Below are 113609 nucleotides of genomic sequence, written 5' to 3'. Positions count from 1 at the left end.
GGGCTGCATGCAGAGCGGGGCGACGGCGGTGGCGCCGAGCGCGGCGGCGCCACCGATGGCCAGGTGCCGGCCGGTGCTGGCCGGCGGGGTGTCCCGGCGGGCCAGGCGTCCCGTCAGGACGGCGCCGGCCACGGCGGCGTTCGCGGCGAACCAACCCACCCAGACGAGCTGGGCCGGCCACTGGTTGACCGTCGAGCCGGTGAAGGCGCCGGTGAGCCGGACGATGCCGAAGCCGTACGCGACGCCGAGTTGGCCGGCTCCGGCCAGCACACTCACCCCGAGCGCCGTGAGCAGCAGTCTGCCCCAGGTCCGATAGGCCATGTCCGGCACGTTACGCACCCGGTACACCCGATCGCCACCGGCGCGCCGCGCGGCGCGCCGGTGCACGCCCGGCGGGTCTACTTGAGTTCGACCAGCCGGGCCAGGTATGTCGTGTCCCCGACATTGGTGAGCATGTGTACCGCGCCGGGGTCGCGGTACACGACACCGCCGGTGGGCTCGTCGGCGTCGATCCGCGTCCCGTCGATCGTCTGCACGACGTTCTTCGCGCCCTCGATCGCCACCACCAGGTACGGGTGGTCGTGCCGGTGCAGGGGCTGGCGCTCACCCGGTTCGAGCCGGATGTGCCAGACCCGGACCCGGTCGTTCTCGTACACGATCTCCTGGCCCACGGGCCCGAGTTCGGTCCCGTCGATCACGTCGGTCATCGTCCACCGTCCAGTTGGGGAAGCACCTCGGCGGCAATCAGTTCGAGGTGGTCGAGGTCGTCGAGGTCGGTGAGGCGCAGGTGTACCCGGCTCGCGCCGATCTCGGCGAACTCGCCGATCCGCTGCACCAACTGCGACGGCGAGCCGACCACCGGATCCTCCGGTGGCAGCGCGCTCTTCTCGTGCAGGGGCGCGGCGCGGCGGGCGGCCTCCGCCTCGGTACGTCCGACGGCCACCACGATGCCGGCGGAGAGCACCAGCGGGCCTCGCCCGGTCCCGGCCCGACCGGTGCGGTCGCACGCCTCGCGTACGCGGTCGTACGCCCCGGCGGTCTCGGCCACGGACTTGAACGGCATGTTGAACTCGTCGGCGTACCGGGCGGCCAGTTCGGGGGTCCGCTTGGGGCCGCGTCCGCCCACGATGATCGGCGGACCGGGCACCTGCGCCGGCTTGGGCAGCGCGGGTGCGTCCACCAGCCGGTAGTGGTCACCGGTGAAGCTGTACGTCTCGCCCACCGGGGTGGACCACAGCCCGGTGATCACCTCAAGCTGCTCGGCCAGCCGGTCGAAGCGCTCGCCGACGGCCGGGAACGGGATGCCGTACGACGTGTGCTCGCGCTGGTACCAGCCGGCGCCGATGCCGAGGTCGACCCGGCCGCCGCTCATCTGGTCGACCTGCGCGACCAGCACGGCAAGGGGGCCGGGCAGGCGGAAGGTGGCCGACGTCACCAGGGTGCCCAGCCGGATCCGTTCGGTCTCCCGGGCCAGCGCGGCCAGCGTCAGCCAGGCGTCCGTCGGGCCGGGCAGGCCGGGGTCGTCACCCATCGACTGGTAGTGGTCGGCCCGCAGGAATCCCTCGAAGCCACCGGCCTCGGCCAGTCGGGCGAACCGGAGTTGGGTGTCGTAGTCGGCACCCCGGTGCGGCTCGGTGAACACCGACACCCGCATGGTCATCGTCCCTCCGCGCCGGCCGCGGCCGGCTGGTCGCGTTCCATCAACAGTTCGTGCAGGTCGGCGCTGACCCGGGCGACGTCGGCGAGGTGGGCGTTGCGGCCCAGGGTGCGTGGACGGGGGATGGCCACCTCGACCACCTTGCGGATCCGGCCGGGGCGGGGGCTCAGCACGATCACCCGGTCGGCGAGCAGCACCGCCTCGTCGATCGAGTGGGTGACGAAGACGATGCTGGGCTTGTTCTCCATGTGCACGCGCTGGAGTTCGCCGGAGAGCTCCTCGCGGGTGAGCGCGTCGAGCGCGGAGAACGGCTCGTCCATCAGCATCACCCGGGGCTCGCCGATCAGCGACCGGCACAGCGACACCCGTTGCTGCATGCCACCGGAGAGCTCGTGCGGCAGCCGCTTCTCGAACCCGGCCAGGCCGGCCACGTCGAGCAGTTCCCGGGCCCGCTCGCGGTGCTTGGCGCGACTCCAGCCGAAGATCTCCACGGGCAGCAGGACGTTGTCCAGCACGCTGCGCCACGGCAGCAGGGCCGGCTTCTGGAACAGCATGGCGATGTCGCGGCGGGGTCGGGTGATGGGCGTACCGGCCACGGTGATCTCGCCGGAGGTCAGCGGTAGCAGCCCGGCGATGAGCCGCAGCAGGGTGGACTTGCCGCAGCCCGAGCGCCCGAGGACGGCGACGAACTCACCCTCGGCGACGTCGAGGTCGATGCCGCGAAGGGCTTCGACCTGGCCGGACCGGCCCTCGAAGGTACGCGACACCCCGGACAGTCGGATCATCTGCGGCGGACCTCCGCTGAGTGGACGGTCAGGAATCCGACAAAGGCTAGCCGCCCTGTTGACATCTCGCACCGTCCGGGGTCGTCGTCAGGTTGTTTCCGATCCGCAACCCGATACGCCTGGCGTCGCAACTGTGGGTTTCTCGTACGCTGTGCCCGCGAAGAGTCCCCTCACGATGGCGGTGCCCGGCTTGCCCCTCCCGCCGGTACCGTCGCGACAACCCCCTCCGGTGGCTTGCGGCCCCGGTCGGAAAGGACATGGTGCACTGATGAGAAGGCTGACCCGTACGGTCGCTACGGCCGCGCTGGCCACCGCCCTCGCCCTCGTCTCCGCCTGCAGCAGCGGGTCGGACTCGTCCGACGACGCCAAGGGCGGCAAAGACGGAGCACTGGAGAAGGTGACCTACCTCACCTCCTTCGGCAACTTCGGCCGTGACTCCTACGCCTGGGTGGCGAAGGACAAGGGCTTCTTCAAGGAGGCCGGCTTCGACGTCGAGATCAAGGCCGGCCAGGGTACCGGCGGCGTGATCCAGACGGTCGTCGGCGGTCAGGCGGACTTCGGGCCGATCGACCTCACCGGTGGTCTGCTCCAGCTCGGCAACGGCCAGGCGAAGGACTTCACCGCCGTGGCCGCGATCCAGCAGCGCACGATGGCGGGTATCGCCACCGTCGAGGGCAAGAACATCAACTCGCCCAAGGACCTGGAGGGCAAGAAGCTCGCCGACACCCCCGGCTCCGTCGTGCGCAACCTGTTCCCGACGTACGCCCGGCTCGCCGGTGTGGACGCCAGCAAGGTCACCTGGGTCAACGGTGAGGCGCAGGCGCTGATCGGCACGCTGGCCTCCGGCTCGGTGGACGGCATCGGCCAGTTCGTCGTCGGTCAGCCGACGATCGAGGCGGTGTCCAAGAAGAAGGCCGTCATGCTGCCGTACAGCAACGTGATGCAGGACCTCTACGGCAACGTGCTGATCACCTCCAGCAAGATCGCCAAGGAGAAGCCCGAGATGGTGAAGCGGTTCACCGCGGCGCTGCTCAAGGGCCTCGAGTACAGCCTGGCGAACTCCAAGGAGGCCGGCGAGATCCTGAAGAAGAACGTGGACGCCGCCAACCCGGTGGCCGCCGCCGCCGAGCTGGACCTCATGGCCGCGTACGTGCGCTCCGGCAACTCCGGCACCGCGATCGGCACGTTGGACAGCGGCCGGGTGGCGAAGAGCATCGCGATCCTCCAGGGCGCCGGCGCGCTCAAGCAGAACATCACCCCCGAGCAGATCATCGACTTCAGCCTCGCGCCGAAGGCCTGATCGTCCGGTCGTCACCAGGGGGTACGTTCCACCGGTCTCCGGTGGGCGTACCCCCGTCGCTTGTCGGCCCCCTAGGGCCGGCGAATCCCGTCGGCCCCCCGGGGCCGGCGAACAACGAGGAGGACAAGATGACCGACGTCCGGTCAGCCGAGCCGGCGGTGACGGTGCCCGCACCCTCGGGCGGCGGCCGCCAGGCGCGTCGGGCGGGTCGGGGCGCCGGCCTGCGCGCGGGGACCGGGGCGGCGCTGCTGCCCGCGGCCGGTCTCGTGGTCGCCCTGGCCGTGTGGTGGCTGGTCGCCCGGCTGGAGCTGGTCCACCCGGCCGCCCTGCCGCCACCGGGGGACGTGCTCACCGCGTTCCTCGACAAGCCCGCCCAGATGCTGGAGCACACCTGGGCCACCCTGCTGGAGATCCTGATCGGGTTCGTCCTGTCGGCCGCCGCCGGTGTCCTGATCGGACTCTCGCTGGCCAGTTCGCACACGGTCGAGCGGATGTTCACTCCGCTGCTGGTCGCGGTGAACGCCGTGCCGAAGATCACCCTTGGTCCGCTGCTGGTGGTGGCGCTGGGCTGGGGGCAGAAGCCGATCCTGACCATGGTGTTCCTGCTCTGCTTCTTCCCCATCGTGCTGTCCACCGCGACGGGGTTGACCACCACGCCGGCCGACCTGGCCGAACTGGTCCGGTCGTGGAACGCCTCCCGTTGGCAGGCGTTCCGCAAGGTGCGGTTCCCGGCGGCGCTGCCGCAGATCTTCGTCGGGCTCAAGGTGGCCATGCCGCTGGCGGCCATCGGCGCGGTGATCGGCGAGTTCCAGGCCGGGGAGAAGGGCCTGGGCTACGTGATCACCCAGTACGCGGGCGTCGGCGACACCGCCACCGCCTGGGCGGCGATCATGCTGGTGGCGCTGGTCAGCATCCTGCTCTACTCCGCGCTCGTGCTCGTGGAGCGGATCGCGCTGCCCTGGGTACGGGAAACCACCAGCAGCCGCTGACCCGTCCGCCACGCCAGAAGCAGGTGGCAAGCGTAGATCTTGGACAGTTTCCGTTATCGGCTGACGGAAACTGTCCAAGATTGCCAGCGATGGCGGGTGCAGCGGCACGCCGCCGCCGTGCTGGGAGGCGTTTCAACGCTGATCTTCGACGATCGGTCTGCGGAACGGTCCCCATCCCACGAACCGGTCGTACAGGGCTCGCGGGCTCGGCCCGTCGTGCGGGTTCAGGTGGTAAAGGTCGCGCATCGCCTCGTACAGCAGCCCGGCCAGGTAGATCGACAGGCTCGGCATCTTGTTCTCGTACTCGGCTTTGAGCATGAGTCGCGCGGTCGGGCACGGCCACGGCTGACCGTCGGCGCGGCACGCCCAATGGGGGCGTAGCGGCGTGTGCGGCGGGGCCTGGCCGTGCCGACGCGGGCGGTCCGCGACTGGTCCTCGCTCGGGGACGGAAACCTGCGCGGAGATCATTCCTGACCTCCGTTCGCCCGGAACTCCTGAGCCCGGGTCAGGCGACCCACCCGGCCGACCTCGTCAATCCGAAACGCCTCGGTGTGCGCCGTGACCCAGGCCGGACGTCGTGGGGCGGGACGAGGTGCCGGCACTTTCGGGGCTGTTTTGCTGCGCCAGAACGTGAAACGCACGGTTCCTCCTTCGCGCTGTGGCCTTGAGAAGGGGCCGCCCCCGAACGTGCTTGCCGGAGGGGGCGGCCCCGGTACGAACGCGTCCGCCGGGTTCGGGTCCTCCACCGGCCGCGCCGTCTACGAAGCACCTTGCCGGCTGTTGCACGCCGAACACACTGCGTAGCACTATCTCCTTTAGACGTTCACGACGTTTCGGGGAGGTGGCGGATGAACCACGCCGTAATCGAGGCCATGTCAGCCACTGGCGAGACAGCAGACAGCCTCGCAGCTCAGATCGGCGTCGACCCCAAGACCGCAGCCAAGTGGGCGAACCCGGGGAGCATCCCGCAGACCCGCCACCGCGCGAAGGTTGCCGCGCTACTCGGTCGAGAAGAAACAGAGCTATGGCCGGACGTTTTGAAACGTCGGGAACCTTCGTGGTTTCGCCCATGGGTCGACATCGAGCGGGAGGCGGTCGCTTTGCGCGCCTTCCAACTCGCATGGGTGCCTGGCCTGCTCCAGACCGAGGCGTACGCGCGGGCCACACTCGCATGGGAGGCGCTCTCAACGACCGAGGTAGACGAGCTAGTGTCTGCGCGCATCAACCGGCAATCCGTCCTGACTCGCGAGCGGGGCCCGCTGTTCGTCGCCGTCGTTGACCAGGCTGTGTTAGAGCGTCCTATCACCGCAGATCGGTCGGTCATGGCCCGTCAGCTAGAACACTTGGTGTGGTGCGCCGAGCTGCCCAGCGTTGAGCTTCACATAGTGCCGCGCGAGGCGACAGCCTATCCCGGCCTCAACGGACCGTTCACCATCGCCGATCTCCCCGACGGGACGCGAGTGGCGCACGTAGATAGCCAGGCGCAAGCTCAGATCGTTGAGCAGGCGTCCGAAATTGCTACGCTCGAACGACGGTGGGAACGCATCCGGAGCGAGGCATTGCCCCGGGGGCGATCAGTGGAACTCCTGAGAGAAGCGGCAGCATCATGGACATGACCGGCGCGCAGTGGCGCAAGAGCACCAAGAGCGGCAGCAACGGCGGCGACTGCGTCGAGGTGGCCGACAACCTTCCCGGCGTCGTTCTCGTCCGTGACACCAAGGACCGCGACGGTGGAACGTTGGCCTTCGGGCCGGCGCAGTGGCAGGGCTTCGTCAGCCTCGCGAAGGCTATCGGCCCCGTCTCCTGAAAGGCCCTCGGCCGCAGGTGGGCGCAGTTGGCGAGTTCCTGCCGGGCCCTATCACTCGATCTGTTCAGGGAAGCGGCAGCACCATGGACATGACCGGCGCGCAGTGGCGCAAGAGCACCAAGAGCGGCAGCAACGGCGGGAACTGTGTAGAGGTGGCCGACAACCTTCCCGGCGTCGTTCTCGTCCGTGACACCAAGGACCGCGACGGTGGAACGTTGGCCTTCGGGCCGGCGCAGTGGCAGGGCTTCGTCAACCTCGCGAAGACCCTCGTCCCCGTCTCCTGACGCAGCACCACCAAAGGCCCCGGTTCCGGGCTGCGCGGCGCTCGCCGACGCGGCCCAGCTCGTATTCCTCCTGGTTTGCCAGAAGCCGGCCTCCCGAGGAGGCCGGCTCTCTTCGCTGACGGTGACACGGAGGGGTGGTGGCCTACCGTGCCCGGCGCAGGGATCAAGCCTGACCGCCCGGAGCCGGGCGCGGTAGGCCACCACCCCCCAACCCAAGAGCCGGTTACCCCGCCAACCGCCAACGCCCGTTACGTGCGACCAGCGTGGTGAGGGCCTGCGGCATGAGGCCGGAGTGGTTGTCCGGCGTCATGCGGATCGGGCCGGAGAGGCCGTCGATCTGAGACGTCTCCAGCACGTCGCGGATGCCGTCCCGGTCGACCTTCCCCGCCGGGCCGCCGGCCCGCAGTTCGGCGTCGGCGATCAGCTGGATCGCGTCGGCGGCGAAGGAGGACGAGCCGTTGTAGCCGCCGTAGCGGGCGGTGTAGTCCTGGAACCACTGCCGCCGGGCCGCCTTCGCCGGCGTGGTGGCGATCACGTCGTCGATGACCATGGTCTGGGTGAAGACCATCGTGGCCTTCTCGGTGGCCCGGGCCGCCGCGCCGAGGAAGAGGTCGCCCGCCGCTCCGGCGTCGAAGAAGAGCGACCCACGGAACGCGGCCTGCTGGGCGCTGGTCGCCGCGAGCGTGGCCTGCTCCGGCGGGGTCCAGACGACCAGCGCGTCGGGCTTGAGCTTGACGAGCTTGCCGATCTGCTGGCCGACCTCGGTGTCGGTGGTCTTCACCGACTCCTCGCCGGCCACCTTGATGGTGGTCTTGCCCAGTTCGCGACGCAGCGCGAGCACGCCCTCGCGGCCGTAGTCGTCGTTACTGGCGAGCAGGGCGACCTTGCGGACGTTCTTGCGGCGCAGTTCGGTGGTGAGCGCGGACGCGCTGTCGGCCGCGTTCGGGCCCAGCTTGAACACGTAGCGGCGGTCCGCGACCGGGCTCGAGATCGCCCCGGAAGCGGCGAGCGCAATGGTGGGAATCCGCTTCTCGTTGATGACGCCGACCGCGCCGACCGCGCATTCGCTACAACCGCCCATGACGATCGCGCTGACCCGGGAATCGCTGCTGAAGTCCGCGATGTTGCGCAGTGACTCGGCAGCGTCGGAACGGTTGTCCTTGATCCTCAGGTCGATCTTCCGGCCGTTCAGTGCACCGGAGGAGTTCAACTGGTCTCTCTTGAGTTCCAACGCGCGCTGGTATGCCCGGCCCATTGGTGCGGCGGCACCGGAGAGCTCGAGGTCGGCGGCGATCACGATCGGACTCGTGTCCTGCTCCGCTTCGCCGAACTGGCAGCCGCTGAGCGTGGTGGCCACGAGGGCCGATGCGAGCGCCGCGATGGTCGCGGAGCGGATGGGGCTCAACTCAGTCCTCCAGGTGCGGGCGCGGGCGCTGCCCGGTCACCGCCGCTAAACCGTCCTCAGTGGAGGACGGGATCTCTCCTGCCGTACGGTGTGTGCGCGAAGCCTGCAAAACCTTGCCAATGGCGGGCGCTGTGGTCAAGCGCGGACCCCGGTTGCATTTTCGGGACGGTCATCCCACATGCTGGGGTAACGCAATGTTTGCAAAACCTCACTTTGCACACACGCGTGACCACTCTGGAGTTACATGCCCTGTTCAGGGGCTTGCGGAAATGAAGGTATCAGTTGACCGGATCAAGGGTTCCGCGCCGTCCGACCGTTTCCTACCTCACTGCGGCTTCCCAAACACGATCTTCTCTGATGAAATCGCGGCCGTGCCGCGCGTGGTCCCCTCCGCTCCCGGCACGGCTCGGCGGGCCAGGCGGGGAAGAAACGACGGAGGCGATGTCGTGAGCACCGGACCGACGACCCTGCCCGCGATCGGCGGCGATACCGGGCGTAAGCGCCGCCGCCTGCCGAGGCTGCGGGACGCCCGGATCCGGTCCAAACTGGCGCTGATCCTGGTCGTTCCGGTCGCCGCCGTGATCGCGCTGGCCACCGTCCGACTCATCTCGGTGGGTGAGGGCGCTTACGACGCCACCCGGGCCCGGGCGCTCACCGCGCTCTCCATCGACGTCAGCGCGCTGACTCAGGACCTTCAGGCCGAGCGGATGGCGGCGGCGGCCTACCTGGCCACTCCGCAGCAGCCGGCCGACGCGTACAACCTGCGGGTCCGTCAGACGCAGCAGCGGGTGGACGAGTACCGCGCCGAGCGCGACCGGATCGGCGAGGTGCCGGCGGCGGTACGGGACCGGCTGGCGGCGATCGACGATCACCTGGCCACCCTGGACGGCACCCGCCAGGAGGTGCTGGACCGTCGGCAGATGGCGGTCGCCGAGGCGGTCCTGCGCTACGGCGTCATCCTCACCGACCTGATCAGCTACGGCGACGGGCTGGCCCAGCTGCCCGGCGACGAGAGCCTGGCGGACAGCCGCCGCGCCGTCGCCGCTTTCGCCCGCGCCAAGGCGTCCGTCGCCGAGGAGGAGGCGGTCGCCTTCACCGCGCTGACCGCCGGCCAGCTCGACCCGGAGCAGTTCTCCTCCTTCGTGGCCACGCTGACCAGTCAGCAGGAGGCGCTGGTCTCCTTCTCGCTCGCCGCCGACCCCGTGCAGCGGGCCCTGGTCGACAGCACCGTCTCCGGTGACGCCGTCGGCCTCTCCGACCGGGTCGCCACCGACATCAGCCGCTCGGTCGGGCAGCGCCCGCTGGTCAGCGCGCAGGACGCCACCGCGGCGATCGGCGCGGTCAACGACCTGATGCGCTGGGCCGAGATCCAACTCCAGGACCGCCTGCTGGCGCAGGCCGACGAGGCGCGCTCGGACGTCATCCGGCAGGCCGTGGTCGAGTCGATCCTGGTGCTGCTCACCCTGATCATCGCCGTGTCGCTGGCCGTGGTGCTGGCCCGGTCGCTGAACGACTCGCTGCGCCGCCTGCGCGAGGGCGCGCTCGCGGTGGCCAACCACGACCTGCCCGACGCCGTGCAGCGCCTGCAGAACATGGGCAGCGTCGGTGACGGCGGCGTGGACGAGATCGTCCGCCAGGTCCGGGACCCGATCCAGCTCACCAACCGCGACGAGGTCGGCCAGGTGGCGTCGGCCTTCAACGTCGTCCACCGGGAGGCGGTGCGGGTGGCGGCCGAGCAGGCCGCGCTGCGCACCAGCGTCTCGGCGATGTTCCTCAACCTGGCCCGCCGCAGTCAGACCCTGGTCGACCGGATGATCGGCGAGCTGGACGCGATCGAGCGCGGCGAGGAGGACCCGAAGCGGCTGGCCCAGCTCTTCGAGCTGGACCACCTGGCCACCCGAATGCGTCGCAACGACGAGAACCTGCTGGTCCTCGCGGGCGCCGACTCGGCCGTGCCGCGTCGTGACGACGCGCTCGTCGTGGACGTGCTGCGCGCCGCCCAGTCCGAGGTCGAGCTGTACAACCGCATCGAGTTCGGCACCGTCGACACCGACATCTCGGTGGCCGCGCACGCGGTCAACGACGTCGTACGCCTCGTCGCCGAGCTGCTCGACAACGCCACCCGGTTCTCGCCGCCGAACACCACCGTCGTCGCCGACGGTCGTCGCATCCGCGACTACGTGCTGATCCAGATCGAGGATCGCGGGCTCGGCCTCACCGACGAGCAGCTCGACTCGCTCAACCGTCGGCTGGCCGCCCCGCCGAGCGTGGACGTCGCCGCGTTCCGACTGATGGGTCTGGCCGTGGTGAGCCGGCTCGCTTCCCGCTACGGCATTCGCGTGGAGCTGCGCCGCAACGTCGAGGGCGGCACGGTCGCCCAGGTGACGCTGCCCGCCGCCACCGTGATCCTGCCCAGCAGCCGGGGCCGCGACCAGGCCGCGATCACCCGTCCGCGTCAGCCGATGGCCGTCGAGCAGACGCCGCTCACCCCGGTCGGTCACGCCGAGTCGTACGCCGGCGCGACCACCACGGCGGCGACGCTGCCGGACCAGTGGCGGAGCAACGCCCCCGCGCCCGCGCAGTGGCAGTCCCCACTGGACACGCGGGACACCACCCCGGCTGTGCAGGCGGGCGGCTACACCGGGGCACGCCCGTCGGTGCCACCCGTCGCCGCGCCGGCCGTTCCGACGCCGCCCGCGCGACCGACGTACGGCAACGGCAACGGGACCACGGCGGGCAGCCCCACCGTGGCGTACCCGACCATCGACGCGCTGCCCCGGCGGGGCGCGACGGCCGACACCACGGACGGCCGGAGCGCGCCGGTGTTACCGGTCGGCCCGGTCGCCGGGCCGGGCGCGGTCGCCCCGCCGGCGCCGCCCGCGACGCCGCTCGCGCCCGTGCAGCCCGTCGCGCCGCCGACGCCGGCCGCGCCGGTCAGCACCCGGCCGGAGTTCCCCGCCGAGGCGCCGATCTTCCGGGAGATGGAGGCGGTCTGGTTCCGGTCGCACGGCGACGACGCCACCGCGATCTTCACCCGGCCGCAGTTCGACGCGCCGCCTCCACCCGCCGACGCCGGCCCGCGTGTGACGAACGGTGGCCCGTCGAGCGCCGCGACCGCGCCGGCCCGACCGCCGCTGCCCACCCGGACCCCGGGCAGTTCCGAGGGCACCGGAGCGCAGAGCGTGGGAAGCATGGACGGATTCGGCACCGCGAAGACCGCAGGTCGTGGGGCCGCCACACCGACACCGCCACCGTCGTACGCCCCGCCGCCGGCCGCCCCGCCGCCGGCCGCCCCGACGGCTCCGACGGCCCCGGTCGCGGCTCCCGCGCCGGCCGCCGCGGCCCCGACCCCGGCACCGGACCCGGACGCCTGGCGGACGGCGGCCGACGAGGGGTGGACGCTGGCCAGCCGGGCCGCCGAGCCGGCCCCCGCCGGCACCACCCGTTCGGGTCTGCCGAAGCGGGTGCCGCAGGCGCAGCTCGTGCCGGGCGGTATCGAACCGAAGGGTGGTCGGGACCGCAGCCGGCGGACCCCCGACGAAGTACGCGGCCTGTTGTCGGCCTACCACCGCGGCGTGCAGCGCGGTAGGTCGGCTGGTACGGACCTGAACAGCACCTCGACCAAGGAGAGCCGATGAACAGGCCAGCTGCCATGCAGGACATGGGTTGGCTGCTCACCAACTTCGCCGACAGCGTGGCCGGTATCGCCCACGTGGTGGCGGTGTCCGCCGACGGGCTGCTGCTCGCGTCCTCCCGGGACCTGCCGGGGGACCGGGCCGACCAGCTCGCCGCGATCACCTCCGGCGTGGTGAGCCTGACCGAGGGTGCGGCCCGGATGTTCAGCGCGGGCGGGGTGTTGCAGACCGTCATCGAGATGGACAGCGGTTACCTGTTCCTCATGTCGATCAGCGACGGCTCGTCGATGGCCGTGCTGGCCGCGCGGAGCTGCGACGTGGGCCAGGTGGGCTACGAGATGGCGCTGCTGGTGGAACGGGTGGGCGCCGCGCTGGTGCCGCTGCCACGGGACGCGGTGCGTTCGTAGCGCCACAGTCCGGTGCGTGGACCGCGCGCCGGAGCAGGGAGGGGAGGCGGTGTGCACCGGCTCCGGGGTAGACGAGGAGGTGATCGGGGATGGACCAGCGACGCGTTGACCCGCGTGGCGCGTTGGTACGTCCGTACGCGGTCACCCGTGGTCGTACCGAGCCTCGGCAGGACATCGCTCTCGAGGCGGTCCTCACCTCCTCTCCCACCCAGGTTGCCGAGTCCCGTTTCGCGGGGCACGACAAGCACCGCATCGCCACGGTCTGCGAGGGCCGTGCGCAGTCGTTGGCGGAGATCGCCGCGTACACCCGGATGCCGCTGGGCGTCGCCCGGGTACTGGTCGCCGACATGGTGGCCGAGAGCCTGCTGACGTTACACACTGCTGCTCCCGCCGAGGGGTTCGAGGAGCGGATGGAACTGCTTGGAAGGGTGCTAAGTGGACTTCGCAGGCTATGACCCCGCTGGGGGGCGGCAGCCGAGCCGGGGAATCGTCTCCGCGAAGATCGTCGTCGCGGGCGGTTTCGGCGTCGGTAAGACGACCCTGGTCGGCTCGATCTCCGAGATCACGCCGTTGACGACCGAGGCGGTGATGACCGCGGCCGGTGTCGGCATCGACGACCCGTCCAAGGTCCCCGGCAAGGAGACCACCACGGTCGCCATGGACTTCGGCCGTATCACCATGGCTCAGGACCTGATCCTGTACCTGTTCGGTACGCCGGGTCAGACCCGCTTCTGGTTCATGTGGGACGAGATCATCCGCGGTGCGGTCGGTGCCGCCGTCCTGGTGGACACCCGCCGGATCACCGACGCGTTCGCTCCGCTGGACTACTTCGAGAACCGGAACCTGCCGTACGTGGTGGCGCTGAACAACTTCGACGGCGCTCCCCAGTACGAGGTGGAGGAGATCCGCGAGGCGCTGGCCATCTCGCCGCAGGTGCCGTTGGTCATGACCGACGCCCGGCAGCGGGACTCGGTCAAGCAGGTGCTGGTGACGGTGGTCGAGCACGCCATGCTCCGCCTTCAGGCCGAGCACGGCCGAGGCTTCCCCACGCCGGTCGGCTGAACCGTACGGTCACGGCCGGCTGAACCACCGGTGGATCACGGCCGGCTGGGAACAGCCGGCCGTGGCGCGTTTCAGTCGACCCGGAGCCGGTAGCCGCGCTTCACCACGGTCTGCACCACCCGGGGAGCGCGCAGACCGGCACGCAGTCGGGCCACCGCCATCTCCACGGCGTGCTCGTCCGCGCCCCGGGGCAGGGTCCGTAGCAGGGCGGTACGCGACAACACCCGGCCCGGGGACTGCGCCAGCGCCCGCAGCACCGCCATCGGCGCGGGGGCGAGGGGCCGCAGGTCGCCGTCGATCACCGCGGCGTGCCCGCGCAACGTGAGCAGGTGGCCGCCGGCCTTGAACGTCACGGTCCGGCGGGGCAGCTCGTCGACGATGGTGCGGACCAGGGCACCCAGCCGGGCGCGGCCGGGTGCGCTCACCGGCACCCCGAGCCGGAGCAACGGCTCGGCGGTCACCGCGCCGACGCAACAAGCCAGCACGTCGGTACGGAACGCGGCGACAACGGCGTCGGTACGGTCCCCGGCGGTCCGCAGCAGCGCCTCCACCGCCGGCGCGGAGGTGAACGTCACCGCGTCCACCAGCCGGCCGGCGATCAGGTCGATCAGCCGGTGCAGCGGCGCCGGGTCCGTCGGCGGCGCCCAGCGGTAGACCGGCACCTCGATCACCGTGGCGCCGGCCGCCTCCAGCGCAAGCGTGCACTCGGGCTGCCGCTCACCGTGCAGCTGCATGGCGATCACTTGCCCGGCCACGCCCCGCCGACGCAGGTGGTCGACCACCTCGTCGCAGCTCTCCGACGCCGGTGACCACTGGTCGTGCAGGCCGGCCGCCCGGATCGCGCCGCGCGCCTTGGGACCCCGGGCGACGACGTACGAGCTGGCGAGCACCGACCGCAGCGGCTCGGCCAGCCCCCAGCCCTCGGCCGCCTCCAGCCACCCGCGCATCCCGATGCCGGTGTTGGCCATCAGGATGTCGGGTGGCTGGTCGAGGCAGGCGCGGGTCGCTTCGCGCAGTTCGCTGTCGTCGGACAGCGGCACGATCCGCAGCGCCGGGGCGAGCACCACACGTGCGCCCCGGCGTTCGAGCAGCGCGGCCAACTCGTCGCGCCGCCGGTCGGCGGTCACCCCGATGGTGAAGCCGGCCAGTTCTTCCCGCATCAGTCCTCCCGTCGCAACCGCACTTCGACGATCCCGTCGTGGCAGCGCGTGTCGTGCCGGGCCACGGTCACCCCGGGCAGGTCGAGGCATTCGCCGGTGCGCAGGTCGTACACCTGCTTGTGCAGCGGCGACGCGACCGTCGGCACGCCGCCACGGCTGCCCACGATGCCCCGGGACAGGACGTACGCGCCGGTGACCGGGTCACGGTTGTCGATCGCGAACAGCCCGTCCACGGTGTGGAAGAGGGCCACCTGCACACCGTCGACCAGGGCGGCGACGCCCCGGTCCCGGTCCAGCCGCTCGAGCGGGCACACCGGGGTCCAGGTCAGCGTGGTGGCGCTCATCGCCGTACCCCCGGAAGGCCGAGGGTGACCGGCTGCCGGCGGTGACCGTCGGGCGGACCGTCACCACGCGCGGGCACCGGCTGGCCTCGCTCCTGCGCGAAGGTGATCGACGGGTCGGGCACGTCGGGGGCGTTGACGAAGGAGGTGTACCGGCGCAGCCGCTCCGGGTCGTCCAGCACGTCGCGCCACTCGTCCGAGTACGACGCCACGTGCCGTGCCATGGCCGCGTCGAGGTCGGCGCAGATGCCGAGCGAGTCGTCCACGATCACGGCCCGGAGGTGGTCCAGGCCGCCGTCCATGGCCTCGATCCAGCCGGCCGTGCGTTGCAGCCGGTCGGCGGTGCGGATGTAATACATCAAAAATCTATCGATTAGTCGAATCAGGGTTTCTGTTGACAAATCAGTGGCGAACAGGTCGGCGTGGCGGGGCCGGAAGCCGCCGTTGCCGCCGACGTAGAGGTTCCAGCCCGTCTCGGTGGCGATGATGCCGAAGTCCTTGCTGCGGGCCTCGGCGCACTCGCGGGCACAGCCGGAGACCGCCGACTTCAGCTTGTGGGGTGCGCGCAGCCCGCGGTAGCGCAGTTCCAGCGCCACGGCCAACCCGACCGAGTCCTGTACGCCGTACCGGCACCAGGTCTCGCCCACGCAGGACTTCACCGTGCGCAGCGCCTTGCCGTACGCGTGCCCCGACTCGAAACCGGCGTCGACCAGGCGCCGCCAGATCTGCGGCAGCTGCTCCACCCGCGCCCCGAACAGGTCGATCCGCTGCCCACCGGTGATCTTCGTGTAGAGCTGGAAGTCGCGGGCCACCTCGCCGATCACGATCAGCTTCTCCGGCGTGATCTCCCCGCCGGGGATCCGGGGCACCACCGAGTAGCTGCCGTCGCGTTGCAGGTTGGCGAGGAAGTGGTCGTTGGTGTCCTGGAGGGACGCCTGTTCGCCGTCGAGCACGTGCCCGCTGCCCAGCGAGGCGAGGATCGACGCCACCACGGGCTTGCAGATGTCGCAGCCCCGACCCCGACCGTGCTCGGCGACCAGTCGGGAGAAGGTGCGGATGCCGCGTACGCGCACGATCTCGAACAGCTCGCGGCGGCTCACGTCGAAGTGCTCGCACAGCGCGGTGGACTGTGCCACCCCGGCCGCGTCCAGGAGCTGCTTGAGCATCGGCACGCAGGAGCCGCAGCTCGTGCCCGCTCTGGTGCACGCCTTCAACGACGGCACGTCCGAACAGCCACCGGCGATGGCGTCGTCCACGTCGCCCCGGGTCACCGCGTTGCAGGAGCAGACCTGCGCGGTGGCGGGCAGCGTTGCGGCGTCCGCGCCGCCGCCGTCGGGCGCGAGCAGGGCGAGCGGCGCGGCCGGCAGCGGGCCACCCACGCTGGCCCGCAGCGTGGGGTACGCGCTGGCGTCGCCCACCAGCACCCCACCGAGCAGGGTGTGCGCGTCGTCGGAGAGGACCAGCTTCGCGTACACGCGGGTGGCCGGGTCGGTGAACGTGACGTCGAGGCAGCCCTCGGTGGTGCCGTGCGCGTCGCCGAACGACGCGACGTCCACCCCGAGCAGCTTCAGCTTCGTGGCGGTGTCCGCGCCCGGGAAGGTCGCCGCGCCGCCGACCAGCCGGTCGGCGACCACCTCGGCCGTCGCGTACCCCGGGGCCACCAGGCCGTGACAGGTGCCGTCGACCGCCGCGCACTCGCCGACGGCCCAGACCCGCTCGTCGGCGGTGCGGCAGGTCTCGTCGACGAGCACCCCGCCGCGTGGACCCAACGGCAGGCCGGCGGCCCGCGCCAGCTCGTCGCGGGGCCGGATGCCGGCGGCCACCACGACCAGCTCGGCGTCGACCACCCGGCCGTCGGACAGCTCCAACGCGGCGACCGCGCCGTCGGCCCCGGCGCGGATCGCCGTGGTGGCGACCCCGAGGTGGGTACGCACGCCCAGGTCCTGGACGTAGCGGCGCAGCATCGCGCCGCCGGCCTGGTCCACCTGGACCGGCATGAGCCGGGGCGCGAACTCGATCACGTCGGTGCTCAGGCCGAGCAGGCGCAGGGCGTTCGCCGCCTCCAGCCCGAGCAGCCCACCGCCGATCACCGCGCCGACCCGCCGACCCGCGGCGTACGCCCGGATCGCCGCCAGGTCGTCGAGCGTCCGGTAGACGAAGACGCCGGGCAGGTCGGCACCGGGCACCGGCGGCACGAACGGGTACGACCCGGTGGCCAGCACCAGCGCGTCGTAGCGGTACTCGCCCTCGGCGGTGCTCACCACCCGCCGTTCCCGGTCGATGGCGGTGGCCGGCTCACCGAGGCGCATCCGCACTCCCTCGTCCGGGGTGTGCACGTTCAGCTCCTCTTCGCTCACCCCGTCGAAGTACGCCGAGAGCCGCACCCGGTCGTACGCCGGACGCCCCTCCTCGGCCAGCACCGTCACGCGCCAGTGGCCCTGCGGGTCTCGGGCGCGCAGCGCGTCGACGAAGCGCTGCCCCACCATGCCGTTGCCGACGACGACCAGGTCTGCGCCGCTCATCGCGTCACCTCCACCGATTCCGCTTCGGACAACCAGTCGACGATCCCGCCGAGCGCGTCACGGCATCCGCCGCATCCCGTGCCGGCCCGGGTGCCCGCGACCACCGCGTCGACCGTCCGCGCGCCGGAGCGCCAGCAGCGCACCAGCGCGCCCTTGGTCACGGTGTTGCACTGGCAGACGACGGCCGCGTCCGGCATCAGCGCCGGTGACGCGCTCGGCGTCGAGACGGCCCCGCCGAGCGCCCGGCCGAGCAGCAGGGCCCGCCGGTCGGCCGGTACCGGGTGACCCCGGTCGAAGAGTTGGATCACCGTGCCGATCGCCGGGTTGTCGCCGAGCAGGATCGCGCCGATCAACCGTTCGTCATGGATGCGCAGCCGGGCGTACGTGCCCCGGGTCGGGTCGGTGAACGTCAACTCCTCGCCGCGCGCGCCGCCGACCGCGTCGCCCATCGCGGCCAGGTCGATCCCGGCCGCCTTGAGCCGGGTCACCACCGGGCGGGGCCGGTACCGGGCGAGCGGGTCCGTGCCGGTCAACACGTCGGCGAGCACCCGGGCCTGGGCCCAGGCGGGCGCGACCAGCCCGGTGAGCGTCCCGTCGTGCTCCGCGCAGTCGCCGAGCGCCGAGATGGACCGGTCGCTGGTGCGCAACCGGTCGTCCACCACCACGCCGCGACGCACGGCCAGTCCGGCGGCCTGCGCCAGGGCGGTGTCCGGGCGTACCCCGCAGGAGAGCACCAGCAGGTCGGCGTGCAGCGATCGGCCGTCGGCCAGGTCGAGTCGGACGCCGGCGTCGTCCGCCACCACCGCGGCGGCGGGCACCCCGAGCTGGATCGTGACGCCGAGGCGGGCGAGCGTGCCGGCCAGCACCGCGCCGGCCGCCGGATCGAGCTGCCGTTCCATGAGGTGGTTGGTCGGATGCACCACGGTGGTGGCCAGCCCGCGCGTGGCCAGGCCCCGGGCGGCCTCCAACCCGAGCAGCCCGCCGCCGAGCACGATTGCGGCACGGGCGTCGCGCGCCACGTCCAGGATGCGGCGGCAGTCGTCCAGGGTGCGGAACGGGACGACCCGTCGGGGCAGGTCGGCCGGGTCGAGGCCGGGCAGGGGTGGCACCACCGCCCGCGCGCCGGTGGCCAGCACCAGGTGGTCGTACGCGATCCGTTCGCCGTCGGCCGTGCGGACCTCGCGGGTCGACCGGTCCACGGCGGCGACCGTCACGCCGGAGCGCAGGTCGATGCCGTGCCCCGCGGCCTCGGTCAACTCCACGTCCGGCTCGTCGATGCGGCCCGCCAGCAGGGTGGACAGCATGATCCGGTTGTACGCGCGATGCGGTTCCGCCCCGAGGACGGTGACCTTGCGGTCGTCCCCGCGGGCGTGCAGCTCGGCCGCGAGCCGGGCGCCGGCCATGCCGTTGCCCACGATCACCACCCGGGCGGTCATGCCTTCTCCACCCGGACCGCGCAGATCTTGAACTCGGGCATCCCGGAGATCGGGTCCACGGCGTCGTTGGTCACCGAGTTGGCTCGTCCGGCCCCGGGCCAGTGGAACGGCGCGAAGACCGTGTCCGGCCGGATCCCCGCGCTGAGCCGGGCCGGGGCGCGCAGCTCTCCCCGGCGGGACGTCACCCGTACCGGGTCGCCGTCGTCGATGCCCAATCGGGCGGCCAGGTCGGGGTGCAGCTCGACGAACGGCTCGGCCGAGGCGCGACGCAGCGCCGGTACGCGCCGGGTCTGCGTGCCGGACTGGTACTGGGCCAGCACGCGGCCGGTGGTGAAGTGCAGCGGGTACGTGGCGCACACCTCCTCGGCGGCCGGCCGGTGGTCGACAGGGTGGAAACGGGCCCGCCCGTCCGGGGTGGCGAACGTGTCGACGAAGAGCCGTGGCGTGTCCGGCCCGTCCTCGCTGGGACACGGCCAGTGGACGCCGTCGGCGGCGTCGACGCGGTCCCAGGTGATGCCGGCGTAGTCGGCGATGCCGCCCGCGGAGGCGCGGCGCAGCTCGCCGAAGACGGTGGCCGGGTCGGTCGGGAACCGCGCCGCCGCCGTCTCGACGTCGCCCAACCGTCCCGCCAGGTCGGCGAGGATGGCCAGGTCGGTGCGGACGCCCGGCGGCGGTGGACGCAGCGCGCGCCGACGCAGCACCCGACCCTCCAGGTTGGTCATCGTGCCGTCCTCCTCGGCCCACTGCGCGGTGGGCAGCACCACGTCGGCCAGCGCCGCCGTCTCGGAGAGCAGCAGGTCGGCGACGACCAACAGGTCGAGGTCGCGCAGTCGGCCCTCGATCCGGGCGGCCCGGGGAGCGGAGACCACCGGGTTCGAGCCGAAGACCAGCAGCGCCCGGGGACCGTCGGCGGTGCCGAGCGAGTCGAGGAGCTGGTACGCCGGCACGCCGGGGCCGGGCAACTCGTCGGCCGGTACGCCCCAGACGCCCGCGACGTGTTCCCGGGCCGCCGGATCGTCGATCCTGCGGTAGCCGGGGAGCTGGTCGGCCTTCTGCCCGTGCTCCCGCCCGCCCTGACCGTTGCCCTGGCCGGTGAGGCAGCCGTACCCCGAGCCGGGACGGCCGGGCAGGCCCAGGGCGAGGGCCAGGTTGACGTACGCGGTGACGGTGTCGACGCCCTTGGCGTGCTGCTCGGCTCCCCGCGCGGTCAGGATGATGACCCGGCCACCGGTGCCCAACGCGCGCGCGGTCGCCTCGAGGTCGGCCACCGGCACCCCGGAGAGCTGTTCCGCGCGGGCCGGCCACCAGGCGGCGACGCTGCGGCGGACCGCGTCGAAGCCGGTGGTGCGCTCGGCCACGTACGCCTGATCGACCCAGCCCTCGGTGAGCGCGATGTGCAGCAGCGCGTTGGCCACCGCGAGGTCGGTGCCGGGCAGCGGTTGCAGGTGCAGATCGGCCTGGCGGGCGGTGGCGGTGACGCGCGGGTCGACGACGATGAGCTTCCCACCGCGCTGGCGCTGCTCGGTGAGCCAGCGGACCAGCGGTGGCATGGTCTCCGCCGGGTTGGCGCCGACCAGCAGCAGCGTGTCGGCCCGGCCCAGGTCGGAAAGGGGGAACGGCAGTCCCCGGTCGATGCCGAAGGCGCGCATCCCGGCGGCGGCCGCCGAGGACATGCAGAACCGTCCGTTGTAGTCGATGTTGCGGGTACGCAGCGCGATGCGGGCGAACTTCCCCAGCGCGTACGCCTTCTCGTTGGTCAGCCCGCCGCCGCCGAAGACGGCGACCGCGTCCCGACCGGAGCTGTCCTGGATGGTGCGTACGCCGGTGGCGACCCGGTCCAGCGCCGCGTCCCAGGTCGCCGGGCGGAGCTCGCCGCTGGCCGGGTCGCGCACGAGCGGGGTGGTCAGCCGGTCCGGGTGGTCGAGCAGTTCGGCGGAGGTCCAGCCCTTCTGGCACAGCCCACCCCGGTTGGTGGGGAACTGGCGGGAGAGCACGGTGACCCCTGCGTCGTCCTCGCGCAGGGTCATGCCGCACTGGAGGGCGCAGTACGGGCAGTGCGTCGCCACCTCCCGGGGCGTCCGCCCCGATCGAGTTGCCGGCCGTGCACCGTCTGTCATGTCGGCAAAGCGTGCCGCCGGGCAGTTTCCAGTCCGGGTCCCTTCTGTTTCGGTCCTGTCAAGTGGGCCTCACACCGCACCGGAGAAGTGCGCGGGTCGGCAGGCCTCCACCGCCCACCCCCCGCGATCTTGCACTTTCGGTGGCGACAGAAGGGGCATCCCGCCCATCTCGACAACAGAAACTGCAAGATCGACGGGACGGGCGGGCTCGTGTGCTGACCGGGGTGCGGTGGGTTGCTTATAATGTGGGAAAAGTGTCTCGAAGGGTGGGAGTGGGGTCATGGGCGTGGTGGACGTTTTCGACGCGGTGGCCGGCACCTACGACGAGGCGCGACGGCGGCTGGTGCCCTGCTTCGACGCCTTCTACGGCACCGCCGTCGAGGTGGCCACTCCACCGCTGCGTGCCGCGCTGGCGGCTGGTCGTACCCCCGAGGTGTTGGATCTTGGCGCGGGCACCGGGCTGCTCTCCCTCCTGCTGGCCGCGGCCGTGCCCGGCATTCGGCTGACCCTTGTGGACGCCGCGCCGGCGATGCTGGCCCGCGCCACCGACGAGCTGTCGGCGCGGTCGGTGCCGCACCGGACCGTTCAGGCGGACCTGTCCGACGAGCTGCCCCCCGGCCGGTACGACGCGGTGGTCAGCGCGCTCGCGATCCACCACCTGGAGGACGACGGCAAGCGGGCGCTCTACCGGCGGGCCGCCGCCGCTCTGACGTCCGGTGGGGTGTTCGTCAACGCCGAGCAGGTCGCGGGTCCGACCCCCGCGCTCGAGCGGCGCTACGACGAGGTGTGGATGGCGCGGATCACCGAGCTGGGAGCGTCGCCGGAGGAGATCGCCGCCTCCCGGGGCCGCATGCGCTACGACCTTCCGGCGACCGTCGCCGACCAGTGTCGATGGCTCGACGAGGCCGGCCTGGTCGACGTCGACTGCTATTTCAAAGAGTGGCGTTTCGCGGTGTTCGGCGGACGTGCCCGCTGACGATATGCACGTTTCGACACCCGGGAGCGAGTCGACCGACGCGTGGATGACTGGCGGTCATACCGATGGGTAGTCTCACCGGCATGACTGCCAAGGTGACGCTGTCGTTCACGGACGAGACGATCGAGGAGGCCCGGCGCTTCGCCAAGCGCGAAGGGCTGTCCCTCTCGGCGTGGATGGACCAGGCCGCCCGGGAGAAGGCGCTGCGCGAGGTCTTCACCGCGCACGCCGCCGCCGTGGGGCGCGCCGGCCTCGACCTGGAGTCTGCCGCCCTCGCTGACGCCCGCGAGGTGGGCATGGTCAACGACCTCTTCTCCGGTGAACCGCCGCGTGCTGCGTAGAGGTGAGGTCTGGCGCATCGAGGGCGCCCGCGAACGACTCGGGTTGGTGATCAGCTCGGACGTCTACAACTCCACCGACGTACCCATCGTGATCGTCGTCGAGGTGGTCGAGGAGTCGCTGCTGCGCGACTCGCCCCTGGCCGTGCCGATGGGCGCGTACGTGGTGATGCCCGACCGGATCTCGTCGCCCATGAAGAAGTGGTTCACCGAGTGCGTGGACATCGCCGACACCGACACGATGCTCCGGGTCGGCCGCGCGCTGCGCATCCTCCAACAGCTCTGAGCCGAGGAACCTCACCAACGCCCCCGGCCCGTGGTGCGGTCCCCGTTTCCGGGCCGACCCACGACGGGCACTGCCAGGTAACTGCGCCTTTCTAGCGTTTTTCCTCGTCAGATCGACGAGGAGGAGCCGCCGTGAGCACGCTCACCAGCACCGCAGTCACCGCCGACCCACCTGCCATCACCGGGCGTCGACGCCCGTTGGACGACTGGCGGCCCGAGGACCCGGACTTCTGGCGTACGACGGGCGCGCCGATCGCCCGCCGCAACCTCTGGGTGTCGATCTTCGCCGAGCACGTCGGCTTCTCCGTGTGGAGCCTCTGGTCGGTGACCGTGCTCTTCCTCGGCCCCGCGTACGGCATCGACCCGGCCGGAAAGTTCCTGCTCACCGCCGTGCCGGCCGCGCTGGGCGCGGTGCTGAGGTTGCCGTACACCCTGGCGGTGGCCCGCTTCGGCGGGCGGCGCTGGACGATCATCAGCGCGCTTCTGCTGCTGCTCCCGACGGTGCCGATGACGATTCTGCTGGAACCCGGGGTGTCCTACTCCACCCTCATGGTGCTCGCGTGCCTCACCGGCATCGGCGGCGGCAACTTCGCCTCCTCGATGGCGAACATCAACCTGTTCTACCCCCAGCACCTCAAGGGACGCGCCCTCGGGCTCAACGCCGGTGGGGGCAACCTGGGCGTACCGGCCGTGCAACTCGTCGGACTGGCGGTGCTCGCCACCGCCGGCGCCGCGTACCCCCGGCTCGTCCCCGCCGTCTACCTGCCGCTGATCGTGCTGGCCGCGCTGGCGGCGGCCCGTTGGCTGGACACCGTGCCCGGGGCGCGCAACGAGCCGGGCGCGCTGCGCGAGGCTGCCCGCGACCCGCACACCTGGTTCATGTCGCTGCTCTACATCGGCACCTTCGGCTCGTTCATCGGGTTCGGTTTCGCCTTCGGCCAGGTGCTCCAGCTCCAGTTCGCCGACCGGTTCCCCACCCCCGTCGACGCCGCCTGGCTGACCTTCCTCGGGCCGCTGATCGGCTCCCTGATCCGGCCGGTGGGCGGGCACTTCGCCGACCGGCTCGGCGGGGCCCGGGTGACGTTCTGGAACTTCGTGGCGATGGCGATCGGCGCCGGCACGGTGCTGTACGCCGCGCGGGAGCGCTCGTTCGGGCTCTACCTGACCGGGTTCCTGGCGCTCTTCGTCTTCTCCGGGATCGGCAACGGCTCCACGTACAAGATGATCCCGGCGATCTTCCGGGCCCGGGCGGCGGAGGCCGTGGCCAACGGCACGCGTGACCCGGAGGCCGCCGCGCGGTGGGCGCGACGCATGACCGGCGCGTTGATCGGGATCGCCGGCGCGATCGGCGCGTCCGGCGGGGTGCTGGTCAACATCGCCTTCCGTCAGTCGTTCCTCAGCTCCGGCAACGCGGACGCCGCCTACCTGGCGTTCATCGGCTGGTACGCGCTGTGCTTCGCGGTGACCTGGGTCGTCTACCGTCGTCCGGGGTCGTTCCAGCGCCTCGCCGGCGTGTGAGCCGGGTCACGGCCGCCGTGCCGGAGCGCGGCGGCCCACCCCCGTTTTGACCTGCCGATGGGACGCCGGGTATCGTTGCCTGCTGTTGTACGACATCCAGAGGCGTGCCCTATCAGGTACGCTTGGTCGTTCGTGCGCGCTGGTCCGGCCCGTTAGCTCTGGTCACCTCGGCGCGCGACCCCAGACCGACGACGAGACAAGGTAGACCTGTGCGTACGTACAGCCCGAAGCCGGGTGAGATCGAGCGTCAGTGGCACGTCATCGACGCCTCTGATGTCGTGCTGGGCCGCCTGGCCACCCACGCCGCCACGTTGCTGCGTGGTAAGCACAAGCCGACTTTCGCGCCGCACGTCGACACGGGCGACTTCGTCGTCATCGTGAACGCGGGCAAGGTCGCGCTGACCGGCAACAAGCGCCAGACCAAGGTCGCTTACCGCCACTCGGGTTACCCGGGTGGTCTGAAGCAGGTTGGCTACGACGAGCTGCTGACCAAGCGCCCCGAGCGGGCCATCGAGCTGGCTGTGAAGGGGATGCTCCCGCACAACAAGCTCGGCCGTCAGCTGATCAAGAAGCTGAAGGTCTACGCCGGTGCCGAGCACCCGCACCTGGCCCAGCAGCCGGTGCCGTTCGAGATCAAGCAGATCGCGCAGTGAGCGCGGGCGAAGGAAGCAGCATGACCGACATCACCGAGACCGAGGTTGCCCCCGAGGCCACCGAGGCGCCGGCGCCCGTCGCCCGCGCGCCGCGTGGTGACCGCCCGATCCAGACCGTGGGTCGGCGCAAGGAGGCCATCGTCCGGGTCCGTATCGTCCCGGGCACCGGCAAGATCACCTGCAACGGCCGCGACCTCGAGGCCTACTTCCCGAGCAAGGTGCACCAGCAGCTCATCAAGGACCCGCTGGTCACCGCCGAGAAGCCCGAGGCGTTCGACGTCATCGCCAACCTGCGTGGCGGCGGCACCACCGGCCAGGCCGGTGCGCTGCGGCTGGCCATCGCCCGTGCGCTGATCGTCAGCGAGCCGGACGACCGCCCGGCCCTCAAGAAGGCCGGCTTCCTCACCCGGGACGCCCGGGTCAAGGAGAGCAAGAAGTACGGCCTCAAGAAGGCCCGTAAGGCTCCCCAGTACTCGAAGCGCTGATCTTCTCCAGCGCGTTGTACTTCTGACGGACGGCCGGTCCGCCTCCCCCGACCGGGGAGGTGGGCCGGCCGTTCCGCTTTCTCCTCATCGGCAGTTGCTCATCGGAGGTTGGCGGGTATGGGTCGGTTGTTCGGCACGGACGGCGTACGCGGGCGCGCGAACGCGGATCTCACGCCCGAGTTGGCGCTCGCGCTGGCCGTGGCCGCCGCGCACACACTCGCCGAGACGGACCGCAGTCACCCACCGCTCGCCGTGGTCGGTCGGGACACCCGGGCCAGCGGCGAGATGCTGGAGGCCGCCGTCGTGGCCGGGCTGACCAGTGCCGGCGCCAACGTCGTCCGCGTCGGCGTGCTGCCCACCCCGGCCGTGGCGTTCCTCACCGCCGAGGCCAAGGCCGACCTCGGGGTGATGCTCTCCGCGTCACACAACCCCATGCCGGACAACGGCATCAAGCTCTTCGCCGCCGGCGGCCACAAGCTGCCCGACGAGATCGAGATGCGGATCGAGGCGGCCGTCGAGACGAACGCCACCACGGCCTGGGACCGGCCGACCGGCGCGGGAGTCGGCCGGGTGCACGACCTGCTCGACGGCGCGGACCACTACGTCCAGCACCTCGTCGGCACCGTGCCGCACCGGCTCGACGGGATCAAGGTCGTGGTGGACTGCGCGAACGGCGCCGCCGCCGACGTCGCCCCCGTCGCGTACCGGGAGGCCGGGGCCGAGGTCATCGCGATCCACGCCGAGCCCGACGGTCTGAACATCAACGACGACTGCGGCTCCAACCACATCGAGGCGCTCCGCGCGGCCGTCGTCGAGCACGGCGCCCACCTCGGCATCGCGCACGACGGCGACGCCGACCGCTGCCTGGCGGTCACCGCCGACGGCGACGAGGTCGACGGCGACCAGGTCATGGCGATCCTCGCGCTGGCCATGCGGGAGGCCGGGACCCTCACCCAGGACACCCTGGTGGCGACCGTGATGAGCAACCTCGGTCTGCGGCTGGCGATGTCCGCGCAGGGCATCCGGCTGGTCGAGACCAAGGTCGGTGACCGGTACGTGCTGGAGGAGCTGCGTGCGTCCAGCCTCGCGCTCGGCGGCGAGCAGAGCGGCCACATCGTCATGCCGGCCCACGCCACCACCGGCGACGGGGTGCTCACCGGTCTGCACCTCATGGCCCGGATGGCCGCCACCGGCCAGTCGCTCGCCGAGCTGGCGTCGGTGGTCACCAAGCTGCCGCAGGTACTGATCAACGTGCCGGTCGGCGACCGGACCGTCGGGGCGAACGCGCCGGCCGTCCGCGCCGAGGTCGAGCGCGCCGAGGCGGAGCTGGGGGAGACCGGTCGGGTGCTGCTGCGCCCGTCGGGCACCGAGCCCCTGGTCCGGGTGATGGTCGAGGCCGCCACCGAGGCGACCGCCCGCGAGGTCGCCGAGCGGATCGCCGCGCTGGTGCGTACGGCCAGCCCCGCCGCGTCCTGACCGGCCGCACGTCGGGCCGCCGGGCGTCGACCCGGCGGCCTGGCCGCGTCAGCGCGTCAGAGCGCGCAGCCGGGTGACCGCCTCGGCCAGCACCTCCGGGCGCTTGCAGAACGCGAACCGGACCAGCCGCCGGCCCGCGTCGACGTCGTCGTAGAACACCTGGGTAGGCACCGCCACGACGCCGCAGCGCCCCGGCAGTGACCGGCAGAACTCCATCCCGTCGGTGCCACCGAGAGCGGTGACGTCGGCCGTGACGAAGTACGTGCCCTCCGGCGTCAGCACGTCGAACCCGGCGTCGGTGAGGCCGCCGATGAGCTGGTCGCGGCGCTGCTGAAGGCCGTCGCGGAACCCCGTGTAGTAGTCGTCGGCCAGGGCCAGCGCCACGGCGACCGCCGGTTGCAGCGGCGCCGCGTTGACATAGGTGAGGAACTGCTTCACCCGCAGCACCGCCGAGACCAGCGCCGCCGGGCCACTCACCCAGCCGATCTTCCAGCCCGTGCAGGAGAACGTCTTGCCGGCCGACGAGATGCGCAGCGTCCGCTCCCGCATGCCGGGCAGCGATGCCAGCGGCACGTGTGCGCTGGACGCGTCCGTGAACACCAGGTGCTCGTACACCTCGTCGGTGACCGCGTACGCGTCGAACTCCTGGCACAGCTCGGCCACCAGCGCCAGCTCGGCCGGCGTGAACACCTTGCCGGTCGGGTTGTGCGGCGAGTTGAGCAGCACCAGCCGGGTGCGCGGCCCGAACGCCGCCCGCAGCGCCGCCGGATCGAAGGCGTACCGGCCGTCCGCGCCGGGACGCAGCGTGACCGGCCGCCGGACCGCGCCGGCCAGTGCGATCGAAGCGGCGTACGAGTCGTAGTACGGCTCGAAGCACACCACCTCGTCACCCGGTTCGCAGAGAGCGAGGATGCTGGCCGCCACCGCCTCGGTCGCGCCCGCCGTGATCACGATCTCGCCGTCCGGGTCGTACGCCAGGTCGTAGAACCGGCGTTGGTGCGCCGCGACGGCCGCGCGCAGGGTGGGGATCCCCGGACCGGGCGGGTACTGGTTCTGCCCGCCGCGCAACGCCTCGGCGGCGGCGGCCAGCATCTCCGGCGGCCCGTCCGTGTCCGGGAAACCCTGGCCGAGGTTGACCGCCCCGGTCCGTACGGCGAGGGCGGACATCTCGGCGAAGATCGTCGTGCCGAACGGCCGCATCCGGGCCACCAGCGGGTCGACATCGGTGCTCGTCGTCACCTGCGCCAGCCTACGGTGAGGCCCGGGCGGAGCCCAGCCTCACTCCGGGGTGCACCAGATGCTGCCGTAACTCTGCTCCCTGATGACCACCGGTTTGCCGGCGCCGGTGACCGTGATGTTGCATCCGAGTGGGCCGGGGTCTTCGATGTCGGGCTGGCTAACCTCCAGCCGGACCTGGCTCTGACCGTTGGTCCGGATGGTCATGCGCCAGGGCAGTTTCGCGCCGTCGACGTGGATGAGGTCGCTCTCGGCGTCGAAGAACGCGATGTCCGCCCGGCCCGCCCCGGTGACCTCGTAGACCACCGTCACCGGAGCCGGCCCCGAGGTCGGGCGCGTGACCGGCTTCCTGGTCGGCCCCGCCGTGGTGGTGTCGGGGACGACGGGTGGGCTGGGCTCCGGTGGGTAGCTCGGCGGCCAGGTGTCGTCGCCGAAGGGGTCGCTGTCGTACGGGTCCTCGGCGACCGAATCCGGGACCAGTTGGCCGAGCAGTGTTCCGGACACACAGAAGCACCCACACCCGAGGACGGCGAGTACCGCGACCACCGCGGCGACGATCCCGACCACCCGACCGGCGCCGCCACCGGGACGCTGGGCCGGCGGATGGCCGGGATAGAGGTACGGCGGCGGGTAGCCGGGCGGCGGATAGCCCGGCACCGGGTAACCCGGCGGATAGCCGGTCGAGGGCTGCCCCGGCGGCGGGGGTGGTGGCCAGGCGCCCGTCGCGGCGGGATCGGGCGTACCCGGGACACCGGCGGGATCGGGCGTCCACGAGGTGCCGGTGGCGTCGGGTGCCCACCCGGACGTGGGCGGGGGCGCCCAGGGCGTCGGGGGTGCCCAGGGCTGGCCCGGTGCCAACGGATCCGGCATCGGGAAGGCGCCCGGCGCGGCCCAGCCGGGCGTCGTCCCGGGTGGCGGCTCCGGCGATGCCTGCCCGGCCGTCGGGTCCGGCGGCGTCGGGGCGGGGTCCGGAGGTGGAGTCGGAGACGACTCGGGGGGCGGCGCGTCGGACATGGCTGCTCCGGACGGGAGTGGGTAAGGGGTCGAGGAGCCAGCGGAGCGTGCGCCGAGCCCGCCGGAAGAGTGTCGTACGCGCCGACCGTCCCGCAACCCCGTCCGGTCTCGTGAAACGACGGCCCGGCTCGTGACGCTCGTCCCATTGCGGCCACCGACCGCCGATCGCTCAAATTCGGTGCTTGTTTAGCCGGCTTTCGAGCACCCATGGTGAGCGAAACTGGGTTAGGCTGCGGGCCATGTGTGGAATCGTGGGATACGCCGGCGCGCGCCCGGCGCTGAGCATCGTGCTCGACGGGCTGCGGCGGCTCGAATATCGGGGCTACGACTCGGCGGGCGTCGCGATCGTCTGCGACGACCAGCTCCTGACCGAGAAGAAGGCCGGCAAGCTCGCCAACCTCGAGAAGGTGCTCTCCGAGCGGGCCGCCGACGACCCGACCTCCTGCGCCGCGAGCCCGATCGGCATCGGCGACGGCACCACCGGCATCGGGCACACCCGGTGGGCCACCCACGGCGGGCCGACCGACCGCAACGCCCACCCGCACCTCGCGCCCGACGGTCGCGTCGCGGTGATCCACAACGGCATCATCGAGAACTTCGCCAAGCTCCGCGCCGAGTTGGAGGCCGACGGCGTCCAGTTCAGCAGCGACACCGACACCGAGTGCGCCGCGCACCTGCTCTCCGCCGCGCTGGCCGACCTGCGCGCCGCCGGCCAGCCGGACGGCCCGCAGCTGCTCGCCGCCGGCATGCGTGTCGTGTGCCAGCGGCTGGAGGGCGCGTTCACCCTGCTCGCGGTCGACGCCTCGGTGCCCGGCGCGGTGGTCGGCGCCCGGCGCAACTCGCCGCTGGTGGTCGGTCGGGGCGACGGCGAGAACTACCTGGCCAGCGACGTGGCCGCGTTCATCGAGCACACCCGCGAGGCGGTGGAGCTGGGGCAGGACCAGATCGTCCTGATCACCGGCGACAGCATCGAGATCACCGACTTCGACGGTCAGCCGGCCAGCGGCAAGGACTTCCACATCGACTGGGACTCGTCCGCCGCCGAGAAGGGCGGTTACGACTGGTTCATGCTCAAGGAGATCGAGGAGCAGCCGCAGGCCATCGCCGACACCCTGCTCGGCCGGCTCACCGAGAGCGGCGAGATCGCCCTGGACGAGGTCCGCCTCAGCGACCAGGATCTGCGCGACGTCGACAAGATCTTCATCGTGGCCTGCGGCACCGCGTACCACGCCGGCCTGGTCGCCAAGTACGCCATCGAGCACTGGACCCGGATCCCGTGCGAGGTGGAGCTGGCCAGCGAGTTCCGCTACCGCGACCCGGTGCTCGACCGGTCCACGCTCATCGTGGTGATCTCGCAGTCCGGCGAGACGATGGACACCCTGATGGCCCTGCGCCACGCCAAGGAGCAGAAGGCCCGGGTCCTCGCCATCTGCAACACCAACGGCTCGACCATCCCCCGCGAGTCCGACGCCGTGCTCTACACCCACGGCGGGCCGGAGATCGCCGTCGCCTCCACCAAGGCTTTCCTCACCCAGGTCGTCGCCTGCTACCTGATCGGCCTGCACCTGGCCCAGGTCCGCGGCATCAAGTTCGCCGACGAGGTCGGCGCGGTCGTGGCCCAGCTCCAGGAGATGCCGGGCAAGCTGCGCGAGCTGCTGGACCGCATCGAGCCGGTCCGCGAGCTGGCCCGCGAGCTGAAGTCCGAGCCGACCGTGCTGTTCATCGGCCGGCACGTCGGCTACCCGGTGGCCCTCGAAGGCGCGCTCAAGCTCAAGGAGCTGGCGTACATGCACGCCGAGGGCTTCGCCGCCGGCGAGCTGAAGCACGGCCCCATCGCCCTGATCGACAAGGGCACTCCGGTGATCTGCGTGGTGCCCTCCCCGGTGGGCCGGGGCATGCTGCACGACAAGGTCGTCTCCAACATCCAGGAGGTCCGGGCGCGCGGCGCGCGGACCATCGTGATCGCGGAGGAGGGTGACGAGGCCGTCGTCCGGTACGCCGATCACCTGATCTACGTGCCGCGTACGCCCACCCTGCTGGCCCCGCTCGTCACCACGGTGCCGCTACAGGTGTTCGCCGCCGAGATCGCCGCGGCCCGGGGGCACGACGTGGACCAGCCCCGCAACCTGGCCAAGTCGGTCACCGTCGAGTAGCCGCCAGTCACCTCCCGGAGCCCCGGCCGCGCCGCACCCGCGGTGGCCGGGGCTCCGTCGTCGACGCCGCGTCCGGTGGCCCGGACACCGTCGTTCGCGACCCCGGTCCCGTCACCGGCCCAGCACGACGCGGGCCATCCCGTCCAGCGCCGGGTTGTCCGGCTCCCAGTACCCGGCGTGCCCGCCGCGACCGCTGCGGAACACCCGGCCGCCGAACCCGGCGTCCGCCGGGTCGTGGCCGAACCACAGCTCCGAGCCGGGCCGATCCGGCCAGGCCAGCACCGCCGCGAGCGGAGCAGCGCCCAACAGGGCCGGACGACCCAGCTCGTCCACCGGCCGGGCCAGGCGGATCACGTCGTCGGGTGCCCTGCTGGCCCAGACCTGCCCGGCCGGTACGCCCAGTTCGTCGGCGTGCGCCACGCCCACTCCGGGCGAGCCGACGAACATCAGCGCATCGGCCGCCAGCCCGTGCTCCCGGGCGGCCACGCCCACCACCAGCGATCCGTAGCTGTGCCCGAGCACCGTCTGCCGGGCCGGTGGGCCCTCGTGGGTGGCGCGCAGCCCCTCCTGGAAACGGTGCAGTGCCGGGCCGGCGTCCCGGGCCTGGCCGGACGACGCCGCCTCGGTCAGGAAATCCGGCGCGTCGTAATCCAGCCACAGCACCGCCGCGCTGCGCTCACCCGGCGCGAGCGCCGCGCAGCGGGCCAGCACCCGCGCGGCCCGGCCCAGCTCGCCGGGTGCGTCGTCAAGCCCGGCGGTCATCCCCGGCACGTACGTGAGCACCCGGTCGGCGTGGTCCGGGTCGTCGAGCGCCACCACCACCCGCCCCTCGCCGGTCGGATCCAACCCCAGCAGGTACGCCCGGGGCGCCCCGCCGGCCAGTCGCTCGGTGAGCGCGTCCAGGCCGGCCAACCGCGCCGCGAGCGCGCGCAGTCGTATCGACGCCAGCGGTCCCGGTGGCACCCGGGCCGACAACCGCCGCCGCTCGGCCAGCAACTCTTCGCGCCGCGCGCCGAGCAGCAGGCGGTTGGCCTGGTCGCGCGCCGCCACCGGTACCCCGTCCAGGGCGCCGACCAGCGCCGGTTCGTGCCCGACCAGCCAGCGCCGCTGGGCCGGGGTCAGCCCGGACCACCAGGCGCGTACGACCGACGGCGGCGCCCCGGCGGCCGGTCGGCCGGGCGGTGCCTGGGACGCCCAACCGGCGCCCGCGGCACGGGCCAGCTCGGTCAGCCGGTCCGCCGCCGCCCGATCCGCCGCGTCGGCGCGTTCGATCGCCGCGCGCAGCGCCGACGCCACTCCCGCCACCGCGATCGCGGCCGTCGACGCGGGTTGCGCCGGGGCGGCCCGCACCACGCCGGCCCGATCCACCGTCAGACCGGCCGCCTCGGCCCGGGCGACCGCCTCGGCGAGCTGGGCCTTCGCCACGGCGAGCTGTCCGGCCAACTCGGCCAACGCCTGGTCGGTCTCGATCAGCGCCGGCGCCACCGACGTCACCTCGTCGCGGAGACCGGTGAGCCGGCCGTTCGCCGCCGTGGCCGCCGCACCGGACCAGCCACTTTGCAGCCGCCCGGCCGTTCCGGCCAGCTCATCGGCGTGCCGGTCGACGGAGCCGGTCAACCCGGCCCAGGCCGATCCGGCCGCCCGCCACCCGGCCGGATCGGCGGCCCAGAGCTGCCGGTAGCCGACGCCGCTCACCGGGGCACGGTGACGAACCGACCGGCGGCCCGATCGTCGACCGTCTCGTACGCCTCGGCGGCGGCACGGACCCCACCGGCGGTCGCCGCCACGGCCGCGCCCAACCGGCAGAACCAGGCGTGCCCGGCCGCCTCCAGCCCCGCCAGCGCCGTGGCCGTCCGCCAGCCCGGCACCGGCACCAGCAGCCCCGGCACCCGCGCCAGACCCCACGCCAACCGGTACGCCTCGTCGTCGAGCGCGCTGGCCTCCGCGCGCAGCTCCTGCGGCCGGACGGCGAACGGCTCCTCGGTCATGACCCCACCCCCGTGCTGGATCGGCATCGACGCGTTGAACGCTAGGGAGAGCCGGGCCACGACGGAGTGCCCTGTGGACGGCGGGCTGCGGTCGTACCCCGGTCTGTCCACAGGCGTTGTCCACGGCGGGCCCGACGGCTAATCTGCCGCCCCTGCCGCCGGTAGGGTGGTCTGGTGATCGTCGCTGTCGGCCTCGACGTCGTCCTGGTGGACCGGTTCACCCGGTCCCTTGCGCGGACGCCGCTGCTCGCCGACCGGCTCTTCACCGGCCCGGAGCGGGTCACCCGTTCCGGCGGTCCGCGCTCGCCGGAGTCGTTGGCCGCCCGCTTCGCCGCCAAGGAGGCCGTCGCCAAGGCCCTCGGCGCTCCGGCCGGGCTGCGGTGGCACGACTGCGAGATCGTGCCTGACTCCGACGGCCGGCCGTGGCTGAGCGTCTCGGGCACCGTCGCGGCGGTGGCCGCCGAGCGTGGGATCAACCACTGGCATCTGTCGCTCTCGCACGACGGCGGGATCGCATCGGCGATGGTGGTCGCGGAACGGTGACGTCGGCCGGGTGGGCCGTGCCGGCCAGCCCGCGAAACGGATGGGACACGGTGACATGAGACCGGTGTGGCGGGTGGCCGACGTACGGGCCGCCGAGGCGGGGCTGATGGGCACGCTGCCGGAGGGCACGTTGATGCAGCGTGCCGCGGCCGGGCTGGCCCGACGGGCCGCCCTGCTGCTCGCCGAGCGCGGCGGCGTGTACGGCGGCCGGGTGCTGCTGCTCGTCGGCTCGGGCGACAACGGCGGCGACGCGCTCTATGCCGGTGAGCGGCTGGCCCGCCGGGGCGTCGAGGTCTCCGCCCTGCTGCTCACTCCGGGACGGGCGCACGCTGCCGGGTTGGCCGCGCTACGGGCCGCCGGTGGCCGGCTGGTCGACCGGCCCGCCGGCCCCGTGGACCTGGTCCTCGACGGCATCGTCGGGATCGGTGGCACGGGTGGGTTGCGGGCGAACGCGGACGAGGTCGCCCAGCGTCTGGACGGCCTGCGCGGGCGCGACGGTCAGCGGGCCACCGTCCTGGCCGTGGACGTACCGAGCGGGGTCGCGGTGGACACCGGGCACGTGCCGCTGTCCGCGTCCGGTCGGCCCACCGCCGTCCGCGCGGACGTGACCGTCGCCTTCGGCGCGCTCAAGCCCGCCCTGGTGGTCGGGCCGGCCGCCGCCCTGGCCGGAGAGGTGGAGCTGGTCGACATCGGGCTGCGGCCCTGGCTGCGGGGCACCCCCGCGCTGACCGTCACCGAGTGGTCCGACCTGGAGCGCTGGTGGCCGGAGTTGGGCGCGGCGTCGGAGAAGTACACCCGGGGTGTGGTGGGGGTGGCGACCGGCTCGGCGACGTACCCGGGCGCGGCGGTGCTCTCCGTCGGCGGTGCGCTCGCCGGGCCGACCGGGCTGGTCCGGTACGCCGGTGGGGCCCGCGCCGAGGTGCTGCACCAGCACCCCTCGGTGATCGCCACGCCCCGGGTGGCCGATGCCGGCCGCGTGCAGGCGTGGGTGTGCGGCTCCGGGCTGGGCACCGGCGACGACGCGGCGGCCGAGCTGCGGGCGGTCCTGGCCACCTCGGTGCCGGTGGTGCTCGACGCGGACGCGTTGACCCTGCTGGTCGACGGCTCACTCGCCGACCGGCTGCGCGGCCGGGACGCCCCGATCGTGGTCACCCCGCACGACCGGGAGTTCACCCGGCTGTGCGGGGAGGAGCCGGGCGCCGACCGCGTCGGGTCCGCGCTGCGCCTGGCCGCCTGGATGAACGCGGTGGTGCTGCTCAAGGGGGACCGCACGGTGATCGGCACGCCGGACGGCCGGGCGTACGTCAATCCGACCGGCACCCCGGCGCTGGCCACCGGCGGCACCGGGGACGTGCTGGCCGGGTTGCTCGGCGCGCTGCTGGCGGCCGGGGTGCCGGCGGATCGGGCGGCCGCCGGGGCCGCGTACCTGCATGGGCTGGCCGGTCGGGAGGCGGCCCGGAGTGGCCCGGTGACCGCGCCCGACGTGGTGACCGCGCTGCGTCCGGTCATCGCCCGGCTGGGCTGATCGTCCGGTTCCGACCGGATCGGACCGGCGGGCCGTGCGTCGCCGCCCACGGTGATCAGGCTGGAAAGTAGGCTGGGCGCATGTGGCAGGCCGAGGTACGCGTCGATCTTGACGCGATCCGTGAGAACGTGAGCCGGCTCCGCTCCGGCACCACCGCCGAGCTGATGGCGGTGGTGAAGGCCGACGGGTACGGCCACGGCATGCTCCCGGCCGCCCGCGCGGCACTGGACGCCGGGGCCGACTGGCTCGGTGTCTGCACCCTCGACGAGGCGCTCACGCTGCGCCGGAACGGCATCACCGCGCCCGTGCTGGCGTGGCTGCTCGCGCCCGGGCTGCCGCTGCACGAGGGCGTCAGCGCCGGGGTGGATCTCAGCGCCGCCAGCCTGCCGCAGCTCGACGAGATGATCGAGGCGAGCCGGCGTGCCGAGCGCCCCGCCCGCCTGCACCTAAAGATCGACACCGGGCTGTCGCGGGGCGGCGCCACCGTCGCCGACTGGCCGGCTCTGCTCGACGCCGCCGCGAAGGCCCAGGCCGACGGTCTGGTCGAGGTGGTCGGTGTGTGGAGCCACTTCGTGTACGCCGACATGCCCGGCCACCCGACCACCGACCGGCAGCTCGCCGTCTTCCACGAGGGACTGGCCATGGTCGAGCGGGCCGGGCTGCGCCCCCGGTGGCGGCACCTGGCCAACTCGGCGGCCACCCTGACCCGCCCCGACACGCACTTCGACCTGGTCCGTCCCGGGCTGGCCATCTACGGACTGTCCCCGGTGGCCGGCGAGACGTACGGGCTGCGGCCGGCGATGACCGCCCGGGCCCGGGTGATGCTGACCAAGCGGGTACCCGCCGGGACCGGCGTCTCCTACGGCCACACCTACACCACCGAGTCGGACGCGAACCTGGCCGTGGTGCCGCTCGGGTACGCCGACGGTGTGCCCCGGCACGCGTCCAACACCGGGCCGGTGCAGCTCGCCGGCGCGCGCCGGACGATCTCCGGACGCGTCTGCATGGACCAGTTCGTGCTCGACTGCGGCGACGACCCGGTGGCCGACGGCGACGTGGCGACCCTGTTCGGCAGCGGCGCCGACGGCGAGCCGACGGCCGACGACTGGGCCGAGGCGGTCGGCACGATCAACTACGAGATCGTCACCCGGTTCGGCAGCACTCGGGTCCCGCGCGTCTACGACGGCGAGCGCCCCTGATGGCGTACCGCATCCCGCGCCCGCGGACCGCGGCCGGCCGCGTCGCCGGCCTGGTCGGGGCCGCGGTCGGGGTGGCGGCGGCCGGCCTGGCCGCCGGCGTCGCGACCGAACGCACCCTGGTCCGCCGGCTCAAGACCGACCCGACCGACCGCTACGCCGACGAGACGTTCGGCGAGCAGAGGTACGACGAGGCGTTCCGACTGGAGCTGCCGGACGGCACCGACATCCACGTCGAGGTGGTCGAGCCGACCCGCCCGGTGCCGGGGCGCCCGACGGTGGTGCTGGTGCACGGCTTCTGCCTGGACATGGGCACCTTCCACTTCCAGCGCAAGATGCTCGCCGAGCGCGGTGACTACCGGATCGTGGCGTACGACCAGCCCGGTCACGGCCGCTCCGGCCGGTTGGAGACCGGCGAGTACGACCTGGCGGTGCTCGGCCGGACACTGCGCCAGGTGATCGACCGGGTCGCCCCGGAAGGGCCACTGGTGCTGGTCGGGCACTCGATGGGCGGCATGACCATCATGGCGTTCGCCGAGCTGTTCCCGGAACTGTTCGGCGACCGGGTGGTGGGCACGGTGCTGATGGCCACGTCGGGCGGTCTCGTCGCGGAGACCAAGCTGGTCGCCCCGGCGCTGCTGGGCCGGGTCGGTGGTCCGGTGCTCTACATGGTCAGCAACGCCACCCGCTACGGCGGCCCGGTGATCGACAGGGCCCGCAAGTCGACGTCGAACGTGGCCTGGTTGTTGACCCGCAAGTACGGCTTCGGCACCCGCAAGCCCAGTCCCCGGCTCGTGTCCTACGTGGAGACCATGAACTCCCGGACCTCGGCCGACACGGTGACCCGGTACCTGCGGACCCTCGCCACGCACTCGCGCTTCCCGGCGCTGGCGGCGTTGGCGAACGCCCCGGTGCTGGTGGTCGTCGGCGACAAGGACATGATCACGCCGGTGACCCACTCCGAGGAGATCGTCCGGCGGTTGCCGCACGCCGAGTTCATCAAGATCAAAGACAGTGGTCACGTGGTGATGTTGGAGCACGCCGACGAGGTCAACGCCGCGCTGGAGCGGTTCCTCGAATCACTGGAGAGCATGGAGGACCGGTGAGTTTCGTCGTCAAACTGCCGACCGTCGAGGACACTCGGGAGTTCGGCCGCCGGCTGGCCGGGCTGCTGCGGGCCGGCGACCTGGTGCTGTTGACCGGCCCGCTGGGCGCCGGCAAGACCGCCCTCACCCAGGGCGTCGGTGCCGGGCTCAACGTCCTCGGGGACGTCACCTCGCCGACATTCGTGATCGCCCGTGTGCACCGGCCCGATCCGGCCCGGGGCGGCCGGGTGGCCCTCGTGCACGCCGACGCGTACCGGCTGGGCGCCGCCAGCGACCCGCGCGCCGAGATCGACGACCTGGACCTGGACGCCTCGGTGGACGAGTCGGTGACCGTGGTGGAGTGGGGCGAGGGCCTGGTGGAGCAGTTGGTGGACGCGCACCTGCGGGTCCGCATCGACCGCCGCGACGACGACACCCGGATCGTCGAGATGGACCCGGTCGGTGGTGACTGGGCCCGGCGGTTGGCCGAGCTGGGTTAGGGCGCGACGCTGTCGGACCGGGTGCCTAGAGTGCGGGGGACCGACCCGCGCTGGAAGAGGTTCCTGATGTCCGACGATGCCCCCGCCCTGGATCTGCTGGCGCTGCTGCCGGAGCAGTGGCGTGCCGTGCTCACCCCGCACCTTGATCCGGCCCGCACGGCCGCGCTGGCCGAGTTCGTCGCCCGGGAGTACGCGACGCAGACCGTCTTCCCGCCGGTGGAGGATCTCTTCTCGGCGTACCGGCTCTGCCCGCCGGAGGCCACCCGGGTGCTGATCCTCGGGCAGGATCCCTACCATCGGGCCGGGCAGGCGCACGGGCTGAGCTTCAGCGTCCGCGAGGGCGTGTCGGTGCCGCCCTCGCTGCGCAACGTCTTCAAGGAGCTGGGCGAGGACGTGGGCGTGCCCAAGCCGCGCAGCGGCAACCTCGACGGTTGGGCGGCGCAGGGCGTGCTGCTGCTCAACGCGGTGCTGACCGTCCGTCAGGCCACTCCCGGCTCGCACGCGAACGCCGGCTGGGAGGAGTTCACCGACGCCACCATCCGGGCACTGGACGCCCTGCCGGACCGGGTGGTCTTCCTGCTCTGGGGCGGTTACGCCCGCAAGAAGGCCGGCCTGGTCACCAACTCTCGGCACGTGGTGCTGGAGGCCGGTCACCCGAGCCCGATGAACCCGCGCGGCTTCCTGGGCAGCCGCCCATTCAGCGCGGCCAACAAGGCCCTCGCCGACGCCGGCCGTCCCACCATCGACTGGGAGCGCACCGCCGGCTGACCCCGCGCTGCGCGCCGGCGGGGTCTCTGGTGCGTACCGTGCTGCCGGCGAGACCTCGTGGCTCTCGCTCTGGGGCTCGGGTCAGCCGTCGGTAGCGAGTTGCCGCGCCCGGTAGCGGCGCAGTAGATCGGCGGCCCGCGGCTCGGTCAGCTCCAACTCGACAAGCGGCACCACCCGATAGTCGCGGCCACCGTGGCGCACCTCGATCGTCTCGGGCAGCTCGTCGCACATGGTCGCCCTGATCTCGCCGTACAGGGTCGACCAGCGGTGCTCGCCCGGTTCCTCCGGCTCCAACCACACGCCGCCGAACTCTTCCCAGCGGGCGTTCCAGCGCTGGCCGTAGTTCGCCTCCAGCCAGCCGGTGAACCGCTTCGAGTCCTGCCAGCGGAGGGCGATCTCGACGGCGTCCACCGGCACCGGCGCGCCCTGCAACAGCGCCGCCGTGCTGCCGGTCAGTACCTGTGGGAAGTCCTTGAGCGCGTCCATCATCCGATCCAGTCCCAGGTCGTCGACGCGCTCGGCGATCGGCCGGGCCGCCAGTTCGTCGATGCGGGCATCGAGGTGCGCGTCCAGAGGTTCGACCGCGACCACCAACTGCACGTCCATCGCGGCGAACAACCGCTCCAGCGTCGGAATGCTCGGCGAGCGCTCGCCGCGTTCGATCCGGGCCACCGCCGCCTGGCTCACCTCGGCGAGCCCGGCGAGCTGGCGCTGGCTCAGCTCACGTTGTTGACGTTGTTGCCGTAGTACGGCGCCGAGGAGGTTGCCGAGGCGAGTCGATGGCATCCCGGCATGCTGGCCCACGTCGAGCGTTCCCGACAGCCCCGCGGCGGATTGACGACTCCCGGTCTTCCAGGCCGAGATCAGCATGATCGGAGCCGCGTCGCCGAGCGACGGCGGCAATGCTGATGAGGCTGATGCCTGTGAGTCATCAAGATGACTGACAGGCATCAGCCTCATCAGAGTGGTCGCCGTCGGGTCGCATAGCGTTCGGGCGGCCGGCCTGCGGCTTCAGGGCCGCGCTGGTCGGGCCGCGCTGGTCGGGCGTGGCCGGTCGCGTGGCGCTGGTCGGGCAGCTCCGGCAGGGCGGGCCGGTCGGGCGGCGCGGTCGGGCGGCTCTGGTAGGGCGGGGCCGGTCGTGCGGCTCTGGTAGCGCGCGGCGCGGTCGGGCGGCGGTCGGCCGTGTGGTGGCCGAGGGGCGGGGCGTCACGGGCGGGCGGTGGCGGGGCCGCTAGGCTGGCTAACCGTGCTCGTACTCGTGGTGGACAGCTCGACCCCCGCGGTGACCGCCGCGTTGGTGGAGATCTCGGCGGATGGCGTCACGTCCCGGGCGCACCGGTGCACGGTCGATGCCCGCGCGCACGGTGAACTGCTCGCGCCGCAGGTCGACGCGGTCCTCGCCGACGCCGGCGCGCGCCCGCGCGACCTGGGCGCGATCGTCGCCGGGCTCGGCCCCGGGCCGTTCACCGGGCTGCGGGTCGGCCTGGTCACCGCCGCGACAATGGGGCAGGTGCTCGGCATTCCGACGTACGGCGTCTGTTCCCTGGACGCCATCGGCCACCCGGCGGCGGCCGGCGAGCCGGTGCTGGCCGCCAGCGACGCCCGCCGCAAGGAGCTGTACTGGGCTGTCTACGACGGCGCCGGTCAGCGGATCGTCGGGCCCGAGGTGTCGTCGCCGGCGGTCGCTGCCGCCCGCGCCCGTGAGCTGGGCGCGACGGTCGCGGTCGGCGACGGAGCACACCGGTACGCCGAGACTCTGGACCTGCCGGTCCGGGTCGAGCCGCGCTACCCGGAGGCCACCGTGCTGGCGCTGCTCGCCGCCGAGCGGATCCGGGCCGGCGCGCCCGGCGAGCGACTCACCCCGCTCTACCTGCGCCGTCCGGACGCCGTGGCGGCCACCGGTCGCAAACCGGTCCTCCCGTGACGTCGGTACGGCTGGAACCGTTCCGCTGGTGGCACGTCGAGCAGGCGATGCCGCTCGAGGCGGACCTGTTCGGCGCCGGGCAGTGGTCGCCCGCCATGTTCTGGAACGAGCTGGCCAACGGGCACCACTACCGGGTCGCGACCGACGACGACGGGTCGGTGCTCGGCTACGCCGGGCTCGCCGGCGCCCCACCCGACGAGGTGTGGGTGCAGGTCATCGCCGTCCGGCGGGACGTCCAGCGGCGTGGCATCGGCCGCGTCCTGCTGGAGGAACTGCTCGCCGAGGCGAACCGTCGGGGCGCCCGCAGCACCCTGCTGGAGGTGGCCGTGGACAACGCCGCCGCCCAGCGCCTCTACGCGACGTACGGGTTCGAGCCGATCGGGGTGCGTCGCGGCTACTACCAACCGAGCAACACCGACGCGCTGGTCATGCGGCGCGACGCCGAGCCGACCGGGGACGGACCACACGACCATGGCTGACGAACCGCTGATCCTGGGCATCGAGACCTCGTGCGACGAGACCGGCGTCGGCATCGTACGGGGGCACACCCTGCTGGCCGACGCGCTCGCGTCCAGCGTCGAGGAGCACGCCCGTTTCGGGGGCGTGGTGCCGGAGGTGGCCAGCCGGGCCCACCTCGAAGCCATCGTGCCGACCATGCAGCGGGCACTCACCGACGCCGGCGTCACCCTCGCCGACATCGACGCCATCGCGGTCACCTCCGGGCCCGGTCTGGCCGGCGCGCTGCTCGTCGGCGTCGCCGCCGCCAAGGGGTACGCGCTGGCCGCCGAGAAGCCGGTGTACGGCGTCAACCACCTCGCCGCACACGTGGCGGTGGACACCCTGGAGCACGGCCCGCTGCCCGAGCCGGCCATCGCGCTGCTGGTCTCCGGCGGCCACTCGTCCCTGTTGCTGGTCGACGACCTGGCCCGGGGCGTCACCCCGCTCGGCGCCACCATCGACGACGCGGCCGGCGAGGCGTTCGACAAGGTGGCCCGGCTGCTCGGGTTGCCGTTCCCGGGCGGTCCGCCGATCGACCGCGAGGCCCGCGCGGGTGACGCCGCCTCGATCGCCTTCCCCCGGGGCCTGACGGCCGCCAAGGACCTGGCCGCGCACCGGTACGACTTCTCGTTCTCCGGTCTGAAGACGGCCGTGGCCCGATGGGTGGAGGCACGGCAGCGCGCCGGCGAGCCCGTACCGGTCGCCGACGTGGCCGCGTCCTTCCAGGAGGCGGTCTGTGACGTGCTGACCAACAAGGCGATCGCCGCCTGCCGGGCGCAGGGAATCGAGACGCTGGTGATCGGCGGGGGAGTGGCGGCGAACTCCCGGCTGCGGGCGATGGCCGAGGAGCGGGCCGAGAAGTACGGCATCCGGGTCCGGGTGCCGCGGCCGAAGCTGTGCACCGACAACGGTGCGATGGTGGCCGCGCTCGGATCGCACCTGGTCGCCGCCGGGGTCGCGCCGAGCCGGCTGGACCTGCCGGCCGACTCGGCGCTGCCGTTGACCACGGTCAGCGTGTGACGGGGACGCCGGAGATGATCGTTCGGATGTGGGAGGCGCGCGCCGAGGCGTACGGCGTCGCCGACCTGATCACCTGGGTGTGCGACACCGCCCTGCCCGAGCTGGAGCACGACCCGCTCCACGTGTCCAGCGAGGTCTTCTCGTCCACCGACCACCGGGTCGTGGTCATCTCCAAGTGGCGCAGCAACCCGCGCCCGCTGCCCGATCCGCCTGCCCTGCTGGTGGCCCGCGCCCCGCACTCCTGGGACTTCACCCAGGTCGACCGCTGACTCCGGGCCACCTCCACGGTCGGTCAGCTACGGCGCAGCATCCGGTAGGTGGCGATCCCGCCGGTGCCGAGGGCGGCGAGGAAGACCAACCAGACGACGGTGCTGCTCACCCCGACCTGCGGTCCCGCGTTCGCGCCGGCGGCAGCGAGCAGGCCGTCCTTGCCGGGCGCGGGCAGCGCGGCCGGCGGCAGCTCGGGCCACCGGACCAGGCCGGTCGACTCCAGCATCTGCATGTGGTGCTGCACGAAGGCGTTGGCGTCCTCGCACAGCTTGCGGACGGTGGCGTCCCGGGTGCTGGCCCGCACCGCCCCGATCACCGGGAAGATCTTGCCGTGGGCCACCCGGAGCCGGGTCACGAAGATCTGGTCGAACCGGGCGCCGGAGGCGTTCTGCATCTCCGACAGCCAGCCCTTCTGTTCGGCCGTCGGCTCGCTCGGGATGGTCGCGCCCAGCTTGTTGGCCGCGTCCACGACGAGCTGGTCGAGCCGCTGGTGTTCACCGGCGATGCCGGCGCCGATCTCGCGTACCTTCGCCGACTGTCCCTTCTCGGCGGCCATCTGGCCGGCCGGCATCTCCCACAGCCCGGCCAACCGCACGCCGTTGAGCAGCGTCATGTCGGCGGCGTTGAGCTGCTGCCCACCGGCGGGGGCGGCGATGGCCACGCCGGGCAGGACACCGACCCCCGCGATGATCGCGATGAGCAACATCGCCGCGCGGTGCATCCGGGTTCCCGGCCGGGGACGGGCGGTTCTGAGCGGTGCCATGTCTGCGGTGCCTCCTCGGTCCGGACCGAAACGCGTCTGGACCGGGCAGCCGCACTCTGCCGGCCGCCCGTCCGCCCACTGGTACGGACTGATCGTCCGATCAGTTCATTCGGGCGGGCCGTGGAAATGCCGACGACGGGTCGGAACGGGCTGCGTGTGCGACGCGGTTCAGCGGGTGACGGCGAGGAAGCCGCCGAGCAGCAGCAGGGTGAGCGCGGCGACGGCGAAGAGCACCAGCAGCTCGCGGCGACCGTGCCCGATCCCGCCGTCGCCCGTCGTCGCGGCCGCCGGATCGGCCAGGGGCGGCAGGTCCCGGGTCAGGGCGGCGAGGTCACCGAGGGTGCGGGAGGTCCACACCGCGCCGACCCGCTCGGAGAACTCGTCCAGGGTGAGTCGGCCCACCGTGGTGTGCCGGTGCAGCTCGGCGACCACCCGGTGACGGTCGTCGTCGGAGGCGCGCAGCTCGACGTCCACGCCGGACAGCGTACGCGGGTCAGCCCACGTCGAGGGGGTCGGCGAGCAGTCGTTCGAAGGCCAACTCGGCGGCCCCGATCAGGGGTGCGTCCGCACCGAGTTGCGGGGTGCGCAGCCGGACGTGCTCCAGACACGCACCGAGGGCGTTGGAGTTGAGTCGACTGCGGATCTGGGCCGCCGCCGCGAGGTAGAGGTCGCGCATGGTGCCGCCGAAGATGACCATCTCGGGGTTGAAGACGTTGACCAGGTTGGCGACCCCGAAGCCGAGCCAGTCACCCGCTTGGCGCACCGCCGTCTGGGCGCGGGCGTCCCCCCGGTCGGCGGCGTCGAACACGGCCAGCAGCGCGTCGCGTCCCCGCGCGTCGGAGCGTCCGGCCGCCCGCAGCAGGCCGTGCTCGCCGATCTCGGTCTCCCAGCAACCCCGTGCGCCGCACTCGCAGGGCATGCCGTCGCGGACCACCTTCATGTGCCCGACCTCGCCGCCGTAGCCACCGTGTCCGGTCAGGCGACGCCCACCCGCGATGATGCCGGCGCCGACGCCGACATCGCCGTACAGGTAGATGACGTTGTCGCAGCCGGCCGCGACGCCCCTGGTGTGCTCGGCGAACGCCGCCACGTCGGCCACGTTGCCGACCGTGACCGGCACGTCGAGGCTCATCTCGGCCCCGAGCGCCGCGCCGATCGGTTCGTCCACCCAGCCGGTGGTGGGACCGAGCCGTACCAGGCCGTCCTCCCGGCGGACCATGCCGCAGACCGCGACGCCGGTGCCGACGCAGATCGCGCCGCCCGGAACCGCCTGCTGCATCTCCTTGACGGCGCCGGCCAGCATCGGCGCGGCCTCCGCGGCGAGCAGGCCGCGCGGGCGGTCCAGCTCCCGGCGGTCCAGCACCGCGCCGCCCAGACCGACCCGCGCGGCCCGCAGGCGGTCCACCTCGACGGAGTACGCGTACGCGTACACCCGGGCCGACTCGGGCCGGACGACAATTGACGGTCGTCCGGCCCGGCCGGTCTCCTTCGGCGTTCCCTCGCTGACCAGCCCGACGCCGGCCAGGTCGGCGGTGAGCGCGCCGATGGTGCTCCGGTTCAACCCCAGTGCCGTGGTGAGTTCGGCGCGGGTGGTCGCCCCGTGGACGTGCACGTACCGCAGCAGGGCCCCGAGGTTCTGCCGGCGGACCTCCTCCTGGCTGGGTGCCGTGCGCATGCTGGTGCTACCTCCCGCGGTCAGCGGGTGCCGGTGGCTGCCGCACGACGGCGGGAGAGCGCGTCGACGCTCGCGGCGAGCAGGAGCACGACGCCGGTGACCACGTACTTGACTCCCGCGCTGTACCCCATCAGGCCCATTCCGTTCTCGATGACCGCGACCACCGCGCCGCCGAGCACGGCGTCCAGGACGCGGCCCTTGCCGCCGAAGAGGCTGGTGCCACCGATGACGGCCGCGCCCACGGCGTAGAGCAGTACGTTGCTGCCGCCCGTGTTCGGGTCGACCGAGTTGGCCCGGCTGGCTGCCACGATGCCCCCGACGGCGGCCATCGACGAGCAGATCATGAACACCGAGATCCGGATGCGGTCGACGCCGATGCCGGCCCGGCGGGCCGCTTCCCGGTTGCCGCCCACGGCGTAGATGTGCCGGCCGTAGCTGGTGCGTTGCAGGACGAACGTCCACACGACCAGCAGCACCGCGATGATCGGCACCACGATCGGCACGCCCTTGAGCGAGCTGATCAGGACGTTGCGGCTGCGTTCCAGGTTGAGGACGTACACCGCCGTGCCGAGGATGATGGCGAGCCCGGCGATCCGCAGCGCCACCACGGCGATCGGGTCACTGATCAGGCCTCGGGCCACCCGGTTGCGGTGACGCAGCAGTTGCACCGCCGCGTAGCCGACGACGGCGAGGATGGTCAGCGCCCAGCCCAGGGTGGGGCTGAGGTTGCGGTTGGCGATGGCGACCAGCACGTCGTCGCGTACGGAGATGTTGGTGCCCTCCTTCACCAGCAGCAGCACGATGCCCTGGAAGGCGAGGAAGCCGGCGAGGGTGACCACGAAGGACGGGATGCCGACCTTCGCGACGAGCATGCCGAGGCTGGTGCCGATGACCAGACCGGTGGCGATCGCGGCGAGCACGGCGACCCACCAGGGGTAGCCGAGCACGGTGACCACGTTTGCCAGTACCGCCGCGCAGACGCCGCTGGCGAAGCCGGCGGAGAGGTCGATCTCGCCGAGCAGCAGTACGAAGACCAGGCCCATCGCGATCAACGTGACCGCCGCGCCCTGGGTGAAGAGGTTGGCGAAGTTGCCCGCCGACAGGAACGACGAGGGCCGCATGACCGCGAACACGGTGCAGAGCACGATGAGACCGAGTACGGCCGGCAACGCGCCGACGTCGCCACCGCGTACCCGACTCAGGTAGTTGCGGGCGTGCCCCCCGACGGTCGGCGCCGGTGTGACGGCCGCCGGGCCGTCCTTGCGCACGGCGGTGGTGGTCATCGGTCGCCTCCTGGAATCGAATCGGCCGGCTGCGGGCCGTCGCCGTTGCTGCCCGGCTCGGTGGCGAGGCCGAGCCCGCCCGAGCGCCCGGCGGTGATCAGCTCGACGATCTGGGCGTGGGTGATGTCGGTGGTCTTCACCTGGGCGACCATCTGGCCGAGGTAGAGCGCCGCGATGCGGTCGGCGACGGCGAAGACGTCGTTCATGTTGTGCGAGATGAGCACCACGGCCAGGCCGTTGTCGGCGAGGCGGCGGACGAGTTCGAGCACCTGGGCGGTCTGCGCCACGCCGAGCGCCGCGGTCGGCTCGTCCAGGATGACGAGCTTGCTGTTCCACAGCACCGCCTTGGCGATGGCCACGGTCTGGCGCTGACCACCGGAGAGGCTGGAGACGTGCTGGCGCAGCGAGGTGACGGTGCGGACGGAGAGCCCGGCCAGCGTCTCGGCGGCGAGCTGTTCCATGGTCGGCTCGTCCAGGACGAGACCGCTGCGCTTCTCGCGGCCGAGGAACATGTTCTGCACGATGTCCAGGTTGTCGCAGAGCGCCAGGTCCTGGTAGACGACCTCGATGCCGAGGGCGGCGGCGTCGCGGGGGCTGCCGATGTGCACCGGTTCGCCGTTGAACAGGAATTCGCCGGCGTCGGTGGGGTGGATGCCGCTGATGCACTTCACCAGGGTCGACTTGCCGGCGCCGTTGTCGCCGACCAGCGCGGTCACTTCACCCGGGTGGACGGTCAGGGCGACGTCGCGGAGCACCTGGACGGGACCGAAGCTCTTGTCGATCCCGCGGAGCTCCAGCAGGGGGGTCGCGGACACGGGGGTCTCCTTCTTAAGGGAGGGTCGGGGCCCGTCCGGCGGGCGCCGCCCGGCACGGGAGGGGTGCTCCCGTGCCGGGCGGCGGTGGTCGTCCCGGCGGGTACTGCGGCGTCGGTCAGCTGATGCCGGCGTCGGCGCAGGCCTTGGCGTACGCCGCGGTGCAGACCTCTTCCTTGGTCACGTAGCCGTCGGCGATGACGTCCTTGATGTTGTCCTTGTAGATGGCCTTCGGGGTGAGCAGCACCGACGGGACGTCGCGGTTGCCCTCCGGGTCCTTGACCGTCTGGCCGGTGTCCTTCTTCTCGCCCTTGGCGAGCGCGATGGCCAGGTCGGACGCGGCCTTCGCCTCTTCGCGGACGGCCTTGTAGACGGTCATGCACTGGTCACCGGCGAGGATGTTCTGCAGGCCCTCGGTGCTGGCGTCCTGGCCGGTCACCGGCACCTTGCCGTTGAGCTTGTTCTTCTTGAGGATCGAGATGGCGGCGTTGCCGAGGCCGTCGTTGGCGGACAGCACACCGTCGATCTTGCCGTTGGCCTTGGTGAGCTGCTGCTCGAAGATCGTCGCGGCCTGGGCGTTGTCCCACGCCGGCACGGCGTCCTCGGGGCCCTTGACGTATTCCTTGGAGTCGAACTTCGGCTTGAGCACCGAGTCGTACCCGTTCTTGAACAGGGTGGCGTTGTTGTCGGTGGGGGAGCCGTTCAGGTACGCCACGACGGGGTTCTTGGCGCCCTTCTCGGTCAGGCACTTCGACAGGCCCTCGCCCTGGAGCTTGCCGACGACCTCGTTGTCGAAGCTGACGTAGTACTGGGCGGAGCCGCCCAGGGTGAGCCGGTCGTAGTCGATGGTGGCGACACCCTGCGACTTGGCCTTGTCGAGCACGGCCTTGCCGGTGCCGGAGTCCAGGTTGACGATCATCAGGGCGGTGACGCCGCTGGTGATCATCTGGTCGGCGATGGTCTGGAAGGCGGTCTTGTCGTTCTGGGCGTTCTGGATGTCGTACTTGACGCCCGCGGCCTTGAACGCCTCCTCCAGGAAGCGACGGTCCGCGGTCTCCCAGCGGGCCGAGGACTTGCTGTCCGGGAGGATCACGCCGATCTTCGGGGTCTTGGCGGAGCCGCCGGCGTCGGAGCCGGAGTCGTCGTCGCCGCACGCGGTCAAACCGCCGGTCGCGAGCAGGCCCACGGCGGCGATGGTGAGGATCCCCTTACGCATGTGCAGGGTCCTTTCGGAGGTGGGGGAAGGTGTTGTTTTGTTGTGTCCGGCAACGTATTCCGCGTCACACCAGCACCACAAGACCGCGCAGGTCCCAAGTTTGTTGGAAGCGATAACAATTCAGCAACGCGACTGTTACCCGCCGAACATCCCACGAAAGGGCGATGTAACGACAGGTCAGCGTGCCTGCAACGGCGCGGTACGGGCCTCCGTCAACGCCACCAGATCCGCCGCCGCCAGTTCGAGTTGCAGCCCGCGCCGACCAGCGGAGACGTAGATCGTCGGCAGGTCCAGTGCGGACTCGTCGACCACAGTGGGCAGACGCCGACGCTGCCCGAGCGGGCTGATCCCGCCCCGCACGTAGCCGGTGGCCCGTTCGGCGACCGTCCGCTCGGCGAGGGCCGCCCGCTTGCCACCGACCGCCGCCGCGAGCGCCTTGAGGTCCAACTCGCCGGTCACCGGTACGACCGCCACGGTGAGGACACCGTCCACCTCGGTCACCAGCGACTTGAAGACCCGCTCCGGCACCACATCGAGCGCCGCGGCCACCAGGGCGCCGTAGTTCGGGGCGTCCGGCGACACCCGGTACGGGTGGGTGCGATGCGCGATCCCGCGCTTGGCCAGTAGTGCCGTTGCCGGAGTGCCCTGTCCCGCCACGCCCCGAACCTAGTCGACCGGCCGGCCGATCAGCACGGTCGGCGCTCCGGCCACCCGGGTCAGCACCAGGCTCGCCGCCTGGTCGCCGGCCAGGCGCAGGTCCCGCCGCAACTGCTCCGGCGTCAGCGCCGAACCCCGCTTCAGGATCTCCACCCGGCCCACCCGACGTTCGCGCAGCAGTGCCCGCAGGCGCTTGAGCGAGAACGGCAGCACGTCGGTGATCTCCAGGCAGCGCGCGTACGGGGTGCGGATCGGCTGGTCGGCGTAGAGGTACGCGATGCTCGGGTCGGCCAGGGTGGCGTCCAGCTCCGCGGCCAGCTCGGCGACGAGGTGCGCGCGGACCACCGCCGGGTCCGGGTCGTACAGGTAGCGGCGCGGCGCTCCGACCGGCGCCTCCGTGTCGCCCGAGCCGGTGAGCTGGTGGATCTCCCTCCGGTACACGCTGGCGCGGCGGGGCACCTCGGCCAGCTCGCCGCACCAGAGGGTGGCCTCGACCAGGTCGCCGTCCACGCCGACCCACTCCGCCTCCGCGCCGGCCGGGATGAGCGCGTGATCCAGGCCCGGCGCCACCTTCACCACCGTGCGCGGCACCCGCTCGGCCAGGCCGGTCACGAAGTCCCAGGGCGGCGAGTAGGCACGTGGATCGAAGATCCGTCGTCCGGTGCCGGTGGCCCGTCGGGCCGGGTCGCAGAAGACCCCGTCCACGCGTGACACGTCGAACGCGGTCGCGTCGCCGCACTCGACCGTGAACAGGTCGGCCAGCCCGGCGGCGGCGGCATTGGCGGCGGCCATCGCGGCGGTCACCGGGTCGGCCTCCACCCCGTACACCCGGATGCCGGCACGGGCGGCGGCCAGCGCGTCGGCGCCGAGGCCGCACCCGAGGTCGGCCAGGGTGCGCACGCCGGCCGCGCGCAGCCGGGCGGCCCGCCGGTCGGCGACCACCCGGCGGGTGGCCTGTTCCAGGCCGGGGCGGGTGAGGAACATCCCGGCGGCGGCCGGGCCGAACTTGCCCACCGCCCGGTGGCGCAGCTCGGCCTGGGTGAGAGCCGCCGCCGCCAGCGTGGGGGGCACCCCGGCCGCGCGTAGCGCCGACGCCGCGGTCAGTGGATCGCCGCCGGCCAGCTCGGCCGCCGCCGCGAGGGCGGCCGACCCCTCGGGGGTACGCAGTGCCGCCAGCTGATCGAGATCCACCTGCCCATTTTCCCGGTCGAGTTGAAAATCCCGCTGGCGGGGCGCGACGCGCTGGCACTCTCCTTGACGGAGTGCTAGCCACGGAATAACCTGCGATTAGCACTCTCACCCTGAGGGTGCCAGCTTCCGGGTCTCGCGACCCGGGTGCGCACGCCAGGCGGACCGGCACCCGCGACGACGGTCCCGCCCGGTGGCATGAGGCAGATTGACGCTGGTCAGCCCCGCTGTCCGGCAACGAAACCAGTACCCCAGGAGGGTATGCCCGTGACTACCGCGACCAAGGTTGCGATCAAGCCGCTCGAGGACCGCATCGTGGTCCAGGCGAACGAGGCTGAGACCACCACGGCGTCGGGCATCGTGATCCCCGACACCGCCAAGGAGAAGCCGCAGGAGGGCACCGTCCTCGCTGTCGGTCCGGGGCGCGTCGACGACAACGGCAACCGGGTTCCGGTTGACGTGCAGGTCGGCGACACCGTCCTCTACTCGAAGTACGGCGGCACCGAGGTCAAGTACGCCGGCGAGGAGTACCTGGTGCTCTCCGCCCGCGACGTCCTCGCGGTCATCGAGAAGTAAGCAACCGATCAGTGTCGCTGCCCCGGTCCGGCTCGCCGGGCCGGGGCAGCGGCGCTTCGAAGGGACATTCATGGCGAAGATCCTCAGCTTCTCGGACGACGCCCGACACCTGCTGGAGCACGGTGTCAACGCCCTCGCTGACGCGGTCAAGGTCACCCTCGGCCCGCGCGGGCGCAACGTCGTCCTGGACAAGAAGTTCGGTGCGCCGACGATCACCAACGATGGCGTGACCATCGCGAAGGAGATCGAGCTCACCAACCCCTACGAGAACCTCGGCGCGCAGCTGGTCAAGGAGGTGGCGACCAAGACCAACGACGTCGCCGGCGACGGGACCACCACCGCGACCGTGCTGGCGCAGGCGATGGTCCGTGAGGGCCTGCGCAACGTGACCGCCGGGTCCAACCCGGCCGGCCTCAAGCGGGGCATCGACGCGGCGGCCGCCAAGGTCTCCGAAGCGCTGCTCGGCCGGGCCGTCGAGGTCGCCGGCAAGGAGTCGATCGCGAACGTGGCGACGATCTCCGCGCAGGACGCCACCATCGGCGAGCTGATCGCCGAGGCGATGGAGCGGGTCGGCCGCGACGGTGTCATCACCGTCGAGGAGGGCTCGATGCTCACCACCGAGCTGGACGTGACCGAGGGTCTCCAGTTCGACAAGGGCTTCATCTCGCCGAACTTCGTCACCGACCTGGAGGGTCAGGAGTCCGTCCTGGAGGACGCGTACATCCTGGTCACCACCCAGAAGATCTCGGCGATCGAGGAGCTGCTGCCGCTGCTGGAGAAGGTCCTGCAGAACAGCAAGCCCCTGCTGATCATCGCCGAGGACGTGGACGGCCAGGCGCTCTCCACCCTGGTGGTCAACTCGCTGCGCAAGACCCTCAAGGTCTGCGCGGTCAAGGCCCCGGGCTTCGGTGACCGTCGCAAGGCCATGCTCCAGGACATCGCGATCTCCACCGGCGCCGAGCTGGTCGCCCCGGAGCTGGGCTACAAGCTCGACCAGGTCGGCCTGGAGGTCCTCGGCACCGCCCGGCGCGTCGTGGTCGACAAGGAGAACACCACGATCGTCGACGGCGGCGGCCAGAAGACCGAGGTCGACGACCGGGTGGCTCAGATCCGCAAGGAGATCGAGGCCTCCGACTCCGACTGGGACCGGGAGAAGCTGGCCGAGCGGCTGGCGAAGCTCTCCGGCGGCATCGCCGTGATCAAGGTGGGCGCGGCGACCGAGGTCGAGATGAAGGAGCGCAAGCACCGCATCGAGGACGCCATCGCGGCGACCAAGGCCGCGGTCGAGGAGGGCACCGTGCCCGGCGGCGGCGCCGCCCTGGTGCAGATCCTTCCCGTCCTCGACGACGACCTGGGCTTCACCGGCGAGGAGAAGGTCGGCGTCTCGATCGTGCGCAAGGCGCTGGTCGAGCCGCTGCGCTGGATCGCGCAGAACGCCGGCCACGACGGTTACGTCGTGACCCAGAAGGTCGCCGGCATGTCGTGGGGCAGCGGCCTCGACGCGGCCACCGGCGAGTACGGCGACCTGGTCAAGTCCGGCATCATCGACCCGGTGAAGGTGACCCGCAACGCCGTCACCAACGCCGCGTCGATCGCCGGCCTGCTGCTCACCACGGAGAGCCTCGTGGTGGAGAAGCCGGAGCAGCCCGAGCCGGCTGCCGCCGGTGGCGGACACGGACACGGCCACCAGCACGGCCCGGGCTTCTGACCCGGTAGCGACACCCGTTCCGGGGCACACCGTCGTACGGCGGTGTGCCCCGGTTTCGTCTGCGTGAGCATTACCAAGCGGTGACGTCGTTGGCGACCGGCCGAGATGATCGCGCACACTGGGCCGATGAGCACGACGTCACGGCGGTACGCCGCGCTGGCCGGAGTCACCGCTGCCGCCGTCGCGATCGGCATCGCGGAGCCGGTGGCGGTGTTGACCGGCCCCCGGTCGGCGCCACTGGTCGCGGTCGGCGGGGTGGTCGTCGACGCCGTTCCCGAGCCGCTCAAGCAGTTCGCCATCGACGTCTTCGGCACCGCCGACAAGATCGCCCTGCTGACCGGGACGGCCCTGCTGCTGGCCGGGTTCGCGGCCCTGCTCGGAATGCTGGCGATCCGCCGGCTGGCGCTGGGCCTGGCTGGTATCGCGGCGTTCGGCGTCGTCGGTGTGGCCGCCGCCGTGACCCGTCCGGGCGCGGACGTCTTCGACGCGTTGCCGTCGGTGGTCGGCGGCACGCTCGGCGCCCTGGTGCTCTGGCTGTTCATCGCCGGTCCGTTCGAGCTGGACCCCTGGCCCTGGACGTCGCCCGCGCCGCTGTCGCCGACCGCTCCTGGCAGCTCGTCGGCCGGGCTCGATGACGCGTCGACCGCTCCTGCTGGCGCGTCGACGGCTCCTGCTGGCGCGTCGGCCGGGGCTGCTGGCTCGTCGGCCGGGGCTGGCGAGGCGCCGGTGTCGCCCGCCGGGCCGCCCACGTCGGTGACTCCGGCCGCGCCGGTCCAGGGTGTCGACCCGGAGTCGCGCCGGCGGTTCCTCACCGGCACGGGAGTGCTGCTCGGTACGGCGGCCGTGGCCGGTCTCGGCGGGCGTTGGTTGGCCGGGCGGCGGGGCGTCTCGGCCGCCCGGGACGCGATCCGGTTGCCGGCACCGGCCGTTCCCGCACCGGCCGTGCCGGCGGGCGCGGACCTGTCACTGGCGCAGCTCGCGCCGTACGTCACCCCGAACTCCGGGTTCTACCGGATCGACACCGCCCTGGTGGTGCCCCAGGTGAACCCGGACACCTGGCGGCTGCGCATCCACGGCAGGGTGGGTACCGAACGCACGTACACCTACGCGGACCTGCTGGCCCGGCCGCTGGTCGAGCGGTACGTGACGCTCGCCTGCGTCTCCAACGAGGTCGGTGGCGACCTGATCGGCAACGCGCGCTGGCTCGGCGTACCGCTGCGGGAACTGCTGGACGAGGTCCAGCCGGACGAGGACGCCGACCAGGTCGTCGGCCGGTCGGTCGACGGCTGGACCTGCGGTACCCCCACCGCCGCGCTGCGCGACGGGCGGGACGCGCTGCTGGCGATCGGCATGAACGGAGAGCCGCTGCCGGTCCAGCACGGCTTCCCCGTGCGGATGGTGGTGCCCGGCCTCTACGGCTACGTGTCGGCCTGCAAGTGGGTGACCGAGCTGGAGCTGACGCGCTTCGCCGACTTCGACGCGTACTGGGTGCCGCGCGGCTGGTCCGCCCAGGGGCCGATCAAGACCCAGTCGCGGATCGACGCGCCACGACGGCGCAACCGGTTGACCGCCGGCCCGGTGACGGTGGCCGGTGTGGCCTGGGCGCAGCACCGGGGCATCAGCCGGGTCGAGGTACGCGTCGACGACGGCCCCTGGCAGGAGGCGGAGCTGGCCCCGACGGTGTCGGTGGACACCTGGGTCCAGTGGTCCTGGCGCTGGGACGCCACGCCGGGCGAGCACCGTCTCCAGGTCCGGGCAACGGACGCGACCGGCGAGACCCAGACCGAGCGCACCCAGAGCGTCGCCCCGGACGGTGCCACCGGCTGGCACACGGTCCCGGTGAACGTCCGCTGATCCCGCCGGCGGCCAGGGTGGCGATCCACCGACCTGCCGACGCGCCAACCACCGACCACCGACCGCCGGCCACCGACCACGACCAACGTCCTTTGCTCTGCTTCCATCCAGGAAACACCCGGCGTCCGGATACCGGACACCGGGTGTTTCCTCCGCTGAAGCAGAGCAAAGGACTACCGAAGCATCTGCGACCCCATCGCTTGTGGCGCGGGGTGGAACGGGCGTCGGGAGGAACGAGCGTGGGGCGAGAGGGGCCGGCCTGGTCGATCCGTCAGCGGTGTCGGGTCAGGCCACGTTGCGCTGGGCCGGAACCGTCGACTTGTGCGGGCGGCCCAGACGGGCCTCCAGGCGGGCCACGTCGACCCGGATCTGCCGGCGGTCCGCCAGGTCCTCCCAGCCGACGGCGAGCAGGCGTAGCCGCTCCGACTCGCTGAAGCCGCCCCACACGCCGTACGGCTCGCGGACGGACAGCGCGTGTGCGGCGCACTCGGCGCGGACCGGGCAGGCGCGGCAGACCGACTTGGCCGAGGACTCCCGCCGCAGTCGCGAGGACCCACGCTCCCCGTCCGGGTGGAAGAACTGAGCGCTGTCCCGGCCTCGGCAGGCACCGAGCCGCTGCCAGTCCCAGAGGTCGACGATGGGTCCGGGCAGTCTACGTACGTTCGACATCAGCACCCCTCCTCCCGCGCGGCACCGCGAGAATGCTTGTGGCCGGCTTCCGGGCGGCGGGCCGCGCAGGCGCACCGTTCCCGGCCTGGACACCCCGGTACCCGGGTCGTTGCCGGCTCACACGTCTGTGATCCAAAACGCCTGGCAACATGCGGCTTTTGCCCCATCTGTCGGAAAAGTTCAGATGATTGCCGGGAACCTCCTCCCCAGTCGACGCCGTCATGGTCTGCTCGTGTGCGGAGAGGAGACCATCACAGTGCGTACCGTTCTTGTGTGCGTTCGGACACCGCTCGCGGCTCAGCACCTCACTTCTGCTGCCGCACGGCTGGGCTTGTCCGCGATCGTTCGTACCGCCGTCTCCGATCCCGAGGTGATGTTGCGACTCGCCGAACGACCGGCCGACGTGGTCCTGGCCGACACGGCCCTCACCCGGCCGGACAGCGCGGGCTTCGTCCGCCGGGTGCTGGCCCGCGCGCCGCAGGCCGCGGTCGTGCTGCTCGGCACCGAGGAGTCCGAGGCGGCGGCGGCGACCATCAGCGCCGGTGCCCGCGGTTTGATCCAGAACGCCGACCACGACCTGACCAGCGCGGTGGCCAAGGCCCTGCTCCTGCTGACCGCCCCCGGCCGGGCCTCCCGGCAGCGGGTCACCGACCCGGCGCGGGACGCGGCGGCGGTCGGTGGCTCGGGCCGCTCCGCATCGTCGGTACGCGGCGCCGCGGAGCCCGGCTGGACCGCCGCCACCGGCGACGGGCTGGCGGGCGTGGCCTCGGTACCCGTGCAGCGGGGTGACGACGAGGTCGAGTCGGCGGCCGACGGGACCACCACCGGGCAGTCCGACGCTGTCCGGCCCGGCCCGGGCGCCCGTGGCGGCCGCTCGTCGATCGGGCTCACCGAACGCGAACTCCAGGTGCTGCTGGGGATGGCCGAGGGCAAGAGCAACGCGGAGATCGGCCGGGAACTGTTCGTCTCGGAGGACACCGTCAAGACCCACGCGCGACGGCTGTTCCGCAAGCTCGGCGCCCGGGACCGCGCCCACGCGGTCGCCGCCGGCTTCCGGGCCGGCCTGGTCTCCTGAAGCCGCGCCGCACCCGGTCGCGCCGTTCCGCCGTGATCAGCGCCCTGATCGTGCTCGAACCTGGAAGTAGTGGGCGGGACCTCAGTCGGCGGTGGTGGTGGCGCCCGGTTCGTCCTCGGTGCCCTCGGTCAGGGTGTCATGCACCCCGTCGGCGTACCCACGGGCGTAGTCCCAGGTCACGTAGTGATCCGGATCCGGGTCGTACGCCGGCTCGTGCACGCGGGGCCGCCCCGAGTTGAGCAGGTGTCGCAGGTTGCCCCGCAGCAGGTCCCAGTCGAAGTAGTGCGGTTCCCGGCAGTCCTCGCATTCGATGACCAGCCCGCGCACCCCGATCGGCGCCAGCAGGGCCTGGTAGATCTCCAGGTCGGCGAGGTCCTCCAGCACGTCCTGTCGCTCGACGTCGGTCAGCGGATCCGGCGTCGTGTCGTCGCCCGGATCGTCCAGCCCGGCGGTCGGGTCGGCCGGGTCGCCGTTGAACGGGTCGATGGGCTCGTCGTGCACCCTCTCACCGTAGACCCAACGCGGCGGGAACGTCCGCCCCCGGGCACCGCGCCGAGGCAACCGCCGCCGATCCAGGTCGCGCAGGTCACTGGGTACGATGGGACGACGTGCCGGCACCGCGGCGTGTTCCGGTGCCCGCCCGCGCCACCTCGCTGAAGCCCATCCGAGCAGCTCAGGGGAGCAATCGTGGAAAATTCGCCCAGCACTGATCTTCCGGCCGGCGTCGAGCACGCCGACCTGGGCGGCCACCTGCCCGAGCTGCCCGCCGGCTCGGCCCGGGTCGTTCCGCTCGGCCTCACCTTCGACGACGTGCTGCTTCAGCCGGGCGAGTCGGACGTCGTGCCCAGCCGGGTCAACACCCGGACGAAGCTCACCCGCAACGTCGAACTGACCGTCCCGCTGCTGTCCAGCGCCATGGACACGGTCACCGAGGCGCGGATGGCGATCGCCATGGCCCGCCAGGGTGGCATCGGCGTGCTGCACCGCAACCTCTCCCTGGAGGACCAGGCGCTCCAGGTCGACCTGGTCAAGCGCTCCGAGTCCGGCATGATCACCAACCCGGTGACCGCCAGCCCGGACGACACGCTGCGCGAGGTCGACGAGCTGTGCGGGCGGTACCGGATCTCGGGCGTCCCGGTGGTGGACGGCAACGGCCAACTGGTCGGCATCGTCACCAACCGCGACATGCGCTTCGTCACCGAGCCGGACACCCCGGTCCGCGAGATCATGACGCGGACGCCGTTGGTCACCGCCCAGGTCGGGGTGAGCAAGGACGAGGCGCTCACGCTGCTGCGCCAGCACAAGGTCGAGAAGCTGCCGATCGTCGACGACTCCGGTCGGCTGCGCGGGCTGATCACCGTGAAGGACTTCACCAAGAGCGAGCAGTACCCGAACGCCACCAAGGACGACGCGGGCCGGCTGCGGGTGGCCGCCGCCGTCGGTGTCGGCGAGGACTCGTACAAGCGGGCGCGCACGCTCGTCGACGCGGGCGTCGACGTGCTGATCGTGGATACGGCGCACGGGCACCAGAGGGCCGTGCTGGACATGGTCCGCCGGCTCAAGAAGGACGTCACGATCGACATCGTGGGCGGCAACGTGGCCACGTACGCCGGCGCGAAGGCGCTGGTCGAGGCCGGCGCCGACGGCGTCAAGGTGGGTGTGGGCCCGGGCGCGATCTGCACGACCCGGATCGTCGCCGGTGTCGGCGTCCCCCAGATCACCGCGATCATGGAGGCGGCCCGTGCCGCCCGCCCCGCCGGCGTGCCGGTGATCGGCGACGGTGGCATCCAGTACTCGGGCGACATCGCCAAGGCCCTGGTCGCCGGCGCCGACACGGTCATGCTCGGCAGCCTGCTGGCCGGCTGCGAGGAGAGCCCCGGCGAGCTGATCTTCATCAACGGCAAGCAGTACAAGGCGTACCGCGGGATGGGCTCGCTCGGCGCGATGCAGTCCCGGGGGCAGGCCAAGTCGTACTCGAAGGACCGGTACTTCCAGCAGGACGTGCTCGCCGAGGACAAGCTGGTCCCCGAGGGCGTCGAGGGCCAGGTGCCCTACCGGGGCCCGCTGTCCGCGGTCGCCCACCAGCTCATCGGCGGGCTGCGGGCCGCCATGGGGTACGTCGGCGCGGAGAGCATCCCCGAGCTGCACCGGCGTGGCCAGCTGATCCGGATCACCGCGGCCGGGCTCAAGGAGAGCCACCCGCACGACATCCAGATGACCGTCGAGGCGCCCAACTACCACTCCCGCTGACCATCCCCCAACAATCTGGAGTCCCCCATGCGTGACGTGGTCGAGATCGGGCTGGGCAAGACCGCGCAGCGCGGCTACCACCTGGACGACATCGCCATCGTGCCGAGCCGCCGGACCCGGGACGTCGACGACGTCTCGACCGCGTGGCAGCTCGACGCATACCCGTTCGGTATCCCCTGCGTCGGGCACCCCTCGGACGCCACGATGAGTCCGTCGTCGGCGGTCCGGCTCGGCCAGCTCGGTGGTCTCGGCGTGCTCAACGTCGAGGGGCTGTGGACCCGCTACGAGAACCCGACGAAGATTCTGGACGAGCTGGCCGGCCTCGACGAGGAGGCCCGTGCCACCAAGCGCCTCCAGGAGGTGTACGCGGAGCCAATCCGTCCCGACCTGATCGCCGAGCGGGTGCGTGAGCTGCGCGCCGGCGGGGGCACGGTGGCGGTGCGGGTCTCCCCGCAGCACACCCTCGCGCTGGCGCCGGTGATCCTGGACGCCGGGGTGGACATCCTGGTCATCCAGGGCACCATCGTCTCGGCCGAGCACGTGTCGACGACCGACGAGCCGCTGAACCTCAAGGAGTTCATCGCCGACCTCGACCTGCCGGTGATCGTCGGCGGCTGCACGGACTACAAGACGGCGCTGCACCTGATGCGGACCGGCGCGGCCGGCGTGATCGTGGGCATCGGCGGCGACGAGTGGTCGACGACCGAGTCGGTGCTCGGCATCCGGGTGCCGATGGCCACCGCCATCGCGGACGCCGCGGCGGCCCGCCGGGACTACCTCGACGAGACCGGTGGCCGGTACGTGCACCTGATCGCCGACGGCGACATCCAGACCTCCGGTGACATCGCCAAGGCCCTCGGCTGCGGCGCGGACGCGGTGATGCTCGGCGAGCCGTTGTCGCTCTGCGACGAGGCGCCGGCCGGTGGCGCGTGGTGGCACTCGGCGGCGAGCCACCCGTCGCTGCCCCGGGGTGCCTTCGAGGTGTCCGGTGAGCCGCTCGGCTCGATGGAGCAGCTGCTGTTCGGCCCGGCGGACGAGGCCGACGGCCAGCTCAACCTGTTCGGTGGGCTGCGCCGGGCCATGGCCAAGTGCGGCTACCGCGACCTCAAGGAGTTCCAAAAGGTCGGCCTGGTCCTCGACCGCTGACGCTCTCCCCGTACCCGCTGAAGGCCGGCCCCGCGACGCTGCGGGGCCGGCCTTCGCGTTACTTCTTGAGGTAGATGGTCAAGTCCGACATGTTGCGGTAGCTGAGCGCCGCGAAGTCCAGTGACTGGGCCAACCGATGATCGTCAATACCGGCCTGAGGCCCGACGCCGCTGGCTACGCTCGTCGTGACCGGGAGTCGGCACCGAGGGAGTCGTGCATGGTCCGGGGCGGACGGAGACCGCACGGCCGTCGGCTGACCGCCGTGGTGGCGGCGCTGGGCTGCGCCCTCGCGCTGACCCCGGCCGGCTGCACGGGCGACGACGACGGCTTCCGGCCCGGTGCGGCGGACGCCGGTGACCCGTACGTGCCGGGCCGCGGCAACGGCGGCTACGACGTCACGCACTACGGGCTGGACGTCCGCTACGACCCGGGGACCGACCGGCTCACCGGTCGGGCCACCATCACGGCGACCGCCACCCAGGACCTGTCCCGGTTCAACCTGGACCTGGTCGGCCTGACCGTCGACGAGGTCACCGTCGCCGACAAGCGCGCCCAGCACCGCCGCGACGACGGCGAACTGGTGGTGACCCCGCGAGACGGGCTCGCACGCGGCCGGTCGTTCACGGTGACCGTCGACTACGCGGGAGTGCCCACCCCCGTCGACGACGGCGCGCTGGGCAGCGGCGGTTTCCTGCACACCGCCGACGGCGCCGTCGCTCTCGGCCAGCCCGAATCGGCGGCCACCTGGTTCCCGGTCAACGACCATCCGTCGGACAAGGCCAGCTACGACATCGCGGTGACCGTCCCGGACGGACTGTCCGCGTTGAGCAACGGGGTGCCCGGTCCACGGAGCAGCGCCGACGGGTGGACGACCTGGCACTGGTCGGAGCGCACCCCGATGGCCAGCTACCTGAGCACCCTCGTGATCGGGGACTACCGGGTGGTCACCGGCACCCACGCCGGAAGGCCGATGGTCACCGCGGTCGCGGCGAGCCTGCCGGCGAACGGTGGCGCGGCCGGCTCGGTGGCCCGCACCGGGGAGATCGTCGACTTCCTGGCCAGCCGCTTCGGCCCGTACCCCTTCGACTCGTACGGGGGGATAGTGGTCGCCGACGAGCGGATCGGGTACGCCTTGGAGACGCAGTCCCGGCCGGTGTACGGGCCCGCCTTCTTCACCGGCGACCGCCCCAACCCGGGGGTGGTGGCGCACGAGCTGGCCCACCAGTGGTTCGGCGACAGCGTGTCCCTGCGCAGGTGGAGCGACATCTGGCTCAACGAGGGCTTCGCCAGTTACGCCGAGTGGCTGTGGGAGGAGCACGACGGCGGCCGGACCGCGCAGCGCAACTTCGAGCTCCAGTACGCGTCGACCGACTGGTCGCAACCGTCGGTCGAGCCGGGCCGGGAGCGGATGTTCGGCACCGCCGTCTACAAGCGCGGCGCGCTCGCCGTGCACGCGCTGCGCCGGACGGTCGGCGACGACACCTTCTTCCGCATCCTGCGCACCTGGACGTCCGAGGGGGCGACCGGAAACGCCACCACCTCCGACTTCGTGGCGCTGGCCGAACGGGTGGCCGACCGGCCGCTCCGGCCCCTCCTCGACGCCTGGCTGATCGGCGGGGCGGCTCCGACCCTGCCGTGACGACGCCGTGATCATCTGTCGATAGGCTGCCGCCTGCGATCGGGCAGGAGCGCCGGTCGCGCGGGGCGGCGAAACCTCCCCGCACCGGGCGTACGGGGAGGGTTCGTGATGCGGGGTACGCGGCACAGGCTGCGGGCGGGCGTCGGTCTACTGGTGACCGGGGCGCTCGTGATGTCCGGGTGCGACTCGTCCACTCCGGAGGCGGCGGCGCCGTCGCCGAGCGCGTCCCCGACGCCGTCGCGGGCCTTCACGGCCGGCGCGGCCGGAGTCGGCGACGCGTACTTCCCCAGCTACGGCAACGGCGGGTACGACGTCGGGAAGTACACCGTCAAGGTGCGCTACGACCCGGCGAAGGACCGGTTGACGGGTACGACCACCGTGCAGGCCACGGCGACCGCCGACCTGTCGACCTTCAACCTGGACCTGGCGGGCCTGACCGTCAGGACGGTCACCGTGGACGCCGCGCCGGCCACCCATACCCGGAACAAGAACGAGCTGGTCATCACGCCGGCGGCCGGTCTCATCACGGGCAACGGGTTCGTGGTGGAGATCGCGTACGAGGGTGTGCCGAAGCCGCTCAAGAACGAGGTGCTCGGCGAGGGCGGGTTCCTGCACACAGCCGACGGCGCCATCGCGCTGGGCCAGCCCGAGTCGGCGAGCACCTGGTTCCCGGTCAACGACCACCCGTCGGACAAGGCCGCGTACGACTTCGAGATCACCGTCCCGCAGGGTCTGACCGCCGTCAGCAACGGTGTGCCCGGCGGCAGCACCACCACGGACGGCTGGACCACCTGGAAGTGGTCGGAGAAGTCGCCGATGGCCAGCTACCTGAGCAACGTGGTGATCGGCAAGTTCCGGATCACCACGGGCCAGCACAAGGGGAAGCCGGTCTACAGCGCGGTCACCACCAAGGTGGCCAAGGGCGCGTCCGACGCGTCGATCGCGCAGACCGTCAAGGTGGCCGACTATCTGGAGACCGTCTTCGGGCCGTACCCGTTCGACGCGTACGGCGGTGTGGTGGTCTCGGACAGCCGGATCTCGTACGCGCTGGAGACGCAGAGCCGCCCGGTCTACTCGGCCGGTTTCTTCCGGCGGGGCGAGAACACCGAGGTGGTCGCCCACGAGCTGGCCCACCAGTGGTTCGGCGACAGCGTGGCGCTGGCCAAGTGGGAGGACATCTGGCTCAACGAGGGCTTCGCGACGTACGCGGAGTGGCTGTGGGCCGAGCACACCAAGGAGTACACCGCCAAGCAGGCCTTCGACATCCGGTACGAGCGGGTGCCCGCGCGGGTGTGGAAGACCCCGCCGGGCAAGCCGGGCGTGAAGGAGTTGTTCAGCGAGTCGGTCTACCAGCGCGGCGGGATGACCCTGCACGCGCTGCGGGTGGCCGTCGGTGACAAGGCGTTCTTCGAGATCGTCAAGACCTGGGCGGCGGAGAAGCGCAACGGCACCGCCACCACCGCCGAGTTCGTGGCCCTCGCCGAGCGGATCTCCGGCAAGCAGCTCGACGCCCTCTTCAATGCGTGGCTGTACGGCACCAAGAAGCCCGCCGAACCCAAGAAGCTCTGACCCCACTCCCCGCGATCTTGCACTTTCTGTGCCGGCAAAAGGGGCGAGTGCGGCCCAACCGGCAACCGAAAGTGCAAGATCGCGGGGGGTTCAGGGGGCGTGGTCACTTCTTGACGACCAGGTTGGGGTGGGCCTTCAGGTACGCCTCGGCGCGACCCGCCCGGAGTTCGGTGATGAACGTCCGCCCCTCGCCGGTGAGCTGTTCGCCCCGGTAGGCGCTGCCCTTGCCGACGCCGGAGCCGGGCAGGCCGACCAGGGTGAACTGGTTCTCCGGCACCCCGCTGAGGGCGTACGCCAGGTCGACGATGCGATCGCCGCCCACGTACACCAGGGTGTTGCCCAGGGCGGCGACCACCTGGTCGACGCGCTCGGGCTGGCGGGCCAGGCCCTCGTCGAGGATCTTGCGGGTCAGGGCTTTGATGAGCTGCTGCTGGTGACGCTGGCGGGCGTAGTCGCCGCCGGTGATGTAGCGCTGTCGGGCGTAGTCCAGCGCCTGCCACCCGTTGAGGTGCTGTTCGCCCTTCTCGTAGACCTTCTGCGGGCCGGTGTAGCCGCCGGGCGCGCTGTCCCGGTACTTGCCGTCCGGCTTGCGGTGCAGGGACGCGACCCGCTGGTCGACGTAGATGTCCACCCCGCCGAGGGCGTTCACCAGCTTGTCGAACCCGCCGAAGGTGAGCACCGCGCCCGCGTCGATCCGCAGCCCGGTGTAGCCGCTCACCGTGCTGCGCAGCAGCTCGTACCCCTGGGCCGTGCTCGGCTGCTTGGGCTTGCCCGGCACCCGGCTGCCGAAGCTCATCGAGTGGGTGAGCTTGGTCTTGCCGCCCTTGTAGCCGGCCTTCGGGAACGCGGGGATGTCCACCAGCAGGTCGCGGGGGAGGGAGAAGAGGTACGCCCGGTTGAGGCCCTTCGGCACGTGCAGCACCAGGACGGCGTCGGAGTGCGGCTCCCAGCCCGGCACGCTGACCCGGGTGTCCACGCCGACCAGCAGCAGCGTCAACGGGCCGGTGATGTTCGCGCCGGGCGGCGGGCCGGTCGGGCTGGGGGCGGGTGTGGCGGTCGGCGACGGGCTCGGCGAGCCGGCCAGCGGGGTGCCGGCGGGCTTGTCGTCGCCGCTCAGCCGCGTGATCACGGTCGCTCCGCCCACGACCAACGCGACGACGGCGAGCGCCGCGAGCCCGAGCAGCAGCCATCGTCGGCGCGGCTCCATCGACCCCAGGATCATCGTGTGCTTCCTTCCACCCGTATCCGGAACAACGCTCCGACGGGCGCTCCGGGTTGCGGCCGGGAGGCGACGGGTCGGTCGGCCGGTGCATGATCGCGCGAAAACGGGCGCTGGCGCGAGCGCTACTCGCGAGTAATGATGCGTCCATGCGGTACGACGTGGTCGTCATCGGGTCCGGCTTCGGCGGCGGTGTCACCGCGCTGCGGCTGGCCGAGAAGGGCTATTCGGTCGGTGTCGTCGAGGCCGGTCGCCGGTTCGCCGACGACGAGTTCCCGCAGACGTCGTGGCGCCTGCGCCGGTTCCTCTGGGCGCCGAAGCTGGGCTGCTACGGCATCCAGCGGCTCACTCTGCTCCGCTCGGCCGCCGGCCGGTCCGGCGGCGTACTGGTGCTCTCCGGGGCAGGGGTGGGCGGCGGGTCCCTGGTCTACGCGAACACCCTCTACGAGCCGCTGGACGCCTTCTACACCGATCCACAGTGGCGCGACGTCACGGACTGGCGTGACGAGTTGGCACGCCACTACGACCAGGCGAAACGGATGCTCGGCGTCACCACGTACCCCATTCGGACGGGCGCGGACCGCGCGATGCGGGCGGTGGCCGACCGGATGGGGGTGGGACACACCTTCCACGCCACCCCGGTCGGCGTGCACATCGGCCGTCCGGGTGAACGCGTCGCGGACCCCTACTTCGGTGGTGTCGGCCCGCAGCGCACCGGCTGCCTGCACTGCGGCTCGTGCATGACCGGTTGCCGGCACGGCGCCAAGAACACGCTGGCCAAGAACTATCTCTGGCTCGCCGAGCGGCTGGGCGCCACGGTGCACCCGCTGACCACGGTGACGGCCGTCCGGCCGGCGGCCGGTGGCGGGTACGAGGTGCACACCGAGCGCACCGGGGCGTGGCTGCGCCGACGTCGCCAGGTCATCCACGCCGACCAGGTGGTCTTCGCGGCCGGGGCGCTCGGCACCCAGCGGCTGCTGCACGAGATGAAGGCCACCGGCTCGCTACCGCGCCTGTCGGACCGGCTGGGCGCGCTGACCCGGACCAACTCCGAGGCGATCCTCGGCGCGTCCATCCCGCGGCGACGGGCCCGGCAGGAACGGACCGACTTCACCGAGGGGGTAGCGATCACCAGTTCGTTCCACCCCGATCCGCAGACCCACATCGAGCCGGTCCGCTACGGCCGCGGCTCCAACGCGATGGGCCTGCTCCAGTCGTTGCTGGTCGACGGCGGTCCGCACCGGGTCCGGCGCTGGCTGGGCAGCATCGTCCGGCAGCCGCGCCTGGCCGCGCGGATGCTGACCGTGCGCGGCTGGTCCGAGCGGACGGTGATCGCCCTGGTGATGCAGTCGGTGGACAACTCTCTGACCACCCGCTGGCGGCGCGGTCGGTGGGGCCGCCGCCTGGTCGCGGGGCCGGGGCACGGCACCCCGAGCCCGACGTGGATCCCGGCCGGCAACACCGCCACCCGACTGCTCGCCGAGGAGATCGGCGGTACGCCCGGCGGCTCGCTCACCGAGCCGTTCGACATCCCGATCACCGCGCACATCCTGGGCGGGGCGGTGATCGGCGCGACCCCGGCCGACGGGGTGGTCGACCCCTGGCACCGGGTGTACGGCCATCCGGGGTTGCACGTGGTCGACGGCGCGGCGGTCTCGGCCAACCTCGGGGTCAACCCGTCGCTGACGATCACCGCCCAGGCGGAGCGGGCGATGTCCTTCTGGCCCAACCGGGGCGACGAGGACCCCCGACCCCCGCTCGGAGATCCGTACCGGCGGCTGCCGCCCGTACCCCCGCGCACGCCGGCGGTGCCCGCGGACGCCCCGGCCGCCCTACGACCCTGACAGGGGTCGGCGCAGGATGTGGTTGACGCCGAACACGGTGTCGCTGACGCGTACGTCGGTGTAGCCGATCCGCTGGTAGAAGCCGTGTGCGGTGTGGCTGGCGCCGGTCTCCATGAACGTGTGCCCCTCGGCTCGGGCCAGCTCCTCGACGTGCCGCATCAACCGGCGGCCGGTGCCGCGGCCGTGCGCGTCCGGGTCGACGAACATCGTGTAGACCTTGTTGCCGTCGCGGGACACCGTGCCGACCGGGTGTCCGTCCTGCTCGGCGACGTAGATCCGCCGCTCGGCACTGAGTTCGCGGAACCGGTCGGCGGTGAAGTGGTCGCACATCCGGTCGATCAGCTCGGCCGGGTAGTCGCGGCTGTTCACCTCCCGCAGGCAGCGGACGACCAGCGCCGCCAGCGCGTCGCCGTCCTCGGGGCGGAACGCTCGGATGGTCAGCTCGGTCATCGGTACGCCTCCGTCCGGCCCGTACGGGGATCGTCGCGCACCGTATCGGGACGCGGAACGCCGTCGTCACCCTGCCGGACATCACGGGGCATACCGCCGACCGAGTGGCCGCCGCGCCGAGTGCGTGGGGCGCGGGTCGGGTCGGCGGTGACTGTCGGTAGGCTATGTGCACATGAGCCTGCCTCGCCCCGTCCTCGTGGTGGACTTCGGAGCCCAGTACGCCCAGCTCATCGCGCGCCGGGTCCGCGAGGCGAAGGTCTACTCCGAGATCGTGCCGCACTCCATGCCGGTCGCCGAGATGCTGGCGAAGAACCCGGCCGCGATCATCCTCTCCGGCGGTCCTTCCAGCGTGTACGCGCCGGACGCCCCACAGGTCGACGCCGGCCTGTTCACGGCCGACGTGCCGGTCTTCGGCATCTGCTACGGCTTCCAGGCGATGGCCCAGGCCCTCGGCGGCACCGTCGCGCACACGGGTAACCGTGAGTACGGCGGCACGCCGCTGCGTCCGCGCCTCACCGAGCCGGGCGTGCTGCTGCGTGACCTGCCGGCCGACCTGCCGGTCTGGATGAGCCACGGCGACTGCGTCACCGAGGCCCCCGAAGGCTTCACGGTGACGGCCGAGTCGGCAGGCGCGCCCGTGGCGGCCTTCGAGGACATCGTCGGCCGCCGGGCCGGTGTGCAGTTCCACCCCGAGGTCGGGCACACGGCGCACGGCCAGGAGATGCTGACCCGCTTCCTGTACGACATCGCCGGCATCGAACCGACCTGGACGCCCGAGAACATCATCGACGAGCAGGTCGCCCGCATCCGGGCGCAGGTCGGCGACAAGGAGGTCATCTGCGGCCTCTCCGGCGGGGTGGACTCGGCCGTCGCCGCCGCGCTGGTGCACCGGGCGGTCGGCGACCAGCTCACCTGCGTCTTCGTCGACCACGGCCTGCTGCGCGCCGGTGAGGCCGAGCAGGTCGAGAAGGACTACGTCGCCGCCACCGGCATCAAGCTGAAGGTGGTCGACGCGGCGGACCGGTTCCTCGGCGCGCTCGCCGGGGTGACCGACCCCGAGCAGAAGCGCAAGATCATCGGCCGGGAGTTCATCCGGGTCTTCGAGGCCGCCGCCCGCGAGATCGCCTCGCACGGTGACGTGGAGTTCCTCGTCCAGGGCACCCTCTACCCGGACGTGGTCGAGTCCGGCGGCGGCACCGGCACCGCCAACATCAAGAGTCACCACAACGTCGGCGGCCTGCCGGAGGACCTGAAGTTCGCGCTCGTCGAGCCGCTGCGCACGCTCTTCAAGGACGAGGTCCGGGCGCTCGGTCTCCAGCTCGGCCTGCCCGAGGCGATGGTCTGGCGGCACCCGTTCCCCGGCCCCGGTCTGGCCATCCGGATCATCGGCGCCGTCGACCGGCAGCGCCTCGACCTGCTCCGCCAGGCCGACCTGATCGCCCGCGAGGAGCTGACGGCCGCGGGCCTGGACCGGGGCGTCTGGCAGTTCCCCGTGGTGCTGCTCGCCGACGTGCGCAGCGTCGGGGTGCAGGGTGACGGGCGCAGCTACGGGCATCCCGTGGTGCTGCGCCCGGTCTCCAGCGAGGACGCGATGACCGCCGACTGGTCCCGGCTGCCCTACGAGGTCGTCGCCCGGATCTCCACCCGGATCACCAACGAGGTCGCCGAGGTCAACCGTGTGGTGCTGGACGTGACCAGCAAGCCGCCGGGCACCATCGAGTGGGAGTGAGTCGGCCTCACGCGGCCGGCGGGTAGGGCGGCGTCGGGGCGTACCCCGGCTGTGGACCGCCGGGCGCGGCCCCGGCGGTCGGCGCGACGCCCGCCGGGTGCGGCCAGGCGGGCGCGCCGGTGGGCTCCTCGGGCATCAGGAACCACATGATCGGGTACGCGAGCAGCGCGAGCCCGCCGGTGAGCAGTCCGGTGACCGCGAAGGCCACGCGGACCAGTGTGGGGTCGACGTCGAAGTAGCGGCCGACGCCACTGGCGACCCCCGCCACCATGCGGTCGGTGGTGGGTCGCCGGAGCTGCTTGTACGGGGCCTGGGGAGCGGCGGTAGGTGTCATGCCTCCACGCTCCGCGCCGACGCCCGGCCTGCCCTCGGTGACTGCCCGGATCCCTACCCTGATCGATCCCTGAGCGCGAGCGAGAAGTCAGGAATCCGACTCTTTTCCGTTCCGGTAACGCGGCCCGGGGAGAATTTGGACCCGTGACCACCATGCTGGAGCCGCTTCGCAGGATCGCGGCATACGCAGTTTGTGCTGATTCAGACGGCCGAGTGTTGCTGGTCCGCGCATCGGAGCGCTCCGGCACACCCGGCACGTGGTCCCTCCCCGGCGGGGCGGTCGACCACGGCGAGGACCCCCACCACACGGTGGTCCGCGAGACCGCCGCCGAGACGGGCCTCTCGGTCGCCGTCTCGGGCCTGGCCGACGTGCTCGCCGACATGCGGGCGCTGCCTGAGCGCGGCATCACGATCCACACCGACCGCCTGATCTACCGGGTGGGGGTGCGCGGCGGCACGCTGGCCGACCGGGTCGGCGAGCGCCCCACCGACCTGGCCCGGTGGTACACGCTGGACGAGGCGCGTCAGTTGCCGCTGCGCTCCTTCACCGCGCGCGCCCTCGGTCTCCCCGCCTCCTCGGCCGACGTGGTGCCCGAGGAGGCCCCCGAGTTCCCCTCCTTCTACGCGGTCCCCGGTCCGGACGGGCTGCACCGCGCGCAGCGCTTCGCCGCGTACGCGGTGTGCACCGACCCGGCCGGACGGGTGCTGCTCACCCGCATCTCCGACGGCTACCCGGGCGCCGGCTGCTGGCACCTGCCCGGCGGTGGCACCGATTACGGCGAACAGCCCGGTGCGGCGCTCATCCGGGAGCTGGTCGAGGAGACCGGCCAGGCCGGCCGCCTCGTCGAGCTGCTCGGTGTGGCGAGCCACCGCGACGCCGCCTCGCTCGGCCCCGAGGGCTACCCGATCGACTGGCACGGCGTACGCGCCTTCTACCGGGTGGTGGTCGACCAGCCCAACCCGCTGATCATCGGTGACGTCGGCGGCTCCACCTGTGAGGCCCGCTGGTTCGCCCGCGAGGAACTCGGCGCCCTCCCCACCGACCGCCTGACCGAGGTGACAGCCGAAGCAGTCCAAGCAGCCCAACTAACCTGACCCCCCGCACCCCCACCCACCCACCCACCCCACCCACCCCCCACCCACCCACCTCGCGGTGATCATGAAGTTATTGTCAGGACACGCCGAGATGGACGGCGATAACTTCATGATCACGGGGATGGGCGCGGGGCGCGGGGCCGGGCGGGCGGGGGAGCGGGGATGGGTCGGGTGGTTTTGGTTCGGGCGGTTGGTTCTTATGGGTTGCTGGGGGATTCGGGGCGGTTTCTGGTTGTCCGAGAGGGTGGGGCGCGCGTCTGGTCTCTGCCCGGAGGGCTTCTCGCGCATGCCGAGCATCCGGAGCGGGCCCTGGTGCGCGCGTTCTCCGAGCAGACCGGGTTGACCGCGACGGTGGGCCGGTTACGGGCCGTCGTCGCGGACGTGCACGCCGACGCGGGCGGCGGTTCGTCGGTGCACACCGATCGGTTGCTGTTCGACGTGGCCGTCCGGGACGAGGTGCCGGAGGTCACGGGCGGGGGCGTCGAGACCCGTTGGGTCGGCCCCGAGGCCGTGGCCGAGCTGCCGTTGACGCCGTTCAGCGCCGAACTGCTCGGTCTGCCCGCCGTCCGGCTTCCGGTCGACGCGTACCCGTCCGCCGAGCCGCCCACCTCCTCGCATCCGGATCGCCGGCTGCGCTTCGGGGCGTACGGGCTGGTCACCGATCCGACGGGGCGGATCCTGCTGACCCAGATCGCCGACGGCTACCCCGGGGCCGGCAAGTGGCACCTACCCGGCGGCGGCACCGATCACGGCGAGCAGCCGACCACCGGGCTGCTCCGGGAACTCGTGGAGGAGGGCGGCCAGGTGGGCCGCGTGGTGGAGCTGCTCGGGGTGGACAACCTGCACAACCCGGCCGCGCTCGGCCCGGAGGGGCGTCCGCTGGACTGGCACGGCGTCCGGGTCATCTACCGCGTGCTGGTCGACGCACCCACCGACGCCGTGGTGACCGAGTCCGTCGGCGGCTCGACCGCGCGGGCGGGGTGGTTCACCGCCGCCGAGACCGCTGGACTGCCGCTCACGGGCATCGCTGCCTCGGCAATCGGACAGCTGGGCGCATAGCACTCGGCTCGGCGAGCCGAGTTGGCTACCCTCCGGTAGAGTCGGAGGCGGGAAATGGTGGAGGAAACGGGCGATGAAGCCCGGGATGGGGAATAACAAGCGGTTCGCGCGGTTTGTACCAGATAAGTACCGCCGGCAGCTATCGCCAAGCCACGTTCCCCTATGCGATGGTGTACTCCGCCAAAACGGCTGCCGGGCCACGCAAGGTCCGGCACGAGACAGCCGGACACCCGCCCTTCGGGGCGGCAAGCCGATCCGGTGATGGAGGAAACGTGCCGAGAGCCCTTTGGCGCCGGCGTCGTACGACTGACAGTCCGCGCCCCGCAGGGCGTCGCTGGGCGGGCCGGTTGCGCCGCAGCAGCACGTTCGCCCGCCAGGTGTTGCTGGTCCGCGTGGGCCGCCGTGACGGTGACCTGCGGACCACCGACCTGACACTTTCCGAGCACCGGTACGCCGACCGCCAGCGCCGTCGCTACGGTCTGGACCGGCTCAGCCGGCCTGCCGGCGTCAGCCGCGCCGGCATCGAGGCGGTCATGCCGGTCAGCCCGGCGCTGCCGATGGCGCACACCGACGAGGCCACCGCCGGATCGATCCCCCTGCTCCCCGGCGAGCGCACGATGGCCCGCCGGATGAAGTTCGCCGTGGTCAACGCCTGCACCCTGTCCAGCCTCATGCTCGGCATGCTGGCGATCTTCCTGGCCATGCAGGGTGAGGTGCGCATCGCCGCCCTCTGCCTGATCGCCTGCGTCATCTTCGACGGCCTGGACGGTGCGTTGGCGCGTCGGCTCGGCGTCGCCAGCCCGTTCGGCGCTCAGATGGACTCGCTGGCCGACATGTGCTCGTTCGGCCTCGCCGCGCCCGTGGTGGTCTACGCCTCGCTCGCCGGTTCCGTGTCGACGGCCGCGGCTGCGGTCGCGTGTGCGCTGGTCGCGGCGTGCGCGGCGATCCGGCTGGCCCGCTTCAACGTGTCGCCGAAGGACGGCCGCTTCTTCTGCGGCGTCCCCACCACCATGGCCGCCGCCGTGCTCGCCGTGACCGTGGCGATCGGTCTGCCGGTGCCCGGCCCCGTGCTCGTGGCCGGCGTGGCGCTGCTCGCCTTCGCGATGGTGTCCAGCTTCCCGTACGCCAAGCTCGCGCGCCTGGTGAAGCTGCCGCCGTGGCTGTGGCTCGCCCCGGTGCTCGGCGCGCTCGTCGACATCCGGCTCACGTTCGCCCTCATCGTGGTCGGCTACCTGGTCAGCGGTCCGGTGCTCTGGCTGCGCCAGCGTCGTACCGCCTGATCCGACGCACGAAAAACGGGGCGCCGCTTTCTGCGGCGCCCCGTTTCGCATCCCGTCTCAGTGCCAGCGGGCGATGACCGTGGAGCCGCCGACCACCTTGTCGCCCGGCCCCACCAGCGGTTCCGCGGCCTCGGCCGGCAGGTAGACGTCGGTCCGCGAGCCGAACCGGATGAGCCCGAACCGCTCGCCCCTGGCCAGCAGCGCGCCGATCGGCGCGCGCTGCACGATGCGGCGGGCGATCAGGCCGGTCCGCTGCGCGACCACCACCGTGCCACGGCTGGTGTCCAGCACCGTGTACGCGGCGACGTTGTGCTCGGCGTCCGGCTTCATCGCGTTGACGAAACCACCGTCGGCGACGAAGTAGTCCACCACCTTGCCGGCGACCGGGGCACGGTTGACGTGCACGTCCAGCACGGACAGGAAGACCGCGACCCGCAGCCACTCGCCGTCACCGAACCGCTCGTCGTGCAGCCGCTGCACCGACAGGACCTTGCCGTCCGCGCTGGCCACCACGGCGTTCGGGTCCTCCGGCACGTCCCGCTGGGGATCCCGGAAGAACGCGGCGACCGGGCCGGCCGCCAGCGCCGGCAGCAGCCACAGCTTGGACGACGGACGCGCCACCCGGGCCAGCGCCGCCAGACCCAGCGTGATGCCCGCCGCTGCCACTCCGTTGGAGTCGATGTGCATGCCCCTGGTCAGCGGCACGCTGGACGGTCGGTACGCCGGAGCCAGCCGGTCGGCCGCCGCCGGACTGGCCGGCGTGAACCGCAGGCGGTGGACCCGCACCGGCGGCGAGTTGCGCAGCACCAGGTCGTTGCCGACGCCGTACAGGGCGTCCTGGCGGCCCAGCTCGCCGGCCGCTCCGGTGGTCCGGCCCGGCGTCGCGGTGGTGGCGACGCTCAGTACCGCGCCGTCGACGAGGTACTTCGACAATCCCTGGATGTCGTGGCGGGCCTCCTCGGCGGTGCCGACGAACGCCTCACCGGCGACGACCACCGAGGCGGGCTCGGCGTCGGCGAGCGAGTCGACCACGCGTACCCGATCGGCGACCCACCGGCCCTGGGCGGTGACGTGCTCGCGGAGCGCGACGGCGCTGGACGACTCGGCGGGCACCACGGTGAGCCGGTCGCCGGGGAGCAGGGCCTCGATCGCCGCGGCCAGCACCGCGGACTCCGGGCTCGCGCCGACCAGCAGGGCGACCTTCGGGTCGTTCATCCGGGCCAGCTCGGAGACGAGCGTACGGGCGGCTCGCTCGCCGATGCGGACCGGACCGGACCGGCCGGTGGTACGCACGGCGGGGGACTGCGTCATGACGGGCGGGCTCCTGACGGGGTAGAGACGGGAATCGCGGCGGGGGCGCCATGGCGGGACGGGCCGGCCGGCGGAGGCGAGATCTCCACCGGCCAGCATATGCGCCTGTCCGCCCCTGCCGCACCGGCGAGCCCTACGGCCGGGCCGGCAGCCGCGCTCAGGGACCCTCTCGCCGCCCCGGCCGCTCGTCCACCCCCGCCGGATCGTCCCCGGTGGCGTGGTCCCCATTGACGTGGTTGCCGGTGGCGTGATCCCCGGAGGTCTGGTCGTCGCTGGCCGCCGGATCCTTGTCGACTGCCGACTGCTGGGCCGCCGACTTCTGGGCCGCCGACTGCTCGGCTGGCGGATGGGCCGCCCCGTCCTCGCCGTCAAGGGTGACCGGGTGGTCGACCCGGGTCGACTCGGCGGCCTGCGCCGTGACCGGCGAGGTCTCCGGCTCTGCCGGGGCGTGCGCCAGCCAGGCGGGATGGACCATGCCGGCCGTGGGCGGCTCCGGCGTCCGCTGCTCGGCCGTGGGCGGCTCCGGTGTGCGCAGTTCGGCCGTGGGCGCGGCATCGGGCCGCGACTCGGACGTGGTCGGCCCGTAGGTGGGCGGCGCGTAGGCGGGCGGTTCGTACGTGGGCGGCGCGTAGGTGGCTGACTCGTACGTCGTCGGCGGCTCGTACCCGGGCGGTTCGTAGCCGGGGGGCTCCGAAGCGGCGGCTCGCGGCGTGCCCTGCTCGGCCGCGACGGGCTCGGCCGCGACGGGCTGGGCCGCGACGGCCGTGGCGCCCGGCTCGGTGGACCCGTTCGGCTCCGGGCGGCCGGAACGGCCCGAGCGCAGCGCGCCGACCAGACCGAAGACTCCGATCAGGATCAGCGCGCCGGCCAGGAACCAGCCGACCGGCGGCAGCGCGAGCCCGAGCAGTTGAGCGAGCAGCCACCAGGCCGACAGCGCCAGGAACACCAGCCCGAAGGCGAACGAGAGCAGGTCCGTGCGGTGGGCCTTCACCGGGTCACCTCCAGGTTGCCGGCATTGACGTGGATGTACAGCCGCAGCTTCCCGCCGCCGGGGCCGTCCGCGCCCAGGTCGGTGGATTCCCGCAGTCGGCCGTCGATTCCGCCGGATCGGTTGCCGAAGACGGTCGCGTCCCCGGCGTTGACGTCGGCCACCGTGGTGACGTCCACGTTGGGCGGTACCACCACGGTCGCCTGACCGAAGTTGATTGCCACGGTCACCTGGGTGTCCTGCTTCGTGAAGTCGATGCCGCGCAGGTCGAGGACGGCGTCACCGAAGCTGTTCTCGTATCGGTCGGCGAGGTCGCGGTAGTCGGTGGGCGCCCAGGTGACCGCGCCGTCCACGCCCCGGATCCGGTCGTAGGACTCGGCGACGGTCGCCGTGCCGAGCGCGGCGGCCGTCACCAGGCCCAGCGCGATCAACCAGCGTGCCCGGCCGAACCAGGTGCCGACCAGCAGTCCCAACCCGATGGTGGCCAACGCGGCCGCGAAGTACGCCGAGGCGCCGACGTCGAAGACGTCCAACAGGTCGAGCAGGGCGACAACGCCGAGCGCCAGGAAGATCAGCGAGAAGGTCACCGGACCGAGCGGCGAACGCTCCCGGGGCCGCTTCGGCGGCTTCGGTGGCTTGGGCGGACGGTACGCGGCCGGAGCCGGTGCGGCGTACGGGCCGTGGGGCGCGAACGGAGGGCGGTATCCGCCCGGCGGCGTCGCCCCGGGGTGGGTGGACGGGCCGGCGGCGGGTACGGCGGTCACCGGCGCGGACGGCCAGCCGCTGGTGGGTGTGCCGCTGCCCGGCCAGCCCTGCTCGGGGGCCGGCCAGCCGGTGCCCGCCGGGGTGGCCGTCGCGGCGGCCGGCTGCGCGGACACCGGCCCTGTGCCGGTCACCAGCACCGCCGGGGATTCCGGCTGCGCGCCGACAGTCGGCTGCGCCGTCGCAGGCGGCTGACCACTCTGGACGGGCGGGTAAGCGCTCTGCGGCGCGGTGGCGTACGACGAGGCGTCGCCCGCCAGCGGCGCGGTCGCCAGCGGCCCGCTGGGCGGCACGGTGCCGTGCGCGGGAGCGGGCCAGGCGACCGGCGGGACCGGCCCGGGTGGCGTGCCCGCCGGGGAGGGCGGCACGGGCCCACTCGTGGGCTGCGGTCCACGGTTGTCCCGGTTGAGCAGCAACGCGCCGCCGATCAGGATGGCCGCGCCGAGCAGCACCGCGCGGAAGGCGTCGGTGACGATGTAGCCGAAGCTCGCCGCCACCAGGATCCCCAGGATGATCACGGTTACCGGGGACATGCTGGAACGGCCCCGCCCCAGCATCGACTCGACCGGGGACGCGGTGTCGCCCTCGTTGGGGATGATCAGCCAGGCGGCGACGTAGACCAGGATGCCGATGCCGCCGAAGAACCCGAGCACCGCGAGGAGGACCCGCCACAGCACCGGGTCGGTGTTGGTGGCCCGTCCGATCGCCGCGCAGACCCCGGCCAGGTAACGGCCGTCGCGGGGCCGGACCAGCCCGTACCGCGAGGTGAAGCCGGTGCCACCCAGCGGGCCCACGGACGGTCCGGGCGCGCCGGGCCCTCCAGGCGTACCGCCAGGGCCGTAGCCCGTGCCGGCCGTACCCCCGCCAGGGCCGTAGCCCGTGCCGGCCGCGTAGCCGGCGCCCGGCGCGTAGCCGGCGCTCGGCGGCTCGTACGGGGCGTCGGCCGCCGGTCCGGCGGGTGGGCCGAACGTGGTCGGCTCGGTCCAGCCGGCGGGTGTGGTGGGCGGTACGGGCGGTACTGAACCGCCCGGCTGTGCCGACCCCGGGCGGGGCGGCGGGGCAGCTTCCTCGGTCATGCCTCGATCCTGCTGCGCACGTCGCCCGAACGACCTCAGGACCCGACCCTGACACCACCCTGAGATCTCCGAGGCCGGAATGTCGGGGGCGTCCCCGTGGTCGTCCGACGCCGCAGCGTGTGACGATCGGACTCACCGACCCACACCCAGCCCGCCACCGTGACCAGGGAGCCTGCGATCAGCACCGTGACCCCGCCTCCGCGCCTGTACCGGGCCCCCGAGCATCGGATGGCCGCCGGCGTCGCCGCCGGTATCGCCGACCATCTCGGCATCTCGGTGCTGCGCGTGCGCGTCGCGTTCATGGTGCTGCTCGGGCTGAGTGGGCTCGGGCTGCTGCTCTACGCGGCGTTCTGGGCGGTGGTGCCGCTGCGGCCGGGTGACACCGCCGTGCCGCCCCGGCGGGACGTGGCCCAGCTCCTGCCGTTCGTCGGGATCGGGCTCGGCGTCCTGTTGATCCAGGTGATGGTCTTCGACTCGGTCGGCGCGGCGGGCACCGCCGGCTGGCTGGTGGCCATCATCGCGGTCGGCGCGGGCGTGATCTGGCACCAGTCGGCGCCCGAGCGGCGGCGGCGCTGGGGCGAGACGATGCCGGTCCCGTGGCTCGGGGCGGTCGTCGAGGAGAGCGACCGGCGGGCCTTCGTGCTCCGGTTCATCGGCGGCGGCGTGCTGGTCGCGGTCGGCATCATCGGTGTCGCGGCGGTCTACTCGCCGGCACAGAACTTCGACGCGGTGATCAACGGGGTGATCTTCGCGCTGGTCGGGCTGGCCGGGGTCGGCGTGGTCGCGGCGCCGGTGCTCTGGCGGACGTACAACCAGCTCCGTGCGGAGCGCGAGGGCCGCATCCGGGAGCAGGAGCGGGCCGAGCTGGCGGCGATGGTCCACGACCAGGTGCTGCACACCCTGGCGCTCATCCAGCGCAACGCCGGTGACGTCAAGACGGTGCAGCGGTTGGCGCGGGGGCAGGAGCGCTCGCTGCGCAACTGGCTCTACAAGCCCACGGCCTCGCCGAACGAGCGTTTCGCCGCCGCCCTCGAGCAGGCCGCCGCCGAGGTGGAGGACACGTTCGCGATCACCGTCGAGGCGGTGGTGGTGGGGGACCGGGAGACCGACGAGAAGGTCGGCGCGTTGGTCGCGGCCGCCCGGGAAGCGCTGGTGAACGCGGCCCGGCACGCCGGTGTGCAGACCGTGTCGCTCTACGCCGAGGTGGAGCCCGATCAGGTCAGCGTGTTCGTCCGGGACCGGGGGAAGGGCTTCGATCCGGATACGGTGGAGGACCACCGGCACGGCGTACGCGGTTCGATCATCGGACGGATGAAGCGGCACGGCGGACGGGCCGAGATCCGGTCCGGCCCGGGGGAGGGGACCGAGGTCCGGTTGATCCTGCCGATCTCCCGGGACTCGTCGGCGGCGGAGAGGAACAGATGACCATGGCCGAGCAGCCGACGGAGCACCCGGCGGAGAGCCGTCCGGAGCGCCTGAGGGTCTTCCTGGTGGACGACCACGCGATGTTCCGCGCCGGGGTACGCGCCGAGCTGGGCGCCCACGTCGAGGTGGTGGGCGAGGCGAGCACGGTGGCCGAGGCGGTCGCCCGGATCGCCGTCACGGTGCCCGACGTGGTGCTGCTCGACGTGCACATGCCCGACGGCGGTGGCCGCGCGGTGCTGGAGGCGATGCGGCGCAGCCACCCGCAGGTCAAGTTCCTGGCCCTGAGCGTCTCCGACGCGGCCGAGGACGTGATCGGGCTGATCCGGGCCGGCGCCCGGGGGTACGTGACCAAGACCATCTCTCCGGACGAGTTGGCCGCCGCGATCCGCCGGGTGGCCGACGGTGACGCCGTGTTCAGCCCGCGGCTGGCCGGGTTCGTGCTGGACGCGTTCGCGGCCCGGCCGGACGCGCCGGTCGCCGACCCGGAGCTGGACCAGCTCACCAACCGTGAGCGGGAGGTGCTGCGCCTGCTCGCCCGGGGGTACGCGTACAAGGAGATCGCCAAGGAGTTGTTCATCTCCATCAAGACGGTGGAGACGCACGTGTCGAACGTGCTGCGCAAGCTCCAGATGTCCAACCGGTACGAGCTCTCCCGCTGGGCGGCGGACCGCAGGCTCGTGTGATTAATTCCTCCGCCCCGGCATTTCGGGCAGATGCCACGGATGTTACGGGGCGGGGCTGACAAAAGATCAACCGTGGTTCCATACTGCCCCGGTCCCGTTTCCGCGCGTGGGTCTCGCATCCCGCGGAAGCGACGGCTCACGAGCGCCCGCGTTGGCGGGTCACCCCTGGGGAAGAGGTACCACTTCTGATGTTCGGACAACGAGGACGACACTGGGCGCGGGTCGCGCTGGCGGCTGTCGCCGGCGGCGCCCTGGCGCTCGGCGTGGCGGGTGCCGCCGCCGCCGCTCCGGCCACCGGTGTGGCCAAGGCGGTCGACGGCAGCGAGGTCACGCTGAAGCTGGACGGCAAGACGCGTACGACGTCCGCGCTCGCCCTGAAGATCGACGGCAAGCTGGTGCCGGCGTTCTGCATCGACTTCCACACGAACGTGAAGCTCGACGGCAAGTACGAGGAGGGCACCTGGGACGAGTCCCAGGTGAAGAACCTCGGCAAGGTGCAGTGGGTACTCACCCACGGCTACCCGAACGCCGACTCCACCAAGCTCCTCGCCGCCGCCGGCGTGGAGACCAAGATCGGCAAGAAGCAGCTCGACAACCTGCTCTACTTCGGCACCCAGACCGCCATCTGGCACTTCAGCGACGGCATCGAGCTGGGCGCCTGGGAGAAGGACCTGCAGCCGCGCAACCAGTACGAGGTAATCACGAAGGTTCGTGACTACCTCATCAAGAACGCCACCGACCAGCCCGAGCCGCGTGCCGAGCTGTCCGTCAGCCCGGCCAGCGCCACCGCGACGGTCGGCGGCAAGGCCGGCCCGTTCACGGTGCGGGGCCCGGCGGGCGTCATCACCGTCGCCACCACCGGCGGCACCGCCGTCGACGCCGAGGGCAAGCCGGTCACCACGACCACCAACAACGGGCAGTTCTGGCTGGCCGCCGAGGCCGCCGGCACGGTCGACGTGACCCTGACCGCGCAGGACTCGGTCTCCTTCGGCCGGGTGTTCCTGTTCACCGGTGCCAAGAAGGCGCAGAAGCTGATCCTCGGTGGCAGCACCGGCGCCACCGTCACCACCCGGGTTTCGGCCACCTTCACCGCCGTCCCCACGACGCCGCCGGCCACCCCGTCGGCGACCCCGAGCGCGTCGGCCTCGCCGACCACCCCGTCGGCCACGCCGTCGGACTCGGCGCAGCCGGCCAGCCCGGCCCCGTCCACCTCGCCGGCGAGCAACGGTGGCGGCCTGCCGCTGACCGGTTCGCCGATCGCGGCGGCGGCGACCGCGGGTCTGCTGCTGCTCGCCGCGGGCGCGGTGGCCGTCCTGGTGGTGCGTCGCCGTAAGGTCCGCTTCACCGCCTGATCCATTCCGCCGCACCATCGGCCCCGGCACCGCGTGAGCGGCGCCGGGGCCGATGTCGTCTCGGCGCTCCTCGTCCACCCAGCCGGTGCTGGTGCCCGTGTAGCGGACGAGGACATCGTCCGGACGGGCAAAGAACACTGAGTGAGCGAATGACTACGGACCAACAACCCGGGGCGCGGGCCAACCCGCAGAGGTCGAATCTGAGCGCCGCACAGGTCTCCTGGCAGGTCGCGGGGCCGAGGTCAGAGACCTGCACAGCGACCGTTTTATGATCTTTTTTCAAGTATCGACAACGTGGCGGGCAACTAACGGCTTGATAACGGCACCTTCACGGAAGAGGCCGGTGGGTGTCACAGTGGCAGCACCTCACCCTCGGTGTGTGGCACTCCGTACGGCCCACGACCATGATCTCGCTGTTTCCCGGCGGGTTCGTGGTCGCGACGCCTGCGTAGGGTCGTGTCCCGTCGGGTGGGGAGCCCGGCGGATCGGAACATCAGGGGTGTCTCCCAACTTCCCTGTGGTCCCGGCGACCTCCGCCCCGAGGTAGCCGGGCGGTGTCACCCCCAAACGTGCGTGAAACCCACGACGGACCAGGTTAGAAAGAGGAGGCCCCTCGGAATGAGAGTCTCGAAGCGGGCGACGAGCGCGATCGCGCTCAGCGCGGCCGCCGCGCTTGTCGCGAGCGGTTGCTCGAGCGGTGACGGCGACGGCGACGCCGCCGCCAGCAAGGATGGCGCCATCGTCATCCACGGCGTCCAGCCGGAGAACCCGCTGGTTCCGTCGAACACCACGGAGACCGGCGGTGGCAAGGTCATCGACTGGCTGTTCACCGGCCTGGTCGAGTACCCGAACGACGGTGGGGCCCCGCGCAACGCGCTGGCCGAGTCCATCGACACCAAGGACTCCAAGGTCTTCACGATCAAGATCAAGAAGGGTACCAAGTTCCACGACGGTACCGAGGTGAAGGCGAAGAACTTCGTCGACGCCTGGAACTGGGCCGCGTACTCGCCGAACGGCGCGCAGAACGGCTCCTTCTTCGCGGACATCGCGGGCTTCGACAAGACCTACACCGAGGACCCGGACGGCCCGGACGGCCCGCAGAAGGCCCCGACCCCGTCGGCCAAGGAGCTCTCCGGCCTGAAGGTCGTCGACGACCAGACCTTCGAGGTCACCCTCGCCGCCCCGACCGCGGTCTTCCCGACCAAGCTCGGCTACAGCGCCTTCATGCCGCTGCCGGACGCGTTCTTCACCATGAAGCCCGAGGAGTTCGGCAAGAAGCCGATCGGCAACGGCCCGGTGAAGTTCGTCTCGTGGCAGGACAACGTCCTCATCAAGCTCACGCGCTTCGACGACTACAACCTGCGTGACAAGATGAAGATCAAGGACGTCGACGTCAAGCTGTACCAGGACGAGACGGCCGCGTACGCCGACCTGCTGAGCAACAACCTCGACTTCATGGAGGTTGTCCCCACCTCGGCGCTCGCCGGCGACAAGTGGAAGGCCGACCTCGGCGAGCGGGGCCTGAACACGGTCACCCCGTCGACCGCGTTCATCGCGTTCCCGATCTACGACAAGCGCTTCCAGAACCCGAAGCTGCGTCGCGCGGTCTCGCTGTCGATCAACCGGCAGGAGATCTCGGACAAGATCTTCTTCGGTACCCGCAAGCCGGCCGACAGCTGGGCGAACCCGCTGACCCCGGGCGCCAAGCCGGGCAACTGCACCGCCTGCAAGTTCGACCCGACCACGGCCAAGCAGCTGCTGACCGAGGCCGGCGGCTTCACCGGTGAGATGGTCTTCTACTACAACGCCGACTCCAGCCACAAGGACTGGATGGACGCCGTTGCGCAGCAGGTCAAGACCAACCTCGGCATCGAGGCCCGCGCCGAGGGCGTCCCGACCTTCGCGGTCTTCCGCCAGAACATCAACGCTCACAAGATGAACGGCCCGTACCGTGCTGCCTGGCAGCAGGACTACCCGGACGTGGAGAACTGGGTCAACCCGCTCTTCGTCAAGGGTGGCTCCTCCAACGACGGTCTGTACAGCAACCCGCAGGTCGACACCCTGGCCAAGCAGGCCAGCGCCGCGCCGAGCCTGGAGGCCTCGCACGAGGCGTTCGCCAAGGCCGTCGAGGTTGTCGACCAGGACGTCCCGAGCATCCCGATCTACTTCTACGGCCAGCAGTCCGGCCACTCGGAGAAGATCAAGAAGCTTGAGCTGAACAACGTCGGCGAACTCGACATCACCTCGGTCGAGCTCTGATCCGTACGGTCTGACCCCGGGTCGGGCTCGCCACATCCGGTGAGCCCGACCCGGGGCCGTTCCGCGAGTGGGTGCTACAACATTCCACTCGCCACGTTGTCACCACCGTGTCGGCCGTCCGACGCGCCCCCTGTCTGGAGGACCACCCCATGGGCCGTTATCTGTTGAGACGGCTGCTCCAACTCGTGCCGGTCTTCATCGGCTCGACTTTCTTGATCTACTGGCTCGTCTGGTCGGTCCCGGGCGACCCGTTCGCCGGCAAGTGCGGTGAGCGCCGCTGCCCGGATCAGTACATCGCGTACATGACCGAGAAGTACCACCTGGACCAGAACGTCTTCGTGCAGTACGGCAACTACATGAAGAACCTCCTTCAGGGCGACTTCGGGCAGACGTTCTCGCAGCGCGAGATCGGCGACATCATCGCCACGGCGTACCCGAACACGCTGAAGCTGGCCCTGGTCGCGCTCGCCATCGAGGCCGTCATCGGCCTCGGCGCCGGCATCCTGACCGGTCTGCGTCGCAACGGCTTCCTGGACAACCTGGTCCTGGTCTCGACCCTCTTCCTGCTCGCGCTGCCGGTGTTCGTCGTCGGCTTCGTGCTGCAGTGGCTGCTGGGCGTGCAGTGGAAGATCGTCCACCCGACGGTCTCGTCCGAGATGCGGTTCTCCGAACTGATCGTCCCGGGCTTCGTGCTCGGTAGCGCGTCGGTGGCGTACATCGCCCGGGTGGCCCGCACGAGCATCGCGGAGAACCGCCGCGCGGACTACGTGCGCACCGCCATCGCCAAGGGCCTGCCGATGCGCCGGGTAGTCGGTGTGCACCTGCTGCGCAACTCGCTCATCCCGGTGGTCACCCTGCTCGGCACCGACCTTGGCGCGCTGATGGGCGGCGCGATCGTCACCGAGGGCATCTTCGGCATCAACGGAATCGGCCGCGAGGTCTACCGCGCGATCATCACCAAGGAGAGCGCTACGGTGGTTGGCATCGTGGTCGTACTGGTGGTCGTCTATCTGTTGATGAACCTGTTGGTCGACCTGCTCTACGCCGCCCTGGACCCGAGGATCCGTTATGAGTGACCCAAGCACCGCATCGATCGTCAGCACCCCTACCCCGCAGGCGACCGACACGCCGGCCGCTCCCGGGCCGCAGAGCAACGAGAAGCCGCGCGGTCTGCTCGGTGACGCCTGGCGCGACCTGCGCCGCAAGCCACTGTTCTGGATCTCGGCGACGGTCATCGTCATCTTCCTGTTGATGGCGGCCTTCCCGTCGCTGTTCGCCCCGGGCGACGCGGTCAACGGTTCCCTGTCGCGGAGCCTCAACAAGGCTTCCGGGGACGCCTGGTTCGGGTACGACCTGCAGGGCCGGGACGTCTACGCCCGTGTCATCTACGGCGCGCGCGCCTCCGTTGTGGTCGCCGTCCTCTCCGTGATCGGCACCCTGCTGGTCGGCGGCACCATGGGCATCATCTCCGGCTACCTCGGTGGTTGGGTCGACACGCTGCTGAGCCGGGTCGCCGACGTGTTCTTCGGTATTCCGTTCGTGCTCGGCGCGATCGTCATCCTCACCACGTTCAACGGTTCGGGCACCAGCAACAGCAAGGCCGAGATCATGGGCCTGGTGACCATCTCGCTGATCGTGCTGAGCTGGCCGGTCGTGATGCGGCTGATGCGCTCCTCGGTGCTCGCCACCAAGGAGGCCGACTACATCGTCGCGGCCCGCGCGTTGGGCGCCGGGAGCGGTCGGATCATCCTCAAGCACCTGCTGCCGAACTGCCTGGCCCCGCTGCTGGTCTACGGCACGATCATGGTCGGCTCGTTCATCGGCGCCGAGGCCACCCTGTCGTTCCTGGGTGTCGGCCTGAAGTCGCCGGTGGTGTCCTGGGGCATCATGATCAGCGACGGCAAGGATTTCATCCGGGTCGCGCCGGGGCTGGTGTTCTTCCCCGCCGCCTTCCTCGTCGCCGCAGTGCTGAGCTTCGTGATGCTCGGTGAGGCGGTCCGCGAGGCCCTCGATCCGAAACTCCGCTAGGGGAGATCCAGTGTCCGACATTCTCGTGTCCGAGCAGTCCGCGCCGGGATCCGGCGGGTCCGGACGTCCCTCCGGCCGGCTGCTCGAGGTCGACGACCTGCGGGTGGAGTTCCGTACCCGGGACGGCGTCGCAAAGGTCATCAACGGGGTCACGTACCACGTCGACGCGGGGGAGACCCTTGCCGTGCTCGGCGAGTCCGGCTCCGGCAAGAGCGTCACGGCGCAGACCATCATGGGCATCCTCGACATGCCCCCCGGCTTCGTCACCGGTGGGCAGGTCCGCTTCCACGGCAAGGACATGCTCCGCATGTCCAGCGAGGAGCGCCGCCGCATCCGCGGCGAGGGCATCGCGATGATCTTCCAGGACGCGCTCTCCGCCCTGAACCCGGTCTTCACCGTCGGGTTCCAGATCGCCGAGCAGTTCCGGGTCCGGCGGGGCCTGGGTCGCGCCGAGGCCAAGAAGCGCGCGATCGAGATGCTTGACCAGGTCAAGATCCCGAACGCCAAGAGCCGGTTCAACAACTATCCGCACCAGTTCTCCGGTGGTATGCGGCAGCGCGCGATGATCGCGATGTCGCTGGCTCTCGACCCCGAGGTGCTGATCGCCGACGAGCCGACCACCGCGCTCGACGTGACCGTGCAGGCCCAGATCATGGACCTGCTCGCGGAGCTCCAGCGTGAGCGGCAGATGGGCATGATCCTGATCACCCACGACCTCGGCGTGGTCGCCGACGTCGCGGACCGGATCGCCGTCATGTACGCGGGCCGCATCGTCGAGGAAGCCGACGTGTACGACCTGTACGCCAAGCCGGCGCACCCGTACACGATGGGTCTGATCGACTCGATCCCGCGGCTTGACGAGAAGGGGCAGCAGCTCCGGACGATCAAGGGTCTCCCGCCGAACCTGATGAACATCCCGCCGGGCTGCCCGTTCAACCCGCGTTGCCCCATGGCTCAGCCGGTGTGTCGGGAGAAGGTCCCCCCGCTGCTTCAGGTGGGCCGTTCCCGGGCCAGCGCCTGCCACTTCGCCGAGGAGCTGGTGAACCGTGTCTGAGAACATCCTCGAGGTCCGTGACCTGGTCAAGCACTACCCCGTCACCCAGGGCGTGGTGTTCAAGAAGACCGTCGGTCACGTCAAGGCCGTCGACGGGGTCTCGTTCGGTCTGGCGGCCGGCGAGACGCTCGGTGTCGTGGGCGAGTCCGGCTGCGGCAAGTCGACCCTCGCCCGGGTTCTCATGAACCTGGAGAAGCCGACCGCCGGTGGCGTGATCTACAAGGGCCAGGACATCTCCAAGCTCTCCGGCGGTGCCCTGCGTCGGCTGCGTCGGCAGATCCAGCTGGTCATGCAGGACCCGTACACCTCGCTGAACCCGCGGATGACGGTCGGCGACCTGATCGGTGAGCCGTTCGAGATCCACCCGGAGGTGGCGCCCCGGGGCAGCCGCCGGGCCAAGGTCCGCGAGCTGCTCGACCTGGTGGGTCTGAACCCGGAGCACATCAACCGGTACCCGCACCAGTTCTCCGGCGGTCAGCGTCAGCGCATCGGCATCGCCCGGGCGCTCGCGCTGCGGCCCGAGGTGATCGTCTGCGACGAGCCCGTCTCGGCGCTGGACGTCTCCATCCAGGCCCAGGTGATGAACCTGCTGGAGAAGCTGCAGGGTGAGCTGGGGCTCTCGTACATCTTCATCGCCCACGATCTGTCGGTGGTCCGCCACCTGTCGGACCGCGTGGCGGTGATGTACCTCGGCAAGATCGTCGAGATCGGCACCGAGGACGAGATCTACGAGCGGCCGACCCACCCGTACACCCAGGCGCTGCTCTCGGCGGTGCCGGTGCCGGACCCGACCCAGCGGAACAACAAGACGATCATCCGACTCACGGGTGACGTGCCGTCGCCGATCAGCCCGCCCTCGGGCTGCCGGTTCCGGACCCGCTGCTGGAAGGCGCAGGATGTCTGCGCCGAGCAGGTCCCGCTGCTGGAGATCCGCCGCGACTCGGACCACCCGAGCGCCTGCCACTTCGCGGAGCGGCGCGAGATCGTCGCCACCCACGAGGCGTGATTCACCGGAACCGCCTGCCGACGTCACCACGACGACGGCAGGCGGTTCCGTCTGTCCATGCCCGAGGGTCTGTTTCACCAGGACTGGCCGGCCTGCGGCGGGCCCGGACGACGACCGGCGGCCTTGCGGTGACGTCACCGCGCCTTGCCGGATCGCCGCCCTCGGCTCGACCGCCCTGATGAAACAGACCCTAGAGCGGGCCGCGGCCCGCGCGCAGCAGCAACAGCGCCAGTTGCGTACCGTCGGCGCCGAGCGCGAGCCGGAAGCGTTCCAGGATGTCCCGCTCCCGGGAGAGCACCAGCCGCGTGCCGCCGGAGGCCATCCGGGTCGCCCCGACCTCCCGCGACAGCGCGGCCCGCTCCTGCCAGAGCGTGATCAGGGCGTGGTCGATCTCGTCGATCCGCTCCCTGATCTGCACGATCCGCGCGGCGGCGGTCGGCTCCACGGTGCCGGTCCGCGCGTCCGCCGGTTCGCCGGATTCCACCGAGGGGCCTGCCTCCGGCACGCTCCCGTCCGCCAGGGCCTGTGCCGGGTCCGGCCGTGCCGGGCCGCCGTTCTGCTCCACCACGTCTGTCATCATCGGGTACCTCTCGTGCTCTGGTGCCCCGTGCCCGCAACCCGGGACGAAAAAGCCCCGGACTCCAGGAGCCCGGGGCGTTTCGCAGGTCTGATCGATCAGGCGCGACCTACGGCAGCCGGACTCCCGGTGCCGTAGTAAAAGTAGTAGCGCGCTCCGATCACGCCGTCGAGTATGCCCACGCGGGTGGTCGGTGCGCAAGGATCCGACGCGGTTCGTGACGCCGTGCCCGGCTGGCGGACGGGGCCGCACCGGTCGGGAAGTGTCCGGCTGGCGGCATAGACTTGTCGCGCGATGCATCCTCTCTTCGACATCCCCGCGTCCCCGCCCGCGCCGGAGTCCGCGCCGGCCCGTCCGCACCGGCCCGGGTCGGCCTCCGCCCATCTCGATCCGCGGCAACTCCTCGACGGGTTGAACGGGCCGCAGCGCGACGCGGTCAGTCACTCCGGCTCCCCGTTGCTGATCGTGGCCGGGGCGGGATCGGGCAAGACCCGGGTGCTCACCCACCGGATCGCCTACCTGCTCGCCGCACGGGACGTCCATCCCGGCGAGATCATCGCCATCACGTTCACCAACAAGGCGGCCGGCGAGATGAAGGAGCGCGTCGCCGCGCTGGTCGGCCCCCGTGCCCGACTGATGTGGGTGTCGACGTTCCACTCCGCGTGTGTCCGTATTCTGCGCGCCGAGCACGAGCACGCCGGCCTCAAGTCGACGTTCTCCATCTACGACGCGGACGACTCCCGCCGCCTGATGCAGCTGGTCGCCCGTGAGCTGGACCTCGACCCGAAGCGCTACCCGGCGCGCGGGCTGGCCGCCCAGGTCTCCAACCTCAAGAACGAGCTGGTCGACCCGGAGCAGTTCGCCGCGCGGGCGAGCGGGCCCAACGAGCGGGCGCTCGCCGAGGCGTACACGCTGTACCAACGCCGGCTGCGCGAGGCGCACGCGTTGGACTTCGACGACCTGATCATGACGACGGTGCACCTGCTCCAGTCCCACCCGCACGTGGCCGAGAGCTACCGGCGGCGGTTCCGGCACGTGCTCGTCGACGAATACCAGGACACCAACCACGCCCAGTACGTCCTGATCAAGGAGCTGGTGTCCGGCACCGACGGGTTGGCGCCGGCCGAGCTGTGCGTGGTCGGTGACGCCGACCAGTCGATCTACGCGTTCCGGGGCGCGACGATCCGCAACATCCTGGAGTTCGAGCGGGATTTCACCGACGCGCGGACGATCCTGCTGGAGCAGAACTACCGCTCCACGCAGACCATCCTCAACGCCGCCAACGCGGTGATCGACCGGAACACCTCCCGCAAGCCGAAGCGGCTGTGGAGCGAGGCCGGCGACGGCGAGCGGATCGTCGGGTACGTGGCGGACACCGAGCACGCCGAGGCCGACTGGGTGGGCCGGGAGATCGACCGGCTGGTCGACGCCGACGAGACCCGCCCCGGTGACGTCGCGGTCTTCTACCGCACCAACGCCCAGTCCCGCGTCTTCGAGGAGGTGTTCATCCGGGTCGGCCTGCCGTACAAGGTGGTCGGCGGGGTGCGCTTCTACGAGCGCAAGGAGGTCCGCGACGCGCTGGCGTACCTGCGCTCGGTGGTCAACGACGACGACACCGTGAGCCTGCGGCGGGTGCTGAACACCCCGCGCCGGGGCATCGGCGACCGCGCGGAGGCGTGCGTCGAGGCGCTGTCCAGTCGCGATCGGATCTCCTTCGGGGCGGCGCTGCGGCGTGCCAAGGACGCCCCGGGCATCTCCACCCGGGCGGCCAACGGCATCGCCGACTTCGTGGCGCTGCTCGACGGCGCGCGGGAGCTGGCCGAGACCGGCACCCCGGAGGAGGTGCTGGAGGCCCTGCTGACCCGCTCGGGCTACCTCACCGAGCTGGAGGAGAGCCTCGACCCGCAGGACGCCGGTCGGGTGGACAACCTCCAGGAGTTGGTCAGCGTCGCCCGGGAGTACACCGAGCGGATCGAGTCGCTGGGCGCCGACGGGGAACGTGCCACCCTGGCGGGTTTCCTGGAGCAGGTCGCGCTGGTGGCCGACGCCGACCAGATCCCCTCCGACGACCCCGACCACCAGGGGGTCGTCACCCTGATGACGTTGCACACCGCCAAGGGCCTGGAATTCCCGGTGGTGTTCCTGACCGGCCTGGAGGACGGCGTCTTCCCGCACCTGCGTTCGCTGGGCGACAGCCGTGAGCTGGAGGAGGAGCGCCGACTGGCGTACGTCGGAATCACCCGGGCCCGACAGCGGCTCTACCTCTCCCGTGCGGTCACCCGCTCGGCGTGGGGGCAGCCGTCCTACAACCCGCCGTCACGCTTCCTGGAGGAGCTGCCGCCGGAGCTGGTGCGCTGGGAGCGCACCGAGGGGTCGTACACCTCGTGGGCCGGCGGGGGCGGCGGCGTCGGTGGCCGCGCGGACCGCGCGCCCGGCGGGCGCGGCACCTTCACCGGGGGTACGCCGAAGGCGGCCCAGCTCGCCCAGCGGCTCGGCGTGGACGGCAGTCGCCTGACCACGGCCAGCGAGCTGCCGCAGGGGCCGAAGGTGGCGGCCGGCGACCGGGTCAACCACCAGCGCTACGGCCTGGGCCGGGTGCTGGCCGTCGAAGGGCACGGCCCGGGCGCCCGAGCGCAGATCGACTTCGGCGACCAGACCATGTGGCTGGTCCTACGCCACGCCCCAATAGACAAGCTCTAACCCACCCCCCCCCCCGCGCCCGCTTCCCTCCCGCGCCGCCCCGCGCCCGCCCCCCTTCCGCGCCGATCTTGCACTTTCTGTTGTCGACATGAGGGCTTGTGCCCTTTATGTCGCCACAGAAAGTGCAAGATCGGCGCAGGAATGGGTGGGGCGGGGACGGGGGTGGGGGCGGGGTGGGTCAGCAGCCTAGGTCTACGCCTCGGGCGCGCATGAACGGGGCCGGGTCGATCTGGTTCCACATGCCCTGGTGCACCTCGAAGTGCAGGTGTGGGCCGGTCGCGTCGCCGGTGGCGCCCTCGTACCCGATCACCTGGCCGGCCTTGACCTTCTGGCCGACGGTGACCGCGATGCGGCTCTGGTGGGCGTAGTGGGTCAGGTAGCCGTTGCCGTGGTCGATGAAGACCGAGTTGCCGTACCCGTCGGCGGCGTCGCCGGCCTGGGTGACCGTGCCGGCCGCCGCGGCGCGGATGGGGGTGCCCGACGGCAGCGCCAGGTCGATCCCGGCGTGCAGGGTGCCCCAGCGCTGGCCGTAGCAGGAGGTGACCGAGGCCCCGGGCATCGGGTCGACCCAGGCGGGGGTGGGATTGGTGGTCTTCTTCGGCTTCGGCTTCGGCTTGGCGGGGGCTGTCCTCGTCGGAGACGGGCTGGCGACGGCCGTCGACGGGCTCACGGTCGGGCTGGCCGACGGGGAGACGGGCGCGCTCGACTCGCGGGCCGAACGGTCGGCCCGGCTGGCGGCCTCGGCCCGGGACTGCGCGTCGAGGGAGACGGCGGCGGGCGCGGGCCGGTCGGGCCCGGTCGTGGCGACGGCGACCCCGCCCAGACCGAGGGCGACCAGGCCGGCCGCGCCGAGCACGATGAGGCGGTTCCGCCGACGGGCGCGCCGAGGCTGCTCACCGGTGGTGTCGGGGGTGTTCTCGTTCTGGACGGGGCTGTCTTCCTGCACGGCGGACCTTCACAGTCGAGGGGGCACTTGACCTCGAAATACTGGTGCCGGGCCGAGTGGGATGACCGCGTGGTCCGGCCGTGCGGCGCGCGGACCGCAGGCGGCTCGGCCCGTTATGAGGTGCTCTGAAGTCCGACGTCCGGAAAAATGATCATGTGCTCCGTGTGCTGGGTCACAGTCGCCACTGTGACCCAGGAAACATCAGTGGACGCAGAACCGCCCGGATCGGCAGATCCGGGCGGTCAACGGTCAGTACGCAGCGTCAGGACGCGGCTACCTCGCTGTAGATTGCCTCGACTTGCAGCTTGATGTCCACTCCGCGCTCCTGCAGGTACGGAACGGGGTCGATCGGCGCGCCCTTGACATGAAGCTCGAGGTGCAGGTGCGTGCCGTAGGCGTGGCCGGTCTGGCCCACCAGGCCGAGCTGGTCGCCCGCCTTGACCTGCTGGCCCTCCTTGACGCTGAGCGCCGAGGAGTGGCCGTAGATGGCCTCGCTGCCGTCGGTGTGCTGCACGATCACCGCGTAGCCGTAGCCGCCGAACCAGCCGGCCTTGGTCACCAGCCCGTCGTGGACGGCCACGTAGGGCGTGCCCTCGGGGACGACCAGGTCGACACCGGTGTGCAGCTTGCCCCACCGCATCCCGTACGGGGAGTTGAAGTCGTAGCCCTGTAGCGGCAGCATCCAGACGTCCGGCTCGGCCGCTTCCTTGCCCCGGCTGTCCCGGGAGGCGCGGTCGGCGTTGTCCGCCCGGGCCGCGGCGTCCTGGCTGGTGATCGACGCCTGCTTGAGCTCGTCGAGTACCGACGGGCTGACGTCCTTGGCGTCCGGCATGGCCGACGCGCCCAGCGCGACGATGCCCGCGCCGACGAACGCGGTGGTGACGACCGCCGCGTAACGGCTACGCGGGGGGGTGGGTACGCGGCGGCGGCCGCGATATCTATCGGGCTCAGACGACAGGCGCTGGCGCACGCACACCCTCCGTTGTCGGGGTTCCGAAGCGACCGGTGGACGTCCGTGAAAGCTCGGGTGAACGTCTGCCGACCGCGTCGTCACCCGTCCATGGACCTGATGACAACCGTGGACACGTTAGCCAACCACCAGGCGAGTCACAAGCCAGACCGCGGAATTGGCGTGTCGACTTGTCCGTTTGCGTCCATGATTGTCACGCATCGCGTCGTCGAACGGTGCCCCCGTAACCACCCGTTCGTCGCCGAGCGTGACCGATCCGGCGGAGTAGTCCGGCTTGACGCGGCGGCCGAGCGAGAGCGGGCGCCGCCGGGCGCGTCCGTGGTCGCCGGGATGTCGGACGTGTTTCCGGCCCGGATTTCCCGGCCCCGCCCGGGCGGGTTACCGTTCGTTCAGGTGAAGGCCGTGAAGCCGGTGAAAGGTGTGCGCTGATGAGCTCTCGAATTCGGGTCGTCGTCGCCAAGCCAGGTCTGGACGGCCACGACCGCGGCGCGAAGGTCGTCGCCCGGGCCCTGCGGGACGCCGGGATGGAGGTCGTCTACACCGGCCTGCACCAGACGCCCGAGCAGATCGTGGAGACGGCCATCCAGGAGGACGCCGACGCGGTCGGACTCTCGGTGCTCTCCGGCGCGCACATGACGCTGTTCCGTCGGGTGCTGGAGCTGCTCACCGAGCGCGACGCCCGGGACATCGTCGTCTTCGGAGGCGGCATCATCCCGAACGACGACATCCCGGAGCTGGAGAAGCTGGGCGTCGCCAAGATCTTCACGCCGGGCGCCACGACCCAGGCGATCGTCGAGTGGGTCCGCGAGAACGTCGCTCAGCCGGTCTCCTGAACGGAAGGCGCGGTATCTGGGCACGGGGGAGGGGCCGGACGCACCCCTCACACGTCCGGCCCCTCTATGCACGATGCCCCGCCGCCACCCCTCGACCGACAGGGCATCGGCCGTCTCCCGTCATCGCGCTGTGCAGCGCTCCGACACCTGACTCAACGACGACTTCACGGGCGGGTTACGCACCCCTGCCAACATCGCCCGGACGGCTGACGACCACCGTGACCTGGCCGGAACGGGTCGTACCGCGAACACGGTTGTGCATTACCGCACACCGCGCACCCGCTCGGTTGCCGGCCGTGCCCACCTCGCTAGGCTGCCGCCAATGGCCTGTTTCAACTGATGACAGGCGTCAAACTGTTTTCTGAACGCTGGTGGCGGCGCGACGGCGCGCCGCGGAGACGGGACGGGACGCGCAATCGTGGACCTGTACGAGTACCAGGGGCGGGACCTGTTCGAGCGGCACGGCTTGCCCGTGCTGGCCGGCGGCGTCGCCACGACCCCCGAAGAGGCCCGCGCGATCGCCGAACGCCTCGGCGGTCGAGTGGTCGTCAAGGCGCAGGTGAAGGTCGGCGGCCGAGGCAAGGCCGGTGGCGTCAAGCTCGCCGAGGGCCCGGATGAGGCGGTGGCCAGGGCCACCGACATCCTCGGCATGGACATCAAGGGTCACACCGTCCACAAGGTCATGATCACCGTGACGGCGGACGTGGCCGAGGAGTACTACTTCTCGTACCTGCTCGACCGGGCGAACCGCACCTTCCTCTGCATCGCCAGCGTGGCCGGCGGTATGGACATCGAGCAGGTCGCCGCCGAGACCCCGGACCGCGTGGTGAAGGCGCCGATCGACGCCAACACCGGTGTCGACGAGGCCAAGGCGCGGGAGATCGTCACCGCGGCCGGCTTCCCGACCGAGGTCGCCGACCAGGTCGTCGAGGTGGCCGTCGGCCTGTGGCAGGCGTTCGTCGCCGAGGACGCCACCCTGGTCGAGGTGAACCCGCTCGCCAAGAACGGCGACGGGCGACTGCTGCTGCTCGACGCAAAGATCACGCTGGACGAGAACGCCGCGTTCCGGCACCCGGACCACGAGGCCCTGGTCGACCAGGCCAGCGTCGATCCGCTGGAGCAGGCCGCCAAGGAGAAGGACCTCAACTACGTCAAGCTCGACGGTGAGGTCGGCATCATCGGCAACGGCGCGGGTCTGGTCATGTCGACCCTCGACGTGGTCGCGTACGCCGGCGAGCGGCACGGCAACGTCAAGCCGGCCAACTTCCTCGACATCGGCGGTGGCGCGAGCGCCGCGGTGATGGCGAACGGGCTGGAGATCGTGCTCTCCGACCCGGCCGTGAAGAGCGTCTTCGTCAACGTCTTCGGCGGCATCACCGCCTGCGACGAGGTCGCCAACGGCATCATCCAGGCCCTGGCCCTGCTGGAGCAGCGCGGCGAGCAGGTCACCAAGCCGCTCGTCGTCCGTCTCGATGGCAACAACGCCGAGGCCGGCCGGGCGATCCTGGACAGCGCGAACAACCCGCTCGTGCAGCGGGTGGACACCATGGACGGTGCGGCCGAGCGGGCCGCTGAGCTGGCAGCTGCGGGGGTCTGATCATGGCTATCTGGCTGACCAAGGACTCGAAGGTCATCGTCCAGGGGATGACCGGTTCCGAGGGCTCCAAGCACACCCGGCGGATGCTCGCCGCCGGCACCAACGTGGTGGGCGGCGTCAACCCGCGCAAGGCGGGCCAGAAGGTCGACTTCGACGGCACCGAGCTGCCCGTCTTCGCGTCCGTGGCCGAGGCCATGGCCGAGACCGGGGCCGACGTCACCGTCATCTTCGTGCCGCCGCAGTTCACCAAGGCCGCCGTGGTCGAGGCGATCGACGCCGCGATCCCGCTGGCCGTGGTGATCACCGAGGGCGTGCCGGTGCACGACACCGCCGCGTTCTGGGCGTACAACCTCGCGCAGGGCGAGCGGACCCGCATCATCGGGCCGAACTGCCCGGGCATCGCCTCGCCGGGCGCGTCCAACGCCGGCATCATCCCGGCCGACATCACCGGCTCCGGCCGCATCGGCCTGGTCAGCAAGAGCGGCACGCTGACCTACCAGATGATGTACGAGCTGCGTGACATCGGCTTCTCCACCTGCGTCGGCATCGGTGGTGACCCGATCATCGGCACCACGCACATCGACGCCCTCAAGGCGTTCGAGGCCGACCCGGAGACCGACGCCATCGTGATGATCGGTGAGATCGGCGGCGACGCCGAGGAGCGGGCCGCCGAGTTCATCAAGGCCAACGTCACCAAGCCGGTGGTGGGCTACATCGCCGGCTTCACCGCGCCCCCCGGCAAGACCATGGGTCACGCCGGCGCGATCATCTCCGGCTCGGCCGGCACCGCCGAGGCGAAGCAGGCGGCGCTCGAGGCCGTCGGGGTGAAGGTCGGCAAGACGCCGACCGAGACCGCGAAGCTGATGCGGGAGATCATGTCCGGCAACTGAGCCGGCAGGGCAACAGCGAAGGGGTCGACCGGAACGGTCGGCCCCTTCGTCGTACCGTCGGCTCAGTCGTTGTTCCAGAACGGGTAGTTGCCGGTGAGACGCAGGATCGACCCACCGATGATGTTGATCACGCCGAACGCGATGGCGAGGTAGCCGAGAACGGGCGACTGACCGTTGCGCCGCGCGTCGCGCAGTGACAGGTAGCCGAAGATGATGCCGAGGATGCCGCAACAGATCAGACCGAGGACGATGCCCAGCACGCCCCAGAGCGTGGTGCGGTCCCGGCCCCTGGCCGGCGGGGGCGGCGGATATGCGCTCGTCACGACTACCTCCGGTGGGTCGTGGGCGGCCCGACCGACCCGGGTCGCGACCGGCGGGTGGGACCCGACGGCGGCGACGGCCACCCCCTCAGGGCCGACGCTAGACCCGTCCGGGTCGCCCGGACCCCGGTTCGCCCAACTCGCCGCCCTCCGGGGCGGGTTATCGGACTGCCACAGCCCGCGCGACGTGCCAGAGTAGAGCGGATGTCCCCCGTCACCCCTGACCGTCCCAGCCGTGCGGGCGGTGTACGCGCCGACGACCGGCCGGTCGACCGCGCCGCGCCGCGCCGACGGGTGCCCGCGCCCCGCGCCGGTGAGTCGCCGCGCGGACGGGCGCCGCTGCCCGTCGCCGCCGGGGTTGCCGCCGGTGGGGCCGCACTCACCTCGTACCTGCCGGTGGCCATCGTGCTCGGCCTGGTCCAGCTCGGGGCGGACTCCACCACGCTGGGCGGCACCCTGCGCACCGCGTTGGCCGGTTGGCTGGTGGGGCACGGCGTTGCGCTGCACACCGAGGCGGGCCCGTTCGGGCTCGCCCCGCTGGCGCTGACCGTGCTCGCGCTGTGGCGACTCACCCGGGCCGGTGTGCACGTGAGCCGCGCGATCGGCGCCCGCGACAGCCACTCACCGCGCCGGGCGCTGATCGCGGCCGGAGCGGTCGGTCTGGCGTACGCGCTGCTCGGCGCCCTCGCCGCGGTGCTGATCGGCGCGCACGGTCCACAGGTGTCCCCGGTGCGGGCGGCGGCCACGTTCGCGGTGGTCGGCACGCTCGGCGCGCTGGTCGGCGCGATCCGCGTCACCGCCGTGACCCGACTGCTCGTCAGCCGGATACCCGGCCCGCTGCGCGACGGCGTACGCACCGGTCTGGTGGCCGCGCTCCTGCTCCTCGGGGCGGGCGCGGGCGCGGCCGGTCTGGCCGTGGCCACCGGCGGCGGCGACGCGGCGGACATGATCGGCGCGTACCGGACCGGGGTGGCCGGGCAGGCTGGGATCACCCTGGTCAGCATGGCGTACGCGCCGAACGCGGCGGTCTGGTCGACGAGCTATCTGCTCGGGCCGGGCTTCGCCGTCGGCGTCGACACGGCGGTGCGTACCAGTGAGGTGTCCGTGGGCGCGCTGCCGGCCGTACCCCTGCTCGCCGGCCTGCCGCGTGGCCCGGTGGACGGCCTCGGCGCCCTGCTGCTCGCGGTGCCGGTGCTGGCCGGGATGGTCGCCGGCTGGCTGCTCGCCCGCCGGCTGGCTCGCGTCGCCGGGCCGGAGCGTGCCCCGCGACGGTGGGCGGAGTTGCTGGCGCCGGCGGCGCTGGCCGGCCCGGTGGCCGGCGCGCTGCTCGGCATCGCCGCCGCGGCCTCCGGCGGACCGCTCGGGTCGGGGCGGTTGGCGCAACTCGGGCCGGTGGCCTGGCAGGTCGGCGTCGTGGCGACCGGCGTCGTCGCGGTCGGCGCGCTGCTCGGCGCCGCAGCCACCCGCGCACTGGCCCGCACCCCCCGCCCCACCCCCTGACCCCGCCCGCCCCTGCCCGCCCCCCCCGGACCCGCCCCCCCCGGGACCCGCCTCCCATCGGTGATCATGAAGTTGTTGTCATGACACGCCGAGGCGGGTGGCGACAACTTCATGATCAACGCCCGGGGGCGGGAGCCGCAGGACGGGCGGGAACGCCGCGGGGCGCCCCGGAGGAGATCCGGAGCGCCCCGACGAGAGGGTTGCCGATCAGGGCTCGGTCGGCAGGCTGAAGCTCCCGACGATGTTCAGAAGGAGCAGCAGGATGCCCAGGCCGACGCCGACCGCGCCGCAGATCAGACCCGCCTTGGCCTGACCGGCGTTGCTGGCCTGGCCCTGGGCGACCTTCTGCTTGGCGAGGTAACCGGTCACCACGGCCGCGATGCCCACCGGAATGCCCAGGAAGACGCAGCAGACCAGCGGGATCGACGCGATGCCGAGGATCATCGACACCAGGCCGAGGGTGTTGTTCTGCCCCTGGGCCTGCGGGTACCCGGCGTTCGGGTACGTCGGAGAGCCGTAGGGCTGCTGCTGCCCGTACGGCGCCTGCGGCTGCTGCTGCCCGTACGGGGCCTGCGGCGCGCCGTACGGGTCCTGCGGCGGCTGGCCGTAGGGCTGGCCCGAGGTCGGCTGACCGTACGGCTGACCCGAGGTGGGCTGCTGGCCGTACGGGTTGGCTGGCGGCGGGGCGTACGGGTCGTGCGGCGGCTGGGGTGCGGTCGGGTCGTTCGGCTGCTGGCCGTACGGGTCCTGACCGGGATTACCGGGCTGCATTCGAGAGAACTCCTTGGCTGGTTCCGTCAGTTGGTGCTGCTGTCCCCACTCATGATCGCGCCCAGACCACCCAACGCACAGCACAGCAACACGATGACAAGCCACGCGATGCCCACGATGAGGGCCCACTTCGACCACTTCCGCGACTCTGCGGCGGCGGCCTGGGCGCCGGCGTAGTCACCCTGCTGCAGCAGCGGGTTGACCTTCGACGCGTTGATGATCGCCGGGATGGCCAGGGGCCAGAACAGGAAGATGGCGACGATCGACATCGTCATGTTGTTGTTGATCGGCGGCTGCTGCTGGGGGTGGGCGCCGGGATGCATGGGGGTGCTCCTCATTCGATCGGCACGCTCGCGGTGCCGGGTCACTGACAGGGGTTGCGGGCCGGCACGGTGTCCAGCCCGAGCGACCGGCAGCGTACCGGTTCGATGCTCGTCCGCGCCGGCACAGATTCGGCGCGCCGCCCGGTCGAAGGGCGTTCGTGACCTGCCCGATAGGGTGTTGCGGTGACCGAGCCCGCGTCCGTCGCCCGCATCGTCGTCCTCGTCTCCGGCTCCGGGAGCAACCTCCAGGCCCTGCTGGACGCCGCCGTCGACCCCGCGTACGGCGCCCAGGTGGTGGCGGTCGGCGCGGACCGCGACGGCATCGCGGGCCTGGACCGGGCCGAGGCCGCCGGGGTGCCGACGTTCGTCGAGCGGGTCCGGGATCACGACAGCCGGGAGGACTGGGACCGGGCGCTCACCGCGCACGTCGCCAAGCACCAACCCGACCTGGTCATCTCCGCCGGGTTCCTCAAGCTGGTCGGCCCGCACTTCCTCGCCGCCTTCGGCGACCGCTACCTGAACACCCACAACACCCTGCTGCCGGCGTTTCCCGGCATCCACGGTCCGCGCGACGCCCTCGCCTACGGCGTGAAGCTCACCGGGGCCACGCTGTTCTTCGTCGACGCCGGCATGGACACCGGGCCGATCGTGGCGCAGGTCGCGGTGCCGGTGCTCGACGACGACGACGTGGACACCCTCACCGAACGCATCAAGGAAGCCGAGCGCCGCCAGCTCGTCGAGCAGGTCGGTCGGCTGGTCCGCGAAGGCTGGACCATCACCGGAAGGAAGGTCACGGTTCCGTGAGTCCCACTCAGGACGGGCGTCGCCCGATTCGGCGGGCGCTGGTCAGCGTCTACGACAAGACCGGTCTGGTCGAGCTGGCCCAGGCCCTGCACGCGGCCGGCGTCGAGATCGTGTCGACCGGCAGCACGGCGGGCACCATCGCCGCCGCCGGTGTGCCGGTGACGGCGGTGGAGACGGTGACCGGCTTTCCCGAGGTGCTCGACGGCCGGGTGAAGACCCTGCACCCGAAGGTGCACGCGGGCCTGCTCGCCGACCTGCGCAAGGACACGCACGTGGCGCAGCTCGACGAGCTGGGGGTGGCGGCGTTCGACCTGCTGGTCTCCAACCTCTACCCGTTCCAGGCGACCGTCGCCTCCGGGGCCGGCGTCGAGGAGTGCGTGGAGCAGATCGACATCGGCGGCCCGGCCATGGTGCGCGCCGCCGCCAAGAACCACGCCTCGGTCGCCGTGCTCACCGACCCGGCGGGCTACCCGGCGCTGCTCGGCGCGCTCGACGAGGGCGGCTTCACGCTGGCCCAGCGTCGCGCGCTCGCGGCCCGCGCGTTCGCCGACATCGCCGAGTACGACGTGGCGGTCGCCCAGTGGTGTGCCCGTGAGCTGGCCCCCGCCGACGACACCTGGCCGGCGTTCGCCGGTTCGGCGCTGCGCAAGTCGGCAGTGCTGCGGTACGGCGAGAACCCGCACCAGCCGGCCGCCCTCTACACCGACCCGGACGCCCCGGCGGGGCTGGCCCAGGCCGAGCAGTTGCACGGCAAGGAGATGTCCTACAACAACTACGTCGACGCGGACGCCGCCTGGCGGGCCGCCAACGACTTCGCCGACCAGCCGGCCGTGGCGATCATCAAGCACGCCAACCCGTGCGGCATCGCGGTCGGCGTCGACGTGGCCGAGGCGCACCGCCGGGCGCACGACTGCGACCCGGTGTCGGCGTTCGGCGGTGTCATCGCGGTCAACCGGCCGGTCTCGGTCGAGATGGCCCGGCAGGTCGCGGACATTTTCACCGAGGTGGTGGTCGCCCCCGGCTTCGACGAGGGGGCGGTCGAGGTGTTGCAGGGCAAGAAGAACATCCGGCTGCTGCGCGCGCCCGCGTGGACCCCGGCGACCCTTGAGTGGCGGCCGGTGACCGGCGGCGTGCTGACCCAGGTCGCCGACCGGGTGGACGCCCCCGGCGACGACCCCGCGAACTGGCAGTTGGCCACCGGCGAGGCGGCCGACGAGGAGCTGCTGCGCGATCTGGCGTTCGCCTGGCGCGCGGTGCGCGCCGTGAAGAGCAACGCGATCCTGCTCGCCAAGGACGGCGCGACCGTCGGAGTGGGCATGGGCCAGGTCAACCGGGTCGACTCGGCACAGCTCGCGGTCAGCCGTGCCGGCGCCGACCGGGCCCGTGGTTCGGTGGCCGCCTCGGACGCGTTCTTCCCGTTCGCCGACGGCCCGCAGATCCTCATCGACGCGGGCGTCCGCGCCATCGTCCAGCCCGGCGGCTCCATCCGCGACGAAGAGGTCATCGAAGCGGCGAAGAAGGCCAACGTGACGATGTACCTGACGGGAACCCGCCACTTCTTCCACTAACCCGCCCCCGGTTCTCGCTGATCATGAAGTTGTTGCCCTGACACGCCGGTGTGCGGGGCAACAACTTCATGATCAGCCGGGGAGGGGCCGGGCGAGGGGGCCGGGCGAGGGGGCCGGGCGTCAGGCTGTGGTGGGGGAGCGGAGTTCGGCGAAGTGGCAGGCGGAGGGGTGGGGGTCCGCCGCTCTCGGGACCGTTGCGGGGTCCTCGATCGCGCAGATCTCCTGGGCCTTCCAGCAGCGGGTCCGGAAGTGGCAGCCGCTCGGCGGGTCGGCCGGGCTCGGCACGTCGCCGACCAGCCGGATCATGCTGCGCTGGTCGCGTACCTCCGGGTCCGGCACCGGCACGGCCGAGAGCAGAGCCTGGGTGTACGGGTGGGTGGCGCGCTCGTAGATCTCGTCCTCGGTGCCGATCTCGACGATCCGCCCGAGGTACATGACCGCGACCCGGTCGGCGATGTGCCGTACCACGGACAGGTCGTGGGCGATGAAGATGTACGAGAGCCCGAACTCGTCCTGGAGCTGCTCCAGCAGGTTGATCACCTGGGCCTGGATGGAGACGTCAAGCGCCGAGACGGGCTCGTCGCAGACGATCACCTCGGGCCGCAGCGCGAGCGCCCGGGCGATGCCGATGCGCTGACGCTGACCGCCGGAGAACTGGTGCGGGTACCGGTTGATGTGCTCCGGGTTCAGCCCGACGACGTCCAGGAGCTCCTGGACGCGCTTGGCCTTGCTGCCCTTGGGGGCGGCGTCCGGGTGGATCTCGAACGGCTCGCCGATGATGTCGCCGACCGTCATCCGCGGATTCAACGACGTGTACGGGTCCTGCATGACCATCTGCATGTTCCGGCGCAGCCGGCGCAGCTCGGACCCGGAGGCCTTGAACAGGTCCCTACCCTCCAGGGTGGCGCTTCCGGAGGTCGGCGTCTCCAGCCGCATGAGCAGCCGGGCGAGGGTGGACTTGCCGCACCCGGACTCGCCGACCACGCCCAGCGTCTCGCCCCGGCGCAGCTCGAAGCTCACGCCGTCGACGGCCTTGACCGCGCCGATCTGCCGCTGGAACAGCACACCCTGACTGATCGGGAAGTGCTTCACCAGGTTGTCGACGGAGAGGATCGTCTCGCCCCGGACCTTGCCGGAGCTAGCGGGCGCTGTCATCACGGACCTCCTGCGCGAAGTGGCAAGCGCTGGTCCGGCCGTCGCCGAGGACCAGGTCGTGCGGCACCACGTCCACGCAGACCTGCTGCGCGTACGGGCACCGGGGGTGGAAGGGGCAGCCGGAGGGGATGCGCATCAGGTTCGGGGGCAACCCCTTGATCGTCGACAGTTCCTGGCCGCGGACGTCCAGGCGGGGGATCGATTCCAACAACCCCTTGGTGTACGGGTGCGCCGGCGCCTTGTAGAGCGAGCGGACGTCGGCGTGCTCGACGATCCGACCCGCGTACATGACCGCGATCCGGTCCGCGACGCCGGCGACCACGCCCAGGTCGTGGGTGATCAGGATCATCGCCATGTTGAGGTCCCGGCGCAGGTCGGCGAGCAGGTCCATGATCTGGGCCTGCACGGTGACGTCGAGCGCGGTGGTGGGCTCGTCGGCGATCAGCACCTTCGGGTCCAGCGCCAACGCCATCGCGATCATGACGCGCTGCCGCATACCGCCGGAGAACTGGTGCGGGTAGTCGCCGATCCGCTTCGCGGCACCGGGGATCTTGACCAGGTCCATCAGCTCGATCGCGCGACGCCGGGCGTCACCGCGGGACATGCCGGCGCGCTGGCGCAACGTCTCACCGATCTGCCAGCCGACGGGGAACACCGGGTTGAGGGCGGACAGCGCGTCCTGGAAGATCATCGCGATCTCCTTGCCGCGTACCTGCCGCCGCTGTTCCTCGGAGGCGTCGAGCAGGTCCCGACCCTGGTAGAGGATCTGGCCGGAGCGGACGAACGCGGGCGGGGTGTCCAGGATGCCCATGATCGCCTGCGCGGTGACCGACTTGCCGGAGCCGGACTCCCCGAGCACGGCCAGGGTCTCCCCGGCGTCCAGGTGGTACGACACGCCGTTGATCACCCGGGCCACGCCCTCGTTGGTCCGGAACTCGACGTGCAGGTCCCGCAGCTCCAGCAGGTGGCCGCCCTCGGGCGTGGCGGAGGCGGGCGTGGGTTCGACGGTCATGACTGTGCCTGCCTTTCGCTCGCGGCTGCGGTGCTCGCTTCGCCCACTCCTCGCGCTCGCATGGGAGTCACCGCAGCTTCGGGTCGAAGGCGTCACGGATGGCGTCGCCGAGCATGATGAACGCCAGCACGGTCAGCGCGAGGAAGGCCGACGGGACGATCAGCGGCGTCGCCGCCTCCCGCATGTGGATCCGGCCGGTGTCGATGTCCTGACCCCACGAGATGGTCGGCGCCTTCAGCCCGATGCCCAGGAAGGAGAGCGTCGCCTCGGCGGCGATGAACGATCCGAGCGCGATGGTCAGCACGACGATGGCCGGAGCCAGCGAGTTCGGCAGGATGTGTCGCCACATGATCCGACCGTTGCCGGCGCCGAGCATCCGGGCCGCCGCGACGTAGTCCTGCTCCTTGGCGGTGATCACCGAGGAGCGCACGACCCGGGCGGCGGTGGTCCAGCCCAGGATGGCCAGCACGAAGATCACGGCGGCGATCCGGGCGTTCTCGCTGTCGCTGGACACCCGCTTGAGCAGCACGATCGCCGCGAGCAGCAGCGGGATGCCGAGCACCACGTCGATCACCCGCGAGAGCACGGCGTCGACCCAGCGCCCGAAGTAACCGGCCAGCATGCCGACGACCAGGGCGATGATGCCGGTGCCGAGCGCGGCGAGCGCGCCGACCAGCAGCGAGGCCCGCGTGCCGTAGACCGCCCTGGCGTACGTGTCGCAGCCCTGGAAGTCGTACCCGAAGATGGCCCCGCCGGACGGCCCGGCGTGCTGACGGGAGAGCAGGCAGTCGTTCGGGCTGTTGGTGGTGAACACGCCGGGGGCGAGCGCCATCAGGGTGAAGATGACGACAAGCGCCAGCGAGATCCAGAAGATCGGGTTGCGGCGCAGGTCGCGCCACGCGTCCCCGGCCAGGCTGCGCGGCTTCTGCGGCGCGCCGACCTGGTTTGGCGTGCCCGGCTCGCCCGAGGGGCCACGTCGCGCGGCCTGGTTCTCGGTGGCCGCCACGGTTTCAAAATCACTCATAGCGGATCCTCGGGTCGAGTACGGCGTACAGGACGTCCACCACCAGGTTCGAGACCAGGTAGACCACGACGAGCACGCTGACGATGCCCACGACCAGGGGGCCGTCCTCGGTGCGGATGCCGCGGAAGAGGTTGAAGCCCACGCCGGGGATGTTGAAGACGCCCTCGGTGATGATCGCGCCGCTCATCAGGTTGCCCAACTCCACACCGAGGAAGGTGACCACCGGGATGAGCGAGTTGCGCAGGACGTGAACGGTGACGATGCGGCGCTTGACCAGGCCCTTGGACCGGGCGGTCCGGACGTAGTCGGCGCGCAGGTTCTCGGCCACCGAGGTACGGGTCAGCCGCAGCGCGGTGGCCAGCGACAGCGAGCCGAGCACGATGCCCGGCAGCAGCAGCGCGTAGAACGTCGGCTGGGAGCCGGCGGTGGGCGGGAAGAGCTGCCACTTGACGCCCAGGAGGTACTGGGCGAGCGGCGCCAGCACGATGGTCGGGATGCCCAGCACCAGCAGGGTCAGCACCAGCGTCGAGTTGTCGAAGATGCTGGCCCGGCGGATGCCGGCTACCACGCCTGCGGTGACCCCGAAGATGATCGCCACGGCGAGCGCGATGAGCGCGAGCTTGACGGTGACCGGCCAGGCCGCCTGCAGGATGTCACCGATCTGTCGGCCGGTCAGCGACTGGCCGAGGTCGCCCTGGAGCAGGCTCTTGACGTAGTCGAAGTAGCGGTAGAAGAACCCGCCGACGCCCGTCGCGTCGAGGTGGTACTTCTCCGTCAGGTAGGCCCGTTGGGCCGCCGTCACCGGGCGTTCGCCCGCAAGGGCCTGGATGGGGTCGCCCTGGCCGGCGAACATCAGCGCGTAGACGATCAGGGTGGTCCCGAAGAACGCCAGGACCATCTGGAGTAGGCGCCGCAGGATGTAGCGGAACATGCTTAGCAGTCTCTCCGGAAAAATGCGAAAGGGTCGCAGGACGGCATCTCTGGTCGTACCCGAAATGTCAGGCACGTGCCGTCCGGCCCGGGGGAGGCCGGCGCCGCCGGTTGTCCCGGGCCCGTGTCGCGGGCCCGGCCGGGACAGCGCGGTCCGGGCCACCCGGGCGTCGTTGCCCGGGTGGCCCGAATCCGTTGGTCAGCTCAGCTGGCCGCTTCGATCTTCACGAGGTTGACCCGCTGGAACAGGTCCATCTGCACGTTCTTGACCTTGGACGAGTGGCCGAACACGTTCTGGCCGAAGCGCAGCGGGATCACCGGCATGTCCTTGGCCAGGATGTCCTCCGCCTGCTGGTACTTGGCGATCGCCTCGTCCTGCGTCTTGGCGGCGGAACCCTCCTTGACGAGCTTGTCGAACTCCGGGTTGCTGTAGCCGTAGTAGTTCGACGAGCCGTTGGTGCTGTACAGCGGGCCGAGGTAGTCCTCCATGCTCGGGTAGTCCATGACCCAGCCCATCCGGAAGGCGCCCACCGGCGTCTTCTTCTCGACCTTGGTCAGCAGGTCGGCGAACTTCGGCTCGGCGACACCGACGGCGTCGACACCCAGGTTGGCCTTGAGCTGGTTGACCGTGGCGTCGACCCAGTCCTTGTGGCCGCCGTCGCCGTTGTAGGAGATGACGATCTTGGACGGGCCGCCGGCGGCCTGGTAGAGCTTCTTGGCCTCGGTCGGGTTGAAGTCGCCCACCGTGCCCGTGGTGCCCTCCCGGTAGCCCGGCAGGACCGGCGAGACGAAGGAGCGCGCCGGCGTCTGCGAGCCCTTGAAGACCGACTTGGTGATCTCGTCACGGTCGATCGCCATCGAGATGGCCTTGCGCACGTCCGGCTTGGCGTAGTCCTTGTCGAACGTCGGGAACGCGAGGAACTGGAACGACGACATCGGGCTGGTCTGGTACCGGTCGCCCAGGTCGGTCGGCGCGGTGCTCAGGCTCTCGGTCGGGATCGTCGGCAGCACGTCCAGGTTGTCCGCCAGGACGTCCGCGTAGGCCGCGGTGAGCTGCTGGTAGATCCGGAACTCGATGTCCTTGACCTTGGGCTTCTCGCCCGGGTACGCGTCGTAGCGCTCGACGTCGATCTTGCTGTCGTGCTGCCAGGTGCCCTTCATCTTGAAGGGGCCCTGCCCGATCGGCGCCTGCTCGTAGGAGTCCTTGAGCACGCCCGGCGCCGAGAACGCGGCGTCCGGCATCGGGTAGAACGCGGTGTAACCGAGCATCGTCCGGAAGTCGATGTACGGGTCGGAGAGCGTCACCGTGAAGGTCAGGTCGTCGACCTTCTTGAGGCCGGACATCTCCTTGGCCTTCGGCGTCTTGCCCTGCAGGTCCGCGTAACCAGCGATCTTCTCGAAGAAGTAGTTGCTGTCCTGGCCGTTGGGGGCGTACGCGCCGTAGTTCCAGGCGTTGATGTAGTCCTCGGACGAGACCTTCTCACCGTTGTGGAAGGTGAAGCCGTCCTTCAGCTTGACCGTCCAGACCTTGTTGTCGGACGAGGTGATCGACTGCGCGGCGACCTCGTACGGCTTGTTCTGGGCGTCGTAGTCGACGAGCGGGCTGAACAGGCCGGTGAGGACCTGCGCGCCGGACGTCTCGGTGGTGTTGGTGGGAACCAGGTGCTTCGGCTCGCCGATCTGGATGCTGACGGCCGAACTGCCGCTGCCACCGGATCCACCGTCTCCGCCGCTGCCGCAGGCCGCGAGGCCCAGCGTCACCGCGAGCGGGAGGGCGGTCCAGGCGGCGAGTCTACGAACTCGCATTGAGCCTCCTCATCTCCTCACGCTGCGCAGTCAGGCCCGACGCTGGGTTTACGCTGCGCAACAAGCGGTAACGGTAGGTCGGTTACCGGCCGTCGACAACGGCCCGGTTGCGAGTGCGTAACGGTCCGAGGACGCCTTCCTTGCAGGGTGCCGTGGCCCGTGCTACCCCAAACCGGACGGACGGCGCTGAGCTGCGCAATCATCGAGGACATGGAGAATGTCCGTCACCATCCGGGGCGGATTCGATGCCGCTCGGCAGGTCGTCCGTTCTCGGTCGATCACGCCGAGTCCGACCGTTTCAGCGGTGATCGGGTCCACAGAACATTACTGATAGTGATGAAGGGCACGTGACTCTTCGTTACCAAATCGGGTGTGACCGGGGCCTCGGCGGCCGGCCGAAGCGAGGTCCCGGGAGCGGCAGGTGCCGGACATGAGACGATCTGGTCGTGACGGCGACGCTTCTGGACGGCAAGGCGACCGCAGCGGAAATCAAGGACGAGCTGCGGACACGGGTGAAGGCTCTCGCGGAGCGCGGCATCATCCCCGGGCTCGGCACGGTCCTGGTCGGGGCCGACCCCGGCAGCCAGGCGTACGTCAACGGCAAGCACCGCGACTGCGCCGAGGTGGGCATCGCCTCGATCCGTCGCGAGCTGCCGGCCGACGCCACCCAGGAGCAGGTCGACGACGTGATCGCCGAGCTGAACGCCGACCCGGCGTGCCACGGCTACATCGTCCAGCTGCCGCTCCCCGCCCACCTCGACACGCAACGGGTGCTGGAGCTGATCGACCCGGACAAGGACGCCGACGGCCTGCACCCGGTCAACCTCGGCCGCCTCGTCCTCGGCTACGACGGTCCGCTGCCCTGCACCCCGCGCGGCATCGTCGAGCTGCTCCGCCGCCACGACGTGGCGCTGCGGGGCGCCACCGTGGCGGTCGTCGGCCGGGGCAACACCGTCGGTCGCCCGCTCGGCCTGCTGCTCACCCGGCGCAGCGAGAACGCCACCGTGACCCTCTGCCACACCGGCACCCTCGACCTCGCCTCGCACACCCGTGCCGCCGACATCGTCATCGTCGCCGCCGGCGTACCCGGCCTGCTGACCGCCGACATGATCAACCCGGGCGCGGTGGTCGTGGATGTCGGCATCACCCGGGTGATCGGCCCGGACGGCAAGGGCCGCTACACCGGGGACGTCGACCCGGAGGTGGCCGAGACGGCCGGCGCGCTCGTCCCGATGCCCGGCGGTGTCGGCCCGATGACCCGCGCCATGTTGCTGACGAACGTGGTGGAACGCGCCGAACGCGGCTGACCCGTGCGCCGCGGGACGCCGGTGACGTTCGCCCCATCCCGGGGAAGGCCGCCGCCCCTGGCCCGATCGGTGCCAGGATGGCTGATACGGTCCGGAAAACCGACTGGTATCAGGGAGTGGGACGACCATGGGTAAGAAGGTCACTGTCGTCGGGGCTGGCTTCTACGGCTCCACCACCGCACAGCGCCTGGCCGAGTACGACGTCTTCGACACCGTAGTGATCACCGACATCGTGGAGGGCAAGCCCGCGGGCCTCGCACTCGACCTCAACCAGTCGCGGGCCATCGAGGGCTTCGAGACCAAGGTCGTCGGCGTGACCACCGGCCCGAACGGCGAGGGCTACGAGGCCATCGAGGGCTCCGACGTCGTCGTCATCACCGCCGGTCTGCCCCGCAAGCCGGGCATGAGCCGGATGGACCTCCTGGAGACCAACGCCAAGATCGTTCGTCAGGTCGCCGAGAACGTCGCCAAGTACGCCCCGAGCGCCGTCGTCATCGTCGTCTCCAACCCGCTGGACGAGATGACCGCCCTGGCGCAGCTCGCCACCCAGTTCCCCAAGAACCGGGTCCTCGGCCAGGCCGGCATGCTCGACACCGCACGGTTCAGCAACTTCGTCGCCGAGGCGCTGAACGTGCCCGTGGCGTCCGTACGCACCCTGACCCTCGGCTCGCACGGCGACACCATGGTCCCGGTGCCGTCGCTGAGCACCGTCAACGGCAAGCCGCTGCGCGACGCCATGCCGGCCGAGCAGATCGAGGAGCTGGTCGTCAAGACCCGCAACGGTGGCGCCGAGGTCGTCGCGCTGCTCAAGACCGGTTCGGCGTACTACGCCCCGTCCGCCGCCGCCGCCCGCATGGCCAAGGCCGTGGCCGAGGACTCCGGCGACGTCATGCCGGTCTGCGCCTGGGTCGACGGCGAGTACGGCATCTCCGGCGTCTACCTGGGCGTAGAGGCTGAGATCGGCGCCGAGGGCGTCCGTCGGGTCGTCGAGACCGACCTGGACGCCGACGAGCGCGCCAGCCTCCTGGAGGCCGCCGAGGCCGTCCGCGCCAAGCAGGGCGACATCTCCAGCATGTAGTACCCCAGCACGATCCGAAGGGCGCGCCGGCTTCCGCCGACGCGCCCTTCGCCCACTCCACCCCAACCCGGCCCCCGGCCTCCCACGCCCGCCCACCTCGGTGATCAAGAGGTTCGCGTCAGGAATCGAGGTTTTGGTGACGCAAACCTCTTGATCACCGGGTCGACAACGGGTCCGCGCCCCGATCTGCGCGGTGATCATGAAGTTACTGCCCCGACACGCCGTGCGGACGGGCAATAACTTCATGATCACCGGGGCAGGCGGGCAGGCGGGCAGGCGGGCGAGGGCGGGCGGGGGGTGGGAGAAGTCGCGCTCTTCGTTGGTGGGTGTGTGGGCGTGATAGACCCGAGGGTGCGGCTCAGTGGCATCGCGCGCTCGTGTCCGGGAACTGCTGTGCCGTGCAGCCCGGTTTCACCGGTCGGTCGAGGCCGGCTGAGGGCTGCCGGCCCAATTGCAGTACGCTCGTACTGCTTGAGCACGTGTCCCCCGAGAGGAGCGCCGGCCGATGGCGAAGATCAAGGTAAACAACCCGGTCGTGGAGCTCGACGGCGACGAGATGACCCGGATCATCTGGAAGCAGATCCGGGAGCAGCTGATCCTGCCCTACCTCGACGTCGACCTGCACTACTACGACCTGTCGATCCAGTACCGCGACGAGACCGACGACCAGGTCACCATTGACGCCGCCAACGCCATCAAGGAGCACGGCGTCGGCGTCAAGTGCGCCACCATCACCCCGGACGAGGCCCGGGTCGAGGAGTTCGGCCTGAAGAAGATGTGGCGGTCGCCCAACGGCACCATCCGCAACATCCTCGGCGGCGTCGTCTTCCGTGAGCCGATCATCATGTCCAACGTGCCGCGCCTGGTCCCCGGCTGGACCAAGCCGATCATCATCGGCCGGCACGCCCACGGTGACCAGTACAAGGCCACCGACTTCGTCGTCCCCGGCCCGGGCACGGTGACCATCACCTACACGCCGGCCGACGGCGGCGAGCCGATGGAGATGGAGGTCGCCAACTTCCCCGGCGGCGGCATCGCCATGGGCATGTACAACTACGACGAGTCGATCCGGGACTTCGCCCGCGCCTCGTTCCGGTACGGCCTGGACCGCAACTACCCGGTCTACATGTCGACCAAGAACACCATCCTCAAGGCGTACGACGGCCGGTTCAAGGACATCTTCGCCGAGGTGTTCGAGAGCGAGTTCAAGGCGGAGTTCGACGCCGCTGGCCTGACCTACGAGCACCGGCTCATCGACGACATGGTCGCCGCCGCGCTGAAGTGGGAGGGCGGGTACGTCTGGGCCTGCAAGAACTACGACGGTGACGTGCAGTCCGACACCGTCGCGCAGGGCTTCGGCTCGCTGGGCCTGATGACCTCGGTGCTGCTCTCCCCGGACGGTCGCACCGTCGAGGCCGAGGCGGCGCACGGCACGGTCACCCGGCACTACCGGCAGTACCAGAAGGGCGAGAAGACCTCGACCAACCCGATCGCGTCGATCTACGCCTGGACCCGGGGCCTGGCCCACCGGGGCAAGCTGGACGGCACCCCGGCGGTCACCGAGTTCGCCAACACCCTGGAGCAGGTCATCATCGACACCGTCGAGGGCGGCCAGATGACCAAGGACCTCGCGCTGCTCATCTCGCGCGACGCCCCGTGGCTGACCACCGACGAGTTCATGAACGCGCTCGACGAGAACCTGGCCCGCCGGCTCGCGGCCTGATCCGACAGCGTCACCACCGGAGCCCGCCAGCGAGTGCTGGCGGGCTCCGCTGTGTCCGGCGGGCGACACGCACGCGGCGTCACCGGGCTCGGCGCGCCTCGTTGACCAGGGTGGACGAGATGCCAGTCGCGTCCGAGAAGGTTGACCGAGGTCGACCGCGGTGTGCGTGCCGATCAGCCAGCCTTCCCGGCTGTGTCGAGCACAGCCAGCCGTCCCTTCCCTGCGGGGGGCCCTGTCCCGGGCCCCCCGCGCCCTGTTCCCGGCGTCCTCGCCGCACCCACGGCCGGAGCGCGACAGCCCGGGGCAGCCGCACTCACGGCCGGAGCGCGACGGCCCGGGGCAGCCGCACCCACGGCCGGAGCGCGACAGCCCGGGGCAGCCGCACCCACGGCCGGAGCGCGACAGCCCGGGGCAGCCGCACCCACGACCGGAGCGCGAAGGCTCGGCGCAGACGGCCCGACGCGCGGGGCGGCCGGATCAGGCGGCGCGTAGCAGTTCGGCGGCGCGCTCCGGGGAGATGTCGTTGATGAAGACGCCCATGCCCGACTCGGAGCCAGCCAGGTACTTCAGCTTGTCCTTGGCCCGCCGGATGCTGAAGAGCTGGAGGTGCAGATGGCCCAGCTCGCGGTCGATCCGCACCGGCGCCTGGTGCCACGCCGCGATGTAGGGCATCGGCATGTCGAACAGCCCGTCGAAGCGGCGCAGCAGATCGAGGTAGAGCGGCCCGAAGGCGTCGCGCTCGCTGTCGTTGAGGGCCGGGATGTCCGGTACCACGCGCCGCGGCGCGACGTGCACCTCGAACGGCCAGCGGGCCGCCGCCGGCACGAACGCCGTCCAGTGCTCGTTCTCGGCGACGACGCGGTCGCCGGCCGCGCGTTCGGCGGCCAGCACGTCCGCGTACAGGTTGCCCCCGCCGGTGCGCTCGGCGTGCCGGCGCGCCGCGGCCAGCAACGCCCGGGTGCGCGGCGTCACGAAGGGGTACGCGTAGATCTGCCCGTGCGGGTGGTGCAGCGTGACACCGATCTCGACACCCCGGTTCTCGAAGCAGAAGATCTGCTCCACGCCGGGCAGTTCGCCGAGCACCTCGGTCCGGTCGGCGAGCGCGTCCAGGACCGTGCGGACGCGACGTGGCGGGAGGCTGGCGAAGGAGGCGTTGTGGTCGGAGGTGAAGCAGACCACCTCGCACCGGCCCTCGCCCGGTCGGACCGGCGTGAACGGGGTGATCTCGCCGGGCTCGTCGGCGACCCGACCGCTCAGCGAGGGGAACCGGTTCTCGAAGACCACCACGTCGTAGTCCGGGGCGGGGATCTCGGTCAGCCGATCGCCCTGGGACGGGTCGAGCGGGCACTCGTTCGCGGGCGGAAGGAACGTACGGGTCTGCCGGTGCACGGCCACCGCGACCCACTCGTCGGTCAGCGGGTCGTAGCGCAGTTGCGACGCGGGCGGTGGCGGCGGCAGCTCACGGCGGTCCGGCTGGTCGCGGACGGCGTCGTCGTTCTCGTCGAAGTAGATCAGTTCCCGGCCGTCGGCCAGGTTGATCGCGGTGCGCTTCACGGCGCCGTCCCCTCACTTGTCGGCGTGCGCGTCGCGCGGCCCGCCCTCGTCGCCTTAACCATGATCAGTTGGCCCACCTGTTCGCCGAGTACCCGCCGCGCGGTCGGAGGCAACGCCTCGTCGCTGACCAGTACGTGGGCCGCCGCCAGCTCGACGATCGAGGAGATGCCGACCGTGCCCCACTTCGTGTGGTCGGCGAGCACCACCAGCTGATCGGCAGCGGCGACCAGCGCGCGGTCGATCTCGGCTTCCATCAGGTTCGGGGTGGTGAAGCCGGCCCGCTCGGTGATGCCGTGGACGCCCAGGAAGAGCAGGTCGAGGTGCAGCCGGCGGACGGCCCCGACGGCGAGCGGGCCGACCAGCGCGTCCGACGGCGTCCGGACGCCGCCGGTGAGCACCACCGTCTGGTCGGAGCGACCCCCGGCGTGCAGGATCTCGGCCACCGGCAGCGAGTTGGTCACCACGGTCAGACCGGGAATGTCCACCAGCCGGCGGGCCAGTTCCGCGGTGGTGGTGCCGGCGCTGAGGGCGACCGCCGCGCCGGGTCGGACCAGCGCCGCCGCACGGTCCGCGATGGCGGCCTTTTCCGTCAGTTGCCGGACGGACTTGGCGTGGAAGCCCGGCTCGTCGGTCGAGCTGGGACCGGCCGCGGTCGCCCCGCCGTGCACCTTGGCCAGCAGGCCGCGCTCGTGCAGGGCCTCCAGATCGCGCCGGATGGTCATGTCGGAGACGCCGAACTCGGTCGCCAGGTCGGTCACCCGGACGCCGCCCGTGGCGCGTACCCGATCCAGGATGGCCGACTGCCGCTGCCGTGCGAGCATCCGCCGTGCCTCCCAGGGGTCCACGTACTCTCACGCGGTCGAACGTGTTCCAACAAAGATGAACACTAGCGCGTGCTCGGAACCGGCGGAAGGAAAGGAGTGGGGCGACGGCTCAGGCGGACTGGATCTTCAACTCCACCCAGCCGGTCTCGGTCAGGTGATCGAGTACGGTTTGCACCGCCTCCGCGACGCTCAGGCGGGAGGTGTCCAGCACCAGGTCCGCGTCCGTCGGCTCCTCGTACGGGTCGTCGATGCCGGTCATCCCGGTCAGCAGACCGGCGCGGGCCCGCGCGTACAGGCCCTTGCGGTCCCGCTGCTCGCACACCTCCAGCGGCGTCGCGACGTGCACCAGCACGAAGCCCGCCCCGGCGGCCAGGGCCATCTCCCGTGCCGTCGCGCGGGCCGCGGCGTACGGGGCGATCGGGCAACAGATGCCCATGCCGTGGTGCCGGGCGATCTCGGCCGCCACCCACCCGATCCGGCGGACGTTGAGATCCCGGTCGGTCTTGCTGAAGCCCAGCCCGGCGGAGAGTTCCCGCCGTACGACGTCGCCGTCGAGAAGGGTCACCGTACGGTCGCCGTTCTCCCGCAACGCGTCGGCCAGCCCTCGGGCGATGGTGGACTTGCCGGAGCCGGAGAGGCCGGTCAGGAACACCACGACCCCTCGGTGCCGGCGTGGCGGCCGAGCTCGGGCCAACTCCTTCGCGACCGCCGGAGGGGTGTGCCACTCGGGCAGGGGGAAGCCACGGTCGAGCAGGTCGTCGATCTCGTCCTGGGTGAGCGCGAGACGTCGGTTACGCGGCGGAATGTCCTCCCGCCAGCGCCACTGCCCGTCCCGGTTGTCGTACGCCAGTTCCCGCGGCACCAGCACCCGCAGGCCAGCCCCGGAGAGCATTTCCCCGGTGGAGAGCAGGTGGGTGACCCCGTACGAGGCGGAGACGCGCGCCCGCAGCAGAGCGTCGCTGATCTCGTCGCGGCGGTGCGACAGCGGTACGGCCACCAGGGTCGCCGGAGGCATCCGGTCCCGGGCGGCGAAGATCGTACGCACCAGCGCCTCCGGTGCGAGCCCACCGACACCGCCCTCGCCGACCGGGATCATCACCAGCAGATGGGCGGCCAGGGTGCGGGCTGCGTGGGCGATCTGGGCGAGCTGCGGCCGGTGCAGCGGACGGTCGGCGATCACCCCGAGCACGCGGCCCGGGGGCAGCAGCGCCCGCACCTCCTCGGGGCTGCGCCGCAACCGCTGGAACGGACCGTGGGCGCCGTCACCGAGCCGCCGGAGCGGGCCACCCAGGCCCGCGACGCCCTCGCGTACCGGCCAGACGTCCGTCACCTCGAGAGCGGCGGCCGGCGCGCCCTCGGCGTCGGTCAGCACCAGAGCCCGGCGGGCCTCATCGCGCGGGTCGAAGCCCTGTGCCAGCGCGGCCGGCACCTGCAGGCTCACCGGCACCTGCCACGGCGTGCCGTCGGCCAGCCGGCCGCGCCGACTCACCGACACCAGGTCGGCACGGGTCATGAAGCCGGTCAGGGGGGCGTAAGCGCCGGTCAGCAGCAGCTCCAGATCCGCGAGCTCACCGGGACGCGGCGTGTACGCCGGCGCGTCCCGGAGCACCTCGTCGGGCAGCACCCAGCCGTTGCTCATCCACACCCCCCACTCGCTGACGGCACACAGTTTCGCAGCCGACCGCCGATCGGTCGAGGCCGCCACTCCACGACGTGAGCGGTCGGGTCAGCGACGGACCCGGCGTCCCACCGCCGACCGCAGCCAGTTCCAGACCTTCCGCTCGTCGCGGATCCTCGGCTTCGCGCCGTCGGCCGGGCAGATGAAGAGCAGCGGCAGCCGCGCGTCCTCGGTCCATCCGGCGTTGGTGATCCGTGCCTTGAGGAACCAGCTACCCCGCGTACGACCGCCGTTGAGGGCCCGGAAGTCGATCGTGGTGGTGGCGCGGTGCACCAGGTGGACGCTGTCGGCGTCGGGCGCGGCGACCCGCTCGACCTGGAACTTCACC

104 protein-coding genes and 1 pseudogene (2 of these 105 only partly in view) are annotated in these 113609 nt (G+C 71.7%); 58 read left to right on the top strand and 47 right to left on the bottom strand.

Features of this window, described 5'->3' with window-relative positions; translation table 11 throughout:
* The 4 genes from ACQPZK_RS27730 to ACQPZK_RS27715 all read right to left on the bottom strand — a co-directional run.
* Positions 1-321: the 5' end (the start) of a hypothetical protein gene (locus ACQPZK_RS27730; RefSeq protein ID WP_433535741.1), read on the bottom strand. The gene continues 2445 nt to the left of window position 1, outside the view; only the first 321 of its 2766 coding nucleotides appear in the window; its start codon is at positions 319-321; its stop codon lies beyond the left edge, outside the window.
* Positions 322-398: 77 nt separating this feature from the next.
* Complete coding sequence (locus ACQPZK_RS27725; RefSeq protein WP_007465195.1) at positions 399-707, bottom strand: cupin; 309 nt, start codon at positions 705-707, stop codon at positions 399-401.
* Positions 704-1654, bottom strand: a complete 951-nt coding sequence (locus ACQPZK_RS27720) for an LLM class F420-dependent oxidoreductase (protein ID WP_433539337.1) — start codon at positions 1652-1654, stop codon at positions 704-706. The genes ACQPZK_RS27725 and ACQPZK_RS27720 overlap by 4 nt, the downstream gene beginning before the upstream one ends.
* A 2-nt stretch (positions 1655-1656) precedes the next feature.
* On the bottom strand, positions 1657-2442 hold the full coding sequence (locus ACQPZK_RS27715; protein WP_433535740.1) for an ABC transporter ATP-binding protein: 786 nt from the start codon (positions 2440-2442) through the stop codon (positions 1657-1659).
* A gap of 268 nt (positions 2443-2710) precedes the next feature.
* Here ACQPZK_RS27715 and ACQPZK_RS27710 point away from each other — a divergent pair, with 268 nt between their 5' ends.
* Both ACQPZK_RS27710 and ACQPZK_RS27705 read left to right on the top strand, forming a co-directional pair.
* Positions 2711-3742, top strand: a complete 1032-nt coding sequence (locus tag ACQPZK_RS27710) for an ABC transporter substrate-binding protein (RefSeq protein WP_355050735.1) — start codon at positions 2711-2713, stop codon at positions 3740-3742.
* A gap of 128 nt (positions 3743-3870) precedes the next feature.
* The gene (locus ACQPZK_RS27705) at positions 3871-4731 is read left to right on the top strand and encodes an ABC transporter permease (RefSeq protein WP_433535739.1); all 861 of its coding nucleotides are present in this window, start codon (positions 3871-3873) and stop codon (positions 4729-4731) included.
* A gap of 132 nt (positions 4732-4863) precedes the next feature.
* On the opposite strand, the gene ACQPZK_RS27700 is transcribed toward ACQPZK_RS27705, so the two are convergent.
* Positions 4864-5199 carry a hypothetical protein gene (locus tag ACQPZK_RS27700; protein WP_433535738.1) on the bottom strand — a complete coding sequence of 112 codons (336 nt, stop codon included), beginning with the start codon at positions 5197-5199 and terminating at the stop codon, positions 4864-4866.
* A gap of 380 nt (positions 5200-5579) precedes the next feature.
* On the opposite strand from ACQPZK_RS27700, the gene ACQPZK_RS27695 reads away from it, so the two are divergent.
* The 3 genes from ACQPZK_RS27695 to ACQPZK_RS27685 all read left to right on the top strand — a co-directional run bounded on the left by ACQPZK_RS27695 (position 5580) and on the right by ACQPZK_RS27685 (position 6822).
* Positions 5580-6347 (top strand): DUF5753 domain-containing protein, encoded by a 768-nt coding sequence (locus ACQPZK_RS27695; RefSeq protein ID WP_433535737.1) that lies wholly within the window; start codon positions 5580-5582, stop codon positions 6345-6347.
* A complete protein-coding gene (locus ACQPZK_RS27690) occupies positions 6344-6538 on the top strand; it encodes a DUF397 domain-containing protein (RefSeq protein ID WP_433535736.1) in 195 nt (64 codons plus the stop codon). The genes ACQPZK_RS27695 and ACQPZK_RS27690 overlap by 4 nt, the downstream gene beginning before the upstream one ends.
* Before the next feature lie 89 nt (positions 6539-6627).
* Positions 6628-6822 carry a DUF397 domain-containing protein gene (locus ACQPZK_RS27685; RefSeq protein WP_433539336.1) on the top strand — a complete coding sequence of 65 codons (195 nt, stop codon included), beginning with the start codon at positions 6628-6630 and terminating at the stop codon, positions 6820-6822.
* A gap of 223 nt (positions 6823-7045) precedes the next feature.
* Here the strand turns inward: ACQPZK_RS27685 and ACQPZK_RS27680 are convergent, their stop codons facing one another.
* Positions 7046-8227, bottom strand: coding sequence for an ABC transporter substrate-binding protein (locus ACQPZK_RS27680; RefSeq protein WP_433535735.1), 1182 nt, complete (start codon positions 8225-8227; stop codon positions 7046-7048).
* 446 nt (positions 8228-8673) lie between these two features.
* Between ACQPZK_RS27680 and ACQPZK_RS27675 the strand changes: the two genes are divergently transcribed.
* The 4 genes from ACQPZK_RS27675 (at position 8674) to ACQPZK_RS27660 (ending at position 13331) form a co-directional block, all read left to right on the top strand.
* Positions 8674-11865 (top strand): sensor histidine kinase, encoded by a 3192-nt coding sequence (locus ACQPZK_RS27675; RefSeq protein WP_433535734.1) that lies wholly within the window; start codon positions 8674-8676, stop codon positions 11863-11865.
* Positions 11862-12269, top strand: a complete 408-nt coding sequence (locus tag ACQPZK_RS27670) for a roadblock/LC7 domain-containing protein (RefSeq protein ID WP_007465177.1) — start codon at positions 11862-11864, stop codon at positions 12267-12269. Before ACQPZK_RS27675 ends, ACQPZK_RS27670 begins: the two co-directional genes overlap by 4 nt.
* 89 nt (positions 12270-12358) lie before the next feature.
* Positions 12359-12724: a DUF742 domain-containing protein gene (locus ACQPZK_RS27665; RefSeq protein WP_282305307.1), complete on the top strand. Its 366-nt coding sequence runs from the start codon at positions 12359-12361 to the stop codon at positions 12722-12724.
* Positions 12705-13331, top strand: coding sequence for a GTP-binding protein (locus ACQPZK_RS27660; RefSeq protein WP_421473190.1), 627 nt, complete (start codon positions 12705-12707; stop codon positions 13329-13331). Before ACQPZK_RS27665 ends, ACQPZK_RS27660 begins: the two co-directional genes overlap by 20 nt.
* Positions 13332-13402: 71 nt before the next feature.
* Here the strand turns inward: ACQPZK_RS27660 and ACQPZK_RS27655 are convergent, their stop codons facing one another.
* Genes ACQPZK_RS27655 through ACQPZK_RS27635 form a run of 5 tightly spaced genes read right to left on the bottom strand, consistent with a single transcriptional unit; the run spans position 13403 to position 20907 of the window.
* The gene (locus ACQPZK_RS27655) at positions 13403-14491 is read right to left on the bottom strand and encodes a uroporphyrinogen-III synthase (RefSeq protein ID WP_433535733.1); all 1089 of its coding nucleotides are present in this window, start codon (positions 14489-14491) and stop codon (positions 13403-13405) included.
* Positions 14491-14835, bottom strand: a complete 345-nt coding sequence (nirD, locus tag ACQPZK_RS27650) for a nitrite reductase small subunit NirD (RefSeq protein ID WP_433535732.1) — start codon at positions 14833-14835, stop codon at positions 14491-14493. Before nirD ends, ACQPZK_RS27655 begins: the two co-directional genes overlap by 1 nt.
* A complete protein-coding gene (gene nirB / locus ACQPZK_RS27645) occupies positions 14832-17354 on the bottom strand; it encodes a nitrite reductase large subunit NirB (RefSeq protein ID WP_433535731.1) in 2523 nt (840 codons plus the stop codon). The genes nirD and nirB overlap by 4 nt, the downstream gene beginning before the upstream one ends.
* Positions 17351-18790, bottom strand: coding sequence for an FAD-dependent oxidoreductase (locus ACQPZK_RS27640; RefSeq protein WP_433535730.1), 1440 nt, complete (start codon positions 18788-18790; stop codon positions 17351-17353). The genes nirB and ACQPZK_RS27640 overlap by 4 nt, the downstream gene beginning before the upstream one ends.
* Complete coding sequence (locus tag ACQPZK_RS27635) at positions 18787-20907, bottom strand: molybdopterin oxidoreductase family protein (RefSeq protein ID WP_433535729.1); 2121 nt, start codon at positions 20905-20907, stop codon at positions 18787-18789. Before ACQPZK_RS27635 ends, ACQPZK_RS27640 begins: the two co-directional genes overlap by 4 nt.
* Positions 20908-21187: 280 nt before the next feature.
* Between ACQPZK_RS27635 and ACQPZK_RS27630 the strand changes: the two genes are divergently transcribed.
* The 7 genes from ACQPZK_RS27630 to glmM all read left to right on the top strand — a co-directional run bounded on the left by ACQPZK_RS27630 (position 21188) and on the right by glmM (position 26638).
* Positions 21188-21883 (top strand): class I SAM-dependent methyltransferase, encoded by a 696-nt coding sequence (locus ACQPZK_RS27630; protein ID WP_433535728.1) that lies wholly within the window; start codon positions 21188-21190, stop codon positions 21881-21883.
* Positions 21884-21966: 83 nt separating this feature from the next.
* Positions 21967-22224, top strand: a complete 258-nt coding sequence (locus ACQPZK_RS27625) for a DUF6364 family protein (protein WP_421473181.1) — start codon at positions 21967-21969, stop codon at positions 22222-22224.
* Complete coding sequence (locus ACQPZK_RS27620; RefSeq protein WP_433535727.1) at positions 22214-22507, top strand: type II toxin-antitoxin system PemK/MazF family toxin; 294 nt, start codon at positions 22214-22216, stop codon at positions 22505-22507. Before ACQPZK_RS27625 ends, ACQPZK_RS27620 begins: the two co-directional genes overlap by 11 nt.
* Positions 22508-22638: 131 nt before the next feature.
* Positions 22639-24024: an MFS transporter gene (locus ACQPZK_RS27615; protein ID WP_433535726.1), complete on the top strand. Its 1386-nt coding sequence runs from the start codon at positions 22639-22641 to the stop codon at positions 24022-24024.
* Between the two features lie 209 nt (positions 24025-24233).
* A complete protein-coding gene (gene rplM, locus ACQPZK_RS27610; protein ID WP_007465158.1) occupies positions 24234-24677 on the top strand; it encodes a 50S ribosomal protein L13 in 444 nt (147 codons plus the stop codon).
* A gap of 20 nt (positions 24678-24697) precedes the next feature.
* The gene (gene rpsI / locus ACQPZK_RS27605; protein WP_139582597.1) at positions 24698-25162 is read left to right on the top strand and encodes a 30S ribosomal protein S9; all 465 of its coding nucleotides are present in this window, start codon (positions 24698-24700) and stop codon (positions 25160-25162) included.
* A gap of 117 nt (positions 25163-25279) precedes the next feature.
* Positions 25280-26638 carry a phosphoglucosamine mutase gene (glmM, locus tag ACQPZK_RS27600; protein ID WP_433535725.1) on the top strand — a complete coding sequence of 453 codons (1359 nt, stop codon included), beginning with the start codon at positions 25280-25282 and terminating at the stop codon, positions 26636-26638.
* Positions 26639-26686: 48 nt separating this feature from the next.
* Here glmM and ACQPZK_RS27595 read toward each other — a convergent pair whose 3' ends face one another.
* Complete coding sequence (locus tag ACQPZK_RS27595) at positions 26687-27838, bottom strand: pyridoxal phosphate-dependent aminotransferase (protein ID WP_433539335.1); 1152 nt, start codon at positions 27836-27838, stop codon at positions 26687-26689.
* 78 nt (positions 27839-27916) lie between these two features.
* A complete protein-coding gene (locus ACQPZK_RS27590) occupies positions 27917-28888 on the bottom strand; it encodes an MmpS family transport accessory protein (protein WP_433535724.1) in 972 nt (323 codons plus the stop codon).
* Positions 28889-29127: 239 nt separating this feature from the next.
* Between ACQPZK_RS27590 and glmS the strand changes: the two genes are divergently transcribed.
* Positions 29128-31041, top strand: a complete 1914-nt coding sequence (glmS, locus tag ACQPZK_RS27585) for a glutamine--fructose-6-phosphate transaminase (isomerizing) (RefSeq protein WP_433535723.1) — start codon at positions 29128-29130, stop codon at positions 31039-31041.
* A 111-nt stretch (positions 31042-31152) separates the two neighbouring features.
* On the opposite strand, the gene ACQPZK_RS27580 is transcribed toward glmS, so the two are convergent.
* Positions 31153-32736, bottom strand: coding sequence for an alpha/beta hydrolase (locus ACQPZK_RS27580; RefSeq protein ID WP_433535722.1), 1584 nt, complete (start codon positions 32734-32736; stop codon positions 31153-31155).
* Complete coding sequence (locus ACQPZK_RS27575; protein ID WP_433535721.1) at positions 32733-33029, bottom strand: hypothetical protein; 297 nt, start codon at positions 33027-33029, stop codon at positions 32733-32735. Before ACQPZK_RS27575 ends, ACQPZK_RS27580 begins: the two co-directional genes overlap by 4 nt.
* A gap of 174 nt (positions 33030-33203) precedes the next feature.
* Here ACQPZK_RS27575 and ACQPZK_RS27570 point away from each other — a divergent pair, with 174 nt between their 5' ends.
* The 6 genes from ACQPZK_RS27570 (at position 33204) to ung (ending at position 38646) form a co-directional block, all read left to right on the top strand.
* The gene (locus tag ACQPZK_RS27570; protein ID WP_433535720.1) at positions 33204-33572 is read left to right on the top strand and encodes a holo-ACP synthase; all 369 of its coding nucleotides are present in this window, start codon (positions 33204-33206) and stop codon (positions 33570-33572) included.
* Between the two features lie 55 nt (positions 33573-33627).
* Positions 33628-35097 (top strand): NAD(P)H-hydrate dehydratase, encoded by a 1470-nt coding sequence (locus ACQPZK_RS27565; protein WP_433535719.1) that lies wholly within the window; start codon positions 33628-33630, stop codon positions 35095-35097.
* An 80-nt stretch (positions 35098-35177) separates the two neighbouring features.
* Entirely contained in the window at positions 35178-36296 is a 1119-nt protein-coding gene (alr, locus tag ACQPZK_RS27560) for an alanine racemase (protein WP_433535718.1), read from the top strand.
* The gene (locus ACQPZK_RS27555) at positions 36296-37399 is read left to right on the top strand and encodes an alpha/beta fold hydrolase (RefSeq protein WP_433535717.1); all 1104 of its coding nucleotides are present in this window, start codon (positions 36296-36298) and stop codon (positions 37397-37399) included. Before alr ends, ACQPZK_RS27555 begins: the two co-directional genes overlap by 1 nt.
* The gene (tsaE, locus tag ACQPZK_RS27550; RefSeq protein WP_433535716.1) at positions 37396-37878 is read left to right on the top strand and encodes a tRNA (adenosine(37)-N6)-threonylcarbamoyltransferase complex ATPase subunit type 1 TsaE; all 483 of its coding nucleotides are present in this window, start codon (positions 37396-37398) and stop codon (positions 37876-37878) included. The genes ACQPZK_RS27555 and tsaE overlap by 4 nt, the downstream gene beginning before the upstream one ends.
* 66 nt (positions 37879-37944) lie before the next feature.
* Entirely contained in the window at positions 37945-38646 is a 702-nt protein-coding gene (gene ung / locus ACQPZK_RS27545) for a uracil-DNA glycosylase (RefSeq protein ID WP_433535715.1), read from the top strand.
* A gap of 81 nt (positions 38647-38727) precedes the next feature.
* Here ung and ACQPZK_RS27540 read toward each other — a convergent pair whose 3' ends face one another.
* The gene (locus ACQPZK_RS27540; RefSeq protein ID WP_433535714.1) at positions 38728-39432 is read right to left on the bottom strand and encodes a helix-turn-helix domain-containing protein; all 705 of its coding nucleotides are present in this window, start codon (positions 39430-39432) and stop codon (positions 38728-38730) included.
* 460 nt (positions 39433-39892) lie between these two features.
* Between ACQPZK_RS27540 and tsaB the strand changes: the two genes are divergently transcribed.
* The 4 genes from tsaB to ACQPZK_RS27520 are packed head-to-tail and all read left to right on the top strand — an operon-like array spanning position 39893 to position 42357.
* A complete protein-coding gene (gene tsaB / locus ACQPZK_RS27535) occupies positions 39893-40570 on the top strand; it encodes a tRNA (adenosine(37)-N6)-threonylcarbamoyltransferase complex dimerization subunit type 1 TsaB (RefSeq protein ID WP_433535713.1) in 678 nt (225 codons plus the stop codon).
* On the top strand, positions 40567-41049 hold the full coding sequence (gene rimI / locus ACQPZK_RS27530; protein WP_433535712.1) for a ribosomal protein S18-alanine N-acetyltransferase: 483 nt from the start codon (positions 40567-40569) through the stop codon (positions 41047-41049). Before tsaB ends, rimI begins: the two co-directional genes overlap by 4 nt.
* The gene (tsaD, locus tag ACQPZK_RS27525) at positions 41042-42088 is read left to right on the top strand and encodes a tRNA (adenosine(37)-N6)-threonylcarbamoyltransferase complex transferase subunit TsaD (protein ID WP_433535711.1); all 1047 of its coding nucleotides are present in this window, start codon (positions 41042-41044) and stop codon (positions 42086-42088) included. The genes rimI and tsaD overlap by 8 nt, the downstream gene beginning before the upstream one ends.
* 14 nt (positions 42089-42102) lie before the next feature.
* Positions 42103-42357, top strand: coding sequence for a hypothetical protein (locus ACQPZK_RS27520; protein WP_053660576.1), 255 nt, complete (start codon positions 42103-42105; stop codon positions 42355-42357).
* Positions 42358-42380: 23 nt separating this feature from the next.
* Here ACQPZK_RS27520 and ACQPZK_RS27515 read toward each other — a convergent pair whose 3' ends face one another.
* The 8 genes from ACQPZK_RS27515 to ACQPZK_RS27480 all read right to left on the bottom strand — a co-directional run bounded on the left by ACQPZK_RS27515 (position 42381) and on the right by ACQPZK_RS27480 (position 49955).
* The gene (locus ACQPZK_RS27515) at positions 42381-43121 is read right to left on the bottom strand and encodes a DUF4142 domain-containing protein (protein ID WP_433535710.1); all 741 of its coding nucleotides are present in this window, start codon (positions 43119-43121) and stop codon (positions 42381-42383) included.
* A gap of 168 nt (positions 43122-43289) precedes the next feature.
* Positions 43290-43595 carry a DUF1707 SHOCT-like domain-containing protein gene (locus ACQPZK_RS27510; protein ID WP_433535709.1) on the bottom strand — a complete coding sequence of 102 codons (306 nt, stop codon included), beginning with the start codon at positions 43593-43595 and terminating at the stop codon, positions 43290-43292.
* A 19-nt stretch (positions 43596-43614) separates the two neighbouring features.
* Positions 43615-44796, bottom strand: coding sequence for an ROK family protein (locus tag ACQPZK_RS27505; RefSeq protein ID WP_433535708.1), 1182 nt, complete (start codon positions 44794-44796; stop codon positions 43615-43617).
* A gap of 20 nt (positions 44797-44816) precedes the next feature.
* A complete protein-coding gene (locus ACQPZK_RS27500; RefSeq protein WP_433535707.1) occupies positions 44817-46079 on the bottom strand; it encodes a sugar ABC transporter permease in 1263 nt (420 codons plus the stop codon).
* Entirely contained in the window at positions 46076-46894 is an 819-nt protein-coding gene (locus ACQPZK_RS27495; protein ID WP_396804686.1) for an ATP-binding cassette domain-containing protein, read from the bottom strand. The genes ACQPZK_RS27500 and ACQPZK_RS27495 overlap by 4 nt, the downstream gene beginning before the upstream one ends.
* Before the next feature lie 115 nt (positions 46895-47009).
* Positions 47010-48107 carry a sugar ABC transporter substrate-binding protein gene (locus ACQPZK_RS27490; protein ID WP_433535706.1) on the bottom strand — a complete coding sequence of 366 codons (1098 nt, stop codon included), beginning with the start codon at positions 48105-48107 and terminating at the stop codon, positions 47010-47012.
* A 177-nt stretch (positions 48108-48284) separates the two neighbouring features.
* Positions 48285-48764, bottom strand: coding sequence for a Cys-tRNA(Pro) deacylase (gene ybaK, locus ACQPZK_RS27485; protein ID WP_433535705.1), 480 nt, complete (start codon positions 48762-48764; stop codon positions 48285-48287).
* Positions 48765-48773: 9 nt separating this feature from the next.
* Positions 48774-49955 (bottom strand): THUMP-like domain-containing protein, encoded by a 1182-nt coding sequence (locus ACQPZK_RS27480; RefSeq protein WP_433535704.1) that lies wholly within the window; start codon positions 49953-49955, stop codon positions 48774-48776.
* Between the two features lie 258 nt (positions 49956-50213).
* Between ACQPZK_RS27480 and groES the strand changes: the two genes are divergently transcribed.
* The 3 genes from groES to ACQPZK_RS27465 all read left to right on the top strand — a co-directional run bounded on the left by groES (position 50214) and on the right by ACQPZK_RS27465 (position 54090).
* The gene (groES, locus tag ACQPZK_RS27475; protein WP_030330046.1) at positions 50214-50528 is read left to right on the top strand and encodes a co-chaperone GroES; all 315 of its coding nucleotides are present in this window, start codon (positions 50214-50216) and stop codon (positions 50526-50528) included.
* A gap of 70 nt (positions 50529-50598) precedes the next feature.
* Positions 50599-52236 (top strand): chaperonin GroEL, encoded by a 1638-nt coding sequence (groL, locus tag ACQPZK_RS27470; protein WP_433535703.1) that lies wholly within the window; start codon positions 50599-50601, stop codon positions 52234-52236.
* Positions 52237-52362: 126 nt separating this feature from the next.
* Complete coding sequence (locus ACQPZK_RS27465) at positions 52363-54090, top strand: molybdopterin-dependent oxidoreductase (RefSeq protein ID WP_433535702.1); 1728 nt, start codon at positions 52363-52365, stop codon at positions 54088-54090.
* A 285-nt stretch (positions 54091-54375) separates the two neighbouring features.
* Here the strand turns inward: ACQPZK_RS27465 and ACQPZK_RS27460 are convergent, their stop codons facing one another.
* Positions 54376-54759 carry a WhiB family transcriptional regulator gene (locus tag ACQPZK_RS27460; protein ID WP_357126320.1) on the bottom strand — a complete coding sequence of 128 codons (384 nt, stop codon included), beginning with the start codon at positions 54757-54759 and terminating at the stop codon, positions 54376-54378.
* Positions 54760-55015: 256 nt separating this feature from the next.
* Here ACQPZK_RS27460 and ACQPZK_RS27455 point away from each other — a divergent pair, with 256 nt between their 5' ends.
* Entirely contained in the window at positions 55016-55834 is an 819-nt protein-coding gene (locus ACQPZK_RS27455; RefSeq protein ID WP_433535701.1) for a response regulator transcription factor, read from the top strand.
* A gap of 81 nt (positions 55835-55915) precedes the next feature.
* Here ACQPZK_RS27455 and ACQPZK_RS27450 read toward each other — a convergent pair whose 3' ends face one another.
* A complete protein-coding gene (locus ACQPZK_RS27450) occupies positions 55916-56335 on the bottom strand; it encodes a DUF5319 domain-containing protein (protein WP_433535700.1) in 420 nt (139 codons plus the stop codon).
* Positions 56336-56521: 186 nt separating this feature from the next.
* Between ACQPZK_RS27450 and guaB the strand changes: the two genes are divergently transcribed.
* The 4 genes from guaB (at position 56522) to ACQPZK_RS27430 (ending at position 62438) form a co-directional block, all read left to right on the top strand.
* Positions 56522-58084 (top strand): IMP dehydrogenase, encoded by a 1563-nt coding sequence (guaB, locus tag ACQPZK_RS27445; protein ID WP_433535699.1) that lies wholly within the window; start codon positions 56522-56524, stop codon positions 58082-58084.
* A gap of 27 nt (positions 58085-58111) precedes the next feature.
* Positions 58112-59230 (top strand): GuaB3 family IMP dehydrogenase-related protein, encoded by a 1119-nt coding sequence (locus tag ACQPZK_RS27440; RefSeq protein ID WP_433535698.1) that lies wholly within the window; start codon positions 58112-58114, stop codon positions 59228-59230.
* 217 nt (positions 59231-59447) lie between these two features.
* Positions 59448-60869, top strand: a complete 1422-nt coding sequence (locus ACQPZK_RS27435) for a M1 family metallopeptidase (protein ID WP_433535697.1) — start codon at positions 59448-59450, stop codon at positions 60867-60869.
* Positions 60870-60977: 108 nt separating this feature from the next.
* On the top strand, positions 60978-62438 hold the full coding sequence (locus ACQPZK_RS27430; protein WP_433539334.1) for a M1 family metallopeptidase: 1461 nt from the start codon (positions 60978-60980) through the stop codon (positions 62436-62438).
* Between the two features lie 103 nt (positions 62439-62541).
* Here ACQPZK_RS27430 and ACQPZK_RS27425 read toward each other — a convergent pair whose 3' ends face one another.
* The gene (locus tag ACQPZK_RS27425) at positions 62542-63660 is read right to left on the bottom strand and encodes an LCP family protein (protein ID WP_433535696.1); all 1119 of its coding nucleotides are present in this window, start codon (positions 63658-63660) and stop codon (positions 62542-62544) included.
* 146 nt (positions 63661-63806) lie between these two features.
* Here ACQPZK_RS27425 and ACQPZK_RS27420 point away from each other — a divergent pair, with 146 nt between their 5' ends.
* A complete protein-coding gene (locus ACQPZK_RS27420; protein WP_433535695.1) occupies positions 63807-65501 on the top strand; it encodes an FAD-dependent oxidoreductase in 1695 nt (564 codons plus the stop codon).
* On the opposite strand, the gene ACQPZK_RS27415 is transcribed toward ACQPZK_RS27420, so the two are convergent.
* Positions 65490-65951 carry a GNAT family N-acetyltransferase gene (locus ACQPZK_RS27415; protein WP_433535694.1) on the bottom strand — a complete coding sequence of 154 codons (462 nt, stop codon included), beginning with the start codon at positions 65949-65951 and terminating at the stop codon, positions 65490-65492. The two genes, ACQPZK_RS27420 and ACQPZK_RS27415, sit on opposite strands and share 12 nt — an antisense overlap.
* 172 nt (positions 65952-66123) lie before the next feature.
* Here ACQPZK_RS27415 and guaA point away from each other — a divergent pair, with 172 nt between their 5' ends.
* Complete coding sequence (gene guaA / locus ACQPZK_RS27410; protein WP_433535693.1) at positions 66124-67680, top strand: glutamine-hydrolyzing GMP synthase; 1557 nt, start codon at positions 66124-66126, stop codon at positions 67678-67680.
* Between the two features lie 7 nt (positions 67681-67687).
* Here the strand turns inward: guaA and ACQPZK_RS27405 are convergent, their stop codons facing one another.
* Positions 67688-68014 carry a PspC domain-containing protein gene (locus ACQPZK_RS27405; protein ID WP_433535692.1) on the bottom strand — a complete coding sequence of 109 codons (327 nt, stop codon included), beginning with the start codon at positions 68012-68014 and terminating at the stop codon, positions 67688-67690.
* 143 nt (positions 68015-68157) lie between these two features.
* On the opposite strand from ACQPZK_RS27405, the gene ACQPZK_RS27400 reads away from it, so the two are divergent.
* From ACQPZK_RS27400 to ACQPZK_RS27390, 3 genes are all read left to right on the top strand, one after another.
* Positions 68158-69108, top strand: coding sequence for an NUDIX hydrolase (locus ACQPZK_RS27400; protein ID WP_433535691.1), 951 nt, complete (start codon positions 68158-68160; stop codon positions 69106-69108).
* 162 nt (positions 69109-69270) lie between these two features.
* Complete coding sequence (locus ACQPZK_RS27395; protein WP_433535690.1) at positions 69271-70167, top strand: NUDIX hydrolase; 897 nt, start codon at positions 69271-69273, stop codon at positions 70165-70167.
* Positions 70168-70514: 347 nt separating this feature from the next.
* On the top strand, positions 70515-71447 hold the full coding sequence (locus tag ACQPZK_RS27390; RefSeq protein WP_433539333.1) for a CDP-alcohol phosphatidyltransferase family protein: 933 nt from the start codon (positions 70515-70517) through the stop codon (positions 71445-71447).
* A 57-nt stretch (positions 71448-71504) separates the two neighbouring features.
* On the opposite strand, the gene ACQPZK_RS27385 is transcribed toward ACQPZK_RS27390, so the two are convergent.
* The 3 genes and pseudogenes from ACQPZK_RS27385 to ACQPZK_RS27375 form a co-directional block, all read right to left on the bottom strand.
* Positions 71505-72758, bottom strand: coding sequence for a phosphatidylserine decarboxylase (locus tag ACQPZK_RS27385; protein ID WP_433535689.1), 1254 nt, complete (start codon positions 72756-72758; stop codon positions 71505-71507).
* An 807-nt stretch (positions 72759-73565) separates the two neighbouring features.
* Positions 73566-73749, bottom strand: a pseudogene (locus ACQPZK_RS27380) (hypothetical protein); the annotation flags it as partial.
* Positions 73746-75584 (bottom strand): PspC domain-containing protein, encoded by a 1839-nt coding sequence (locus tag ACQPZK_RS27375; protein WP_433535688.1) that lies wholly within the window; start codon positions 75582-75584, stop codon positions 73746-73748. The gene ACQPZK_RS27375 and the pseudogene ACQPZK_RS27380, both read right to left, overlap by 4 nt.
* Before the next feature lie 159 nt (positions 75585-75743).
* On the opposite strand from ACQPZK_RS27375, the gene ACQPZK_RS27370 reads away from it, so the two are divergent.
* The 8 genes from ACQPZK_RS27370 (at position 75744) to ACQPZK_RS27335 (ending at position 85391) form a co-directional block, all read left to right on the top strand.
* A complete protein-coding gene (locus tag ACQPZK_RS27370; protein WP_433535687.1) occupies positions 75744-77009 on the top strand; it encodes a PspC domain-containing protein in 1266 nt (421 codons plus the stop codon).
* Between the two features lie 2 nt (positions 77010-77011).
* Positions 77012-77692, top strand: a complete 681-nt coding sequence (locus ACQPZK_RS27365; RefSeq protein ID WP_433539332.1) for a response regulator — start codon at positions 77012-77014, stop codon at positions 77690-77692.
* Positions 77693-77880: 188 nt separating this feature from the next.
* The gene (locus ACQPZK_RS27360; RefSeq protein WP_433535686.1) at positions 77881-79044 is read left to right on the top strand and encodes a Cys-Gln thioester bond-forming surface protein; all 1164 of its coding nucleotides are present in this window, start codon (positions 77881-77883) and stop codon (positions 79042-79044) included.
* A 618-nt stretch (positions 79045-79662) separates the two neighbouring features.
* Positions 79663-81303 carry a peptide ABC transporter substrate-binding protein gene (locus ACQPZK_RS27355; RefSeq protein ID WP_433535685.1) on the top strand — a complete coding sequence of 547 codons (1641 nt, stop codon included), beginning with the start codon at positions 79663-79665 and terminating at the stop codon, positions 81301-81303.
* Positions 81304-81452: 149 nt separating this feature from the next.
* Positions 81453-82379: an ABC transporter permease gene (locus tag ACQPZK_RS27350; protein ID WP_421473134.1), complete on the top strand. Its 927-nt coding sequence runs from the start codon at positions 81453-81455 to the stop codon at positions 82377-82379.
* Positions 82372-83331 (top strand): ABC transporter permease, encoded by a 960-nt coding sequence (locus tag ACQPZK_RS27345; protein ID WP_433535684.1) that lies wholly within the window; start codon positions 82372-82374, stop codon positions 83329-83331. Before ACQPZK_RS27350 ends, ACQPZK_RS27345 begins: the two co-directional genes overlap by 8 nt.
* Positions 83332-83356: 25 nt before the next feature.
* The gene (locus ACQPZK_RS27340; RefSeq protein WP_433539331.1) at positions 83357-84385 is read left to right on the top strand and encodes an ABC transporter ATP-binding protein; all 1029 of its coding nucleotides are present in this window, start codon (positions 83357-83359) and stop codon (positions 84383-84385) included.
* Positions 84378-85391, top strand: a complete 1014-nt coding sequence (locus ACQPZK_RS27335) for an ABC transporter ATP-binding protein (RefSeq protein ID WP_433535683.1) — start codon at positions 84378-84380, stop codon at positions 85389-85391. The genes ACQPZK_RS27340 and ACQPZK_RS27335 overlap by 8 nt, the downstream gene beginning before the upstream one ends.
* A gap of 190 nt (positions 85392-85581) precedes the next feature.
* Here the strand turns inward: ACQPZK_RS27335 and ACQPZK_RS27330 are convergent, their stop codons facing one another.
* Positions 85582-85971, bottom strand: coding sequence for a chorismate mutase (locus tag ACQPZK_RS27330; protein WP_433535682.1), 390 nt, complete (start codon positions 85969-85971; stop codon positions 85582-85584).
* 291 nt (positions 85972-86262) lie between these two features.
* Between ACQPZK_RS27330 and pcrA the strand changes: the two genes are divergently transcribed.
* Positions 86263-88668 (top strand): DNA helicase PcrA, encoded by a 2406-nt coding sequence (gene pcrA, locus ACQPZK_RS27325; protein ID WP_433535681.1) that lies wholly within the window; start codon positions 86263-86265, stop codon positions 88666-88668.
* Positions 88669-88846: 178 nt separating this feature from the next.
* On the opposite strand, the gene ACQPZK_RS27320 is transcribed toward pcrA, so the two are convergent.
* Both ACQPZK_RS27320 and ACQPZK_RS27315 read right to left on the bottom strand, forming a co-directional pair.
* A complete protein-coding gene (locus ACQPZK_RS27320; protein ID WP_433535680.1) occupies positions 88847-89614 on the bottom strand; it encodes a M23 family metallopeptidase in 768 nt (255 codons plus the stop codon).
* A 262-nt stretch (positions 89615-89876) separates the two neighbouring features.
* Positions 89877-90584 carry a M23 family metallopeptidase gene (locus ACQPZK_RS27315; protein WP_433535679.1) on the bottom strand — a complete coding sequence of 236 codons (708 nt, stop codon included), beginning with the start codon at positions 90582-90584 and terminating at the stop codon, positions 89877-89879.
* A gap of 428 nt (positions 90585-91012) precedes the next feature.
* On the opposite strand from ACQPZK_RS27315, the gene ACQPZK_RS27310 reads away from it, so the two are divergent.
* The 3 genes from ACQPZK_RS27310 (at position 91013) to sucD (ending at position 93904) form a co-directional block, all read left to right on the top strand.
* Positions 91013-91417: a cobalamin B12-binding domain-containing protein gene (locus tag ACQPZK_RS27310; RefSeq protein ID WP_357126249.1), complete on the top strand. Its 405-nt coding sequence runs from the start codon at positions 91013-91015 to the stop codon at positions 91415-91417.
* 418 nt (positions 91418-91835) lie between these two features.
* The gene (sucC, locus tag ACQPZK_RS27305) at positions 91836-93014 is read left to right on the top strand and encodes an ADP-forming succinate--CoA ligase subunit beta (RefSeq protein ID WP_433535678.1); all 1179 of its coding nucleotides are present in this window, start codon (positions 91836-91838) and stop codon (positions 93012-93014) included.
* A 2-nt stretch (positions 93015-93016) separates the two neighbouring features.
* The gene (gene sucD / locus ACQPZK_RS27300; RefSeq protein WP_433535677.1) at positions 93017-93904 is read left to right on the top strand and encodes a succinate--CoA ligase subunit alpha; all 888 of its coding nucleotides are present in this window, start codon (positions 93017-93019) and stop codon (positions 93902-93904) included.
* 62 nt (positions 93905-93966) lie between these two features.
* On the opposite strand, the gene ACQPZK_RS27295 is transcribed toward sucD, so the two are convergent.
* Positions 93967-94227: a DUF4190 domain-containing protein gene (locus tag ACQPZK_RS27295; protein WP_433535676.1), complete on the bottom strand. Its 261-nt coding sequence runs from the start codon at positions 94225-94227 to the stop codon at positions 93967-93969.
* Between the two features lie 201 nt (positions 94228-94428).
* On the opposite strand from ACQPZK_RS27295, the gene ACQPZK_RS27290 reads away from it, so the two are divergent.
* Positions 94429-95724: a cell division protein PerM gene (locus ACQPZK_RS27290; RefSeq protein ID WP_433535675.1), complete on the top strand. Its 1296-nt coding sequence runs from the start codon at positions 94429-94431 to the stop codon at positions 95722-95724.
* A gap of 207 nt (positions 95725-95931) precedes the next feature.
* Here the strand turns inward: ACQPZK_RS27290 and ACQPZK_RS27285 are convergent, their stop codons facing one another.
* Together ACQPZK_RS27285 and ACQPZK_RS27280 are read right to left on the bottom strand one after the other, a co-directional pair.
* Positions 95932-96495 carry a DUF4190 domain-containing protein gene (locus ACQPZK_RS27285; RefSeq protein WP_433535674.1) on the bottom strand — a complete coding sequence of 188 codons (564 nt, stop codon included), beginning with the start codon at positions 96493-96495 and terminating at the stop codon, positions 95932-95934.
* Positions 96496-96521: 26 nt separating this feature from the next.
* Entirely contained in the window at positions 96522-96818 is a 297-nt protein-coding gene (locus tag ACQPZK_RS27280) for a CD225/dispanin family protein (protein ID WP_421473124.1), read from the bottom strand.
* A gap of 183 nt (positions 96819-97001) precedes the next feature.
* On the opposite strand from ACQPZK_RS27280, the gene purN reads away from it, so the two are divergent.
* Together purN and purH are read left to right on the top strand one after the other, a co-directional pair.
* A complete protein-coding gene (gene purN / locus ACQPZK_RS27275; protein WP_421473123.1) occupies positions 97002-97622 on the top strand; it encodes a phosphoribosylglycinamide formyltransferase in 621 nt (206 codons plus the stop codon).
* Complete coding sequence (gene purH, locus ACQPZK_RS27270) at positions 97619-99190, top strand: bifunctional phosphoribosylaminoimidazolecarboxamide formyltransferase/IMP cyclohydrolase (protein WP_433535673.1); 1572 nt, start codon at positions 97619-97621, stop codon at positions 99188-99190. The genes purN and purH overlap by 4 nt, the downstream gene beginning before the upstream one ends.
* Positions 99191-99310: 120 nt before the next feature.
* Here the strand turns inward: purH and ACQPZK_RS27265 are convergent, their stop codons facing one another.
* From ACQPZK_RS27265 to ACQPZK_RS27245, 5 genes are all read right to left on the bottom strand, one after another.
* The gene (locus tag ACQPZK_RS27265; protein WP_433535672.1) at positions 99311-100345 is read right to left on the bottom strand and encodes an ABC transporter ATP-binding protein; all 1035 of its coding nucleotides are present in this window, start codon (positions 100343-100345) and stop codon (positions 99311-99313) included.
* On the bottom strand, positions 100329-101357 hold the full coding sequence (locus ACQPZK_RS27260) for an ABC transporter ATP-binding protein (RefSeq protein ID WP_433535671.1): 1029 nt from the start codon (positions 101355-101357) through the stop codon (positions 100329-100331). Before ACQPZK_RS27260 ends, ACQPZK_RS27265 begins: the two co-directional genes overlap by 17 nt.
* 67 nt (positions 101358-101424) lie before the next feature.
* On the bottom strand, positions 101425-102381 hold the full coding sequence (locus tag ACQPZK_RS27255; RefSeq protein ID WP_433535670.1) for an ABC transporter permease: 957 nt from the start codon (positions 102379-102381) through the stop codon (positions 101425-101427).
* Positions 102374-103312: an ABC transporter permease gene (locus tag ACQPZK_RS27250; protein ID WP_151488628.1), complete on the bottom strand. Its 939-nt coding sequence runs from the start codon at positions 103310-103312 to the stop codon at positions 102374-102376. Before ACQPZK_RS27250 ends, ACQPZK_RS27255 begins: the two co-directional genes overlap by 8 nt.
* A gap of 203 nt (positions 103313-103515) precedes the next feature.
* Positions 103516-105117: a peptide ABC transporter substrate-binding protein gene (locus tag ACQPZK_RS27245; RefSeq protein ID WP_433535669.1), complete on the bottom strand. Its 1602-nt coding sequence runs from the start codon at positions 105115-105117 to the stop codon at positions 103516-103518.
* Between the two features lie 446 nt (positions 105118-105563).
* Between ACQPZK_RS27245 and ACQPZK_RS27240 the strand changes: the two genes are divergently transcribed.
* From ACQPZK_RS27240 to ACQPZK_RS27230, 3 genes are all read left to right on the top strand, one after another.
* Entirely contained in the window at positions 105564-106424 is an 861-nt protein-coding gene (locus ACQPZK_RS27240) for a bifunctional methylenetetrahydrofolate dehydrogenase/methenyltetrahydrofolate cyclohydrolase (RefSeq protein ID WP_433535668.1), read from the top strand.
* 127 nt (positions 106425-106551) lie between these two features.
* Entirely contained in the window at positions 106552-107502 is a 951-nt protein-coding gene (locus ACQPZK_RS27235; RefSeq protein WP_433535667.1) for a malate dehydrogenase, read from the top strand.
* A 505-nt stretch (positions 107503-108007) separates the two neighbouring features.
* Entirely contained in the window at positions 108008-109225 is a 1218-nt protein-coding gene (locus ACQPZK_RS27230) for an NADP-dependent isocitrate dehydrogenase (protein ID WP_433535666.1), read from the top strand.
* A gap of 477 nt (positions 109226-109702) precedes the next feature.
* On the opposite strand, the gene galT is transcribed toward ACQPZK_RS27230, so the two are convergent.
* The 4 genes from galT to ACQPZK_RS27210 all read right to left on the bottom strand — a co-directional run.
* The gene (gene galT / locus ACQPZK_RS27225) at positions 109703-110779 is read right to left on the bottom strand and encodes a galactose-1-phosphate uridylyltransferase (RefSeq protein WP_433535665.1); all 1077 of its coding nucleotides are present in this window, start codon (positions 110777-110779) and stop codon (positions 109703-109705) included.
* The gene (locus ACQPZK_RS27220) at positions 110776-111600 is read right to left on the bottom strand and encodes a DeoR/GlpR family DNA-binding transcription regulator (RefSeq protein WP_433535664.1); all 825 of its coding nucleotides are present in this window, start codon (positions 111598-111600) and stop codon (positions 110776-110778) included. Before ACQPZK_RS27220 ends, galT begins: the two co-directional genes overlap by 4 nt.
* 112 nt (positions 111601-111712) lie before the next feature.
* On the bottom strand, positions 111713-113242 hold the full coding sequence (gene cysC / locus ACQPZK_RS27215) for an adenylyl-sulfate kinase (RefSeq protein WP_433535663.1): 1530 nt from the start codon (positions 113240-113242) through the stop codon (positions 111713-111715).
* 87 nt (positions 113243-113329) lie between these two features.
* Positions 113330-113609 carry the 3' end of a glycosyltransferase family 2 protein gene (locus ACQPZK_RS27210; protein WP_433535662.1) on the bottom strand. The gene runs 1232 nt beyond the window's last position, so 280 of the gene's 1512 nt are visible here — the last part of the coding sequence; its start codon lies off the right edge, out of view; it ends in the stop codon at positions 113330-113332.

This window comes from Micromonospora sp. CA-249363 (assembly GCF_050950185.1).
Classification (GTDB): Bacteria; Actinomycetota; Actinomycetes; order Mycobacteriales; family Micromonosporaceae; genus Micromonospora.
Note: the sequence above shows the minus strand (reverse complement) of the source record. Positions and strands in the feature narration are given on the sequence as shown.

Bases quoted from the DNA above. Each gene is read 5' to 3' on its own strand.
- ACQPZK_RS27665 (WP_282305307.1), top strand. From the start codon at position 12,359: ATGGACCAGCGACGCGTTGACCCGCGTGGCGCGTTGGTACGTCCGTAC.
- ACQPZK_RS27330 (WP_433535682.1), bottom strand. From the start codon at position 85,971: ATGATGACAGACGTGGTGGAGCAGAACGGCGGCCCGGCACGGCCGGAC.
- ACQPZK_RS27590 (WP_433535724.1), bottom strand. From the start codon at position 28,888: ATGTCCGACGCGCCGCCCCCCGAGTCGTCTCCGACTCCACCTCCGGAC.
- ACQPZK_RS27695 (WP_433535737.1), top strand. From the start codon at position 5,580: ATGAACCACGCCGTAATCGAGGCCATGTCAGCCACTGGCGAGACAGCA.
- ACQPZK_RS27310 (WP_357126249.1), top strand. From the start codon at position 91,013: ATGAGCTCTCGAATTCGGGTCGTCGTCGCCAAGCCAGGTCTGGACGGC.
- ACQPZK_RS27405 (WP_433535692.1), bottom strand. From the start codon at position 68,014: ATGACACCTACCGCCGCTCCCCAGGCCCCGTACAAGCAGCTCCGGCGA.
- ung (WP_433535715.1), top strand. From the start codon at position 37,945: ATGTCCGACGATGCCCCCGCCCTGGATCTGCTGGCGCTGCTGCCGGAG.
- ACQPZK_RS27440 (WP_433535698.1), top strand. From the start codon at position 58,112: ATGCGTGACGTGGTCGAGATCGGGCTGGGCAAGACCGCGCAGCGCGGC.
- ACQPZK_RS27235 (WP_433535667.1), top strand. From the start codon at position 106,552: ATGGGTAAGAAGGTCACTGTCGTCGGGGCTGGCTTCTACGGCTCCACC.
- ACQPZK_RS27705 (WP_433535739.1), top strand. From the start codon at position 3,871: ATGACCGACGTCCGGTCAGCCGAGCCGGCGGTGACGGTGCCCGCACCC.
- cysC (WP_433535663.1), bottom strand. From the start codon at position 113,242: ATGAGCAACGGCTGGGTGCTGCCCGACGAGGTGCTCCGGGACGCGCCG.
- ACQPZK_RS27345 (WP_433535684.1), top strand. From the start codon at position 82,372: ATGAGTGACCCAAGCACCGCATCGATCGTCAGCACCCCTACCCCGCAG.
- ACQPZK_RS27365 (WP_433539332.1), top strand. From the start codon at position 77,012: ATGGCCGAGCAGCCGACGGAGCACCCGGCGGAGAGCCGTCCGGAGCGC.
- ACQPZK_RS27230 (WP_433535666.1), top strand. From the start codon at position 108,008: ATGGCGAAGATCAAGGTAAACAACCCGGTCGTGGAGCTCGACGGCGAC.
- ACQPZK_RS27690 (WP_433535736.1), top strand. From the start codon at position 6,344: ATGACCGGCGCGCAGTGGCGCAAGAGCACCAAGAGCGGCAGCAACGGC.
- ACQPZK_RS27555 (WP_433535717.1), top strand. From the start codon at position 36,296: ATGGCGTACCGCATCCCGCGCCCGCGGACCGCGGCCGGCCGCGTCGCC.
- ACQPZK_RS27635 (WP_433535729.1), bottom strand. From the start codon at position 20,907: ATGACAGACGGTGCACGGCCGGCAACTCGATCGGGGCGGACGCCCCGG.
- pcrA (WP_433535681.1), top strand. From the start codon at position 86,263: ATGCATCCTCTCTTCGACATCCCCGCGTCCCCGCCCGCGCCGGAGTCC.
- ACQPZK_RS27625 (WP_421473181.1), top strand. From the start codon at position 21,967: ATGACTGCCAAGGTGACGCTGTCGTTCACGGACGAGACGATCGAGGAG.
- ACQPZK_RS27290 (WP_433535675.1), top strand. From the start codon at position 94,429: ATGTCCCCCGTCACCCCTGACCGTCCCAGCCGTGCGGGCGGTGTACGC.
- ACQPZK_RS27640 (WP_433535730.1), bottom strand. From the start codon at position 18,790: ATGACCGCCCGGGTGGTGATCGTGGGCAACGGCATGGCCGGCGCCCGG.
- ACQPZK_RS27255 (WP_433535670.1), bottom strand. From the start codon at position 102,381: ATGAGTGATTTTGAAACCGTGGCGGCCACCGAGAACCAGGCCGCGCGA.
- groES (WP_030330046.1), top strand. From the start codon at position 50,214: ATGCCCGTGACTACCGCGACCAAGGTTGCGATCAAGCCGCTCGAGGAC.
- ACQPZK_RS27460 (WP_357126320.1), bottom strand. From the start codon at position 54,759: ATGTCGAACGTACGTAGACTGCCCGGACCCATCGTCGACCTCTGGGAC.
- ACQPZK_RS27285 (WP_433535674.1), bottom strand. From the start codon at position 96,495: ATGCAGCCCGGTAATCCCGGTCAGGACCCGTACGGCCAGCAGCCGAAC.
- ACQPZK_RS27515 (WP_433535710.1), bottom strand. From the start codon at position 43,121: ATGGCACCGCTCAGAACCGCCCGTCCCCGGCCGGGAACCCGGATGCAC.
- alr (WP_433535718.1), top strand. From the start codon at position 35,178: ATGTGGCAGGCCGAGGTACGCGTCGATCTTGACGCGATCCGTGAGAAC.
- ACQPZK_RS27265 (WP_433535672.1), bottom strand. From the start codon at position 100,345: ATGACAGCGCCCGCTAGCTCCGGCAAGGTCCGGGGCGAGACGATCCTC.
- ACQPZK_RS27655 (WP_433535733.1), bottom strand. From the start codon at position 14,491: ATGCGGGAAGAACTGGCCGGCTTCACCATCGGGGTGACCGCCGACCGG.
- ACQPZK_RS27575 (WP_433535721.1), bottom strand. From the start codon at position 33,029: ATGACCGAGGAGCCGTTCGCCGTCCGGCCGCAGGAGCTGCGCGCGGAG.
- ACQPZK_RS27260 (WP_433535671.1), bottom strand. From the start codon at position 101,357: ATGACCGTCGAACCCACGCCCGCCTCCGCCACGCCCGAGGGCGGCCAC.
- ACQPZK_RS27595 (WP_433539335.1), bottom strand. From the start codon at position 27,838: ATGCGGCCGTTCGGCACGACGATCTTCGCCGAGATGTCCGCCCTCGCC.
- ACQPZK_RS27385 (WP_433535689.1), bottom strand. From the start codon at position 72,758: ATGACGCAGTCCCCCGCCGTGCGTACCACCGGCCGGTCCGGTCCGGTC.
- ACQPZK_RS27700 (WP_433535738.1), bottom strand. From the start codon at position 5,199: ATGATCTCCGCGCAGGTTTCCGTCCCCGAGCGAGGACCAGTCGCGGAC.
- ACQPZK_RS27710 (WP_355050735.1), top strand. From the start codon at position 2,711: ATGAGAAGGCTGACCCGTACGGTCGCTACGGCCGCGCTGGCCACCGCC.
- rpsI (WP_139582597.1), top strand. From the start codon at position 24,698: ATGACCGACATCACCGAGACCGAGGTTGCCCCCGAGGCCACCGAGGCG.
- ACQPZK_RS27725 (WP_007465195.1), bottom strand. From the start codon at position 707: ATGACCGACGTGATCGACGGGACCGAACTCGGGCCCGTGGGCCAGGAG.
- ACQPZK_RS27360 (WP_433535686.1), top strand. From the start codon at position 77,881: ATGTTCGGACAACGAGGACGACACTGGGCGCGGGTCGCGCTGGCGGCT.
- ACQPZK_RS27250 (WP_151488628.1), bottom strand. From the start codon at position 103,312: ATGTTCCGCTACATCCTGCGGCGCCTACTCCAGATGGTCCTGGCGTTC.
- ACQPZK_RS27565 (WP_433535719.1), top strand. From the start codon at position 33,628: ATGAGACCGGTGTGGCGGGTGGCCGACGTACGGGCCGCCGAGGCGGGG.
- ACQPZK_RS27435 (WP_433535697.1), top strand. From the start codon at position 59,448: ATGGTCCGGGGCGGACGGAGACCGCACGGCCGTCGGCTGACCGCCGTG.
- ACQPZK_RS27720 (WP_433539337.1), bottom strand. From the start codon at position 1,654: ATGCGGGTGTCGGTGTTCACCGAGCCGCACCGGGGTGCCGACTACGAC.
- ACQPZK_RS27280 (WP_421473124.1), bottom strand. From the start codon at position 96,818: ATGCATCCCGGCGCCCACCCCCAGCAGCAGCCGCCGATCAACAACAAC.
- ACQPZK_RS27685 (WP_433539336.1), top strand. From the start codon at position 6,628: ATGACCGGCGCGCAGTGGCGCAAGAGCACCAAGAGCGGCAGCAACGGC.
- ACQPZK_RS27425 (WP_433535696.1), bottom strand. From the start codon at position 63,660: ATGATCCTGGGGTCGATGGAGCCGCGCCGACGATGGCTGCTGCTCGGG.
- guaA (WP_433535693.1), top strand. From the start codon at position 66,124: ATGAGCCTGCCTCGCCCCGTCCTCGTGGTGGACTTCGGAGCCCAGTAC.
- ACQPZK_RS27505 (WP_433535708.1), bottom strand. From the start codon at position 44,796: ATGCGCACGGCACCCAGCCAGGAGGAGGTCCGCCGGCAGAACCTCGGG.
- tsaD (WP_433535711.1), top strand. From the start codon at position 41,042: ATGGCTGACGAACCGCTGATCCTGGGCATCGAGACCTCGTGCGACGAG.
- ACQPZK_RS27355 (WP_433535685.1), top strand. From the start codon at position 79,663: ATGAGAGTCTCGAAGCGGGCGACGAGCGCGATCGCGCTCAGCGCGGCC.
- nirB (WP_433535731.1), bottom strand. From the start codon at position 17,354: ATGAGCGGCGCAGACCTGGTCGTCGTCGGCAACGGCATGGTGGGGCAG.
- glmS (WP_433535723.1), top strand. From the start codon at position 29,128: ATGTGTGGAATCGTGGGATACGCCGGCGCGCGCCCGGCGCTGAGCATC.
- ACQPZK_RS27670 (WP_007465177.1), top strand. From the start codon at position 11,862: ATGAACAGGCCAGCTGCCATGCAGGACATGGGTTGGCTGCTCACCAAC.
- glmM (WP_433535725.1), top strand. From the start codon at position 25,280: ATGGGTCGGTTGTTCGGCACGGACGGCGTACGCGGGCGCGCGAACGCG.
- nirD (WP_433535732.1), bottom strand. From the start codon at position 14,835: ATGAGCGCCACCACGCTGACCTGGACCCCGGTGTGCCCGCTCGAGCGG.
- ACQPZK_RS27520 (WP_053660576.1), top strand. From the start codon at position 42,103: ATGATCGTTCGGATGTGGGAGGCGCGCGCCGAGGCGTACGGCGTCGCC.
- sucD (WP_433535677.1), top strand. From the start codon at position 93,017: ATGGCTATCTGGCTGACCAAGGACTCGAAGGTCATCGTCCAGGGGATG.
- ACQPZK_RS27420 (WP_433535695.1), top strand. From the start codon at position 63,807: ATGCGGTACGACGTGGTCGTCATCGGGTCCGGCTTCGGCGGCGGTGTC.
- ACQPZK_RS27490 (WP_433535706.1), bottom strand. From the start codon at position 48,107: ATGCGTAAGGGGATCCTCACCATCGCCGCCGTGGGCCTGCTCGCGACC.
- ACQPZK_RS27220 (WP_433535664.1), bottom strand. From the start codon at position 111,600: ATGCTCGCACGGCAGCGGCAGTCGGCCATCCTGGATCGGGTACGCGCC.
- ACQPZK_RS27500 (WP_433535707.1), bottom strand. From the start codon at position 46,079: ATGACCACCACCGCCGTGCGCAAGGACGGCCCGGCGGCCGTCACACCG.
- ACQPZK_RS27630 (WP_433535728.1), top strand. From the start codon at position 21,188: ATGGGCGTGGTGGACGTTTTCGACGCGGTGGCCGGCACCTACGACGAG.
- ACQPZK_RS27375 (WP_433535688.1), bottom strand. From the start codon at position 75,584: ATGACCGAGGAAGCTGCCCCGCCGCCCCGCCCGGGGTCGGCACAGCCG.
- ACQPZK_RS27715 (WP_433535740.1), bottom strand. From the start codon at position 2,442: ATGATCCGACTGTCCGGGGTGTCGCGTACCTTCGAGGGCCGGTCCGGC.
- ACQPZK_RS27415 (WP_433535694.1), bottom strand. From the start codon at position 65,951: ATGACCGAGCTGACCATCCGAGCGTTCCGCCCCGAGGACGGCGACGCG.
- ACQPZK_RS27350 (WP_421473134.1), top strand. From the start codon at position 81,453: ATGGGCCGTTATCTGTTGAGACGGCTGCTCCAACTCGTGCCGGTCTTC.
- ACQPZK_RS27395 (WP_433535690.1), top strand. From the start codon at position 69,271: ATGGGTCGGGTGGTTTTGGTTCGGGCGGTTGGTTCTTATGGGTTGCTG.
- groL (WP_433535703.1), top strand. From the start codon at position 50,599: ATGGCGAAGATCCTCAGCTTCTCGGACGACGCCCGACACCTGCTGGAG.
- ACQPZK_RS27465 (WP_433535702.1), top strand. From the start codon at position 52,363: ATGAGCACGACGTCACGGCGGTACGCCGCGCTGGCCGGAGTCACCGCT.
- ACQPZK_RS27430 (WP_433539334.1), top strand. From the start codon at position 60,978: ATGCGGGGTACGCGGCACAGGCTGCGGGCGGGCGTCGGTCTACTGGTG.
- ACQPZK_RS27540 (WP_433535714.1), bottom strand. From the start codon at position 39,432: ATGCCATCGACTCGCCTCGGCAACCTCCTCGGCGCCGTACTACGGCAA.
- ACQPZK_RS27245 (WP_433535669.1), bottom strand. From the start codon at position 105,117: ATGCGAGTTCGTAGACTCGCCGCCTGGACCGCCCTCCCGCTCGCGGTG.